This window comes from Methylophaga sp. (assembly GCF_009711715.1).
Lineage (GTDB): Bacteria > Pseudomonadota > Gammaproteobacteria > Nitrosococcales > Methylophagaceae > Methylophaga.
On the sequence record NZ_VENF01000001.1, the window covers coordinates 57,672 to 173,014 of the forward strand.

Annotated in this window: 106 protein-coding genes, 5 tRNA genes and 1 other RNA gene (2 of these 112 cut by a window edge); 91 read left to right on the plus strand and 21 right to left on the minus strand. The window is 51.0% G+C overall.

From position 1 onward, the window contains the following. The 3 genes from cysG to FH755_RS00275 all read left to right on the plus strand — a co-directional run. Positions 1-160, plus strand: partial view of a siroheme synthase CysG gene (gene cysG, locus FH755_RS00265; protein ID WP_292437532.1) — the 3' portion only. Its footprint begins 1,229 nt before the window's first position; the window shows 160 of its 1,389 coding nt (coding positions 1,230-1,389); the start codon falls outside the window, past its left edge; the stop codon is at positions 158-160. A gap of 173 nt (positions 161-333) precedes the next feature. Further along, entirely contained in the window at positions 334-2,628 is a 2,295-nt protein-coding gene (locus tag FH755_RS00270; RefSeq protein WP_292437534.1) for a TonB-dependent receptor, read from the plus strand. A gap of 62 nt (positions 2,629-2,690) precedes the next feature. Beyond that, positions 2,691-3,191: a PepSY domain-containing protein gene (locus tag FH755_RS00275; RefSeq protein ID WP_292437536.1), complete on the plus strand. Its 501-nt coding sequence runs from the start codon at positions 2,691-2,693 to the stop codon at positions 3,189-3,191. A gap of 52 nt (positions 3,192-3,243) precedes the next feature. Here the strand turns inward: FH755_RS00275 and nadC are convergent, their stop codons facing one another. Then, entirely contained in the window at positions 3,244-4,086 is an 843-nt protein-coding gene (gene nadC / locus FH755_RS00280; RefSeq protein WP_292437539.1) for a carboxylating nicotinate-nucleotide diphosphorylase, read from the minus strand. A gap of 76 nt (positions 4,087-4,162) precedes the next feature. On the opposite strand from nadC, the gene ampD reads away from it, so the two are divergent. After that, a complete protein-coding gene (gene ampD / locus FH755_RS00285) occupies positions 4,163-4,711 on the plus strand; it encodes a 1,6-anhydro-N-acetylmuramyl-L-alanine amidase AmpD (RefSeq protein ID WP_292437541.1) in 549 nt (182 codons plus the stop codon). A 48-nt stretch (positions 4,712-4,759) separates the two neighbouring features. On the opposite strand, the gene FH755_RS00290 is transcribed toward ampD, so the two are convergent. Next, positions 4,760-5,389: an FKBP-type peptidyl-prolyl cis-trans isomerase gene (locus FH755_RS00290; protein WP_292437543.1), complete on the minus strand. Its 630-nt coding sequence runs from the start codon at positions 5,387-5,389 to the stop codon at positions 4,760-4,762. A 239-nt stretch (positions 5,390-5,628) separates the two neighbouring features. On the opposite strand from FH755_RS00290, the gene FH755_RS00295 reads away from it, so the two are divergent. From FH755_RS00295 to FH755_RS00405, 23 genes are all read left to right on the plus strand, one after another. After that, on the plus strand, positions 5,629-6,120 hold the full coding sequence (locus tag FH755_RS00295) for an SUF system Fe-S cluster assembly regulator (RefSeq protein ID WP_292437545.1): 492 nt from the start codon (positions 5,629-5,631) through the stop codon (positions 6,118-6,120). Next, positions 6,113-7,561 (plus strand): Fe-S cluster assembly protein SufB, encoded by a 1,449-nt coding sequence (gene sufB, locus FH755_RS00300; protein ID WP_292437547.1) that lies wholly within the window; start codon positions 6,113-6,115, stop codon positions 7,559-7,561. The genes FH755_RS00295 and sufB overlap by 8 nt, the downstream gene beginning before the upstream one ends. A 45-nt stretch (positions 7,562-7,606) precedes the next feature. Continuing rightward, entirely contained in the window at positions 7,607-8,368 is a 762-nt protein-coding gene (gene sufC, locus FH755_RS00305; protein ID WP_292437549.1) for a Fe-S cluster assembly ATPase SufC, read from the plus strand. Further along, on the plus strand, positions 8,365-9,666 hold the full coding sequence (gene sufD / locus FH755_RS00310) for a Fe-S cluster assembly protein SufD (protein WP_292437551.1): 1,302 nt from the start codon (positions 8,365-8,367) through the stop codon (positions 9,664-9,666). Before sufC ends, sufD begins: the two co-directional genes overlap by 4 nt. Positions 9,667-9,670: 4 nt before the next feature. Then, positions 9,671-10,930 carry a cysteine desulfurase gene (locus FH755_RS00315; RefSeq protein ID WP_292437554.1) on the plus strand — a complete coding sequence of 420 codons (1,260 nt, stop codon included), beginning with the start codon at positions 9,671-9,673 and terminating at the stop codon, positions 10,928-10,930. Beyond that, positions 10,930-11,376, plus strand: a complete 447-nt coding sequence (sufU, locus tag FH755_RS00320; RefSeq protein ID WP_292437555.1) for a Fe-S cluster assembly sulfur transfer protein SufU — start codon at positions 10,930-10,932, stop codon at positions 11,374-11,376. The genes FH755_RS00315 and sufU overlap by 1 nt, the downstream gene beginning before the upstream one ends. Before the next feature lie 13 nt (positions 11,377-11,389). Beyond that, positions 11,390-11,719, plus strand: a complete 330-nt coding sequence (locus FH755_RS00325) for an SUF system Fe-S cluster assembly protein (protein ID WP_266234912.1) — start codon at positions 11,390-11,392, stop codon at positions 11,717-11,719. Positions 11,720-12,086: 367 nt separating this feature from the next. Next, positions 12,087-13,847 carry an O-antigen ligase family protein gene (locus FH755_RS00330; protein WP_292437558.1) on the plus strand — a complete coding sequence of 587 codons (1,761 nt, stop codon included), beginning with the start codon at positions 12,087-12,089 and terminating at the stop codon, positions 13,845-13,847. 195 nt (positions 13,848-14,042) lie between these two features. Then, positions 14,043-14,249, plus strand: coding sequence for a hypothetical protein (locus tag FH755_RS00335; protein WP_292437560.1), 207 nt, complete (start codon positions 14,043-14,045; stop codon positions 14,247-14,249). 122 nt (positions 14,250-14,371) lie between these two features. Next, the gene (locus FH755_RS00340) at positions 14,372-15,403 is read left to right on the plus strand and encodes a type II secretion system protein (RefSeq protein ID WP_292437561.1); all 1,032 of its coding nucleotides are present in this window, start codon (positions 14,372-14,374) and stop codon (positions 15,401-15,403) included. Positions 15,404-15,574: 171 nt separating this feature from the next. After that, positions 15,575-16,411, plus strand: coding sequence for a type II secretion system protein GspG (locus FH755_RS00345; RefSeq protein ID WP_292437563.1), 837 nt, complete (start codon positions 15,575-15,577; stop codon positions 16,409-16,411). Continuing rightward, positions 16,396-17,466, plus strand: coding sequence for a prepilin-type N-terminal cleavage/methylation domain-containing protein (locus tag FH755_RS00350; protein ID WP_292437565.1), 1,071 nt, complete (start codon positions 16,396-16,398; stop codon positions 17,464-17,466). Before FH755_RS00345 ends, FH755_RS00350 begins: the two co-directional genes overlap by 16 nt. Then, the gene (locus FH755_RS00355) at positions 17,463-19,223 is read left to right on the plus strand and encodes a hypothetical protein (protein WP_292437567.1); all 1,761 of its coding nucleotides are present in this window, start codon (positions 17,463-17,465) and stop codon (positions 19,221-19,223) included. Before FH755_RS00350 ends, FH755_RS00355 begins: the two co-directional genes overlap by 4 nt. Then, positions 19,220-19,876 (plus strand): hypothetical protein, encoded by a 657-nt coding sequence (locus FH755_RS00360; protein WP_292437569.1) that lies wholly within the window; start codon positions 19,220-19,222, stop codon positions 19,874-19,876. The genes FH755_RS00355 and FH755_RS00360 overlap by 4 nt, the downstream gene beginning before the upstream one ends. A gap of 9 nt (positions 19,877-19,885) precedes the next feature. Next, positions 19,886-21,529: a GspE/PulE family protein gene (locus FH755_RS00365; protein ID WP_292437571.1), complete on the plus strand. Its 1,644-nt coding sequence runs from the start codon at positions 19,886-19,888 to the stop codon at positions 21,527-21,529. Position 21,530: 1 nt separating this feature from the next. Further along, positions 21,531-22,745 (plus strand): type II secretion system F family protein, encoded by a 1,215-nt coding sequence (locus tag FH755_RS00370; RefSeq protein ID WP_292437573.1) that lies wholly within the window; start codon positions 21,531-21,533, stop codon positions 22,743-22,745. A gap of 13 nt (positions 22,746-22,758) precedes the next feature. Next, positions 22,759-23,202 (plus strand): hypothetical protein, encoded by a 444-nt coding sequence (locus FH755_RS00375; RefSeq protein WP_292437575.1) that lies wholly within the window; start codon positions 22,759-22,761, stop codon positions 23,200-23,202. A gap of 5 nt (positions 23,203-23,207) precedes the next feature. Continuing rightward, a complete protein-coding gene (locus tag FH755_RS00380) occupies positions 23,208-25,442 on the plus strand; it encodes a DUF3438 family protein (RefSeq protein WP_292437577.1) in 2,235 nt (744 codons plus the stop codon). A 78-nt stretch (positions 25,443-25,520) separates the two neighbouring features. Further along, positions 25,521-26,783 carry an ATP-binding protein gene (locus tag FH755_RS00385; RefSeq protein WP_292437578.1) on the plus strand — a complete coding sequence of 421 codons (1,263 nt, stop codon included), beginning with the start codon at positions 25,521-25,523 and terminating at the stop codon, positions 26,781-26,783. Then, positions 26,773-27,426, plus strand: coding sequence for a response regulator transcription factor (locus FH755_RS00390; RefSeq protein ID WP_292437580.1), 654 nt, complete (start codon positions 26,773-26,775; stop codon positions 27,424-27,426). Before FH755_RS00385 ends, FH755_RS00390 begins: the two co-directional genes overlap by 11 nt. Positions 27,427-27,587: 161 nt before the next feature. Continuing rightward, entirely contained in the window at positions 27,588-28,025 is a 438-nt protein-coding gene (locus FH755_RS00395; protein WP_292437582.1) for an Hsp20/alpha crystallin family protein, read from the plus strand. Between the two features lie 184 nt (positions 28,026-28,209). Then, positions 28,210-29,904, plus strand: coding sequence for an NAD-dependent malic enzyme (locus FH755_RS00400; RefSeq protein ID WP_292437584.1), 1,695 nt, complete (start codon positions 28,210-28,212; stop codon positions 29,902-29,904). Positions 29,905-30,062: 158 nt separating this feature from the next. Continuing rightward, entirely contained in the window at positions 30,063-30,617 is a 555-nt protein-coding gene (locus FH755_RS00405; RefSeq protein ID WP_292437585.1) for a PepSY domain-containing protein, read from the plus strand. 81 nt (positions 30,618-30,698) lie between these two features. Here FH755_RS00405 and FH755_RS00410 read toward each other — a convergent pair whose 3' ends face one another. The 3 genes from FH755_RS00410 to FH755_RS00420 all read right to left on the minus strand — a co-directional run bounded on the left by FH755_RS00410 (position 30,699) and on the right by FH755_RS00420 (position 35,479). Next, complete coding sequence (locus tag FH755_RS00410) at positions 30,699-33,455, minus strand: valine--tRNA ligase (protein ID WP_292437587.1); 2,757 nt, start codon at positions 33,453-33,455, stop codon at positions 30,699-30,701. A gap of 99 nt (positions 33,456-33,554) precedes the next feature. Next, the gene (locus tag FH755_RS00415) at positions 33,555-33,983 is read right to left on the minus strand and encodes a DNA polymerase III subunit chi (RefSeq protein ID WP_292437590.1); all 429 of its coding nucleotides are present in this window, start codon (positions 33,981-33,983) and stop codon (positions 33,555-33,557) included. A gap of 2 nt (positions 33,984-33,985) precedes the next feature. Continuing rightward, positions 33,986-35,479, minus strand: coding sequence for a leucyl aminopeptidase (locus FH755_RS00420; RefSeq protein ID WP_292437592.1), 1,494 nt, complete (start codon positions 35,477-35,479; stop codon positions 33,986-33,988). 97 nt (positions 35,480-35,576) lie between these two features. Here FH755_RS00420 and lptF point away from each other — a divergent pair, with 97 nt between their 5' ends. Both lptF and lptG read left to right on the plus strand, forming a co-directional pair. After that, entirely contained in the window at positions 35,577-36,707 is a 1,131-nt protein-coding gene (lptF, locus tag FH755_RS00425; RefSeq protein ID WP_292437594.1) for an LPS export ABC transporter permease LptF, read from the plus strand. Further along, entirely contained in the window at positions 36,708-37,772 is a 1,065-nt protein-coding gene (lptG, locus tag FH755_RS00430; protein ID WP_292437596.1) for an LPS export ABC transporter permease LptG, read from the plus strand. It begins immediately after the preceding gene. A 17-nt stretch (positions 37,773-37,789) separates the two neighbouring features. Here the strand turns inward: lptG and FH755_RS00435 are convergent. The 3 genes from FH755_RS00435 to FH755_RS00445 all read right to left on the minus strand — a co-directional run bounded on the left by FH755_RS00435 (position 37,790) and on the right by FH755_RS00445 (position 38,096). Beyond that, a tRNA-Glu gene (locus tag FH755_RS00435) sits at positions 37,790-37,865 on the minus strand. Between the two features lie 55 nt (positions 37,866-37,920). Further along, positions 37,921-37,996 (minus strand) — tRNA-Glu (locus FH755_RS00440). Positions 37,997-38,020: 24 nt separating this feature from the next. Beyond that, positions 38,021-38,096 (minus strand) — tRNA-Ala (locus FH755_RS00445). A gap of 287 nt (positions 38,097-38,383) precedes the next feature. Between FH755_RS00445 and lptD the strand changes: the two genes are divergently transcribed. From lptD to FH755_RS00485, 8 genes are all read left to right on the plus strand, one after another. Beyond that, a complete protein-coding gene (gene lptD, locus FH755_RS00450) occupies positions 38,384-40,627 on the plus strand; it encodes an LPS assembly protein LptD (RefSeq protein ID WP_292437598.1) in 2,244 nt (747 codons plus the stop codon). Between the two features lie 95 nt (positions 40,628-40,722). Beyond that, entirely contained in the window at positions 40,723-41,988 is a 1,266-nt protein-coding gene (locus FH755_RS00455) for a peptidylprolyl isomerase (protein ID WP_292437600.1), read from the plus strand. Continuing rightward, positions 41,985-42,983, plus strand: coding sequence for a 4-hydroxythreonine-4-phosphate dehydrogenase PdxA (gene pdxA, locus FH755_RS00460; RefSeq protein WP_292437602.1), 999 nt, complete (start codon positions 41,985-41,987; stop codon positions 42,981-42,983). The genes FH755_RS00455 and pdxA overlap by 4 nt, the downstream gene beginning before the upstream one ends. Before the next feature lies 1 nt (position 42,984). Then, complete coding sequence (gene rsmA, locus FH755_RS00465; RefSeq protein WP_292437603.1) at positions 42,985-43,788, plus strand: 16S rRNA (adenine(1518)-N(6)/adenine(1519)-N(6))-dimethyltransferase RsmA; 804 nt, start codon at positions 42,985-42,987, stop codon at positions 43,786-43,788. Positions 43,789-43,998: 210 nt separating this feature from the next. Continuing rightward, positions 43,999-44,271 carry an HU family DNA-binding protein gene (locus FH755_RS00470; RefSeq protein WP_266234955.1) on the plus strand — a complete coding sequence of 91 codons (273 nt, stop codon included), beginning with the start codon at positions 43,999-44,001 and terminating at the stop codon, positions 44,269-44,271. Positions 44,272-44,283: 12 nt separating this feature from the next. Beyond that, a tRNA-Val gene (locus FH755_RS00475) sits at positions 44,284-44,359 on the plus strand. 9 nt (positions 44,360-44,368) lie between these two features. Further along, positions 44,369-44,445 (plus strand) — tRNA-Asp (locus FH755_RS00480). 92 nt (positions 44,446-44,537) lie between these two features. After that, positions 44,538-46,421: a SurA N-terminal domain-containing protein gene (locus FH755_RS00485; protein ID WP_292437606.1), complete on the plus strand. Its 1,884-nt coding sequence runs from the start codon at positions 44,538-44,540 to the stop codon at positions 46,419-46,421. Positions 46,422-46,463: 42 nt separating this feature from the next. Here the strand turns inward: FH755_RS00485 and FH755_RS00490 are convergent, their stop codons facing one another. Further along, on the minus strand, positions 46,464-47,666 hold the full coding sequence (locus FH755_RS00490) for a dicarboxylate/amino acid:cation symporter (protein ID WP_292437607.1): 1,203 nt from the start codon (positions 47,664-47,666) through the stop codon (positions 46,464-46,466). 75 nt (positions 47,667-47,741) lie between these two features. After that, positions 47,742-48,530, minus strand: coding sequence for an enoyl-ACP reductase (locus FH755_RS00495; protein ID WP_292437609.1), 789 nt, complete (start codon positions 48,528-48,530; stop codon positions 47,742-47,744). A gap of 129 nt (positions 48,531-48,659) precedes the next feature. Between FH755_RS00495 and FH755_RS00500 the strand changes: the two genes are divergently transcribed. The 14 genes from FH755_RS00500 to folC all read left to right on the plus strand — a co-directional run bounded on the left by FH755_RS00500 (position 48,660) and on the right by folC (position 64,297). Continuing rightward, entirely contained in the window at positions 48,660-50,810 is a 2,151-nt protein-coding gene (locus FH755_RS00500; protein WP_292437610.1) for an ABC transporter substrate-binding protein, read from the plus strand. Positions 50,811-50,894: 84 nt separating this feature from the next. Beyond that, on the plus strand, positions 50,895-51,662 hold the full coding sequence (gene pomA, locus FH755_RS00505) for a flagellar motor protein PomA (RefSeq protein WP_292437612.1): 768 nt from the start codon (positions 50,895-50,897) through the stop codon (positions 51,660-51,662). Positions 51,663-51,679: 17 nt separating this feature from the next. Then, the gene (tssL, locus tag FH755_RS00510) at positions 51,680-52,573 is read left to right on the plus strand and encodes a type VI secretion system protein TssL, long form (RefSeq protein WP_292437614.1); all 894 of its coding nucleotides are present in this window, start codon (positions 51,680-51,682) and stop codon (positions 52,571-52,573) included. 12 nt (positions 52,574-52,585) lie between these two features. Beyond that, entirely contained in the window at positions 52,586-53,173 is a 588-nt protein-coding gene (locus FH755_RS00515) for a YceI family protein (protein WP_292437615.1), read from the plus strand. Positions 53,174-53,191: 18 nt separating this feature from the next. Beyond that, complete coding sequence (gene leuD / locus FH755_RS00520) at positions 53,192-53,830, plus strand: 3-isopropylmalate dehydratase small subunit (RefSeq protein WP_292437617.1); 639 nt, start codon at positions 53,192-53,194, stop codon at positions 53,828-53,830. A 29-nt stretch (positions 53,831-53,859) separates the two neighbouring features. After that, positions 53,860-54,930: a 3-isopropylmalate dehydrogenase gene (gene leuB / locus FH755_RS00525; RefSeq protein WP_292437619.1), complete on the plus strand. Its 1,071-nt coding sequence runs from the start codon at positions 53,860-53,862 to the stop codon at positions 54,928-54,930. A 21-nt stretch (positions 54,931-54,951) separates the two neighbouring features. After that, positions 54,952-55,974 (plus strand): aspartate-semialdehyde dehydrogenase, encoded by a 1,023-nt coding sequence (locus FH755_RS00530; RefSeq protein WP_292437620.1) that lies wholly within the window; start codon positions 54,952-54,954, stop codon positions 55,972-55,974. A gap of 30 nt (positions 55,975-56,004) precedes the next feature. Then, positions 56,005-58,620, plus strand: coding sequence for a FimV/HubP family polar landmark protein (locus FH755_RS00535; protein ID WP_292437622.1), 2,616 nt, complete (start codon positions 56,005-56,007; stop codon positions 58,618-58,620). A gap of 12 nt (positions 58,621-58,632) precedes the next feature. Then, positions 58,633-59,412: a tRNA pseudouridine(38-40) synthase TruA gene (truA, locus tag FH755_RS00540; RefSeq protein WP_292437624.1), complete on the plus strand. Its 780-nt coding sequence runs from the start codon at positions 58,633-58,635 to the stop codon at positions 59,410-59,412. 36 nt (positions 59,413-59,448) lie between these two features. Further along, positions 59,449-60,063 (plus strand): phosphoribosylanthranilate isomerase, encoded by a 615-nt coding sequence (locus FH755_RS00545; protein ID WP_292437626.1) that lies wholly within the window; start codon positions 59,449-59,451, stop codon positions 60,061-60,063. Continuing rightward, positions 60,056-61,276 (plus strand): tryptophan synthase subunit beta, encoded by a 1,221-nt coding sequence (trpB, locus tag FH755_RS00550; protein WP_292437628.1) that lies wholly within the window; start codon positions 60,056-60,058, stop codon positions 61,274-61,276. The genes FH755_RS00545 and trpB overlap by 8 nt, the downstream gene beginning before the upstream one ends. Positions 61,277-61,286: 10 nt before the next feature. Next, positions 61,287-62,108 (plus strand): tryptophan synthase subunit alpha, encoded by an 822-nt coding sequence (gene trpA, locus FH755_RS00555; RefSeq protein ID WP_292437630.1) that lies wholly within the window; start codon positions 61,287-61,289, stop codon positions 62,106-62,108. 21 nt (positions 62,109-62,129) lie between these two features. After that, the gene (gene accD / locus FH755_RS00560) at positions 62,130-62,987 is read left to right on the plus strand and encodes an acetyl-CoA carboxylase, carboxyltransferase subunit beta (RefSeq protein ID WP_292437632.1); all 858 of its coding nucleotides are present in this window, start codon (positions 62,130-62,132) and stop codon (positions 62,985-62,987) included. Between the two features lie 11 nt (positions 62,988-62,998). Beyond that, positions 62,999-64,297, plus strand: coding sequence for a bifunctional tetrahydrofolate synthase/dihydrofolate synthase (folC, locus tag FH755_RS00565; RefSeq protein ID WP_292437634.1), 1,299 nt, complete (start codon positions 62,999-63,001; stop codon positions 64,295-64,297). 4 nt (positions 64,298-64,301) lie between these two features. Here the strand turns inward: folC and FH755_RS00570 are convergent, their stop codons facing one another. The 3 genes from FH755_RS00570 to trmB all read right to left on the minus strand — a co-directional run bounded on the left by FH755_RS00570 (position 64,302) and on the right by trmB (position 68,178). Continuing rightward, a complete protein-coding gene (locus FH755_RS00570; RefSeq protein ID WP_292437636.1) occupies positions 64,302-66,104 on the minus strand; it encodes a long-chain fatty acid--CoA ligase in 1,803 nt (600 codons plus the stop codon). 9 nt (positions 66,105-66,113) lie between these two features. Further along, positions 66,114-67,406: an outer membrane protein transport protein gene (locus FH755_RS00575; protein ID WP_292437639.1), complete on the minus strand. Its 1,293-nt coding sequence runs from the start codon at positions 67,404-67,406 to the stop codon at positions 66,114-66,116. An 85-nt stretch (positions 67,407-67,491) separates the two neighbouring features. Continuing rightward, positions 67,492-68,178, minus strand: a complete 687-nt coding sequence (gene trmB / locus FH755_RS00580) for a tRNA (guanosine(46)-N7)-methyltransferase TrmB (RefSeq protein ID WP_292437641.1) — start codon at positions 68,176-68,178, stop codon at positions 67,492-67,494. 388 nt (positions 68,179-68,566) lie between these two features. Between trmB and edd the strand changes: the two genes are divergently transcribed. Together edd and FH755_RS00590 are read left to right on the plus strand one after the other, a co-directional pair. Beyond that, complete coding sequence (gene edd, locus FH755_RS00585; protein ID WP_292437643.1) at positions 68,567-70,390, plus strand: phosphogluconate dehydratase; 1,824 nt, start codon at positions 68,567-68,569, stop codon at positions 70,388-70,390. A 28-nt stretch (positions 70,391-70,418) separates the two neighbouring features. After that, entirely contained in the window at positions 70,419-71,051 is a 633-nt protein-coding gene (locus FH755_RS00590) for a bifunctional 4-hydroxy-2-oxoglutarate aldolase/2-dehydro-3-deoxy-phosphogluconate aldolase (RefSeq protein WP_292437644.1), read from the plus strand. 188 nt (positions 71,052-71,239) lie between these two features. On the opposite strand, the gene FH755_RS00595 is transcribed toward FH755_RS00590, so the two are convergent. The 3 genes from FH755_RS00595 to FH755_RS00605 form a co-directional block, all read right to left on the minus strand. Next, a complete protein-coding gene (locus FH755_RS00595) occupies positions 71,240-71,992 on the minus strand; it encodes a putative DNA-binding domain-containing protein (RefSeq protein WP_292437646.1) in 753 nt (250 codons plus the stop codon). Next, positions 71,976-72,824 (minus strand): DUF692 domain-containing protein, encoded by an 849-nt coding sequence (locus tag FH755_RS00600; RefSeq protein WP_292437648.1) that lies wholly within the window; start codon positions 72,822-72,824, stop codon positions 71,976-71,978. Before FH755_RS00600 ends, FH755_RS00595 begins: the two co-directional genes overlap by 17 nt. A gap of 64 nt (positions 72,825-72,888) precedes the next feature. Next, positions 72,889-73,641: a hypothetical protein gene (locus FH755_RS00605; protein WP_292437650.1), complete on the minus strand. Its 753-nt coding sequence runs from the start codon at positions 73,639-73,641 to the stop codon at positions 72,889-72,891. 208 nt (positions 73,642-73,849) lie between these two features. Here FH755_RS00605 and FH755_RS00610 point away from each other — a divergent pair, with 208 nt between their 5' ends. Then, positions 73,850-74,830 carry an ABC transporter permease gene (locus FH755_RS00610; RefSeq protein WP_292437652.1) on the plus strand — a complete coding sequence of 327 codons (981 nt, stop codon included), beginning with the start codon at positions 73,850-73,852 and terminating at the stop codon, positions 74,828-74,830. Further along, positions 74,823-75,644 (plus strand): ferritin-like domain-containing protein, encoded by an 822-nt coding sequence (locus FH755_RS00615; protein ID WP_292437654.1) that lies wholly within the window; start codon positions 74,823-74,825, stop codon positions 75,642-75,644. Before FH755_RS00610 ends, FH755_RS00615 begins: the two co-directional genes overlap by 8 nt. Position 75,645: 1 nt before the next feature. Here the strand turns inward: FH755_RS00615 and FH755_RS00620 are convergent, their stop codons facing one another. Genes FH755_RS00620 through FH755_RS00630 form a run of 3 tightly spaced genes read right to left on the minus strand, consistent with a single transcriptional unit; the run spans position 75,646 to position 77,775 of the window. Then, positions 75,646-75,960: an RnfH family protein gene (locus FH755_RS00620; protein ID WP_292437655.1), complete on the minus strand. Its 315-nt coding sequence runs from the start codon at positions 75,958-75,960 to the stop codon at positions 75,646-75,648. After that, positions 75,947-76,387, minus strand: a complete 441-nt coding sequence (locus tag FH755_RS00625; RefSeq protein ID WP_292437657.1) for a type II toxin-antitoxin system RatA family toxin — start codon at positions 76,385-76,387, stop codon at positions 75,947-75,949. Before FH755_RS00625 ends, FH755_RS00620 begins: the two co-directional genes overlap by 14 nt. Positions 76,388-76,404: 17 nt before the next feature. Next, positions 76,405-77,775, minus strand: coding sequence for a sodium-dependent transporter (locus FH755_RS00630; RefSeq protein WP_292437659.1), 1,371 nt, complete (start codon positions 77,773-77,775; stop codon positions 76,405-76,407). A 130-nt stretch (positions 77,776-77,905) separates the two neighbouring features. On the opposite strand from FH755_RS00630, the gene smpB reads away from it, so the two are divergent. The 5 genes from smpB to FH755_RS00655 all read left to right on the plus strand — a co-directional run bounded on the left by smpB (position 77,906) and on the right by FH755_RS00655 (position 82,225). Beyond that, a complete protein-coding gene (gene smpB / locus FH755_RS00635) occupies positions 77,906-78,385 on the plus strand; it encodes an SsrA-binding protein SmpB (protein ID WP_292437661.1) in 480 nt (159 codons plus the stop codon). A 182-nt stretch (positions 78,386-78,567) separates the two neighbouring features. Then, positions 78,568-78,932: a transfer-messenger RNA gene (gene ssrA, locus FH755_RS00640) on the plus strand. Between the two features lie 140 nt (positions 78,933-79,072). Further along, positions 79,073-80,041 (plus strand): calcium/sodium antiporter, encoded by a 969-nt coding sequence (locus FH755_RS00645; RefSeq protein ID WP_292437663.1) that lies wholly within the window; start codon positions 79,073-79,075, stop codon positions 80,039-80,041. A 12-nt stretch (positions 80,042-80,053) separates the two neighbouring features. Beyond that, complete coding sequence (locus FH755_RS00650) at positions 80,054-80,596, plus strand: hypothetical protein (protein WP_292437665.1); 543 nt, start codon at positions 80,054-80,056, stop codon at positions 80,594-80,596. Between the two features lie 48 nt (positions 80,597-80,644). After that, positions 80,645-82,225: an alkaline phosphatase gene (locus FH755_RS00655; RefSeq protein WP_292437667.1), complete on the plus strand. Its 1,581-nt coding sequence runs from the start codon at positions 80,645-80,647 to the stop codon at positions 82,223-82,225. A gap of 7 nt (positions 82,226-82,232) precedes the next feature. Here the strand turns inward: FH755_RS00655 and FH755_RS00660 are convergent, their stop codons facing one another. Further along, positions 82,233-83,450, minus strand: coding sequence for a diguanylate phosphodiesterase (locus FH755_RS00660; protein ID WP_292437669.1), 1,218 nt, complete (start codon positions 83,448-83,450; stop codon positions 82,233-82,235). A 175-nt stretch (positions 83,451-83,625) separates the two neighbouring features. Between FH755_RS00660 and FH755_RS00665 the strand changes: the two genes are divergently transcribed. Next, positions 83,626-84,039 carry a group II truncated hemoglobin gene (locus FH755_RS00665; RefSeq protein ID WP_292437671.1) on the plus strand — a complete coding sequence of 138 codons (414 nt, stop codon included), beginning with the start codon at positions 83,626-83,628 and terminating at the stop codon, positions 84,037-84,039. Between the two features lie 16 nt (positions 84,040-84,055). On the opposite strand, the gene FH755_RS00670 is transcribed toward FH755_RS00665, so the two are convergent. Further along, positions 84,056-84,685, minus strand: coding sequence for an XRE family transcriptional regulator (locus tag FH755_RS00670; protein ID WP_292437673.1), 630 nt, complete (start codon positions 84,683-84,685; stop codon positions 84,056-84,058). 243 nt (positions 84,686-84,928) lie between these two features. Between FH755_RS00670 and FH755_RS00675 the strand changes: the two genes are divergently transcribed. The 30 genes from FH755_RS00675 to FH755_RS00820 all read left to right on the plus strand — a co-directional run. Beyond that, positions 84,929-86,170, plus strand: a complete 1,242-nt coding sequence (locus FH755_RS00675; RefSeq protein ID WP_292437675.1) for an FAD-dependent oxidoreductase — start codon at positions 84,929-84,931, stop codon at positions 86,168-86,170. Positions 86,171-86,183: 13 nt separating this feature from the next. After that, complete coding sequence (locus FH755_RS00680; RefSeq protein ID WP_292437677.1) at positions 86,184-86,447, plus strand: sarcosine oxidase subunit delta; 264 nt, start codon at positions 86,184-86,186, stop codon at positions 86,445-86,447. Continuing rightward, entirely contained in the window at positions 86,444-89,356 is a 2,913-nt protein-coding gene (locus tag FH755_RS00685) for a 2Fe-2S iron-sulfur cluster-binding protein (RefSeq protein ID WP_292437679.1), read from the plus strand. Before FH755_RS00680 ends, FH755_RS00685 begins: the two co-directional genes overlap by 4 nt. Before the next feature lie 2 nt (positions 89,357-89,358). Beyond that, positions 89,359-90,027, plus strand: coding sequence for a sarcosine oxidase subunit gamma (locus FH755_RS00690; RefSeq protein ID WP_292437680.1), 669 nt, complete (start codon positions 89,359-89,361; stop codon positions 90,025-90,027). Positions 90,028-90,065: 38 nt separating this feature from the next. Next, positions 90,066-91,436 (plus strand): type III glutamate--ammonia ligase, encoded by a 1,371-nt coding sequence (glnT, locus tag FH755_RS00695; protein WP_292437682.1) that lies wholly within the window; start codon positions 90,066-90,068, stop codon positions 91,434-91,436. 35 nt (positions 91,437-91,471) lie between these two features. Then, on the plus strand, positions 91,472-92,374 hold the full coding sequence (locus FH755_RS00700; protein ID WP_292437684.1) for a glutamine amidotransferase family protein: 903 nt from the start codon (positions 91,472-91,474) through the stop codon (positions 92,372-92,374). Positions 92,375-92,397: 23 nt separating this feature from the next. Beyond that, positions 92,398-93,135, plus strand: coding sequence for a protein glxC (locus FH755_RS00705; RefSeq protein ID WP_292437686.1), 738 nt, complete (start codon positions 92,398-92,400; stop codon positions 93,133-93,135). Between the two features lie 25 nt (positions 93,136-93,160). Beyond that, positions 93,161-94,495 (plus strand): FMN-binding glutamate synthase family protein, encoded by a 1,335-nt coding sequence (locus FH755_RS00710; RefSeq protein ID WP_292437687.1) that lies wholly within the window; start codon positions 93,161-93,163, stop codon positions 94,493-94,495. 184 nt (positions 94,496-94,679) lie between these two features. Beyond that, positions 94,680-95,015, plus strand: a complete 336-nt coding sequence (locus FH755_RS00715; RefSeq protein ID WP_292437689.1) for a hypothetical protein — start codon at positions 94,680-94,682, stop codon at positions 95,013-95,015. A gap of 12 nt (positions 95,016-95,027) precedes the next feature. Next, on the plus strand, positions 95,028-95,438 hold the full coding sequence (locus tag FH755_RS00720) for a hypothetical protein (protein ID WP_292437691.1): 411 nt from the start codon (positions 95,028-95,030) through the stop codon (positions 95,436-95,438). Further along, on the plus strand, positions 95,435-95,614 hold the full coding sequence (locus FH755_RS00725; protein WP_292437693.1) for a hypothetical protein: 180 nt from the start codon (positions 95,435-95,437) through the stop codon (positions 95,612-95,614). Before FH755_RS00720 ends, FH755_RS00725 begins: the two co-directional genes overlap by 4 nt. Continuing rightward, positions 95,611-97,005 (plus strand): amino acid permease, encoded by a 1,395-nt coding sequence (locus FH755_RS00730; RefSeq protein WP_292437695.1) that lies wholly within the window; start codon positions 95,611-95,613, stop codon positions 97,003-97,005. Before FH755_RS00725 ends, FH755_RS00730 begins: the two co-directional genes overlap by 4 nt. Positions 97,006-97,018: 13 nt before the next feature. Next, positions 97,019-97,447: a universal stress protein gene (locus FH755_RS00735; protein ID WP_292437697.1), complete on the plus strand. Its 429-nt coding sequence runs from the start codon at positions 97,019-97,021 to the stop codon at positions 97,445-97,447. Positions 97,448-97,503: 56 nt separating this feature from the next. Continuing rightward, positions 97,504-98,175 carry a hypothetical protein gene (locus tag FH755_RS00740; RefSeq protein WP_292437699.1) on the plus strand — a complete coding sequence of 224 codons (672 nt, stop codon included), beginning with the start codon at positions 97,504-97,506 and terminating at the stop codon, positions 98,173-98,175. Beyond that, on the plus strand, positions 98,162-98,446 hold the full coding sequence (locus tag FH755_RS00745) for a hypothetical protein (protein ID WP_292437701.1): 285 nt from the start codon (positions 98,162-98,164) through the stop codon (positions 98,444-98,446). The genes FH755_RS00740 and FH755_RS00745 overlap by 14 nt, the downstream gene beginning before the upstream one ends. A gap of 202 nt (positions 98,447-98,648) precedes the next feature. After that, complete coding sequence (locus FH755_RS00750; RefSeq protein WP_292437703.1) at positions 98,649-100,136, plus strand: APC family permease; 1,488 nt, start codon at positions 98,649-98,651, stop codon at positions 100,134-100,136. Position 100,137: 1 nt separating this feature from the next. Then, positions 100,138-100,332, plus strand: a complete 195-nt coding sequence (locus FH755_RS00755) for a hypothetical protein (RefSeq protein WP_292437705.1) — start codon at positions 100,138-100,140, stop codon at positions 100,330-100,332. Between the two features lie 324 nt (positions 100,333-100,656). Further along, complete coding sequence (gene folE2 / locus FH755_RS00760) at positions 100,657-101,463, plus strand: GTP cyclohydrolase FolE2 (protein WP_292437707.1); 807 nt, start codon at positions 100,657-100,659, stop codon at positions 101,461-101,463. Continuing rightward, entirely contained in the window at positions 101,456-102,616 is a 1,161-nt protein-coding gene (gene ribBA, locus FH755_RS00765) for a bifunctional 3,4-dihydroxy-2-butanone-4-phosphate synthase/GTP cyclohydrolase II (protein WP_292437709.1), read from the plus strand. The genes folE2 and ribBA overlap by 8 nt, the downstream gene beginning before the upstream one ends. 9 nt (positions 102,617-102,625) lie before the next feature. Then, entirely contained in the window at positions 102,626-103,687 is a 1,062-nt protein-coding gene (locus tag FH755_RS00770) for a DMT family transporter (protein WP_292437711.1), read from the plus strand. Then, positions 103,687-103,959 (plus strand): hypothetical protein, encoded by a 273-nt coding sequence (locus FH755_RS00775; protein WP_292437713.1) that lies wholly within the window; start codon positions 103,687-103,689, stop codon positions 103,957-103,959. The genes FH755_RS00770 and FH755_RS00775 overlap by 1 nt, the downstream gene beginning before the upstream one ends. Positions 103,960-104,030: 71 nt before the next feature. After that, positions 104,031-104,345, plus strand: a complete 315-nt coding sequence (gene sugE / locus FH755_RS00780; protein WP_366658634.1) for a quaternary ammonium compound efflux SMR transporter SugE — start codon at positions 104,031-104,033, stop codon at positions 104,343-104,345. Positions 104,346-104,605: 260 nt separating this feature from the next. Further along, entirely contained in the window at positions 104,606-106,297 is a 1,692-nt protein-coding gene (locus tag FH755_RS00785; protein WP_292437716.1) for an APC family permease, read from the plus strand. Between the two features lie 171 nt (positions 106,298-106,468). Then, positions 106,469-108,661 carry an FAD-dependent oxidoreductase gene (locus tag FH755_RS00790; protein ID WP_292437718.1) on the plus strand — a complete coding sequence of 731 codons (2,193 nt, stop codon included), beginning with the start codon at positions 106,469-106,471 and terminating at the stop codon, positions 108,659-108,661. 91 nt (positions 108,662-108,752) lie between these two features. After that, complete coding sequence (locus FH755_RS00795; protein ID WP_292437720.1) at positions 108,753-110,888, plus strand: heterodisulfide reductase-related iron-sulfur binding cluster; 2,136 nt, start codon at positions 108,753-108,755, stop codon at positions 110,886-110,888. Then, a complete protein-coding gene (locus tag FH755_RS00800) occupies positions 110,869-112,254 on the plus strand; it encodes a hypothetical protein (protein ID WP_292437722.1) in 1,386 nt (461 codons plus the stop codon). Before FH755_RS00795 ends, FH755_RS00800 begins: the two co-directional genes overlap by 20 nt. A 48-nt stretch (positions 112,255-112,302) precedes the next feature. Beyond that, the gene (locus FH755_RS00805; RefSeq protein WP_292437724.1) at positions 112,303-113,100 is read left to right on the plus strand and encodes an electron transfer flavoprotein subunit beta/FixA family protein; all 798 of its coding nucleotides are present in this window, start codon (positions 112,303-112,305) and stop codon (positions 113,098-113,100) included. Beyond that, positions 113,100-114,059 carry an electron transfer flavoprotein subunit alpha/FixB family protein gene (locus FH755_RS00810; protein ID WP_292437727.1) on the plus strand — a complete coding sequence of 320 codons (960 nt, stop codon included), beginning with the start codon at positions 113,100-113,102 and terminating at the stop codon, positions 114,057-114,059. Before FH755_RS00805 ends, FH755_RS00810 begins: the two co-directional genes overlap by 1 nt. 69 nt (positions 114,060-114,128) lie before the next feature. After that, the gene (ribH, locus tag FH755_RS00815) at positions 114,129-114,605 is read left to right on the plus strand and encodes a 6,7-dimethyl-8-ribityllumazine synthase (RefSeq protein ID WP_292437729.1); all 477 of its coding nucleotides are present in this window, start codon (positions 114,129-114,131) and stop codon (positions 114,603-114,605) included. A gap of 172 nt (positions 114,606-114,777) precedes the next feature. Continuing rightward, a protein-coding gene (locus FH755_RS00820; protein ID WP_292437731.1) for an aminomethyltransferase family protein crosses the window boundary here: on the plus strand, positions 114,778-115,343 show its beginning. It continues 583 nt past the right edge of the window; only the first 566 of its 1,149 coding nucleotides appear in the window; it begins with the start codon at positions 114,778-114,780; its stop codon lies off the right edge, out of view.

A 115,343-nucleotide genomic window follows, 5' to 3' on the forward strand; every position in this document is an offset into this window, starting at 1 on the left:
GGTTCAACAGGGCACCACAGAGAATCAAAAAGTCTGGATAAGCACCATCAGTGAATTACCGGTACTTGCTGAACAAGAGCAGCCGGTCGCGCCCACGTTGGTGATCATTGGTGAAGTCACACGGCTTCACAATACCCTCGCCTGGTTCAAGAGTGGTTGATATTAACCAGTCTGGTTGGTTGATATCAACCAATACAACCGGTATCCGCAGCAGAGCTCAAATGTAACTGGTTGTCATAAAACAGTTTTCATAGTTGGCATTGTCCATGCTTATTAATAAGCCGGTTTTACTATAACCATAACAATGAAAATTTTTCGGGAGAGTAATGAGTAATGCAAGTTCCGCATAAAAAGAAAGCATTGAGTCTGATGCTGGCCTCGGTGCTGGTTTCAGCCCCGGTCCTCGCAGCAGAAGAGGATCAAGTTCAGTTGGGTGACATTGAAGTCGTGGGTACCACACCAATTCAAGGTGTAGGCTTACCGGAAGACGATATCCCGGCCAATATCCAGTCAGCTAATGACGAAGATATCGAACGGGTTCAGGCGATGGATTTATCAGAGTTCATGAATAAGACACTCAGCAGTGTCAGCCTCAACGCAGCCCAGAACAACCCGTTCCAACCGGATCTGAAGTTCCGTGGTTTTACCGCATCACCACTGGTGGGTAACTCACAGGGCTTATCCGTTTACATGGATGGTATCCGTATTAACGAACCATTCGGTGATGCCATCAACTTTGAACTGATTCCAGAATCGGCGATTGCCAATATGAACCTGATTCCCGGTTCTAACCCGGTATTCGGTCTGAATACACTGGGTGGTGCACTGTCCATTCAAACCAAGAACGGTTTCACCCATGCCGGCCACAGCCTTGAAGCTTACACCGGCTCCTTCGGTCGTGATTCAGGCACCATCGAGAGTGGTGGTAGTGATGGTAACTTTGCTTACTATGTGACTGGCTCCATTACCAAAGAAGACGGCTGGCGTGACTTTTCACCATCCCGGGTTGAGCAGTTTTTCTCAAAACTGAGCTATGCCAACGAAGACACTACACTGGATTTTGGTATCACGGCTGTTGACAGTGACCTGAACGGGAACGGTGCTTCACCGATTGAACTGGTTGCTCAGGATCGGGAAGCCGTCTTCACTCATCCCGATAATACCCAGAATGAACTGCGTATGTTTACGCTGAATGGTTCACACTGGCTGGATGACACCACCATGCTGTCAGCCAATACCTATTACCGTCGCAGTGACCGCAGTACTTTTAATGGTGATGGCTCAGAACTTGAGGTCAGTGGCGGTAACATCGAGGATGATGATGGCGAGGTAATCGTTGACGGAACCCAGTTCGGTTTTGCTGATGGTGACTTTGTGGCATTGAACAACACCAGTGAAACAGAGCAGGATAGTTATGGTTTCGGCTTGCAAACGACGTTTCTGGACGATCTGTTTGGCCGTCAAAATCAGCTGATTGTCGGTGCCAGCTATGACAAGTCAGATGTTGATTATAGCTCGCAATCCGAAATTGCCCGCTTCACATCAACCCGCGGTACTGATGGGACAGGTTTTATCATTGATGACACTGTGGTTGATGGTGATATTGAGACGGATACATTCAGCCTCTATTTCAGCAATACCCACTCAGTCACCGAGCGCCTGGCAGTAACACTGGCCGGTCGTTATAACCGTATCGATATTGATATTTCCGGTACCAGCCAAGGTGGCGAACAGGATTTGGCAGAAGGCGGTGGTAGTAACGTATTTAACCGTTTTAACCCATCATTGGGTGCCACCTATGCATTTAAAGACAACCTGACCGGTTATGCCAACTACAGTGAGTCCAATCGTGCACCGACACCATCAGAGCTGACTTGCGCTGATGAGGACAACCCCTGTGCATTGCCGAATTCCTTCCTGGCTGATCCACCGCTGGATGATATTGTGGCCAGAACAATTGAAGCGGGTTTCCGTGGCAGTAACGGTAATGTCAACTGGAATGCCGGTGTGTTCTATACCCAGCTTAAAGATGATCTGTTCTTCTTCCCGGCAGTTGAAGATGATGTCGATGATCCACGTCTGAACGTGGGTATCTTCGATAATATCGATGAAACTTCTCGTGCCGGTCTGGAACTGGGTGCAGACGGTACCGTAGACAAGCTGAGCTGGTTTGCCAATTATGCTTATGTCCGCGCGGCATTCGAGGATAAATTCTCTTACGCTCGTGAAGTCGATGACGAAGTGGTGACCTTCAACGTTGACGAAGGTGACAGACTGCCTGGCATTCCTGAGCACAATATCAAGATCGGTGCTGATTATGCCTTTACGCAGAAATTGTCACTGGGCTTTACCGCTTCCTACCATTCAAGTCAGTACTATCGCGGTGATGAAGCCAATGTCGATAAGAAAATTGCTCATTACAAGGTTGTGAATCTGCATGGTCGCTATAAAGTGACTGATAATCTGCAGTTCTTTGCCAAGGTCGACAATCTGTTTGACAGCGAGTACAACACCTTCGGTCTCTATGGTGAGCCGGATGAAGCCCCTGGTGTTGATTTTGAAGATCCTCGCTTTGTCGGTGCCAGTTCACCAAGAGCGGGTTGGATTGGCTTTAAGCTGACACTGTAAACCCAAGCTTGAGCTCCACATTGGGCTGCCTTCGGGCAGCCCAATTTATTTCAGGATAAAGCATGTTAAAAACTTTGTTTTCAGCCATTTTGTTGTGGCCTGCTGCCAGCCTTGCCGACGACAGTAATCAACGGTTCGAAGATTGTCTTGAAGTCGCATTGAATGCCCGTGACGGGCAGGTGGTTAAAGTCGAACTGAAACTCGAGAATGAGCGCGAGGTATACGAGTTTGATATCAGAGGCATAGATGGCAAAGATTGGGATGTTGAATGTCTGAAGTCCTCCGCTGAGTTAATTGAACTGGAACAGGAAGTGAATCATCCCAATCATCCGCTGTTCAAAAGAAACTTCAACGTTAATGAAGAAGAAGCCAGAGATATTGCGCTCAAGCTTTATCCCGGCGAGATTATTGAAGTCGAATACGAAATCGAGTCCGACGGCAAGTCATCCTATGAATTTGATATTGATACGCTGGAAGGTAGCGAGATCAAGATAGAAATCGATGCCGCTACCGGTAAAGTAGTAGAAACCAACAAGGAATTGTGGCAAGTCGGCCTTGAATAATATGACTGGCTTTACTCTCACCGCAGCCCGGTGTTGTCCGGCTGCGGTTTTTTTATTTAAAGCGCAGTGATAAATCGACCGCCTGAATATCCTTGGTCAAGGCGCCTACAGAGATTCTGTCCACACCGGTTTCAGCAATCTGACGGATATTGGCCAGGTTAATGCCGCCAGAAGCCTCCAATAAAGCCCGCTTCCGGGTAATCTTGACAGCCTGTTGCAGTGTTTCAAGTTCAAAATTATCCAGCAACACGATATCGGCACCGGCTTCCAGCGCCTGGTTCAGTTCATCCAGATTTTCGACTTCTACTTCGATCGCCACCCCGGCATTCAGGGACTGGGCCTGTGAAACAGCCGCTGCAATCGAGCCTGCCGCATTGATATGATTTTCTTTGATAAGAATGCCGTCATAAAGACCAAAACGGTGATTGAAGCAACCACCACATCGAACGGCGTATTTCTGTGCTACCCGCCAGCCCGGCAGCGTTTTACGCGTATCAAGCACTTTTACCGGCAGGCCGGCTACTGCGTCCGCATAACGTTTCGCTACTGTGGCGGTTGCCGACAAGGTCTGCAGGAAGTTCATTGCGGTGCGCTCACCCGTTAAAATAGTTCTGGCCGGGCCTTTGAGGCGACAGATGACCGTATCAGCAGCAAGCTCATCACCATCACTGGCCAGCCATTCAATTTGAATCTTGTCATCCAGTCGTGCAAATACGGCTTCAAACCAATCACGGCCACATAACACGGCATCCTGACGGGTAATAAGCTGTGCTTCAGCCAAGGCATCCGCCGGTATCAGCTTGGCAGTTAAATCCTGTTGACCGACATCCTCAAGCAGTGCAAGCTTGACCTGGGAGTCGATAAACGCTGGCGGTAACGGGTTTTCAATGCTCATTGACGGGCTCTTTGCTGAAAACTGAATAGGGTAACGCTTGACGGCTTAATAATCCATGACGCTGAGGAAAAGCGCTTTGAACATTGATCTGGCTGAAGGGCGCTGCACTGATGCAGTGTTTACCTTGTCACCTAACCACGATGAACGTCCTGATCCGGAAGACATTCATGGCATCGTGATTCACAACATCAGTCTGCCACCAGGGGAGTTTGGTGGTCATTTTATTGATGATCTCTTTCTTAACCAACTGGATACTACCCTGCATCCTTATTTCGAGCAGTTACGTGACCTCAAGGTCTCATCTCATCTGCTAATCCGGCGCAGTGGAGAACTGGTTCAGTTTGTCCCGTTTCATCAACGTGCCTGGCATGCTGGCGTATCAAGCTGGCAGGGTAGGGAGCGTTGCAATGATTTTACGATTGGGATTGAGCTGGAAGGGTGTGATGACAAGCCTTTCGAAGATCAACAATATCACCGTCTTGCGCAAGTGATTGCTTGTCTGTGTGAGTCTTATCCACAGCTGAACTATGAGCGAATTACCGGTCATGAACATATCGCACCGGGACGGAAGACCGATCCGGGGCCGTTTTTTGAATGGGATTATTTAAGACAGCTACTCGACTGATACAAAAAAGCCGCCCGGAGGCGGCTTTATTTTGAGCAGAAGCAAGGCTTACTTAGTGATAGCGATCAATTCGATATCAAAAATCAGCGTTTCGTTAGGACCAATCAACTGACCGGCACCACGTGGGCCGTATGCCAGGTTGGCGGGAACAACGATGCGCCATTTACCGCCTTCCTTCATCATCTGTAATGCTTCCTGCCAGCCCTGGATAACACCATTAACCGGGAAAGTAGCGGGTTCGCCACGCTCGTAGGAGCTGTCAAATACGGTACCGTCTAGCAAAGTGCCTTTGTAATGGGCAATCACTTTGTCGTTTTCAGTCGGTGTCGCGCCATCACCTTCTTTAATGATTTCGTATTGCAGGCCACTGTCGGTGGTTACAACGCCTTCTTTCTTGGCATTTTCGCTCATGTAAGCTTTGGCTTCCGCCTGCTTTTCATTCATGACTTTTGCCATTTCCTGCGCTTTTTGTGCCTGGAATTCCTGAATCACTTTTTCAGCAGTTTCCTGATCCAGCTGCGGCTGTTTGCCCGCCATCATATCGGCAACACCGGCTTTAAATGCATCCAGGTCCAGCTCAACGCCTTCCTGCAGCATGTTTTGTCCGACTTGAATACCAAATATATAGCTCAGTTTCTGTTTTTCTGAGTCTAGGGTTGCGGCGTGATCATCAGCCATTACATTCGCTCCAAATAACAAGGGTAAGAAAATCAGTGCTTTTAATTTCATTTATTAGGCTCTCTGGTTGGAATTTAACTCTATAGGCGTTGCCGAATTTAGTACAATTGCACGTTTTAAAGTTCATCACCATACGCGAAATCAACGGAATTTTCACTCGGTCAGCGTCAATATCTGAGCAAAACACTTGGTTATTCTCTGAATTGATACTATAATAGTACCAATTAGGAGGTTCAGCTATGCTGCGAATGGGAAAACTGACGGATTACGGCATTGTGCTGATGAGCTACCTGGCAACGAATCGCCATGAGCAACACAGCGCCCACGCTATTGCTGATGCGGTGAAGGTGCCGCTGCCTACTGTCAGAAAGGTACTGAAATCCCTGTCTCATGGTGGATTGCTTCAATCAGAGCGGGGCGTAGCGGGTGGTTACAGCCTGAGCCGGATGCCAGAGCAAATCTCGGTGGCTGAAATCATCACGGCCATAGAAGGCCCGATTGCTCTGACTGAATGTGTCAGCAGTGAAAGCCACTGTGAACAGGAAACACACTGTGCTGTCCAGACCAACTGGACGCGCATCAACAATGCGGTGTTTCATGCGCTGGATGAAGTCAAGCTGTCAGACATGCTGGTACCGCAGAATACATCAGGGTTGAGCCCGATTAAATTTTACTCATCAGCAGCTGCGATGAGTAACGCAACAATACAGGATGGTGAGTTTCATGACTGATCAAAGTCAACAACTTGAGTCGATTACTCAGAGAGAATACAAGGCGGGTTTTGTTACCGACATTGAGGCAGACAGCCTGCCGCCCGGCCTGAGTGAAGAGGTTGTCCGCGAAATCTCCCGCATCAAAGGGGAGCCAGACTTCATGCTGGAGTGGCGTCTGAAAGCCTATCGTCACTGGCTGACCATGGATACGCCGGAATGGGCCCATGTGCATTATCCTGAGATTGATTACCAGCAAATCAGTTATTACTCGGCCCCGAAGAAAAAAGACGATGGCCCGAAAAGCCTGGATGAAGTCGATCCGGAACTGTTGCGTACTTACGAAAAACTGGGTGTCCCGCTCGATGAGCGCGCCCGCCTGGCGGGGGTTGCGGTAGACGCGGTGTTTGACAGTGTCTCTGTCGCCAGCACGTTCCAGGATAAGCTGGCTGAAGAGGGCATTATTTTTATGCCTATCTCGCAGGCGGTGAAAGCGCATCCGGAACTGGTTGAAAAATACCTCGGCAGTGTGGTGCCTTATAAGGATAACTACTACGCAGCACTGAACTCGGCAGTCTTCAGTGACGGTTCCTTTGTCTATATTCCCAAAGGCGTACGTTGCCCGATGGAGCTGTCGACTTATTTCCGGATCAATGCAGCCAATACCGGTCAGTTCGAGCGTACCCTTATCATTGCGGATGATGATTCCTATGTCAGTTATCTGGAAGGTTGTACCGCGCCAATGCGTGATGAGAATCAGCTTCATGCTGCAGTTGTGGAACTGGTCGCTATGGACCGTGCCCAAATTAAATACTCGACCGTACAAAACTGGTATCCCGGTGATGAGAATGGTAAAGGCGGTATCTACAACTTTGTGACCAAACGTGCTGCCTGTCGTGGCGAATCGTCGAAAGTGTCGTGGACTCAGGTTGAAACGGGTTCAGCCATCACCTGGAAATACCCGAGTGTGGTGCTTCAGGGTGATAACTCAATCGGTGAGTTCTATTCAGTCGCTGTCACCAACAATATGCAGCAGGCTGATACCGGCACCAAGATGATTCATCTGGGTAAAAACACCAGTTCTACCATTATTTCCAAAGGTATTTCAGCCGGTCGCTCGCAAAACGCCTATCGCGGTCTGGTTCGGGTCGGTCCGAACGCAGAAAACGCCCGTAACTACACCGAGTGTGATTCTCTGCTGATGGGCGATAAGTGTGGTGCTCATACATTCCCGTATATTGAGGTGAAAAACCCGACGGCGAAGGTGGAGCACGAAGCATCCACTTCAAAAATCAGTGAAGACCAGCTGTTTTACTGCAAGCAACGCGGACTTGATGCCGAAGATGCCGTATCGATGATTGTGAACGGCTTCTGCAAACAGGTTATTCGCGAACTGCCGATGGAATTTGCCGTGGAAGCCCAGAACCTGCTCGGTTTGTCATTAGAAGGTTCCGTCGGTTAAGCGAACGGGAACCCATAAAGATTTTCAGAAATATAGAGACTCAACATGTTAGAAATTAAAAACCTGCATGCCAGCGTTGGAGGTAAAGAAATCCTCCGCGGCATCAATATGTCAGTCAATCCAGGCGAAGTCCACGCCATCATGGGCCCGAACGGCGCCGGCAAGAGTACTTTGTCCAATGTGCTCGCCGGCCGTGAAGGCTATGAAGTCACGCAAGGTGAGGTCATCTACAAAGGTGAAAACCTGCTGGAACTGGAACCGGAAGAACGCGCGCAGCGTGGTGTGTTTCTGGCATTCCAGTACCCGGTTGAAATCCCCGGCGTCAGCAATATTTACCTGCTGAAAGCGGCCTTGAATGCCGTCCGCAAATATCAGGGCCTGGAAGAAGTCGATGCCATCGATTTTCTGAACCTCGTGCGTGACCGGATGAAGCTGGTCAAAATGGACGAACAGTTCCTGCACCGCAACGTGAACGAAGGTTTCTCGGGCGGTGAGAAAAAACGTAACGAGATCCTGCAGATGGCGGTGCTGGAGCCGGCACTGGCGATTCTTGATGAAACCGACTCCGGCCTGGATATCGACGCATTGCGTGTGGTCGCTGAAGGCGTTAACGCCCTGCGCGCCGAGGACCGCTCCATCGTTATGATTACCCACTATCAGCGTTTGCTGGACCATATTGTGCCGGACTTCGTCCACGTACTGTCTGAAGGCAGAATCGTTAAATCCGGCGACAAGGAACTGGCTAAGGAACTGGAAAAATCCGGTTACAGCTGGGTTCACGACGCACCGGAAGGTCAAACCGCATGAAACAGTTAACTGAGATCACAACGCCGTTTGGCGAGGTGGCCGCTGCAAAACCATTGCCGGGCACAGAGCTTGGCTGGTTGCAGCAACTGCGTGATCAGGCGAAAGCGCAGTTTGAACGTCACGGTCTGCCGGCAAAGAAAGTTGAAGACTGGAAATATACCTCCCTGTGGCAATTGAGCCAGGAAGGTTTCAGTCATGATGCTAATGAAGTCAGTCTGGGTAAGACCGAACTGGCTCACGTGGCCGCACTGGAAGATGCTTACCGCTTTGTCATCATTGATGGCCGCCTCAATGCGGTACTGTCTGAAATTGACAATCTAGAAGCAGGTTTATCGATTAAACCGCTGGCCGAGGCACTTGATCAGGCAGAAAACATGCTGGGCGATCAGATTGATCTGGAAAAGCCGGGTCTCAATGCCATTAATACGATGCTGATGCACGACGGTCTTGCATTGCATGTCGAAGCCGGCCAGAAAATCAGCAAACCAATCGAGTTACTGGTTATCAGCACCGCTGAAAACCCAAAGCTTGCCAGCCATTTACGCAATCTGATTCAGGTCGATGCAGATGCCGAAGTGACGCTGCTGGAGCACTATGTCAGCCTTGCCGAGACGGCAGGTTTCACTGATGTGGTGACCGAGGTCAAACTGGCTGAAAACGCCAGGCTGAACCATTTCAAACTGCAGCATGAATCGCTGGCGCATTACCATATTGCGACTCTGGCCTCGAAACAGGCCGCTGGCAGTATCTGGAATACCAATAACATCTCACTGGGCGGCAAGCTGGCGCGGAATGATATTCACAGTCAGTTGCTGGGTGAAGAAGCACACGTGACGCTGGATGGTCTGTATCTGGTTACCGGAGACCAGCATGTCGATAATCACACCCGTATCGACCATGCTGCGCCCAACACCACCAGTGATGAGGTTTATAAAGGTGTACTGGATGGCAACAGCCATGCCGTATTTAACGGTAAGGTGAATGTGCACAAAGATGCCCAGAAAACCGATTCCAGCCAGAGCAACAAGAACCTGTTGCTGTCTCGCAGCTGTGAAATCGATACCAAACCGGAGCTGGAAATCTATGCTGATGACGTCAAATGTGCCCACGGTAGTACCGTCGGTCAGATTGATGAACAGCACCTGTTTTTCCTGCGTGCCCGTGGCCTTGATGAGACAGCTGCACGTAGCCTGCTGACTTATGCTTTTGCCGTCGATGTATTGCAACGGATTAAGTCAGCACCTATGCGTCAGGCCTTGTCTAATGTCATAGAAAAACGGTTACCGAAAGGGGCGTGATTGCATGACACAAACCGAATTAAAAGCTGTGCCGTTTCCAGAAACTGACTTTGATATTGAAGCGATCAGACGTGACTTTCCGATTCTGAATCAGGAAGTGAACGGCAACCCGCTGGCCTACCTGGATAATGCTGCCAGCAGCCAGAAACCGGTTCAGGTGATTGAAGCGGTCGACGCTTACTATCGTCTGGACAATGCCAATGTACACCGTGGTGTGCATCGGCTGAGCCAGCGCGCGACCGACGCTTATGAAGGCGCTCGCGATAAAGTCCGTGGTTTCCTGAATGCCAAGTTGGATAAGGAAATTGTCTTTGTCCGCGGTGCCACCGAAGCGATCAACCTGGTGGCTCAGAGTTTTGTACGCCCTCAGATCAAGCCGGGTGACGAGATTCTGATCAGTCATATCGAGCATCACGCCAATATCGTGCCGTGGCAGATGGTGTGTGAACAGACTGGCGCCAAACTGAAAGTCATTCCCATGACTGAATCCGGTGAACTGGATCTCAGCGATTTCGACAGCCTGCTGAACGAACGCACCAAAATCCTGGCGATTGGTCATGTGTCGAATGCACTGGGCACCATCAATCCGATTAAGGAAATGATCGGTCAAGCTAAAGCCAAATCGATTCCAGTGCTGGTAGACGGCGCCCAAGCGGTGCCGCATATCGCCGTCGATGTGCAGGATCTGGATTGTGACTTTTACGTCTTCTCTGGTCATAAAATGTTTGCACCCACCGGTATCGGCGCGCTCTATGGCAAACAGGCATTGCTGGAAGCGATGCCGCCATGGCAGGGTGGGGGCGATATGATCCTCTCGGTCAGCTTCAGCCATACCGAATACAACACGTTGCCTTATAAGTTTGAAGCCGGTACACCGCACATTGCCGGTGCCGTCGGACTGGGCGCAGCGATTGATTATATGCAGGCTATCGGCATCGATAAGCTGGCAGCCTATGAACATCACCTGCTGGAAGTCGCCACAGCGAAACTAGAAGCCATTGATGGTATTCGTATTATCGGTACTGCCAAAAACAAAGCCAGCGTACTGTCTTTCATGATTGAAGATGTCCATCCGCACGATGTCGGTACCATTTTCGACCAGCAGGGCGTCGCGATTCGTGCAGGTCACCACTGTGCACAGCCAGTGATGGAGTTCTATGGCATCGCCGCGACGGCACGGGCTTCCTTCGCGTTTTATAACACCGAGCAGGAAATTGATGCGCTGGTTAATGCCATCAAAACCACACAGGAGTTGTTTGCCTGATGAGTGATTTAAGAGATCTCTATCAACAAGTGATCATGGATCACAAAAAGAATCCGCGTAATTTCCGTGAGATTACTGATGCCAATCACATGGCACATGGTAACAATCCGCTCTGCGGTGACGCCCTGGTGGTCTACGCCAAACTCAAAGATGGCGTGATTGAAGATGTCAGCTTTCAGGGTAGTGGATGTGCGATTTCAGTGGCTTCAGCCTCGTTGATGACCGAGATTCTGAAAGGCAAAACCATGGAAGAAGCCGAAAAGCTCTATGACAATGTGCATAAAGCGCTGACTGGTGAAGCGGGCGGCGGCGAACTGTCCGGCAAACTGGAAGTACTGGCCGGCGTGAAAGAGTTTCCCGCTCGTGTGAAATGCGCCACTTTATCCTGGCACACCGTACATGCCGCGATGGACAGTGACCACGATATTTCCGTAACCACAGAATAAGTAGGGCAGATTTATGAATGACCAATATCAAATCAGCCCGGAACAGCTCAAAGAAGATGTTATTGAGGTGCTTAAAACCATCTACGATCCGGAAATCCCGGTTAACATCTACGAGCTCGGGCTTATCTACAATATCGAAATCAGTACCTCAGGCAACGTCCATATTGATATGACGCTGACAGCCCCCGGCTGCCCAGTTGCCCAGTCTTTCCCGGGCGATGTTGAATCGCGTGTGATGTCCGTGCCCGGCGTCAAAAAAGCCCATGTCGAACTGGTCTGGGAACCACAATGGACCAAGGACATGATGAGCGAGGCCGCTCAGCTCCAGCTCGGTATGTTCTAGGCCTGCTGTGTTTTCTTCGCCTGCCTTATACGTCTAAAAGACTAAGCTGAAAAAATAACTGTGGGTGAAATCTCACCCACAGTGAGAGTCAAAAGCCGACCTCTAAGGGGCTGTCATCATGACAGACGAGTAATGCGAGATTTAAAGTAATCTCAGCTTCATTATTTCCCCATAACTCCCTAGGACCTATAGGAATAATTCCTGAAATCTGATTTCTTCTCACGAATAAGAGGGTGAGGCAGTTCACACAACTCCTGATAAATGTGAAGTCGAACAAACAGCAAAACAGGATTTTTTCCTAGTGCCTGTTTGTTAATGCCTCACTAAGATTGACTGATTTTTCAAACCATTCAGTGGGATTCAGTCAATGACGGCAGCAACTTCCTCCGACCATCAGCCACGCTCTTATCTTGCCGGTTTCAGTGTTTTAATGCTGGCACTGATGTGTGTGGTGCCTTTTCTATCCCCTTACCACATGCCACCCATAGCCAGCTTTTATAACGAATGGCTTGCTGCATTTCTGGCGGTATTCGCCAGCTTGTTTTTAATAGGTAAAAGACAGGAAAAACTTCAAATTCCGGTTGTGAGCTTTATTCCACTAGGACTGATTGTTGTTCTGGGATTACAAGTTGCACTGGGCGTACCGGATTACTGGCAGAACCAGTTTGTGGCTATGCTCTACCTAGGGCTGTCAGCTTTGTTAATGCTACTTGCCGCTAACCTGCGACACAGCCTGACATTGGAAAGAGTCGTACCAGTCATTGCCTGGGCATTTGTGATTGGCGCCACAACGATCATGATATTGCTCCCCATCGGCAAATTAATACCCGAAGATAATGCGCTTGCTAAGTGGGTTCTTGACAGCAATTCCGGCAATATCGGTCAGGTCAATCACTTTTCCAACTATCTCGCTTTGGGGCTTGCCTCCCTGGTTTACCTGCGAATCACAGACCGGGTCAGTAACTTTGTTGCAATTCTTATCTCTGCTTTGATCCTGATTGGCCTGGCTCAGGGCGGTCAAAGGATGGCAATCCTTTATGTGGCATTACTGTCTGTTGGCGGTTGGCTATTGGCCAGACCATTTACAAATCATCACATGACGTCAATAAAGCCGATTTCACTACTCTGGCTGATACCGGGATTTATTGCAGCCCAATTTATTGTTCCATTACTCAGTTTTCTTGAACCTGCAAAGATGCCAGCGGAGCGACTGATGCAGACGATGGGGACTGAGTCCAGCCGCCTGATTTTGATAGAACAAGCCTGGCTTTTATTTAAACAATACCCGTGGCTAGGGGCAGGCTGGGCCGAGTTTCCCTGGTATAACTTTTCCATCACCGAGTCTTACCCCACCTTGAAGGGACTCTGGCACCATGCGCATAACCTGATCCTGCAACTATTAGCGGAGACAGGCATCCTGGGCGCGCTGATTCTGACGGCAGGTATGCTTTACTGGTTCAGAGAGCAGTTCCTTAGCAAACTGAATGCAGAACGTTGGTGGCTACTGGCATTGCTGTCTGTCATCGGGATACACAGCATGCTGGAGTATCCGCTCTGGTATATAACCTTTCTCGCTATTGCCAGCTTATTGTTGGGATTGGGATCTGAACGCCCCATACAAGTGAAGTTCAATCTGGCACCGGTTTTTTTCCTGGTCATCTTCATTTTCTCTGCCTGGTCAATGGGCAGCCTGCAAACCAGTTATCACCAGTTGGAGACGACGCTCACATCATTGAGGGAAGAGGGACTACCTCAATCGGAAATTGATGAAAATCTGGAAAAGCTTTATCAGCTCAGGGAAAGCTCTGTGTTTACCCCGATCGCGGATAACTTCCTGGTTCGTGTTCTACCTAATCAGCCTGACTTGATTCAAGACAAGCTCACTATCAGTCAGCATGTCGTTGAAAACTGGCCGGGGCGGGTAGAAAGCTACACACATGCCTACTTGCTGGCGATGAATGACAAACCTGTTCAAGCACAGCAGATGATTCGTATGGCGATTAAGCAGTTTCCAGAGTACCGGGAAGCATATCATCGCTTTGTTCTGGCCCAGGTGGTTAAAAAACAACAGAACGCGCTCTTGCCGATACTGATCATCCTTCAGGATCCCTATAAGCCGGGGGAATAAGACACAGATGCATTTGCCAATTCAGAGCCAATCCCGTTCAAAAAACAAAGTTATCACTCAATGCTGATTGGGAATTAGCTCTGAATGTGGCCTGAAATCTGATGTTTTCAATTTCAGGAATTATTCCTATAGGGAAGCTTTCCCGATTCGCCTAATATCATCCTCCAACGAAGTTCAAGCGGAGAGAATCATTTCATGAATGCCAAAGTCGACACAGACCAACAGCCTGTTAAAGCCAAACTGCTGGAACTGGTTGACGATATTCTGGCGCATGATGGTTATGGCGACATCCGTGTTGAGGTTCGTATTCTTAAACGCCGTCAAAAAGAGGTTATTTTGCATTGCGGTAAACAATACCGCTATGTCATTGACTTCCCGGGCGAGCAGGGAGCCATTTCCTGAAAAGGACAATTAGCCCGGATGGCATAGGAGTGTGAGCGGGTCACATCTAAAAACAATTTTACAACCCGATGTCCAACAGGCCGCTAGGGGTGGCTGAGGCTCTAACCCTGAGAGAAATATAAATGAACATTAATCAAATGAAATCGGCGATTGCCAAATTCCGCAAAGCGGATTTGTCAGTCATCAAAGACGAAAAGCTGCGTAACAAAGCGAAAAAACTGCAAGGTAAAGAAAAAGGTTTCACCCTCTTGGAACTACTGGTTGTTATCACGCTGATCGCCATTCTGGCTACGGGTGCACTCATTGCGTATGAAGATGTGGGTGAATCAGCTGAAGCAGCTTCTGCGGGTAATGCTGCTGCAACAATCGATCGTGCCATTCGCACTTATCGTGCGGTGGAAAATGTGTATCCAAATCAGTGGGATAACTTGGTTGATGCTGGCGGTAGTGGGCTCTCTTTCGCTGCTCCAGTTATGGGTACATTCCTGAACTCTTGGTCAACACCGGCATCTGGTACACCTGAACATGCGGCTTTAGTCGATATGTTTGAAGAAGCTGGTATCGAAGAGCTTCAAACTGTTTTTGCGGGTGCGACACTTGATCAAGGTGCCATTGACAATGTAGCTCCAAACCGTTTCCACAATGAAAGTTCTGGTAGTGCGTTTGAAGTTGAAATAGAAAACGGTGAACTGCCTACAGCATTCGCAGTCATTCCGAATGACATCTGTGGCGAAAATGGTGCATCACTAGGCATTCCTAGCACTGTTCTAAATGATTTGGAAGGAGAAATTGTAGTTGACAACAACAACTTACAAAATCGTTATGGTGATGCGCTTGAAGGTGATGAGTGTCACTTGATGATCGCGCTTGGCTTTGGCGGTGATGCTGCGGCGTCAACTACATTTAGTAACGTTGCTATTGCACAATCTCCATCATACGTTCGCAACACAGGTGATAGTGATACTGAGGTTAATCCTGAAATTCACTACTCCCGTTACATTGGTCTTTTCCAAGCAGGTGTGTATGAAGGTGACGATGGTGAAGTTGACGGACCTAACCCGTCTTGGAAATGGAACGACACTCCTCGTTTGATTGCCATTGTTGCACCAGATGGCAAAAACATTGACGAGCTGGTTTCAGAAGCTCAGCAATAATCTCGCCTAAAGATGCCATAAGAGGGGCGGGCTTTGCCCGCCCTTTCTTTATTTCAGAACGTTGCGTCAATAAAACTTATTGCCAGAACGTTTGTATGAACAGGATGACATGCAACGTGTATAACAGGGTCGCCAAATCGAGCGTGACATAAATTCATCGGGAACAAGTAAATGTGGTTTTTATTGTTTGACCGACCAAACAAAGTAAATTCATCATCTCATCATCAGACCGGTTTCACACTGGTTGAAATTTTGCTTGTTATCGTTTTGCTAGGCATCGTCAGTATCGCCGCGATCAATGCCTTTGATGGTAATGAAGATCAGGCACGTGAGAACATTACTCGCCTTGAGATGGCAGCCCTGCAAAAAGCGCTTTTACAGTTTCGTCGTGACAATCGAGAGTTGCCCTGCATGGTCTATCGCCAGGGGGATTTCAGTCCAAATACCGTCAATGACCTTAACACCCATGAAAATTACAATGACTTTACAAGCGGGTTTGATCTAACTCCCGTTCCGGCAGACGCTGTCGCATGGCAGGACTGGTGTCAGGAAGACTATAACAATAGTGCCGGTGAACCTGTTGCCTCCAACGCACTAGTGATGCTTAATCAATTTCCGTACGACATTGCAGCGTTTGATTTCCTGCTTTGGAATAGCAGCACACAGCAAGGTTGGAATGGCGCCTATATCAGTAAAGAGGGACTGACTGACAGCTGGGGAAATCCTTACATCCTGCTGGACCCGGAATTGACATATGGTGCCCGCTACCGGTGCCTGGTCAATAGCGGCGGTGATAACTATGATCTGACCGGTGGTTTGTATGAATGCTTGACGCCTTCCGATGCTGGGTTTCTGGCCACTGATCATATTTTGCCAGCGGATACTGCCCGGATTATCAGTCCCGGCCCGGATGGTGAAATTGACCCTGACTATGATGCCAATCCCGTGTCAGGAAATGACCCCTGCATCGCTGAAGGCGATGACCTCATTTTATGCCTGATGCGCTGATTGAAAGGACTCGCATGCGATATTTCAATCAAGCTCATCAAAAAGGTTTTACTCTGCTTGAGTTAGTTCTGGTTCTGTTCCTGATTGGCCTGCTGGCCTCAGCCGGCTTGTTATTCACCGAAGGTCAGCAGGATGAAGCCTACTTTAATGAGACCCAGCGCCGGCAGACAATCATCCGTGACGCTATTATTCGTAGTACTGAACGTGTCGTTAACGGCCAGCCCGAGTTGGCCGGCTTTGTTGTTGATAACGGCAGACTGCCCTATTGCCTGGCGGAGTTGGTCGTCTCACCCTTTGATTTAACTCAGAGCGCCAGTGCTCCCGGATTTTATATTTCACCCTGTGATGACTCTTTGGAATTGCTCAAGCCAACGGTCACAGCAAGCGGTATACGAACAGGGTGGTATGGACCATATATCCAGACCAATCCAGAGCAGGATGGTTTTCGTCGCTTCAGAGATGGTTATCAGAATGGAAATAACCCGAATGATCCCAATTTTGGGTGGGTTGTCACTCTGGCTGAGTCTGGAACGGTATATTCGGCACCCATTACAGCCCCTATCGATCCACCCGCAGAAATATTTTACCTCTACAGTGAGGGCTATGATCTGAGCACCACGACAGACGACTACCCGCCTTTGGGTGATGATGATCTGGTTGTGGCAGATGACTGGTTAGCTCCGGCCACCTTTAATATTCGGTTTGTAAACACCTCTGCAGTCAGTGCGATATCAAACCTGGATGCCAGTCTTGACTGGACAATCACGTTGGCGAAAAGCAGTACTGACCCCAATGCCTACTCTAGTGATTTTTCTTTCACGCCTCCCGGTTCGAGCATCCCTGCTCAAGGGACGTATGAGTACACCGTCGCTGTCTCATCTTCAACGGCCTTCTCAGATAAGTTGCCTGCAGGCTATTACATCATCAGTGCGCGTTGTGATGACAGCTTAGCAATAGCGCCGGCAAGTTGCCCAGCTATGACAAGCTCACCCTACACCGTAATGGTGCTACCGAGGCAACAATTGGGACCAATCCGCTGGAATATTGAACCATGATGAATTTGAAACGACTGACCGAGAAATTAAGCGCAATCCGGCCGAATAATGTCATGGTCTGTGAATGGACCGGCTTATCAATGCAGGCGGCGGTGTTTAGTAAGACGGGTAAGAAACTACAGGTTCAGGCGACAGCTAATTCCGACAGCATTGACCCCGCAGTAGCATTCAGTCAGATCCTAAGCTCACTGAGAACACAGGGATGGCAAGGTAAAAATGTGATTGTACTGACCCCTTCAGTGATGAGTGCCATGGTCGAACTTCCGGTATCACCGAAGAAGCCCAAACCGATAAACCAGATGCACGAGCTGGTCAGGTGGGAAGTTGAGCCTTTATTGATGCAGCATCAATTGCAGTGGACGCTGGGACAGTTGATGGAATCCCATGGCATGCTCACAGCTGAGCAAGTGTTTGAGATCAATCAGGCACAAAAGCTACAGAAACAGGAAGGCAACAAAGCCGAACGAGGCAATAAACGCTTTGGTGAAATGGCGTTGGAACTGGGTTATGTAAGCCGTGAACAGGCTCAGTCTCTGATTGTCGTACAGGACTGGCTTCGTGGTGAGGATGATGATGTGCAATGCGGCTGGTCTGCTCAGGGTGAAGTCGACGATGCACCAGGGGTCTGGAATTGGCTCACAACGGCGACACATCAGTCGGTCATCAATAAATGGCAAGAGCTTTGTGAGGACTACAAACTTCAACTTGCTGGGCTCATGCCATTGACCGGAAACAGCGTGGCATTGATTGATCATGCTGATAAACATTTGGTGGTACTGGAAACGACTGAATTTATTACGACGTCTTCGCATCTCAAGCGAGACAGGATTGTTTCAGTGCAACACTATGTTAATCGCAGTGCATCCATGCTTGATGCCTGTCTTGAAGTATTTCACGCTGAAAACTCTCAACACCCGGGTGTGGTGTTGGCTGCTCCCCCCGGTAGCATTCCCAACCTGCGTCGCAGCCTGAGTTCTGCACTAGCCAGTGAGCCGGATCTGGTGATGTTCGATGAGCGAGACGGTTTGTCACCTGGCATGTTTGCAGCGGGAAGACTCTTTTTTGGTCTGAAAGGCGCCAAAAAAATCAGTCTGGTGAGACCAGGAGGGCCATTGCCACCAACCTGGCATCGAACTGAAACTCAGGCAACAGCGTTAGTGGCAGCGATGCTTGTTCTGATTGTTATTTCAGAAGTCACCCTATCACTTCAACACGCAGCTCTCAGTAAAGAGAAAGCAGAAATCGATGAGCGAGCCAGTGTTCTGGATGCAGCGGTGGATCGTATAAAAAAACAACGTGAAGCGATTGAGAAGCAAAAAGCAGAACTTAGAGAGCAAAAAGAGAGTCAGCGGCGCATGGAAGCCAGACTGGAATTTTTCGGTCAGGAACTGCCAGAGAGGGCGCTCCTGGTGCAGGCCATTCTTGGCGTAATGCAAAACAGTATCAATGAGCAAATTATCGTCAACCGTGTTGATGAGATGGGGCGTAGGGCGACAGTGCAACCAGCAGTCAATCCCCTCAACAAACCGGGCGTGGTGGAAACAGATAATTTCAACATTGATGCCTGGGCGTTGACGGAGAGTGCCGCCCAGGAGTTTGTGCAGAACATGAAGCTTTCAGTGGCAGCCTGGGATATGGAAGTGAGAGATATTCAGGTGATAGAAAAAGCAGGCCCAATGAACCTCGCTGGTTACTCTGTATCAATGAGCCTGGTGCGAGTGATTCCTCAATCTGAACTTGAGGATAGGCAGGCATGAAACTGAAGCAATTGAATAATCGCGAACGTGCGCTTGCCGGCATTATATTGCTGGTCATTTTTCTTGGTGGGTATGGTTTCCTGCGTTTCGAACCGAGACTGGGAAATATTCAGAGCCTGGAACAGCAGAAAGAAGCCACGCTCAACCGTCTTGCCAGAATGGAAATTCCCAACGAGCCTCAGGAAGGCTTGGACGAAATTAAACGCGAGCTTGAAGATCAGCAAAAAGCGCTGGACGCGATCCGGGAGAGTGCGGTCCAAATTGAATCACAGCTGGCACCCATTGATTCTCAGGAACTGAAAGTTAAAATTTCTGAACTCGCCCGTGACAGTGGTATACGAATCAGGGTCAATGAAGCACTTCGGCCCCAGCCTCTGAAAAATAATAGTCGCCGTGGCGGTAATGACAACGAAATAATCCCACCGGTCACAGCAGGCTGGGTTACGCGAATGTCACCGGGCTCGATGTTTCAGCGCCCATTGCAGCGTCTTGAGGTCGATGGTAGCTATCTCGCATTGCGTCGTTTTATTCATGGCCTCGATGAGCTTCCCTACCAGGTGACGGTGATTCGTATGAACATCGACAAACTCGAAATATCACCTTTCAGGGGCAGCTCACAAATGCTCAAAACTGAAATGATTCTGGCCCTGTAAAGGTTTTTCATGGCAGTCAGAGATGAGCAATTGATAAGAGCGGGTATTGAAACGGGACTGATTGAAGAATCAACCGTAGAGCAACTGCGTCTGCTCGCCAGAAGGGAACGTGTACCTCTGCTGTCGAAATTGCTCGCACATTATCGTTTGCCATTATCTGCGATGCACCGTGCATTGGCTGAAGATCACGGGATTCAATATGTTGACCTCAATAATGCGAAATTAAACTCAGTTCTGACAAAGAAACTGCCATCCAGTCTGATTAGTCGCAAGCAAATGCTGGTGATGACCGAGGATGGTGAAGACAAACTGGTTATCAGCGACCCTTCTGATCGAGTTTCAATCGATTCTGCGCTCAGACTGATTGGCGATGTATTACCGGTCACGATGAGCGACCCCGAGCGTGTCAGGTTAGCGGTCAAGAAAGTACTTGCCAACACGGCTGTTGCTCAAGCGAGTGAGAGCGTTACCACAGAGACAGATTTGGTTTCCCTGCTGGACCAGGTGCTTAAAGATGCTTATCTTAACCGTGCCTCGGATGTTCATTTCCTGACAGAGGAAGAAGGACTGCGTGTTCGTTTCAGGGTGGATGGCAAACTCAACGACTATCCTCTGGACGCCGATCAGTCTGTCGCTGCAGGATTGATATCAAGGGTCAAAGTACTGTCAGGACTGGATATTTCAGAACAAAGGATGCCTCAGGATGGCGGTTTTTCCTATCACCTTGCGGCACCTGTTGATATGGAATTCAACATCCGTGTGGCCACGGCACCGACCCGTCTCGGTGAGCGGATTACCATGCGACTGTTGGGCAGTGAGAGTAGCAGCCTGACCCTGACTGATCTCGGCTTTCTGGAGAGTGACCTGGTCGAGTTCAAGCAGGCCATCACAAAACCTTATGGCATGATTCTGCTTACTGGCCCGACCGGTAGTGGCAAATCCACAACCTTGTGTGCAGCATTACAGGAAATCAATCATCCTGATATCAATATCATGACGGTCGAAAACCCGATTGAGTATGTGATCGATGGCATTTCCCAAATACAGACCGGCCCCAAGATTAACTTTGCCGATGCGCTGCGTTCTTTACTTCGTCATGATCCAGATGTGTTGATGGTCGGTGAGATTCGCGACTCAGAAACGGCAGATGTCGCAGTCAAAGCCGCGATGACAGGTCACCTCGTATTTTCTACCCTGCACACGAATAACGCGGTCAGTGCTGTTACCCGTCTGGTCGATATTGGTTGTGAGCCTTTTCTCATTGGTTCAACTATGACTGCAGTGATAGCACAGCGGTTGGTCAGACGCTTGTGTCGACATTGTGCCAAGGCAAGACCAGCGAGCGAGGATGAGCGCATTCTGCTTGGAGTGGAAGAGGACGTCGAAATTTTTGAACCTGTTGGCTGTGCCGTATGCCAGGGACAGGGATTCAAGGGGCGACTGGGACTGTTCGAAACCTTATGGTTCAACGAGCGGCTCGCCAGAATGGTGTCAAAAGGCGCTGATGAAGAAACGTTGGAGGCGAATGCAGGTAAAGCCCTGAAGTTTATGTGGGAAGATGGTTGCGAGAAAGTATTGCGCGGGCTCACTACCATGGATGAAGTTCGTGATGTAGCGGTGTTTAAACGACATGATATGGCAGAGGTGGTCTGAAATGCCGATTTTTGCCTATCAAGCGCTGAGTCGTACTGGTGAAGAACTCTCCGGTAAGATGCAGGCGGAAAATACCAATGCTGTTGCCCAGGCACTGCGTACCGAAGGTCTGCGTGTACTTGATATTAAAGAAAAGCGTCGTAATGGTTTTCTGGGTGAAGAAAACTTCAGAGACTGGTATGCGACCCAACGTTCCGTTTCCACGGATGCCCTTATTTTCTTTTACAGACAGATGGCCTTCATGCTCAGAGCTGGCCTGCCACTGGCTGAGTGTTTACAACTCGCAACGACCCAAGTCTCCAGCCCGCGATTGAACCTCGCACTGAGAAGGATGCACCGTGATATTGAGGCAGGCAAATCTCTGTCCTCGGCACTGGGTAAGCATCCTGATGTATTCAGCGATATCGCTATCAATCTGGTTGTTGCCGGCGAGAGCACGGGTGAACTGGATGTGATTATGGAGCGTTTGGCAGTTCACCTCGAAAAGAAATCGCAATTACGCAAACAAATGATCAATGCGATGATTTACCCGGTAGTGGTGATACTTGCAGCGATAGGTGTTGCGGTATTCATGGTTGTGATGATTATTCCGAAGTTTGCTCAGTTTATTCAGGGACGAGGAAAACGCTTACCCGAATCAACGCAAGCACTGATAGATGGCGCTGCCTTCCTCAGAGAAAACGGACTCACCATTATCGGCGTAAGCATTGCCATTATCATCCTGATATTTATCACCTACCGAACCTACAAAGGTCGTCGTTGGATTGATCGTGTCCTGCTCAGCGTCCCCGTATTCGGCAAACTGATTATTTATGGTTCCATGGCGCAGCTGAACTGGGCTTCCTCTATCCTGATGCGAAGCGGCATTACTATCTTTGACACATTAAAAATAACCGCAGACCTGATTGCTAACAAGATTTATTCGGACAAGCTCAGGCAGGCGTCAGACAGTGTGATGTCAGGGCGTGATCTTGCGAGCAGTATTCAGCATCCACAAATGCCCTCACTGGTGACGCACATGATTGCCATTGGTGAGAGAACCGGTTCTCTGGATCGTATCCAGCAGGAACTGGGCATTTATTATCAAAATTTGCTTGAAATCGGTATTAAAAGACTTTCAGCAATGATTGAGCCAGCCATGATTCTGGTGATTGGTGGCATGGTTGGCTTTGTCTACTACGCTTTTTTTCAGGCGCTATTTGCTCTCGCAGCATAATTAACAGGTAAGCATGATGAAATTTTTTATAAAGTTAATGATATGTGTTCTCTCACTAACTATTATTCCTCCTCTCGCTGCCAATGAGCTGTCTGAAGGTGCCAATCCTGAGCGAACATTTATTCGTGATCCTTTTACCCCTAGCGTGCTGATGTATGAGCAGGCTGGAACTGTCGCCAATATTGATGCTGATGCATTTGGCTTCCGGCCTGCATCTGATGATGTCGATATCAAAATCCCCAAGATGCGTCTCCGGGGCTTCGTCACACCAGAGGGCGCTCAGGAACAGCTGGCTCTGTTGGAGATCACTGGAAGCGGAGTTTTTATGGTGCGAGAAGGTGATGAGATCAACATCGATCCCCGGCAACCTGCCAATGCGATTCGTATTTCTGAAATTTCCCGCCTGAGTATCACGATTGAGACCGGCACCCTGGGCCGTATACGCGTTTTAAGATGAATTATATGAAATTAAAAAGAATAAGCTTTTTACTGGCGGGCATTATGCTTGTCAGCCTGGCGTCAGCTGAAACACAAGACCGGGTTGTTGCTAATCAGCCTTTTATTGCAGAGCGCCCGCAAGCGATACCGGCGAGGCCTGTTCTGGACAATCCGGATAATACGACAAGAATTAAAGAGGTCGAGTTTACCGGTAGTAATATCAGCGATGTCGTTCGGACTTTGTCCGAGCTGAGCCGTCAGAATATCATCGCTACGCCTGAAGCCGCGCAGAAACAGGTCACCATTCACCTGAAAAATGTCACGATTCTGGATGCTGTCAAATCCATCAGTCGTATCAGTGACCTCTGGTATCGCTATGATGAGGATACGGATACATTCCGTTTGATGACCCGTGAGCAGTACAGCAAAGATCTGATTGTTCGCGAGAGTGAAAACATTGAAATTTTCCGGTTACTCAATGCCAATGTGCTGATTATTGCCCAGGCGATTGAGGATTTGTTCGGTCAGCGGGTGATCCTGTCTTATGGCTTACCACCAGCATCCAACAGTTTTGGCACAGGTAATGGTGCCGGGACCAGTGGTCTTAACCGTGGTGGCGGTTTCAGCAGTGTAAGGGGCGGTAACAGCACAGTCAGAAATACCCGCTCAAATCGAAGTAGTTTTGGTGGCAGCCGAGGTGGCAGAAGTTCTTTTGGTCAAAACAATCTGACGCAGTCTGGTGCCCAGCTCGAGAGCGAGGAATTGACCGTTGATCAGATTGAGCAGATTGCCAACGCGATCGAACAGTCCGGAAGTCGCAATGTCAGCCAGGAAGCTCTGCAGCAAGCGACGGTTCAATCCCAGCCGATTTATGTGACAGTCAATAACGAGCACAATATGCTGGTGGTGCGTTCGGACGATAAGTCTGTGCTAAAAGGCATCAGGCAATTGATCGACAGGATGGATATTCCTGTTCCCCAGGTCATGCTGGAGATGCGCATTCTGAGCGTGATTCTGGGGGAAGACTTCAACTCTATTTTCAATTTCAGTATTCAACCCAGTGGTGCTAATGAATCCCAGCAACCAACACTGTTAGGTAATAATGCACTATTGAATAACGGTACCTTGGTGTATGAGTTTTTAAACAGCCGCTTACGAGCTAACCTGCAGTTCCTGGAAGAAAATAACCGTATTCGGGTGCTCTCTAACCCGATGATTGTCGCGTCGAATCACCGTCAGGCTGAGCTGTTTATCGGTGAAGAAACCTTATTAACGGAGGGGTTCGATTTTTTTCCCGCCATCATTGATAACGGTGTGGTGGTTCAGCCTTCCTATGTGCAGGCGATTATCAATCGTGAAGATATTGGTATTACGCTGCGGATCACGCCAAGAATCAATGGTGATGAAACCGTGGAACTCCTAATCGAGCAGGAGAATTCCACAGTTAACCCCGGGGGGGGCACAGTACCGATAACAGATGGAACCGGCTCAGTTCAGAACCTTCCGGTAGATACGGTAGACACGGCGAGGTTGACTGGTACGGTCATGGCCAAAGACGGTCTGACTGTCGCAGTCGGCGGTCTGATCAGAACCAGTACCAATAAGAATGAACGCAAGGTACCTGTTCTCAGTGAGATTCCTGTGCTGGGAAGGGTGTTCCGGTCTACGTCTGAAAGTGAACAGGAAACCGAAACCGTACTTCTGATCACTCCCCGGGTGATGAATGTGCCGGAGGACAGTGAATCGCTGCGCATTACGGAGAACCGCTTTTATCGTGACTACAATCAGAAACACCCGCAGTCACAGGAGTTTGATAATAAGTTTATTAACGTGGATAAAACGGCGGAGGAAAGTGACATTATCCCGCAACCCTATCAGGCCGAAGCCTTTCGGGATATGACCAATTATGCGGCTCAAAAAGTCAGATCGCCGGATGTGCAATGGGCGGAGGACAGTGCTTATGAGTCGCTCAGAGTGATTCCGGTTGCGGCAGGTTTGTTTGCAGAACCAGCCATTAAAACGGTACCGCTGGAGAGTTGGCGACGTCACAATGTTTACGTAACGGCCGTGTCCTTATTTAATCGTTCGGACAAGGTCATTGAACTGAAACGCGAAGCGCTCAACGGTAGCTGGCTTGCCTCGGCGATGGACAGCGGGCGCCTGGGGCCGGTTGGCAGTGATGATGCATCATCGATGATCTATCTGGTATCAGACCAGCCATTTGACGATATGATGAGCAACATTAATGGTTTCAGGTAGCTTTCAATGAGTTTAAGAGGGCTGATCAATGCCAGGATTGTTCTCTCCGTAGTCTTGATTCTCATTATAGGTGGGCTGATGGCCATCTGGCAGGCACGCCAGTCGGTACAGAGAGAAATCAATTCCTCATTCAATCTGGCGCTGCAGATGATTGATCTGAGCTTCAGTTATCCTGCCAATCGCATGCTCAGCGAGCAACACTGGATGCGCCAGTTGAGTACTATCCAGAAAACCCGCCATATTCATATCAGTCTGGTGAATGATGATGGCAGCGAGAGTCAGTGGCTCTCTGAGGAGAGAATGGCCGGGCAGGATGAAATGCCGCCTGCCTGGTTCAAAATGGCGGTCACTTCAGATGCGCCTTCTGCCAGCTATGACATTCGGCTGCTCGACGGAACGACAAAGACCATTCTTATTCGTGCTGATCCGATAGATGAGATCGCAGAAGCGTGGGGGGAGTCAGTCGCTTTTTTCTGGTCAATAGTCTTAATGATGGTGGTGATCTTCGTCGCCATTAATATCGTGTTTCAATCGATGTTAAGAAGTGTACACGCCATCCTGGCAGGCCTGCGCCGTGTTGAAAGCGGTGAATACAGTAAAAAACTACCCCGATTCAAAATCAGCGAATTTGACGCCATTGCTTCTGAAGTCAATAACCTGACAGAGGCGCTGAGTATTGCGAGGGAAAATAATCAGGCGCTGGCCAGACATACCATGCATATCCAGGAAAACGAACGGCAGACCATGTCTCGGGAGCTGCATGATGAAATGGGTCAGTCGCTGACCGCGGTGAAGGCGATGGCCGTGGCTACCAAGCAGCCGCAGGCCAGGACTAACGAGATTGCAGACTCTATAATTGATATCTGTAATCATCTCGCTGTTGTCGTGAGATCAATGATGCGTACCCTGCATCCATTGAGCCTGAGTGATCTTGGGCTAGCTGCCACACTGACTGATCTGGTGACCGAGTGGCAGCGACGCCATCCCGCACTGGACATCGATCTTAACTATGACGAAGCAGTTGACTGGCTGGATGATGAGGTGGCAATCCATGTCTATCGAATTGTGCAGGAATGCCTGACTAATGTAGTACGCCATGCTCAGGCAACAAAAGCGACTGTGCATGTCAGACGCCATGTTATCAGAGGACAACCACAGGTCCTCATTCAGGTAGAAGATGACGGCATTGGTGGTTCAACAGAAGGCGAGGGGTTCGGCGTTCTGGGAATGCGTGAACGGGTAGAAAGCATGAGAGGTCATTTTGTATTTGAATCTAATCCGGGCCAGGGTGTGAGAGTAAGAGCCTGGATGCCGTTCATTGAGAAAGAGAATGATAAATAACAAAATAAGTGTATTGCTGGTGGACGACCATGAAGTAGTCCGGGCCGGTTTCAGAATCTTGCTGTCTTCACAGCCTTTTATTGGTGACATCATGGATGTCAATCGTGGTGAGCTGGTGGGACAGGAATACGAGCGGCTGCAGCCGGATGTCGTAGTGATGGATCTTTCAATGCCAGGGATTGGTGGTCTGGAAACCATCCGTCGCCTGCAGAAACAGGATGCCAAGGCAGTGGTACTGGTATACAGCATTCATGACGAAGCGATTTATGTTGAAAGGGCGCTTCAGGCCGGTGCCAAAGGCTATGTCAGCAAAAACAGTGCCGCCGAAGTTTTGGCAGAGGCCGTGAAAACTGTCTCTGAGGGCAAACAATATATTGAGCAGAAATTGTTACCTGAAGTCGATGATGTGCGGCATATGGATATTGAACATTACCGTGAAGTCATTGATTTATTGTCACCCAGGGAATTCGATGTGTTCTGTCGACTGGCCAAAGGCATGACAGCCCATGCTGTTGCCAAGGATCTGCACCTCGGATACAAGACTGTGGCCAACTACAATACCCAGATTAAGAGCAAACTCAGAGTGAATACAGCAGCGGAGCTAGCCAATATTGCCGTTGTCCTGGGACTGATAAAACCCTGATAGCGGATACCCAAGTTATTGATAATCCTGTTTATATTGATACAGATCAATATCAGATAAAAAAATTCAAATAAACCTTGAAAAGCCATACAGCCGGACACATTATTCTAGTCAGAAAGACATGTCTCTCTGATTAACTTGATGTTTTTTGGAGGTTTATTATGGCAATTCAACGTTACAGACCCTTGAGCCTGCTGGATGAACTGCAGCGGGAAATGAGTTCTTTGTTCAATACTCCGGCTGTTGAAAGCAGCTTTAACAGCGAGGAATGGAGTCCGGCCGTCGATATCAGTGAAGATCAGGATAAATTCACCATCCATGCTGATCTGCCAGGCGTGAAGTCTGAAGATATTGAAGTCACAGCAGAAAACGGTGTTCTGACTATTAAAGGTCAGCGCGAGGGGCACAAAGAGGAAGAAAAAGATAATTACCGGCGAGTCGAGCGCTTCAGTGGTAGTTTCATCCGCCGCTTTACTTTACCGGAAAGAGCCGATCTTGATCATATCGCCGCCAAAACCCGTGACGGGGTGCTGGAACTCACCATTCCGAAGTCGGCAGAAGCCAAACCCAGACGGATTGAAGTTAAAGTCGACCAATAAACTCAAAAGCCCGGCAGTTAGAATATTGCCGGGCTTTTTTCTGCTTATCCGTCCGTCAACCGCTGTCAGTCTCCTTCAGTGGTGTATTGGCGGTGATTCTTCATTGTTACCCCCTTGCTATCCGTATCGGGTGCAGGTTTATACTGAAGCTGATACTGGTAACTAGCACAGGGAGCCGCGGCCGATGAGTGATAATGATAAGCAGGATCCCATCTATATTCCCCATGCCGGCACAGCACTGTTAGGCACATCGCTGCTCAACAAAGGGACGGCATTTACCGAACAGGAGCGTCGCGATTTCAATCTGACCGGGCTGATTCCACATCACTTTGAGACGATTGAAGAACAGGCCGAACGCGCCTATCTGCAGTACTGCAGTTTTGACACAGCCATCAACAAGCATATTTATCTGCGTATGGTGCAGGATACCAATGAAACCCTGTTTTATTACCTTCTGGAGCAACATCTGCAGGAAATGATGCCGGTGATTTACACACCGACAGTGGGGGAGGCCTGTGAAAAATTCTCGCAAATTTATCGTCGTGCCCGCGGGCTCTTTATTGCCTACCCTGATCGTCATCGCATCGATGAGATTCTGCATAACGCCACCAAGCGGCATGTCAAAGTAATTGTTGTAACCGATGGCAGTCGCATACTGGGGCTGGGTGATCAGGGCGTTGGCGGCATGGGGATTCCTATCGGAAAGCTGTCGCTTTACACCGCCTGTGCCGGTATCAGCCCGGCTTATACTTTGCCAGTGATGCTGGACGTCGGCACCGATAATGAAACGCTGCTCAACAATCCGATGTACATAGGCTGGCCGCATCACCGCATTGACGACGAGCAGTACGCTGAGTTTATCGAACTTTTTATTGACGCCGTCGAGCGCCGCTGGCCAGGTGTGCTGCTCCAGTTTGAAGACTTCGAACAACGCAAGGCTCTGCCATTACTGGAACGCTATCAGGATAAGATTTGCTGCTTTAATGATGATATTCAGGGCACGGCCTCCATCGCTGTCGGCTCATTACTGGCAGCTTGCCGTTTCAAACAGCAGAAATTATCGGAACAGCGGATTGTTTTTGCCGGTGCCGGTTCTGCCGGCTGCGGGATTGCAGAGCAGCTGATTGCCCAGATGTGTCAGGAAGGGTTGACTGAAGAAGCGGCCCGAACCCGAATCTTTATGGTTGATAAAGCGGGCCTGCTGACTAAATCAATGCATGGACTCTATGACTTTCAGCAACGTCTGGCCCAGTTTGACACCGCCATTAATAGCTGGCCAGTCGACTCAGGCTTTATCAGTCTGGAGGCCGTCATTGAGCATGCCAGGCCCACAATTCTGATTGGTGTGTCCGGCCAGCCCGGATTATTTACCGAAACATTGATTAAGCGCATGCAGCAGCATTGCGAGATGCCGGTGATTTTCCCTTTAAGTAATCCCTCCAGCCGTGTTGAGGCTCACCCGGAAGATCTGATTCACTGGACCGGTGGCCAGGCGATTATTGCGACTGGCAGTCCGTTTGATCCGGTTGAGTACCAGGGCCGGGAGTTTGTGATTTCACAATGTAATAACAGCTATATTTTCCCCGGCATTGGCCTTGCGGTGGTCGCTGGGGGTATATCCCGCATCAGCAACGAAATGATGATGGTAGCCAGTGAAGTGCTTGCAAAAAACTCGCCGCTGTCAACAGACAATACCAGCGCTTTGCTGCCCCCGTTGAGTGCTGTCCGGGAATTGAGTAAAGCGATAGCTCATGCCGTTATCAGGGTTGCACAGGAGGAGGGACTGGCGCCGCAGGCGACGGAAAAAGCGGTGCAGGAATCGGTTGAGGCTAATGTCTGGGCCGCCAGTTATCGGGCATATCGCCGGGTGAGTATCTAGAAAAACTTTCCCTTTTAGCACTTGTCATTAGCTGTGAGTATAGGAGAAATTCCTAAATTCAATTTTCAGTGTTAAACTCTACTGACAAGTTTGATCATTGCTCTTGTGGGTAGAGATTGATCGTTTTTTAGATCTTTCACCTGTAAACGGAGCTTTAAATGACAAATTCTGTTCTGAAATTCATTCCTGCCACAATTGCCTTAACCCTTTCCCCAGCTGTGTTTGCCGATCATGATAATTATGATCTGGATGATGTGCGTGACTGGAATATCGTCAAGATAGAAACCTGCCTCGATGCCGCTCTGGATACCATTCCCGGTAATGCCCGCAAAGTCGAACTGAAAATGGAAGGCGACGATCCGGTTTATGAGTTCGACATTGAAGCGGAAGCTGACGGCAATACTTACAATGTTGAATGCAATGCCGAGGAAGGCTTTGTCACTGAAATTGAACGTGAAGTCGATGCTAATGATCCAGCTTTCAAGAAGCTGGCTAAGATTTCACAGGATGAAGCGCGTGAAACTGCATTGATGTTCCATCCGGGTGAAGTCGTTGCTTCTGAATTGGAAGTTGGCTTTGACGGCGATGCAACCTATGAGTTTGATATTCAAAGTATTCACGGCTACGAAGTGAAAGTAGATGTGGATGCCTCAACTGGTGAAATCGAGGAAGCGAATATCGAGCTTTATGAAATCGGTATGGAAAAAGAATAAATTTCAACCGCCTGAAACAAAAAAAGCCGCTGTGATTCAGCGGCTTTTTTTATGTCCAGACTGGCGATTGTCAGTCGAGCATTACGCGCCAAGTGCCTGCAACTGCTGTTTCAGCTGCTGATAGGCCTGCTGCATTTCTTCCAGCTTTTCACGCTCCTTGGCAACGACTTCAGCCGGCGCCTTGGCCACATAGTTGTCATTGGAAAGTTTGCCGGAGGATTGTTTGATAACTTTGTCGAGTTTGCTCATTTCCTTGTTAAGACGGGCAATCTCGGCATCTTTATCAATCAGGCCCTCGAGTGGGATCAGAATTTCCATCTTGCCGACCAGCGCGGTTGCCGCAGCCGGGGCTTCGCCTTCCAGTAATTCAATCGATTCCAGGTTCGCAAGCCGGCTCAGGAAGTTGCGGTTGTTTTCCAGCCGGGATTTGTCCGCAGCCTGAGCATCTTTGAGCAATACGGGCAGTTGTTTTTTCGGTGCAATATTCATCTGCGAGCGAATCGATCGCACACCGGTAATAAATTGCATGACCCATTCCATCTGGGCTACCGCGGTTTCATCGACTTTGCTGTCGTCTGCAACTGGGTATGGCTGACGCATAATCGACTCACCCCTGACACCGGCCAGTGGCGCGATGGTCTGCCAGATTTCCTCAGTAATAAACGGCATAAACGGGTGCGTCAGTCGAAGGGTGGCTTCCAACACGCGTACCAGTGTGCGGCGGGTGCCGCGCTTGGCCGCTTCCGAAGCTGAGTCTGAGGTCAGCACCGGTTTGGAGAGTTCCAGATACCAGTCACAATAGTTATTCCAGATAAACTCATAAATGCCCTGTGCCGCCAGATCGAAGCGGTAGCTGTCGAGGGCACGGGTCACCTCTTTCTCGGTGCTCTGCAACTGGGAAATAATCCAGCGATCAGCCAGGCTCAGTTCGACATCATTGTTATCGATGCCGGTATCCTGATTTTCGGTGTTCATTAACACATAGCGTGCCGCATTCCACAGCTTGTTGCAGAAGTTGCGGTAACCGGCAATCCGGTTCATATCAAAGTTGATATCCCGGCCTGTGGAAGCGAGTGAGGCAAAGGTGAAACGCAGGGCGTCTGTGCCATGCGGCGCGATGCCTTCCGGGAATTCCTTTCGGGTCGCTTTTTCGATCTTGGCAGCCAGTTTGGGCTGCATCATACCGCTGGTACGTTTGGTCACCAGGGTTTCCAGATCAATGCCGTCAATAATATCGATAGGATCCAGTACATTGCCTTTGGATTTGGACATTTTCTGGCCGTTGGCATCACGGACCAGGCCGTGGATGTAGATTTCCCTGAACGGCACATCATCCATAAAGTGCAGGCCCATCATCATCATCCGGGCGACCCAGAAGAAGATAATGTCAAAACCGGTTACCAGCACACTGGTCGGATACCAGGTTTTCAGTGCCTCGGTGTTTTCCGGCCAACCTAGTGTTGAGAACGGCCACAGGGCTGATGAGAACCAGGTATCAAGGACATCTTCATCCTGATTGAGCTCAACATCATCGGCGAGATTGTGCTTTTGACGCACATCGGCTTCATCATGACCGACATAGACATGACCGTTATTGTCATACCAGGCCGGAATCCGGTGTCCCCACCAGATTTGACGTGAAATACACCAATCCTGAATGCCATCCATCCAGTTGAAGAAGGTTTTGTCCCAGTTGCCGGGCACGAATTTAACCTTGCCTTCCTTCACGGCTTTTACCGCAGGCTCTGCCAGTACATCGGCTTTGACATACCATTGATCGGTCAGGAAAGGTTCGATTACCGCGCCGCTGCGATCACCTCGCGGTACCATCAGTTTATGATCCTGAATGCCTTCCAGCAGTTCCAGTTGTTTCAGATCGTGAACAATAACATCACGCGCTTCGTAACGATCCAGGCCGCGGTATTTTTCAGGTGCATTGTCATTGATCGCGGCATCAGCAGTCAGGATATTGATCTGTTCCAGATTATGGCGCTGACCCATTTCATAGTCGTTGAAATCATGTGCCGGTGTGATTTTGACGCAGCCGGTACCGAATTCACGATCGACATAATCATCGGCGATGATCGGAATTTCACGCCCGACCAGCGGCAGGGTGATGGTTTTGCCAATCAGGCCCTGATAGCGCTCATCTTCAGGGTGCACCGCAACGGCGGTATCACCGAGCATGGTTTCAGGACGGGTGGTGGCGACCACCAGGTGACCAGTGCCGTCAGTCAGCGGATAACGGAAATGCCATAAATGGCCGGATTCCTCTTCTGATAGTACTTCGAGATCAGACACGGCGGTATGTAAAACCGGGTCCCAGTTGACCAGGCGTTTGCCACGATAAATCAGCCCTTCGTCGAAAAGGCGGACAAAGACCTGTTTAACGGCTTCTGACAGATCCTCGTCCATCGTGAAGCGGTTACGCGACCAGTCCAGCGAGGAGCCAAGACGGCGCAACTGACGGGTGATATTACCGCCTGATTCTTCTTTCCATTCCCAGATCCGGTCAATGAACTTGTCACGGCCCAGATCATGACGGGTTTTATTTTGGGCATTCAGTTGACGCTCGACCACCATCTGCGTGGCGATACCGGCATGATCGGTACCGGGCTGCCAGAGGGTGTTGTAACCCTTCATCCGGTGGTAGCGGGTCAGGGTATCCATGATGGTGTTGTTGAAACCATGGCCCATATGCAGGCTGCCGGTAACGTTGGGGGGCGGCAACATAATGCAGTATGGCTCGCCTTCGCCGGTCGGTTTGAATTCCCCGGCCTGTTCCCATTGCTGATACCAGCGTTCTTCAATCGCGTCAGGACTGTATGTTTTTTCCATCTTGTTTTTATTCAGGTCTAAGTCGTTAAATAAGCAGGGCATTATACCTGCTGTGGCAGTCCATGGTCAGCTGCAATCGGCAAATGCCGTGATTGGCGTTTAGATATGGAAGGTGTCGAGCTCGTAACCGCGCTGTTTATAGAACTGAAAGCGTTCACGACCGGCCTGTTTGACCGGGGCGTTGTCATCAATGATTTCCGCGACACGCTCGAATTGGCTGAAAAACAGCGGTTGCTGATCGGTGAGGTTGATTAACACATCCATCAGCCGTGGCGGGGTGGCCTCATTGTGGCCGATGAGTACAGGGCTGTTATTGTCAGCGTTCGGCACAATCTCTTCATGAGGTACAAAGCTGTCCGGCCGAATCGCCCACAACGCATCGTTCAGCGCCGCGCTCTGGGCGGCATTTTCGGTATGTATATAGACTTGCTGACCCTGGTGGTAAACCTTTTCGGCCAGGCGGCAGGCAAAAGCCTGCCGCTGTTCCGGCTCAATCGATTTCAGCACGTAAAAGCTGATTCGGGTCATGTTCAGCTTTGTGATTCGATTTTGTTCAGCAGATATTGCACCAGCAGCGGCACAGGTCGACCGGTTGCACCTTTGGCTTTACCACTCAGCCAGGCGGTACCGGCGATATCCAGATGCGCCCAGTGGAATTTCTCGGTAAAACGCGACAGGAAACAGGCTGCGGTGACACTGCCGGCTTCTTTACCGCCGACATTGGCCATATCAGCAAAGTTGCTGTCCAGCTGTTTCTGGTAGTCATCCCACATGGGTAGCTGCCAGGCACGGTCATAACTGTCATTACCGGCTTTCAACAGGGCATCGGCCAGATCCTGATTGTTCGCCATCAGGCCGGTAGTCACATTACCCAGCGCCACAATAATCGCACCGGTCAGCGTTGCGATATCGATAACCGTATCCGGTTCAAAACGCTCGCTGTAGGTCAGCGCGTCACACAGAATCAGACGACCTTCGGCATCGGTATTCAGAATTTCGATAGTTTTGCCAGCCATGCTGGTGACAATGTCGCCCGGTTTGTTGGCATCGCCGTCCGGCATGTTTTCCGAGCTGGGTACCACACCGACCACATTAATCGGCAGCCCCAGTTCAGCGACGGTTTGAATCGTGCCGAAAACACTGGCAGAACCGCACATATCATATTTCATCTCATCCATGCCCTGAGACGGTTTCAGCGAAATACCGCCGGCATCAAAGGTCAGGCCTTTACCGACCAGCACCACCGGTTTGGCATCACCGGCGCCTTTGTATTCCATGGTGATGAGTTTGGCAGGCTGACGGCTGCCGCGCGAGACAGAGAGCAGGGAACCCATGCCCAGTTTCTCCATTTCCGCTTCATCCAGTACGGTTGTGTTAACGCTGTCATACTGCTGACCGAGTTTGATGGCCTGCTCGGCAAGATAGGTCGGGGTGCAGACATTGCCGGGTAGGTTGCCCAGCTCACGGGCGAGGTTCATACCGCGACCAATGGCTGCACCCTGGTCAACAGCCTGACCCAGTGCAGCCGTCTCTTCATCGTCACTGGCAAAGCTGAGCTGTATCAGTGGTTTTTCAATAGGCTTGTTTTCACTCTTGGTGTTTGTATATCGATACAGCGCCGTTTCAGTATTGATTGCCGCCTGGCGCACTTTCCAGGCCGCCGTTCTGTTACCCAGATCCACTTCAGCGAGGCAGCAGACAGCGGTTTGCGCGCCGCTTTCATTCAGCACCTGCGCCATCGCAGTGGTGGCCGTGTTGAAATCGTTTTCAGTGGTTTTGCCTTTTTTACCGACGCCGACCAGCAGAATACGCGAGCTTTTGATACCTTCCGGGTGATGCATAAACAGGGTCTGACCGGGTTTGCCGCTGATGTCGGCGGCATCAATGACGCGTTGTACCGCGCCGCGGGTATCTTCATCCAGCTGGGCTGCTGAAGGGCTGAGTTCGCCGCCTTCATAAACAGCGACAACCAGACAATCAGTCTGTTGAGATGCCAGCGCATCGGTAGTGACAAAATACTGCATGGATTTCTCCTGTAGGGATGAATTGGTTTAGACTTCTTGGATTCGAATTTGATTGTGCCAAAAACAAACGTTTTATTCTAACCAAGACACGCCTTTAATGCTCAACGTTCCGTACCCCATCTCCTCCTGGCTGACGATAATTGATCGTTACATGCTCAGGGAGTTTGTGATTAACCTGGTCGCAGTGACCGGGGTGTTGTGGCTGATTTATATCTCAACCCGCTTTGCCCGTTATCTGGCTGATGCTGCCGTGGGCAATATGCCGGCCGATGTCATTTTCAGTTTGCTGGGACTGAGCTCGCTGGGAGCATTGTCCATTTTGTTGCCGATTGGTGCTTTTCTGGCGGTGATGCTGTCGCTGGGACGGATGAGTTCTGATAATGAACTCACCGTGATGTCAGCCTGTGGCATTTCCAGTCTACGCATTATGCGCAATGTGCTGCTTTTTGCCGGCACCGTGGCGGTCATTGTTGCAACATTATCACTGGCAGTGGTGCCAGGCGTCTTATCTGATCGTTATGAACTCCAGGAAAAGGCCAAAATTTCCGCCAATACTACCGGTCTGATTGCGGGCAGTTTCAAGGAGAGTGAAGGTGGCGACTGGACTTTCTACTCTCAGGGCCTCAGTGCCGACAAGCAGTTTATGGAGAATGTCTTTATTGAAATCGAACGTGAAGACAAACCGCTGATATTCCGCTCCGAGACCGGCCATTTTGAAATCGATTCGCAAACCGGTGATAAATTTCTGGTGCTTGAAGATGGTTACCGCTATGAAGGTAAAGCCGGCGATCAGGATTTCACGATTGCCCAGTTTGCGACCCACAGCCTGTTGATTGAAAAAGGTCAGGAAGGGGAAGTGCGTGAACGCCATAAGGCGATGTCGACCTCGGCGTTACTCGAACGCGGCCAGCCGCGGGATGTTGCCGAAGTGCAGTGGCGCACTGCCGCGGCCTTGATGACTTTGATTTTATGCCTGTCGGCCATCCCGCTCGCCAATGCCGGTCCGCGCCAGGGCCGCTATGCGGGCTTTGTTCCCGCGGTGCTGATTTATATCATCTACAGCAACCTACTCGGAGTGAATCGTGCCTGGGTGGCCAAAGGCGACATCCCGATCTGGCTGGGCGGCGTCTGGGTGCACGTACTGATGCTGATTGTGCTGTTACTGCTGCTTAACCGTCAGACCCTGCGCCGTTTCCTTTCCCGCCATAAACAAAACCAAAGCCGATAAATGCGCATACTTTCCAAATATATCGCCAAAAATATCCTGGCCAGCACCTTGCTGGTTTTGCTGGTCCTGCTGGCTTTGTATACCTTCATGGATTTTATTACCGAGCTTGATGACCTGGGTGAGGGCGACTACGGCATCGGCAGTATCCTCAGCTATATCGCCCTGACCATGCCCAAGCGGATTTATGAATTACTGCCGGTAGCGGCCTTGCTGGGTAGTGTGATTGGCCTTGGCAGTATGGCCAGTCAGAGTGAACTGGTGGCGATGCGTGCGGCGGGCTACTCACTGGGTGATATCAATAAGGCAGTGGTTGTGGTCGCGGCTTTATTGATGTTGCTGGCGCTGCTGATAGGCGAGGGGCTGCGGCCAGTCACCGAGCAGTATGCGAGGGAATTACAGTCTGTGGCACAGACTGGTACGGTGGGGTCACGATCGGAACACGGTTTCTGGACCCGGGACGGCAACCACTTCAATCACATCGACAGAATCAATGCCGATGGCAGTTTTTCCAATGTTGCGATATACGAATTTGATGATAATCACCGGCTAAGGATTCTGACCAGGGCAGCACGGGCTGAGTACCAGGATGACAGCTGGATTCTGTCCGATGTGGTGCAGAGCACTATCAATGAGGCAGGGGTAAAAGTCCGGTCGGTAACGCATGCACGCTGGCAGTCCCAACTTAATCCGGGTATGGTGAATATCGTGGTGGTGCCACCCGAGTTTTTGCCGGTGTGGGATCTGCTCGAATACGTGAGATATCTGAAGGATAATCATCAGTCGGTGGCACAGTATGAACTGGCTTTCTGGAGTAAATTGATGATGCCGGTGAGTACAGCGGTGATGGTATTACTTGCTGTGCCTTTTGTATTCGGACCGCTGCGTTCAGCACCGATTGGCGGCAGAATCCTCGCCGGAGCCCTGATCGGGATTGGTTTTCATCTGTTTAATCAGAGTTTTCAGCATATGGGATTGGTGTTTGGCTTAGTGCCGTGGCTGGCATCGTCGTTTCCTACTATGATGTTTGCCGGACTGGCGTGGTGGTTGAACACCAGGGTGAGATAAATACGATGCTTTAAAGATGGCGTCCCCAAGGGGATTCGAACCCCTGTTACCGCCGTGAAAGGGCGGTGTCCTAGGCCTCTAGACGATGGGGACCCAGGTCTTTAACTTGTCTCGAAAAGAAAGGGCCTGTTTTATCAGGCCCTGAATTTGGCGTCCCCAAGGGGATTCGAACCCCTGTTACCGCCGTGAAAGGGCGGTGTCCTAGGCCTCTAGACGATGGGGACCTAAAACTTTTCTTTCGATAAAATTGGTGGAGCTAGGCGGGATCGAACCGCCGACCTCCTGCATGCCATGCAGGCGCTCTCCCAGCTGAGCTATAGCCCCCCGAAAGGAAGCGCATATCATAGGTACTGAAGCCCGCCCTGTCAACAAAAGATGACAAAATAATTTCTGTGTCGGGCCGGATAAACCGTGCCCTGGATCCGGACCGTAAAAGCGGCTTTACAGCCACTAAAAGCTAAGTTGTTGAGCGCATGGGATTATCCTGTTTGTGAGTACAGGTCGAATAGGGGCTGATTTGCCGATTACACATATATATGCGATAAATTGAGCGTTATTTTTCATTCGGTCAGGACGTCAATCATGGCTGGGTCTGCAGCTTGAGGATGAACATGCGCAAATTGAAGCTTCTATCTACCTTATTAATGTCCTGCCTGGCCGGGACGGCTGCGGCCCAACAGGAACGAGGACTGAGTTGCCATTTCGGTTACGAGGATCTGTTTCTGCCGGCAACAACAGTGGATCCGGAGCAGAGCCCGGTTGATGTCAAAGCCAATGATGTGCAGTTGCTGCAAAGCGGTACCTCGGTGTTTTCCGGTAATGTCGATATCAGCCGGGCAGGACAGCAACTGAGTGCCGAGCGGGCGACATATAACCGTAGCAGTGGCGATGTGACTGCCAGCGGTGATGTCAGGCTGCGTGACAGCGAGATTATCATCGACTCGCAACAGGCGGAATGGTCGATGGACAAGGACGAGGGCAGAATGCTTGATGCCCAGTACCGGATTCGCCAGATGCATGCACGTGGTCAGGCCAGTCATCTGTTGCGTAAAGGCAAGGCAACAACCGATCTGAAGAATGCCAGCTATACCACCTGTCCAGAAGGGGACAATGCCTGGCGGCTGGATGCGGACGAAGTGCATCTGGATCACGTGTCGGGGGTTGGTGAGGCAGAAAATGTGGTCGTGCGTGTCGGCGGTCTGCCGGTGTTTTATACCCCTTATATTAATTTCCCGCTCAATGATGAGCGTAAATCGGGCTTCCTCCCACCCTCAGTGGGTAACAGTGATGAAACCGGTTTTGATGTGATGACGCCCTATTACTGGAATATTGCACCTAATATGGACGCCACGCTGACACCACGCTATATGAGTGATCGCGGTCTGATGCTGGGTGGTCAGTTCCGTTATTTATCTGAGTGGGGTGAGGGCGAAGTAGAGGCTAATTATCTGGCTTCAGATAATCTCAGAAAAGATGGTGAGGATATTAATCCTTATTATCAGGAAGACCGTGAACTGTTTACCTGGCAACATCGTTCCTATCTGCCCAATCGCTGGCGAGCTATTGTTGATTACAACTATGTGTCAGATGAAAACTATTTTGAGGATTTTGGCTCCAGTTTGAGCTTATCCAGCCGCACCCACCTCAATCGTCTGGTTGAAACCGGCTATGTGGGCGATGTCTGGAATTTTACAGCCCGCATGCAGGGATATCAGACCCTGGCCGATGTGCCGGAGCAATATAAAAGGCTGCCACAATTACTGCTCAATGGTTATCTGCCGGATCAGGCGCTGGGGCTGACTTATGAGTTTGAAGGCGAATATGTTGAGTTTGACCATAATGACCGGGTTGAAGGTCAGCGTATTAATTTTGAGCCTGCTGTCAGTATGCCGATGGGTACTTCGGCGTTTTTTGCAACGCCCAGACTGGCCTTTAACCACACCCGTTACAATTTGAAAAGCGATGATCTGAATCAATTTGATGACGATGCTTCGCGTTCCCTGCCAATTGCCAGTTTCGATACCGGCCTGTTTTTCGAGCGTGAACTTAATATTGGTAAGGGTAACTTTCTGCAAACACTGGAGCCACGGGCTTTCTATTTATATATTCCCGAGCGCGATCAGTCGGATATTCCGGATTTTGATACCAGTTTATCCACCTTTAATATGATCCGGCTTTTTTCCTATGATCGCTTTATCGGCGGTGATCGTATCGGTGATGCCAATCAGCTCTCGCTTGCGGTGACTTCCCGTATCATCAATCAGGAAACCGGTGATGAAAACCTGCGACTGACGCTGGGTCAGATCCGTTATTTTGATGATCGTGAGGTGACGCTGCCCAATGGCACCGAAGACAGTGAACCCGACTCCGATATGATCGCAGAAGCCGTGGCCTTCATTAATGATGAATGGTCAGTCAGTGGTGAAATCCAGTGGGATCCGGGTGAAACACAATCTAATATGTCTTCGGTTGGCCTGCGCTACCGTGGTGATGAGGGCGGTATTTTTAACATTTCCCACCGCTATCGTCGCGACAATGCTGACATTACCCGCATAGAAGGTCTTGAGCAGGTGGATATTTCTGCCCAGGTGCCGGTGGCGGAGCGCTGGCAATTGTTCGGTCGCTGGTATCGTTCCATTGATCAGGGCCGAACGCTGGAAGCCCTGGCCGGTGTCCAGTACGACAGCTGTTGCTGGGCCACAAGGCTGGCAATTCGCAACTACGTCAATGATGCCTTTGATGATGATCGTAACCTGGCCATTTATTTTCAGGTTGAGCTTAAAGGTCTGGGTGCATTTGGTAAGAAGTCTGACAGCCTGCTGGAAACCAGCATTCGCGGTTATCAGCCAGACTGAACTCATTAGCGGAACGCGCTGTCTTTGGAGCCAGGACACACAGACTGTCCATATCCTTATATAATGCCCGCGAGAATTTTGGAGTAATTGTTTTGATGAAGTTTCTGATTGCCGCATTGTTGCTGGCTACCAATGTCTGGGCTGCCCCGCTGGATCGTATTATCGCTGTCGTCAATGACGAAGTGATTCTAGAAAGTGAGTTGATGGACATGGAGCAAACCGTGCGTCAGCAGCTACGCGAGCGCCAGGCGGCGATTCCGCCGACCGATATTTTACGCAAACAGGTGCTGGAGCGTCTGATCATGCAGCGGCTGCAGTTACAGCGCGCAGAGCAGGTTGGTGTCAGAGTTGGTGATGATGCCCTGAATGCCGCGCTACGCCAGATTGCCGATAACAATAATATGAACCTGCGCCAGTTCCGGGATGTGCTGGAAGAAGATGGCTATGATTTCAGTCAATTCCGTGAAACCATCCGCGAAGAGATGATCATCAGCCGTCTTCGTAAGGGGCAGGTCGAGGATCGGGTAGTTGTCTCAGATCGGGAAGTCGATAATTTCCTGGCCACGCAGAGCGTTCAGGCCGGTAACAGCGAAGTGGAATATCAACTGCAGCATATTCTTATCAGTATGCCGGAAGCTGCTTCACCGGAAGAGGTGCAACAGGCGCAGGAGCAACTGGAAAAAATCCAGGGCCTGCTGGCTGAAGGTGGCGATTTTGGTCAGGTTGCCGCAGGCTACTCCGATGGTCAGAATGCGCTGGAAGGCGGTGAACTGGGTTGGCGTAAACAGGGTGAGTTACCGTCGCTGTTTGCCGATGTGGTGCCTGAACTTTCTGTTGGTGAGGTCAGTGAACCGCTTCGCAGCGGCAGTGGCTTTCACCTGGTCAGACTGAAAGATAAAAAAAGTGCTGAAACGCATCTGGTTAAGCAGACGCTGGCCAGCCATATCCTGATAAAAACCAATGAGCTGGTAACAGATGAAGAAGCGGAAAAACGACTGAATCAATTACGTCAGCGTATCGTTAACGGTGAAGATTTTGCCGAACTGGCCCGCGCCCATTCGGAAGACACTGGTTCGGCAATTGAAGGCGGTAGCCTTGGCTGGGTCAGTCCCGGTGTGATGGTGCCGGAATTCCAGGAAAAAATGGATGCACTCGCGATTGGTGAAATGAGTGAGGTCTTCCAGAGTCGTTTTGGGTGGCATCTGATTAAAGTCGAAGATCGTCGCGAAGAAAACATGGCGGAAGAATTTAAACGTAACAAAGCCCGTGAACAGATTCGCCAGCGCAAAATCGATGAAGAAATGGAAAGCTGGCTGCGTGCGATGCGTGATGAAGCCTATGTGGAGTACCGCGACCTTTGACTGTGATCAGGCGAATTGCACTGACAACAGGTGAACCAGCCGGTATTGGTCCCGATCTCTGTATCCAACTGGCACAGACGCCGCAGAAGGCGCAATTGATTGCGCTTGTCGATCCCATGCTGATGCAGCAACGCGCAGATCAGCTCAACTTGCCGTTGACACTGATTGAGGCTGATCTGACACAGCCCGCGGCTGTGGCTGACCCCGGCAGTCTCTATTATCTGCCGATACCTTTAAAGCATGAGGTCACTCCCGGAGAGTTGAACCCGGCTAACAGCGCCTATGTGCTTGCTATGTTGCAACTGGCCCTGGATAACAGTCTCAGCGGTGAATTCGATGCCATTGTGACCGCGCCGGTGCATAAAGGTGTGATTAACGATGCCGGATACAGTTTCAGCGGCCATACCGAATTTTTTGCTGACGGGGCCGGTGTAGCCAAAGTAGTGATGATGCTGGCGACCGAATCGCTGCGGGTAGCACTGGCGACCACGCACTTACCACTGAAAGCGGTCAGTGACGCCATTACCCGTGACAGCCTGCAGCAGATTATCCACATCATTGATAAATCCCTGCAGCGCCAGTTTGGTCTTGAAAAGCCGAGAATTGCCGTGTGCGGGCTCAATCCTCATGCCGGTGAAGCGGGCCATCTCGGTCGCGAGGAAATTGAAACCATTCAGCCGGTGATTGATGCCTGTCACGCTGAGGGGATTGCTGTCAGCGGTGCCTGGCCAGCGGATACTATTTTTAACCAGGACAAACTGAAAGATTACGATGTGGTGCTGGCCATGTTCCATGACCAGGGTTTGCCTGTGCTCAAACATCATGGCTTTGGCCGTGCCGTCAATGTGACGCTGGGACTGCCGTTTATACGTACTTCAGTCGACCACGGTACTGCACTTGATATGGCGGGATCAGGGAAAGCCTCTGCATCCAGCCTGCAGGCCGCGGTGGATATGGCCCTGTCCATGGCTGACAGCCAGCAAAACGGCAAATAATATGACACAATCCCACTATCCGCGCGCCCGCAAGCGCTTTGGTCAGAACTTTCTTCATGATGAAGCCATCATTGAAGGCATTCTCGAGGTCATCAGTCCTGATAAAGGACAGCATCTGGTGGAGATTGGTCCTGGCCGCGGTGCACTGACAATGCCCTTGCTGAGCCGCTGTGACCAGCTTGATGTGATTGAGCTGGATCGCGACCTGGTTCCGCTGTTAGCGAGCAAACTGGGCCATCACAAGCATTTGACCATTCACGAAGCGGATGCGCTGAAATTCGACTACCGGCAATTACAGCAGCACGGTGAAAAGCTGAGGGTATTGGGTAACCTGCCTTACAACATTACGACGCCATTATTGTTTCATCTGGTCGAGCAGAAAGCCTGTATTGAAGACATGTGTTTCATGCTGCAGCGTGAGGTTGTCGAGCGCATCTGCGCGGAGCCTAGCACCAAGCAGTATGGTCGTTTGAGCATTATGCTCCAGCATCAGTGCTATGTAGAACAGATGTTTGTCGTGCCACCTGAAGCCTTTGATCCCCCACCCAAAGTGGAATCTGCGATTATTTATCTGCAACCTTTGTCACAAAACAAAGGGGGAGAGGTCGATCTGGCCAGACTCAATCAAATCGTCACAGCGGCGTTTAGTCAGCGTCGTAAAACGATCGCTAACACCTTGAAAAAACAGGTGTCTTTGGAAACGCTAGAACAGGTGGGTATTGAGCCGGGGCAGCGACCTGAAACGGTCACGGTGGAACAATATGTCGAATTGACTCGCTGCCTGCAGCTGCGAGAGGCAACCTGACAATATTCACGCCTTGCGTCAGATTGTCAACCGTCAGCCATCAATCCCTGCTCAGCCCCGATAAAATCTTGCTCGAAACAGTGTTTAGTCGTCTTGACACGTCAATTTTGCTGTAGTTAGATACTCACAGTCCGGTATCGCTGAGCCAGGTAGCAGTGAATCCGGCATTTGAACGACATAACGATTAATAACGATATGAGGAATTAAGCTGTGAATAAATCTGAACTCATCGATGCAGTTGCTGCAGCTGCAGACATCTCTAAAGCAAAAGCCGCTCAAGCTGTTGATGGCATGACATCAGCTGTGACCAAAGCACTGAGCAAAGGCGACCAAGTCACACTGGTCGGTTTTGGTACTTTCTCAGTTCGCGAGCGCGCCGCACGTACTGGCCGTAACCCACGTACAGGCGAAGAAATCAAAATCGCCGCGGCTAAAATTCCTGCTTTCAAAGCTGGTAAAGCACTCAAGGATGCTGTAAACTAGTCGTTTTTCTTGGGGTGCTTAGCTCAGCTGGGAGAGCATCGCCCTTACAAGGCGAGGGTCGGGGGTTCGATCCCCTCAGCACCCACCAGGAATTCTTGGAGCGGTAGTTCAGCTGGTTAGAATACCGGCCTGTCACGCCGGGGGTCGCGGGTTCGAGTCCCGTCCGCTCCGCCAAGACGAAAAAGGGCGCATTTATTGCGCCTTTTTTTTTGCCTGATGGTTTAGACTATCTGTTTTAATAATCAAAGAAATGAAGGTTTTCTTCCATGTTGCATTTCATACGTGATCGCGCCCAGGGATGGATTGCCTGGTTTATTGTCGGTCTGATTAGTATTCCGTTTGCGCTGTGGGGGGTGAACTCCTACATGACAGGTGCTTCTGATGTGGTCGTGGCTGAAGTCAATGGCCATGAAATCAGTCAGACGCAACTGCAGCAATCATTACAGCAATACCGTGATCAGATGCGTAATGTACTGGGTGAACAGTTCGATCCGGCTATGTTTGAAGGTGCCGCCGTTAAACGTAATATTCTGGACGGCCTGATAGAACAGCAGTTATTACGAGAAGCCAATCAAAAGCTGGGTCAGACAGTCAATGACGCCTCGGTTTCTGAAATGATTCGTTCCACGCCGGCGTTTCAGCGTGACGGTCAGTTTGATCCTGACTATTATGCGATGGTGCTGGCGAGGGTGGGTTACAGTCCCACAAGCTACGAAGCTCAGTTGCGCAGTGATCTGCTTGCACAGGAACTGACGCAGAATATTCAGCGTTCCGCTATCGTCACTGAGGCACAACTGAATCGGGTGCTGGCACTGGAAAAACAGCAGCGTGAAATCGCCTACGGTGTGGTTCCGCTTCAGGAATATGTAGACAAAGTCAGTATCGATGACCAAGCGGTCCGCGATTATTATGAAAATAATAAAAACGCTTATACCGCACCGGAACAGGTTAAGCTCAACTATGTTGAGCTCGATATAGACAGTATCGCCGAAACAATCACGGTCGATGAGGAAGCGCTGAAACAGTTTTATGCTGATAACCAGTCACAATTCGTCGGTCCTGAACAACGCCGGGTCAGCCATATTCTGATCGAAGGGGATGACGAGGAAGCACTGGCGAAAATCGAGACGATTGCTGAACGTATTGAACAGGGCGAAGATTTCGCGGACGTTGCCAAAGTGGAATCCCAGGATACCGGCTCGGCAGCTCAGGGCGGTGACCTGGGTTTCTTTGGTCGTGACGTGATGGACCCGGCTTTTGAGGAAGCCGCTTTTGCGCTGGAAAACGTCGGTGACATCAGTGAACCGGTACAAACCGAGTTCGGTTATCACCTGATTAAACTGACCGGTGTAGAGTCACCTGAAGTACAGGATTTTGCTGATGTGCGTGATGAAGTCGAACAACGTTACCGCCGTCAGCAGGCTGAAGCACAGTTTTATGACAAAGCTGAGCAACTGGCTAACCTGAGCTTTGAAAACCCGGATAGTCTTGATGTGGCAGCCGAAGAGCTGGGGCTGGATATTCAAACCACGGAACTGTTTACCCGTGGCGGTACCGAGTCCGGTATCACCAGTGAGACCAAAGTGGTTGAAGCCGCTTTCAGCGAAGATGTGCTGCAAAATGAACTGAACAGCTCCGTGATTGAGCTATCAGACACTCATCTGGTGGTGATTCACAAGAATAAGCATATTCCTGAAAGTGTGTTGCCATTCGAATCGGTTGAGCCGGCGATCAAGCAGCAATTACTGTTTGATAAAGCGAGTCAGTTTGCCCGTGAAAAAGGGGAAGCAATTGTGTCTGAGCTGAAATCGGGCGCCGAGGCGCAGGGTCTGTTGGAAAACTGGCAGCCTGCTGCTTTCTATGGCCGTGACAGTGAGGAAGTCAGCAATCAGATCCTGCAGCGGGCATTTGAAATGCAGAAACCGGATGCACAAGCGCAATATGCCGGCTTCACTGCAGATAATGGTAACTATGTCGTTATCAAGCTGACTGCTGTACAGAACGGCCAAGCTGCTGAGGTTGAGGCTGAAGAAAAGCAGTCGATTGAAGCGCAATTGCAACAGATGCTGGCTAATGCTGAGCTACAGGCTTTCATCGCCAGCTTACGTGCTGATGCCGATATCGATATTATCGATAAAAGCCTGCGATAAGCCTGACTGAACTGACTAAAAAAGCGCCTTCGGGCGCTTTTTTTATGTCAGTCTGTCAATCACTGCGGCGCCGACACTGTCACCCCAGACATTGACGGTGGTACGGAAACGATCCAGAAACCAGTCCACCGCGAGTAACAGGGCGATGCCTTCCAGTGGCAGACCGACCGCAGTAAGCACAATCACCATAGTCACCAGACCCGCCTCCGGAATACCGGCTGCACCAATTGCCGCCAGTGTCGCAGTGATAAAAACAATGCCCTGCTGCATCAGGCTGAGCTCAATCCCATAAGCCTGCGCAATAAACAGCACTGCTGCTGCCTCGTAGAGGGCAGTACCATCCATATTAATTGTTGCCCCCAGCGGTAGTACGAACTTAACGGCCTTGGGGTTAACCTGGTTCTCACGGGCACATTCCATGGTCAGCGGGAGGGTGGCAGAAGAGCTCGCCGTGCCGAATGAGGTGACCAAAGCTCTGGCCATGCCCAGCAGGTAATCGATCCCACGATTGGCAATAAAAAACAGAATCAGCAGCAAAACAATGGCATGTATAAGCAGCCCGGTCAGCACGGTCACGACATGCAGGCCCACAGCGGTGATTTCAGCCATAAACTGTTCGCCGCCACCGGCACTGCCCAGCCGTGCGGCAATCAGAGCAAAGATGCCAATTGGGGCAAAATGCATGATCCAGATAACCAGTTTCATCATGGCTTCATTGATGCCGTCAAACACGGCAAAGACCGGTTTGGATTTATCCCCTATGGTAGTCAGTGCCATGGCAAAAATAATGGCAAATACAATCAGCGGCAGTAATTCTGTCTGGCTTGCGGCCGTCACCAGGTTGGGGGAGATCAGGGACAAGACAATATCGCTGATGCCGGTATCCTGTTTAGACAGAATATGTTCAGGCACCTCAGTCTGGCTCAGCTGAATGCCGATGCCGGGCTGAATCCAGTTGACGACTAAGAGGCCGATGAAAACGGCAATGGCGGTGGTTGATAGATAATAGACCAGGGTATAACCGCCCATTTTTCCAAGTTGCCGGATATCACCGAGGCTGCCGATACCGCTGATGACAGAGGCAATCACCAGCGGAATAATGGTCATCTTCAACGCATTGAGAAACAGGCTGCCCAGCCAGCCTATCGACATGGCTGCTTCGCCGGCATACCAGCCGTAGAAAACGCCAGCAACGGCCCCGGCAATAATAAAGGCCAACAGGGCCATGGCATGTGAGTGCGACATTGAATTTCCCCGCGCTGAAAACAAAACAGGGCATATAAAATGCCCTGTCGTTGATATTAGCAGATAAGCTGGCTGCTATTTGTCGCCAATGCCGACGATGTTATAGCCGGCATCCACATAGGTAATTTCGCCGGTCACCCCTGAAGCCAGATCGGAGCAAAGGAAAGCAGCCACGTTACCGACTTCTTCGATGGTGACGTTGCGGCGTAGCGGGGAGTTACGTTCACCGTAAGCCAGCATTTTGCCGAAATCACCGATGCCTGCCGCTGCCAGTGTTTTGATTGCACCGGCCGATACCGCATTCACACGGATACCTTCCTCACCGAGAGAGTAGGCCATGTAGCGCACGGTGGCTTCGAGGGCGGCTTTAGCCACGCCCATCACATTATAGTTATCAATCGCGCGTTCAGCACCCAGGTAGCTCAGTGTCAGCATCGAGCCGTTACGACCAGCCATCATCGGCTTCCCGGCTTTCGCCAAGGCGGCAAAACTATAGGCGCTGATGTCATTTGACATGGCAAAGGCCTCACGGGTGACGCTGTCAACAAAGCTGCCCTGAAGCTGTTCGCGTGGCGCAAAGGCTACCGAATGAACAATCGTGTCGAGACCATCCCAGTGTTTGCCCAGATCGTCGAACACGGCCTGAATCTGTTCATCGCTGCTGACATCGCAGGGAAAGACCAGAGAAGGGTCGCCGCCACATTCGGCAGCAATTTTTTCAACGCGGGATTTGAGCTTGTCGTTCTGATAGGTAAAGGCCAGCTCAGCGCCTTGTTTAGCCATGGCATGCGCAATGCCGGAGGCGATGGAACGCGGGCTGGCAACGCCCACAATTAACACGCGTTTGCCTTGCAGGAAACCCATAAGTCTCTCCTAAACTGCGGATAAAGCCGGATAACTTACCTGATTTTAACATTAACGGGAAGGGCGACCGCGCAGTAATCTCATGATAATCTTGGTCACACATGAGGTTCCAATTTTAATGATGTGAGAATGAAACTGAGATATCTGCTGGTTTATCTGTCGTTGCTTGTCGTCACCGCTTGTGAGTTCGGCGCGGTCAACTCACCTTACCCCGATCAAAACCCGGAGATTGATACACTTTATACCTCTTTCTCACTGCGCCCCAAGCACCTGGACCCGGCCCGTTCCTACAGTGCGAACGAAATTGCCATTACCGGCCAGATTTACGAGCCGCCATACCAGTATCACTATCTCAAGCGACCTTATCAGCTGGAACCACTGGTGGCAGCCGATATGCCCGCCGTTACTTACCTGGATGAAAATGACCAACCGGTACCGGAAGACAGCGATGACGTTGCCTACAGTGTTTACACAATCCCATTGAAAAGCGGGATCTTCTTCCAGCCGCATCCGGCCTTTGTCCGGGATGAAAATGGCGAGTTTCTTTATCACAACCTCAGCAATGAACAGCTGGAAGAGATTGAAAAGCTGGCAGATTTTGAGCAAAGCGATACCCGTGAGCTGAAAGCCGATGATTTTGTTTACCAGATTAAACGGCTGGCTCATCCCGAAATTCACTCTCCCATTCTTGGCCTGATGGGGGAACATATCGTCGGTCTGACAGACTATGCCGATAAGTTAAGGGAATTACGCCAGCAGGGATTGCCGTTAGATCTGAGAAAACTGGATATTGAGGGAGTCAAAGTTATTGACGACAGCCATTATCAGATCAAGGTTTACGGTCGTTATCCACAATTGCGGTTCTGGCTGGCGATGCCGTTTTTTGCCCCCATTCCGTGGGAGGCCGAGCAGTTTTATGCCCAGCCCGGACTGATTGATAAAAACATCACCATTGACTGGTATCCGGTCGGTACCGGGCCATTTTATATGACCGAGAATGATCCTAACCGGCGTATGGTGCTCAGCAAGAATCCGCACTTTCACGGCGAGTTTTACCCGACTGAGGGCGATCCGGGTGATGCAGAGGCCGGACTGCTTGACGATGCCGGCAAGCCGCTACCACTGATCGATGAAATCGTCTTTACTCTGGAAAAGGAAAACACGTCCTACTGGGGTAAGTTTATTCAGGGCTATTATGATGTTAGCGGTATTAGCTCAGACAGCTTTGATCAGGCAGTACAGGTTTCTTCAGCCGGTGAATTCGGCCTCAGTGATGCGATGAAAGAAAAAGGCATTCAACTGGAAACGGCCGTAGGCACCTCTACCTTTTATATTGGTTTCAATATGCTTGATCCGGTGGTTGGGGGCTATTCGGAACGTGCCAAAAAACTCAGAAGGGCGATTTCCATTGCCATTGATCACGAGGAATATATTTCGATTTTTGCCAACGGCCGCGGTATTCCGGCACAGGGACCGGTGCCGCCCGGCATTTTCGGTTATGTTGAAGGTGAAGCCGGTATTAATCCACATGTCTATGACTGGCAACAAGGGATGCCGGTCAGACGACCAATTGAGGATGCCAAAAAGCTGCTGAGTGAGGCGGGATACCCCAGGGGGCGTGATGCTGAAACCGGTGAGCCATTGGTATTGTATTTTGATGTCCCGGCCAGCGGCCCTGACAGCAAGGCCCAGCTTGACTGGTTACGCAAGCAGTTCCGCAAGCTTAACGTGCAACTGGTCATCCGCAGCACCGATTACAACCGCTTCCAGGATAAAATGCGGCGTGGTCAGGCGCAGATTTTCCAGTGGGGCTGGAATGCCGATTACCCGGATCCGGAAAATTTTCTGTTTCTACTCTACGGCCCCAACGGCAAGGTGGAAACCGGTGGTGAGAATGCGGCGAACTATAAAAATACGGCTTTTGACAAGCTGTTTGAATCAATGCGGGTGATGCCAAATAATGAAGAACGGCTAAAGATCATTCAGCGTATGGCCGATATCGCTCGTGAGGATGCGCCCTGGGTCTGGGGCTTTCATCCCAAAATGTTCACGCTCTATCATGCCTGGAATCACAACATTAAACCTAATCTGATGGCGAACAACACCCTCAAATACCGTCGACTCGATACCGAGCTGCGTCAACGCCTGCAGGATGAGTGGAACAGGCCTACTGTCTGGCCACTGTTGCTGCTGTTATTCGCATTGCTGCTAATGATATTGCCGGCAGTGATGGTTTATCGTCATAAAAAGCATAAAAAACATTCAATTCCGGCTACCTGAAAAGCAGATTTTTTGTGACGGCTTCGGTAGAATTACCGCCTGAATTGTGATGTTGATGCTGGATGCTATAGAGGGAGCTTAAGAGTGGATCTTGCTACGCTGCTGGGCCTTGTCACTGCCTGGGGATTGATTATTGCGACAATCGCGCTGGGCGCGGCTGCCGGTACTTTCGTCAACATGCCATCACTGGCGATTGTTCTGGGGGGGACCTTTGCTGTAGTTCTGATGCGCTTCACTCTGGGACAGTTCATCGGTTCGATAAAAACAGCCACTAAAGCTTTTCTGCATAAGTCAGAATCACCCCAAGCCATCATTGACAGTGTGGTTGAACTGGCTGCTATTGCGCGTAAGGAAGGGTTGCTGGCGCTGGAGCGTCAGGAAATCAGCAACCCGGTTCTTTCCAAAGGCATTATGATGCTGGTCGATGGTCATGAGCCCGGCGTAGTCAAGAAAGCACTGCTGACGGAAATGAATGAAACGTTGAACCGCCATAGCGTGGGCCAGCAAATATTCAAAGCCATGGGCGATGCCGCGCCTGCGATGGGCATGATAGGTACCCTGGTTGGCCTGGTACAGATGCTGAGCAATATGTCTGACCCTAAATCCATCGGTCCTGCGATGGCTGTGGCGCTGCTGACAACTTTATACGGTGCGATGCTGGCCAATATGTTTGCGCTGCCAATTGCTGACAAACTGTCACTTCGCAGCAGCGAAGAGCAAATGAACAAAAACATCATTATCGAGAGCGTACTCGGAATTCAGGAAGGACAAAATCCGAAAATCCTGGGTGAAATCCTCAAAAACTTTCTTCCCGCCTCCAAGCGTGACACCGAAGAAGAAGCTGCCGCCTGACAAGGCCGCTTTTATCTATGAGTGAGAATTCAAACAGAGTCAAACGTGACGCGGAGGGCTTGCCTGCCTATATGGCAACGTTTGCCGATTTGATGTCGCTATTGATGTGTTTCTTTGTTCTGTTGTTGTCGTTTGCTGAAATCGATGCGCTGAAATACAAGATGGTGGTCAAATCGCTGGAAACGGCTTTTGGTGTCCAGCGCGAAGTGCCAAAAGACGAAATACCTGAAGGCACCAGCATTATCGCCCAGGAGTTCAGTCCGGGGGAGCCTAAACCGACTCCCCTCAAAGTGGTCAGACAGGATACAATGGACGAAACCCGTGAACAGCTGAAGGTCACCGCAGATGCGGAACAACTGGCTCAGCAGCAGGTAAGAGAAGTCGCTGAAGAGACGCAGGAATTCCGGGAAGCACTGGAGCAGGAAATCAAGGATGGGCTGATTGTGGTTGAGAGCCAGTTCAGCCGTATTGTGATACGCATCCGTGAGAAGGGCTCGTTCCCCTCCGGTGATGCCCGTCTCAATCCTGGGTTTATCCCGATTTTGCGGAAAATTCATGATGTGTTGCTGACCACGGATGGCCGCATAGCGGTGGCAGGACACACTGACAATGTGCCGATTAACACTGTTCGTTACCGATCGAACTGGGAGTTGTCGACGTCACGGGCGACCTCGGTGGTGCATGAGTTGCTGGCACCGGGTGTAATACCTGCTGATCGCTTTGTGCTGGAGGGGTATGCGGATACCAAGCCGCTGGTTCCCAACGATACGGCAGAAAACCGGGCCAAAAACCGCCGGGTTGAGATTATTGTCCTCAAGTCACCGGTGGAGGAGGAGCTGACTCGTTCCATAGACGAATTGATGCAGGAGCACGAATCCGTCGACAGCGAAATCAGTCCGCTATACGAATAAAAGGAGTTCAAGATGAAATACCTTTACAAAACATTCTGTTTGATGGGCCTGTTATTGGTGAGTGCGGTTGCGAGTGCCACTTCCTGGCAACTGGATAATGGCCAGTCACAGCTCAGCTTTGTCTCTGTCAAGAAAAACAATATTGCAGAAGTCCATCATTTCGACTGGATCGCTGGCTCAGTCAACGAAGCCGGCGAACTGGCTGTTGAAATTGATCTTACCAGTGTGAATACCGGCATTGAGATCCGTGATTCACGGATGAAAGAGTTTTTCTTTGAGGTGGATGCTTATCCGACCGCCGACCTGCACGCCAAGATCGATCCTGCCTTTATCAGTGAGCTGGCAGCCGGACAATCCAAACCGCTGGCAGTTGATGCCGAGCTGGATTTTCATGGTCAGAAACAAACCGTGAATCTGGCGCTGATGGTGACCAAAGTCAGTGACAAAGAACTATTGGTTGTCTCTAATCAGCCGGTGATTCTCAATGTGGCTGATTTCGATCTGGTCAAAGGACTTGAAAAATTACGTGAACTGGCCGGCCTGCCAAGCATCAGTCAGGCAGTACCTGTCAGTTTTTATTTAGTACTGAACGCGATGTAAAGAGGTTAAGACCGCGTTATGCAAAAGTTTTCAGTTGAAACCGGCATTGTCATTCCGATGGATAGACCCAACGTCGATACCGATGCCATCATTCCCAAACAGTTTCTTAAATCAATCAAACGCACCGGCTTCGGCCCCAATCTTTTTGATGAATGGCGTTATCTGGATCACGGTGAACCTGGACAGGATTGCAGTGAGCGACCGATTAACCCTGATTTCGAGTTGAATCAGCCGCGCTATAAAGGTGGCACTATTTTGCTGGCGCGGGAGAACTTCGGGTGTGGTTCCAGTCGTGAACATGCCGTCTGGGCGCTGGATGATTTCGGCATCCGCGTGATTATCGCCCCGAGTTTTGCCGATATTTTCTTCAGTAACACCAGCAAGAACGGTATTCTCGCCATCACGCTGGAAGAAAAGCTGATTAACAAGCTGTTTGCTCAGGTCGAAGCCAGCCCCGGTTATCAACTTAAGGTTGATTTACCGGCGCAGATGATTACACTGCCCGATGGTGAAATGATCCCATTCGACATTGACAGCTTCAAAAAGCACTGTCTGCTCGAAGGTCTGGATGATATTGGCCTGACATTACAGCACACGGCAGAGATTGAAGCCTACGAGGCCAAACGTAAACAGGAAGCGCCCTGGCTGTTCTCCTGAAACAAGATATAGCAATTAAAGAAACGACAATGACAAAAAAAATAGCAGTTCTGCCCGGCGACGGGATTGGTCCTGAGATCGTTGCCGAAGCGGTTAAGGTATTGGAAAAACTTCGCACTGAAGGTCTGGATATCAGTCTGGATTACGGTCTGGTCGGTGGTGCAGCCTATGATGAGACCGGCACTCCGTTGCCGGATGACACGCTGGCGCTTGCCAGGGAAGCCGATGCGATTCTGCTTGGTGCCGTGGGTGGCTACAAATGGGAGTCTCTGGATATCAGCGTGCGTCCAGAGAAAGGACTGTTGGGTCTGCGCAGTGAGCTGAATCTATTTGCCAACCTGCGCCCGGCGATTCTTTACCCTCAGCTGGCCGGTGCTTCAACCTTGAAGCCGGAAGTTGTTGCCGGACTGGATCTGATGATTGTGCGTGAACTGACCGGCGGTATCTATTTCGGTCAGCCACGTGGTGTTCGCACCCTGGAAAACGGTGAGAAACAAGGCTATAACACGCTGGTTTACCGTGAAAGTGAAATTCAGCGTATCGGTAAAGTGGCTTTTGATATTGCCGGCAAACGGCAGGGCCGTGTCTGCTCCGTTGATAAAGCAAATGTGCTGGAGTGCACGGAACTGTGGCGTGAAACTATGACAGAATTGGCACGGGATTACCCCGAGGTCGAACTCAGTCACATGTATGTTGATAATGCTGCCATGCAATTGGTACGGGCACCGAAACAGTTTGATGTGATGGTCACTACCAACATGTTTGGTGACATTCTGTCCGATTGTGCCTCGATGTTGACCGGTTCCATCGGTATGTTGCCGTCAGCGTCACTGGATGAAAACAGTAAGGGCATGTACGAACCGATTCATGGCAGTGCCCCGGATATTGCCGGCCAGAATATTGCCAACCCGCTGGCAACCATTCTGTCAGCTGCTATGATGTTACGTTACACGCTCGATGAAGCTGACATGGCTAATCGAATCGAAAAAGCTGTGAGTCAGGTGCTGGATGACGGTCTCAGAACGGCCGACATCTACTCAGAAGGCAGCACCAAAGTATCGACATCGGAAATGGGCGATGCGGTTGTCGCAGCTTTGTAATCCCAAGATAAAAGGTGAAATGTGAGTAAACAAGTTGATGTTGCAGTCGTTGGCGCCACCGGTGCTGTCGGTGAAACCATGCTGGAAATCCTGCACCAGCGCAATTTCCCGGTCGGTAAAGTCTATGCACTGGCCAGTGAGCGCAGTGCCGGCAGCAGAGTCAGTTTCGGTAACAAATCACTGGTTGTAGAGGACCTGGCAACATTTGATTTTTCCAAAGTGCAGGTCGGATTGTTTTCGCCCGGTGCCAGCGTCTCGGCCGAATACGCGCCCAAAGCAGCTGCAGCCGGTTGTGTGGTCATCGATAATACCTCTCAGTTCCGTTATGACAAAGACATCCCCCTGGTCGTGCCGGAAGTGAATCCGGATGCCGTAGCGGACTACAAAAACCGGGGTATTATTGCCAATCCGAACTGTTCAACCATTCAGATGATGGTGGCCCTGAAGCCTATCTATGATGCAGTCGGGATTACCCGCATCAATGTTTGTACCTATCAGGCTGTGTCGGGTTCAGGTAAACCGGCCATGGATGAACTGGCCAAACAAACTGCTGATCTGCTCAATGGCCGTTCGGTTGAAGCCAGTGTCTATCCGAAGCAAATCGCATTCAATGTGTTGCCGCAAATTGATGTGTTCCAGGACAACGGCTACACCAAAGAAGAGATGAAGATGGTCTGGGAGACCCGCAAAATCATGGGTGACGAGAATATTCTGGTCAATCCAACAGCGGTCCGTGTGCCGGTCTTCTTCGGTCATTCAGAAGCCATTCATATTGAGACCCGTGACAAGATGACAGCCGAACAGGCCACGGCTTTACTCAAGCAGTCTTCGGGCATTGTGGTACTGGACGATCGCAATGATGGCGGCTATCCCACTGCCGTCACCGAAGCTTCCGGTAATGACCCGGTCTATGTCGGTCGTATCCGGGAAGATATTTCGCATCCCAAAGGTTTGAATTTGTGGGTAGTTGCGGATAATGTACGTAAAGGCGCGGCATTGAACAGCGTGCAGATAGCAGAAGTCCTGGTCGAAAAATACCTTTGATCAGCGCATAAGGAAGATGAGGGAATGAAGATGAAGAAACAGGTTCTGGCCGGAATGGTGGCTGCTGCCACGATGGGCTTTTTCATTCCCCTCACCAGCCACGCTTTCGGGCTGGGCAAGATTGACGTCATGTCAGCGCTGAACGAACCGTTCAGAGCGGAGATTGGCTTGACGGCATTACGACCCGAAGAGAAAGACAATCTGCAGATCAAGATGGCATCCGATGCCGAATTTACCAAAGCCGGACTCAGTCGCAGTATGCTGCTCGACCAGATGCAGTTTGATATTATCGAATCCGGTGGCCGTAATAAGATTCTGATTACCTCCAAGCAGCCTATCAAAGAGCCTTTCCTGGACTTTCTCATCTCAGCGACTGCCGGGGCCGGGATTATGATCCGTGAATACACGGTTCTGCTGGACCCACCTGAATATGTGACTGCAGCCAGCAGAGGCAGCAACCGCACTGCCGAGAGCAAGCCTGCAGCGCCGGTGCAGGAGCCCAGCACCACCCGTTACCAGTATGCACAGAGCCGTGGTTTCAATGGCAGCAGCTATGATGTCAAACGCAGTGATACGCTATGGAATGTGGCACTGGAGACACGGCCTGACAGTAATGTCAGTGTGCATCAGATGATGATGGCGTTGCTGAATGCGAATCCGGATGCCTTCACCAATCAGAATGTGAATGGTCTGAAAGCCGGTGTCACACTGCAGATCCCGTCGCGTGATGAGATACTGGCGATGTCATCCCCGGCTGCGAGAGCCGCATTTGCTGCGCAGAACGAAGCCTGGAAGAATCGTAACCGCCAGCCAACACAAACCGCAGCAATCACGACCCGGACGACGACTGAGCCCGAGCAAGCGCAGGAAACTGCGACAGCAGATCCGGAAACTCAGGACACAACGGATACAGCAACTGCTGCTGATACGCCGGATCCGGCTACTGCTGCAGGCAGCACGGACACGGAGTCGGCAGAAGCTCGTCTGCAACTGGTTGCCCCGGAAGATGCGGATACTTCAGAAGATGATGCCTCACCCAATGTGGCAGGTAACGAGGATATCAAACAGCTTACTGAGCAATTGACGTTGGCTCAGGAAACCATCGAAGCCCAGGCACAGGAAAATATCGACTTCAAAGAACGTATGGATGCGATGGAAGAGCAGCTGGAAACCATGCGACGGCTGATCTCACTGAAAGATGCGGATCTGGCGCGCCTGCAGTCTATGCTTGAAGAAGAGGATCCGGCGCTGGCTGCACAGGCCGCTGCCGTTGTTGAGTCAGAAGCGGGTGGGGCTACAGCAGATGCCCAGGCCATTGATACCGCCGCGACCGATCCCCTGCCTGACGCCGAGCCACAAACGGCAGCAACTGGTACTGATAATACAGCGGAAACTGCATCGCAACAGCCTGCGCCAACTGGCGCAAACAACGATATCATCAGCAATACGGCTGAAGCACTGAATCTGGACGCTGCTCAGGTGCAATCCACGCTCGATCAGGTGAAGCAATTCGTTAATGACAACAAGTTGCCGACGGCATTGGGCTTACTGTTGCTGTTATTGCTTCTCTGGTTACTGGCTCGTCGCAGCCGTCGTGAAGTAACCTGGGACGAAGCCGTCCAGAAAATGGATAAGGCCAGCGAAAAACAGGCTGGTAAATCGACAGTTGTTGCCCCGGTCAATGATGATGACATGACTGATGCCCCTCTATCTGAGCAGGAACATGAACAGGAAAAATCTGTTTCAGAGCTGGTCGAACAGGCGGATATGTTCGTCGGTTATGCCGATTATGTTCAGGCGCGTTCATCACTGGAACAGGCCAGAAGTATGGAACCTGCCAATAGCCTGGTCGCATACAAATTACTGTTTGTACTTTACAAACAACAGCAGACAGATGAATTTATTGCACTGGTAGAAGAAGTACCGTTTGAAACTGACAGCTTTGAATGGGCAGAGATCAAACAATGGGGTAAAGTACTGGCTCCCAATCACAGCCTGTTTGCCGAGCAGCAAGCAGCACCTGCAAAGGCCGAAGACAGCGATACTGAGGCTTTGACAGTCTCAGAGACCGTAACAGAATCTGCTCAGGCTGAACCCGACACTGAGGTGGAAGCTGAAGTCGAAACCCAGGACAGCAACCATATCGAATTTGACCTGAATGACTTTGCAGACACTGAAGTTCAAACTGAGCCGGAGGAAGAGGTCAGCAGCAACAAGAAACAGGCAGAGGATGTTGACGATGACTTGCTGACCTTTGACACGAATTTAGGTCTGGATGACAAAATCCAGACAACTGAGGACAAAGACAATACGCCACTGGAACTCGATATCACGGAAGATGATGAGCGCGATGAGACGCTGTCATTTGACCAGAACATCGAGTCTGATTCATCCGAACCTGAAGACACTGACGCGTTGTTAAACGAGGCAGAGTTTGTTGAAACAAATGATGAAGAGCCCGACCTTGAGTTTGATATCGACGATCTGGATGAAATCGATGAGGCTGAAACCAAGCTTGATTTAGCGGCAGCCTATATTGATATGGGTGACCCGGATGGCGCACGCAGCATACTGAATGAAGTACTGTTAGAAGGTAACGACGAACAGAAGAATCGGGCTCACGATTTGCTCAATTCGCTGTCATAAGCGGGACTGGATGTGAGGATTGCACTCGGCGTCGAATATGCCGGAACAGCTTTTTGCGGCTGGCAGTATCAGCCCCATGCCCGAACTGTGCAGGATGAACTGCAAAAAGCCGTTTCCAAAGTCGCCAATCATGAAATAGAAGTATTCGCTGCAGGCAGAACCGACACCGGTGTGCATGCGCTTAATCAGGTAGTGCATTTTGATACCCCATCGATCCGTGAACTGCGGGGCTGGCTGCTGGGTATCAATGCCAACCTTCCCAAAGATGTCGCCGTCACCTGGGTCAGACAGGTAGATGATGAATTCAATGCCCGTTTTACCGCGATCAAACGTAGCTATCGCTATCTGATTCTTAACCGTTTAAGCCGTTCTGCGGTGCATCATCAGCGTATGTGGTGGCATCACCATCCGCTCGATATCGGGCGAATGCAGGCTGCGGCAACACAGCTTGTCGGCCGTCATGATTTTTCTGCGTTCCGTGCCAGTGAGTGTCAGGCTAAAAGCCCGGTGAAAACACTGGATAAAATCGAAATCAGCAAGCAGCATGACTGTATTGCGGTAGACGTCGAGGCACGTTCCTTTCTGCATCACATGGTGCGTAACCTGGTTGGTGTGATGGCGGCAATTGGCGACGGCAGCAAGCCGGTCGAGTGGGCGGGTGAAGTGCTGAGAAGTGCAGACAGAAGCCGGGGGGGTATTACCGCACCGCCGGAAGGTTTATATCTGGTCGATGTTCGTTATCCGGAACAATATTCTTTACCAACAGTGTCGGGTTTTCCGGTGCTCTGGTAAAGTATCACAACGATTACAGAACTATTTCAGAGCGCAATGAGAACCCGTGTCAAAATCTGCGGCATGACCCGTCGCCAAGATGCTGATTTTGCAGCCGAATCTGGCGCCGATGCGATAGGGCTGGTATTTTATCCGCCGAGTCCGCGCTCGCTTACAATTGCGCAGGCGCAGGAAGTCGTGGCAGGAATTGCGCCTTTTGTCACCGTGGTCGGCTTGTTTGTGAATCCTGATAAAGAACAGGTTTCACAGTGCCTTGACGCGCTACCCATTGATATAATTCAGTTTCACGGCGATGAAAGTCCGGCTTTCTGTGAGCAGTTTGCCAAGCATTACATCAAGGCCATCAGAATGAAACCGGGCACGGACCTGAAACAAGTCACTGAAGCCCACCGGGCGGCCCGCGGTTTTCTGCTGGATGCCTATCAACCTGGCGTTCCCGGTGGGACAGGCAAGACATTCGACTGGTCTTTAATCGCCGATATAGACCGGCCTGTGATTCTGGCCGGAGGCTTGAATGCTGGCAATGTCCAGCAAGCGATACAACAAGTGCGACCTTTCGCGGTCGATGTCAGTGGTGGCGTCGAGCGTGAAAAGGGAATAAAAAGTCATGACAAGATCAGCGCTTTTATGAGAGAGGTAGCTAATGCTTGAACAGCATATCCACGATTACTTTAAGAATTTCCCCGATTCACGGGGACATTTCGGCCCGTATGGCGGCCGTTTTGTCGGTGAAACCCTGATGGAGGCCATCTACGAACTGGAACAGGCCTATCAGCAATATCGTGATGATCCGGATTTCCTGGCAGAAATGGACAAGGATCTCAGCACCTTTGTCGGCCGGCCTTCACCTCTCTATCTGGCCGAAAACTGGACGCAAAAGCTGGGTGGTGCCCAGATTTATCTCAAACGCGAAGATCTGAATCATACCGGCGCGCACAAAGTAAACAATACCATCGGCCAGGCACTACTGGCCAAGCGGATGGGTAAAAACCGCATTATTGCTGAAACCGGTGCTGGTCAGCATGGTGTCGCTACAGCGACTGTTGCCGCCCGCCTGGGGATGGAATGCGTGGTCTACATGGGTGCTGAAGACGTTGAACGTCAGGCGCAGAATGTTTACCGGATGAAATTGCTTGGTGCTCAGGTCATTCCGGTGAAATCAGGTTCACGTACGCTGAAAGACGCTTTGAATGAAGCCCTGCGTGACTGGGTGACCAATGTGGATGATACGTTCTACATAATCGGCACTGTCGCCGGACCGCACCCTTACCCTGCCATGGTGCGGGATTTCCAGTCGGTCATTGGTCGAGAAGCCAAACAGCAGGTGATGGAAAAAACCGGCAAACTGCCGGACGCCTTACTTGCCTGTATCGGTGGTGGTTCCAACGCTATCGGTCTTTTCTATCCGTTTATCGAAGATGAATCAGTGGCCATGTACGGTGTTGAAGGGGCAGGGCATGGTATCGAAACCGGTCAGCACTCTGCACCATTGAGTGCCGGTAAACCCGGTGTTCTGCATGGAAACCGTACTTATCTCATGCAGGATGAAAACGGCGAAATCATCGAAACCCATTCGATTTCAGCTGGCCTGGATTACCCGGGTGTGGGGCCCGAACATGCCTGGCTGAAAGATATCGGCCGTGCCAACTATGTCTCGGTGACTGATGATGAAGCACTTGCCGCGTTCCACGAATTAACCCGTACCGAAGGTATTATCCCGGCGCTTGAATCCAGCCATGCACTGGCCTATGCCAGCAAGCTGGCGCCGACCATGTCTTCGGATCAGACACTTGTTATTAACCTGTCCGGTCGCGGTGACAAGGATATGCACACAGTCGCAGCCATGGCTGGTTTGAATTTTTAAGGGAGCCACAATGAGTCGCATTAGCCAGTGTTTTAAGAGTTTAAAAGCCGATGGTCAGACCGCGCTGATCCCTTATATTACCGCCGGTGATCCTGAACCCTGGGTCACGGTACCGTTGCTGCATGCACTGGTCGATGCCGGTGCCGACATTATTGAACTGGGGATTCCGTTTTCGGATCCCATGTGTGACGGTCCGGTTATCCAGAAAGCCTGTGAGCGGGCCCTGAAAAACGATGTCAGCATCAAGCATGTGCTGAAAATGGTGAAACAGTTCCGTGAGAAGAACAAAGAAACGCCGATAGTGCTGATGGGCTATGCCAATCCTATTGAGGCCATGGGTTATCAGAACTTTGCTGAACTCGCCAAGGATGCCGGTGTGGACGGCGTGCTGACAGTAGACGTGCCACCTGAAGAGTCTGATGAGTTCCGTCAGATCATGGATGAACATGAGATCGATACCATTTATCTGGTGGCGCCAACCACTTCTCCTGAGCGGATGGCCACCATTGCCAGCTTCGCCCGTGGCTTTATTTACTATGTATCAATCAAAGGTGTAACGGGCGCAGCAGCGCTGGATGTCAGTGAAGTTTCGCAGAAGCTGGCGCAGTTGCGTGACAAGACACAATTACCGCTGGGTGTCGGCTTTGGTATCCGGGATGGCAAATCAGCGGCTGCCGTGTCCGAAATTGCAGACGCTGTTGTAGTCGGTTCAACCCTGGTGCGCTGCATTGAAGAACATGCTGACAAACTGGACGAACTGCCGGCCGCCGTCGCTGGTCTGCTGGCAGAAATGCGCCATGCAATTAATGCCCGTGACCTGGCCAGTGCCTGATTGTAATTTTAAGGTGAAAAGATGAGTTGGTTTGAAAGATTAATTCCGTCGAAGATTCGTACTACTGGACGCAGCCGGTCAGTGCCCGAAGGTGTCTGGTGTAAATGTCCCAGCTGTGACAGCGTGCTTTATCGGGCCGAGCTGGAACGTAATCTGATGGTCTGTCCGAAATGCGAACATCATCAGCGCATCGGTGCCAGAGCACGTCTGGAAAGCTTTCTTGATGAAGATGAACGTAAAGAAATTGCGGCAGAAGTCAAACCTATCGATACGTTGCGTTTCAAGGACAGCAAGCGTTATCGCGATCGTATCAGCCAGGCTCAGAAAAACACCGGAGAGAATGATGCTTTGATTGCAATGCAGGGCAAGGTTAACAATCTGCCCGTGGTCGCGGTTGCCTTTGATTTCAGCTTTATGGGCGGCTCAATGGGGTCGGTAGTCGGTGAGAAATTTGTCCGTGCCGCACAGGTGGCACTCAAGCACAATATTCCGCTGATTTGTTTCTCTGCCAGTGGTGGTGCAAGAATGCAGGAAGGCCTGTTCTCACTGATGCAGATGGCGAAAACCAGCGCGATTCTGACTCAGCTGAGCGATGCCGGCATTCCTTTTATTTCGGTAATGACGGACCCCACCATGGGTGGGGTATCCGCCAGTCTAGCTATGTTGGGTGATATCAATGTCGCCGAACCGAAAGCACTGATCGGTTTTGCAGGTCCCCGTGTTATTGAGCAGACCGTGCGTGAAACCCTGCCGGAGGGATTCCAGCGCGCTGAATTCCTGCTGGAACATGGTGCTATCGATATGATTGTCGACCGTCGTGACATGCGCGACCGTCTGTGCAATGTATTGACCATGCTGCAAAAACGGGCTGCGGTCTGATAACAACTTCAATGCGCTTTTCTTCTTTGTCGCAATGGCTGGCGTGGCAGGAACACTTGCATTTCAGGGATATTGATCCCGGTCTGCAACGGGTGGGCGAAGTATGGCAGCGCATGGGTGGCAACCGTAAGCTGCCATTTAAAGTGGTCACGGTTGCCGGTACTAACGGAAAGGGATCTTCAGTCGCGATCACCGCGGCTATTCTGCAGGCCGCCGGTTATAAAACGGCGACCTACACATCGCCGCATCTGCTCCGCTATAACGAGCGGATCTGTATCGACAGTATTCCCGCCAGCGATAGCGATATCTGTGAAGCATTCCAGCGTATTGATGAAGCCCGTGGCGATATCTCACTGACCTATTTCGAGTTTGCAACACTGGCAGCGGCGGATATTTTCTGCCGGGAAAATGTTGACGTGGCCGTGCTGGAAGTGGGGATGGGAGGACGACTCGATGCCGTTAACCTGTTCGATACCGATGTCGCTTTGATTACACCAATTGGCCTCGACCATATGATGTGGCTGGGTGATAACCGGGAGCAGATAGGTCGCGAAAAAGCCGGTATTATCCGTCGTGCTAAACCCGTGGTCTGTTCTGAAGCCACGCCACCAAAAACAGTGATGGATTATGCAGAGAGTCTGTCTGCCCCCACCTTTGTACGCGATCAAGATTTCTATTATCAGGATGATAACGAGCACTGGCACTGGCATAATGGGGATGTCAGCTTTGAACAATTGCCATTACCGCTACTGGCAGGTCGATACCAGTTGCAGAACAGTGCTGCGGTACTGCAAGTCTGTTATCTGCTTAATCAGCAGGGACTGAGAATCACTGAGGAGGCGATTCGCCAGGGCCTGAGAACTATACGCCTGTCAGGCCGCTTCCAATTGCTACCGGGACAGGTGACACGCATCCTGGATGTGACTCACAACCAGCAGGGTGCCGAGAACCTTTGTACCGTTCTTAAAGAGACGCAAAACGAGGGTAAAACCTATGCCGTGCTGGCCATGCTCAAGGATAAAGACTGTAAAGCCGTCGCTGAAGCACTCAATCCGGTGATCGATGGCTGGTTTCTGGCCGGTCTTGAAGGCGACCGTGGAATGAGCGGTGAGGAGCTCGGCAGTCAAATTGCGCCGATCACAGGTGAGGCCAAAACTCACTGTTTGGACACGGTCAAACAGGCCTATGAGGCGGCCATGAATGCCGCGGTGCCCGGTGACCGGGTTCTGATTTTTGGCTCATTCCACACAGTTGAAGCAGCCATGCTGTTCCTGCCGGAGTGCCAGCAGCCGGTCTCTCAGGCAAGTTAAAGTCTCAATGCTGATACAGGCGGGCAATGTCGGCCTGATGGTGCTCAATCACTTTGGCCCGCTTGATTTTCATCGTTGGTGTCATCATGCCGTTTTCTATTGTCCACGGTTCCAGTGTGAGACTCACCCGCCGTATTTTGGCGTAGGCGGGAAAATCATGCAGTAGCTGGCGTAAACGCTGTATAACAAACTGGTGCAGCGATTTGTCATTGAGACTCTGATTTTCCATCGGGTTCAGCTTCAGTTGCTTGGCAAGACTGAACCATTTATCGCTGTTGAGTACCAGTAAAGCAGATAAATAGGACTCGCCTTCGCCCACAATCATCGCCTGTTCAAACATCGGATCGGACTGGATAGCCGTTTCCATATCGGCCGGCGGCACTTTTTCACCATTACTCAGTACCAGAATGTCCTTGATACGACCGGTGATGTAAATATGGCCACTGTCACTGATTCGTGCCTGATCTCCTGTATGCAGCCAGCCTTCAGCATTGATGGTCTGGGCAGTGGCTTTATGATTATTCCAGTAACCCAGCATATTACCGGGCCCCCGCACCATCAGTTCATTATTGTCCCCGATTTTGACCGCAACGCCCGGAATGGCACGACCGACACTGGCTGGGAAGTTGTTATCCGGTTCATTGACGCTCACGACCGGACTGGTTTCAGTCAGTCCATAACCCTGTAATAAATTAAGCCCCAACCCGATAAAAAGCCTGGATGCCTGCTCCGGCAAAGGAGCGCCACCACTGACTGCCAGACGCATTCTCCCACCCAGTCGCTCAAGCACTTTAGAGGCAACCAGCTTATTCAACAACGGTAGTAATATAAAACCCGGACGCCAGCCACGGCGGCCCTGACGGTAGAGAAAATGGGACCAGCCAATACGGGCATTGGCTTTAAACAGCATACGACTCAGTATGCCTTTTTCAGACAGCTGTGCCTGCAGGCGGGTATAAATGCGTTCGAAAATTCGCGGAACGGCAATCAGGATAGTCGGTTTAACCCTTTGTATATCCTCAGCCAGCTGCGGAATACCTCTTGAGTAAGCGACGGTAGCCCCGGCCATAATGGGCAGGTAATATCCCGCGGTACGCTCCAGCGTATGCGACAGGGGCAGAAATGACAGGAATAAGTCATCAGCCAGAATATCAAAATACTGCAGTGAACCGGCAGCAACGGAAAGCATATTATGATGACTCAGCATCACCCCTTTGGGACGACCGGTGGTGCCGGATGTGTAGATAATAGAAGCCAGCTGATGCGGATCGGCATCCCAGTCTCTGACGTCACCGCCATCTTCTGGTAACCAGTCTTTGACATAGACTACCTGACCATCGACGGGCTCATCGTCATCATTATTGATAATGATACGGGTCAGGCTGTGTTCTTCGGTAATCGATGGCTGCAAACGCTTCCACTGATTATTGTTTTGCAGAAACAGACATTTGACGTCAGCATCCTGCAGGATATAGGCAACATTATCCGGTCTGTCATCGGGGTAGAGCGGAACAACAATGAGTCCCAGCCCCATGGCCGCCTGATCGAAAAACACCCACTCCTTGCAATTACGCAGATTCAGCGCTACACGGTCGCCGGGTTCCAGCCTTTCTTCTGCCAGGGCTTTTTGCCAGCGAGCGACTTCCCGGGCAACTTCCCGCCAGCTTGTATCAAACCAGTCGTCACTGTCGGCACAATAGCTTTTATAGGCAGTCTGTTCAGGGGAACGGCTCAGTCGTTCCAGAAACAGACCGTAGAGCGTACCTGCCTGTTCTGCTGAGATGTAATCTGTCTCTGCTTTAGCCATTTATCCGGCCTACATCAGCCAACGAAGCTGCAGGCCTACAATATCAACACTGGCATCATACTCGCCGCGCAGGTTGTAACCATTATCATCCGTTTCGTTGATACTGGGGTCATCCATAAACAAGTGGGCGTAGGCTGCATCAATCACAATATTATCAGAGTAGTGATAGCTCGCACCGAAAGCCACCCATTTGCGATCGGTACCGGGGATGCGGGCAGTACGGCGCTCACTGTTGGGAATAGGCGTTTCATCATAGGCGACGCCGGTGCGGAACTGCCATTTGTCATTATGCTGGTAGCTGAGCCCCAAACCATAGCGCATTGAATTTTCCCAGTCTTCAGGCTTGATTGAAGATAGCTGCCCACCATCAGACTTGATATTCAATTCACTGAAACGGTTCCAGCGAGTCAGCGTTGCATCAGCCGAAACGGACCATTTACTGTTAATTTGATGGTGTATCGCCAGCGATAACGTTTCCGGCAGATCAACATCGGCCTCAACATTGTCATCTACCAGGGTATTACCGTTGGCATCTTTCAGTGTGCCATCACCCTCAAGCGTGTGAGAGATTTTGGAGCGGAAGGAGAGCCCGACACGAGTCGTGTCTGTTGCCTGATAAATAAGACCAAGATTGTAACCATAACCCCAGTCATCCGCGCCAAGCTTAACTTTTCCGTCAGCTGCCTGTGGGAAACCGGCTCGGGCACCAAGATCGGCCATTTGGGTCAGTTTCACATCAATGTACTGGGCGCTGACACCAAAGCCGAGTGAGAGCTTATCCGTGGCCTTGATGGCGATGGTCGGGTTGAAGTTGAGCGTCAGCATTTCTGATTTGACGGCAAAGTAACGGCCGACCCAGTCATCACGATATTCAGTGACCAGACCGAAAGGCGCTGAGACACCCAGGCCGAGACTAATTTTGTCATTGACTGGATGACTCAAATAGAAGTTGGGAACGAAAGCCTCATGACCCGCGTCGCCGCCATCACCGCCAGTGAGCGGTTGACCGGAGAAACCACCAAAACCACCAAAGTCTGGTACTGATGACCCCTCATTACGAAACTCAGACTGCGGTTTAATATAGTTCAGCCCCATATCAAGCTCACCGCGCTTCAGGTAGGTCAGACCGGCGGGATTGAAAAAGATAGTGCTGGCATCTTCAGCGACGGCGGCACTTCCGGCAAAAGCGCGGCCCAGACTGGTAACACTCTGCTCCTTGATAGCAAACCCGGCTGCTGATACAGCCTGCGGCAGACTGCCTATTAATATGAGTGCTGAAATATTTTTTAGTTTCGAGTTCATAGTCAATCACTTGCGTGGTAATCTTAATTAATGGTCTAAACTATATTAAGCGATTACCAGACGCAAGCATTTATCAGGGAACTTGTTAAACTCGCTTGAATAACAAGTCCCAGACACCGTGTCCAAGACGATGTCCACGCTGCTCAAATTTTGTCACAGGGCGATAGCCTGGACGTTCAATAAATCCACTTTCATTACCGCAATTTACGAAGCGCTGGTTACCAGACACATCAACAAGCATCTGGTCGGCATAATCCTGCCAATCTGTGGCCAGGTGAAGGTGACCGCCGTGTTTCAGTTTGTCTGCCAACGTATTGACGAAGGCCGGCTGAATAATACGTCGCTTGTGATGACGTTTTTTGTGCCATGGGTCAGGGAAATAAATCTGAACCCGGTCCAGACTTTTATCCTGAATCCGGTGTTTGAGCAATTCCACGGCATCGGTACAGGCAACGCGAACATTGCTGAGCTCCTGCGTCTGAATAGACTTGAGTAACTGACCGACGCCAGGGCGATGCACTTCAATGCCGATAAAATTCTGCTCAGGCTGATTTTTTGCCATTTCCGCCAGTGAAGCGCCGTTGCCGAAACCGATTTCCAGTACTACCGGAGCATTGCGGCCGAACATCTTGTCCATATCGATAGGATCATGATTGTCGTCAATGCCGAAGGCGGGCCATAGTTCATCAAGTGCTTTTTGCTGGCCCGGGGTCAGCCGACCTTCGCGGCGAACAAAACTTCGAATAGGGCGCATGACTCTGGATTCGGACATGAGAGGCTGTTTTCCTGATCGTGAAATAAATCAGCGATCATACCTGAATGGCAGTCCGCATGGCATGATCTGTTGGCTTGTTTGTCATGGTGCACAAGGTTTAGGATCAAAGCGTAAGTCGTGGATTAATCTATCAATCCGACTGTTGTATTTCAGCGCCAGCCAAACTGGTAGAATGACAATGTGGGCGTCGCGCCCGTTTCCCGTCAAAGCGGCGCCAGTAATAGATTCACAAGGCATTAAGACCCTAACAAAACGAATTCTTCGTATGCCAAAATAGTCCTTTCAAGGTATAATGGTGGGTCTTGACATAAAATCTTCGGGACATTCCGGGCCCGGCAATCCTTTGCAAATACAACAGGCAAAGCATTAAAGAGAGAAGGAAACTATGGTTCATCCAGTATTAGAAAGCGTCACCAATGACGTAATCGAAAGAAGCAAAAAAACGCGTTCGGTATATCTGGCGCGCATCGATGAAGCCGTTGGCAAAGGCCCTCATCGTGGGGTATTAGGATGCGGTAACCTGGCTCACGGATTTGCAGCCTGCTCAATGACAGATAAAGCCGACCTCGCCGGTGACCAAAAAGCCAATATCGCGATCATCTCTTCCTACAACGACATGCTGTCGGCACACGAGCCATTCAAAGATTTTCCGGCCATCATTAAGGAAGCAGCTCACAAGGCTGGCGGTGTAGCCCAGTTTGCCGGTGGTGTCCCTGCCATGTGTGACGGTATCACTCAGGGCCAGCCGGGCATGGAGCTGTCTCTGTTCAGTCGTGACGTCATCGCTATGGCAACAGCTGTTGGCCTCAGCCACAACATGTTTGATGCGGCGTTGTATCTGGGCGTTTGCGACAAAATTGTTCCAGGTCTGCTGATTGGCGCTCTCAGCTTCGGTCATCTTCCGGCTGTGTTTGTGCCTGCCGGTCCGATGCCGAGTGGCTTGCCTAACAAAGAAAAAGTCCGCATCCGCCAGCTGTATGCCGAAGGCAAGGTTGGACGCGACGAACTGCTCAAAGCAGAATCCGAGTCTTACCACAGCCCGGGTACCTGTACTTTCTACGGTACGGCCAATAGTAATCAGATGATGGTGGAAATGATGGGACTGCATCTGCCAGGCAGTTCATTCATCAACCCCAATACACCGCTGCGTGATGCGTTGACCAAGCGTGCGGCAGAACAAGTGCTGAAATTTACCGCGCTGGGTGAAGACTTCCGTCCGATTGGTCATATGATCAACGAAAAAGCCATCATCAACGCGCTGGTTGGTCTGCTGGCTACCGGTGGCTCTACCAACCACACCATGCACCTCGTTGCGATTGCCCGTGCGGCCGGTATTATCATTAACTGGGATGACTTTGACCGCCTGTCCAAGATCATTCCATCGCTGACACGCATCTACCCGAACGGCACCGCGGATGTGAATCACTTCCAGGCAGCCGGTGGTATGGGCGTTCTGATCCGTGAGTTGTCACAGAATGGCTTGATGCATACGGACCTGCTGACCGTCGGTGATGACAAGGGTATGGAACAATATACCCGCGAACCGACACTGCAGGATGGCGAACTGACCTGGAAAGATGGCCCTGAGGCCTCACTGGATCCGGAAGTCATCAGCAGTGTCAGCGCGCCATTTGGCACCACAGGTGGTTTGAACCTGATTAAAGGCAACCTGGGTCGTGGCATGTCAAAAATTTCTGCTGTCGATCCGAAACATCAAGTGGTGGAAGCGCCGGCAATGGTCTTTGACAATCAGGATCATGTGGTTGAAGCCTTTAAGCGTGGCGAAATGAACAAAGACGTTATCGTTGTTCTGCGCTTCCAGGGACCGAAAGCCAACGGTATGCCCGAACTGCATAAACTGACACCCCCATTGGGTGTATTGCAGGACAAAGGCTATAAAGTGGCACTGGTCACTGATGGTCGCATGTCCGGTGCATCCGGCAAGATTCCATCAGCCATTCATTTGTGGCCTGAATGTGCCGACGGCAATCTGATGACCAAAGTCCGTGACGGCGACATGATTCGTCTCGATACCCAGAAGGGTGAACTGAATGTGCTGGTTGATGAGGAAGAGCTGAACTCTCGCATGGCGTGTGTGATGGCCAATACGGAACATCACTATGGCATGGGTCGTGAGCTGTTCGACAGCTTCCGCCAGGGCGTCTCGACTTCCGAGACCGGTGCGATCAACATGTTCAACGTCGAATAATAACCAACAATCTGGAAAAGCATTATCCATGTCGAAAACAATTCATGAAATTATGAAAGTCTCGCCGGTTGTGCCGGTGATGGTCATCAACAATGCTGACCATGCCGTACCGCTGGCTAAAGCACTGGTCAAAGGCGGCCTGAAGGTACTGGAAATTACTTTGCGTACTGATGCCGCACTGGAATCGATTCGTCGGATTAAGGCAGAAGTACCAGATGCCATTGTCGGTGCCGGTACTATCATCAATATCGAAACGCTGAATGCGGCGATTGATGCCGGCGCGGAATTTATCGTCAGCCCGGGTACGACTGACAGCCTGATCGATGCCGCATTGAAAACCGGTGTGCCTTTGCTGCCGGGTATTGCCAATCCAAGTGAAGCCATGCGCCTGCTGGAAAAAGGTATTACGGCAATGAAGTTCTTCCCGGCCGAAGCCGCGGGCGGTGTGCCGATGCTGAAATCGATTGGTGCGCCGATTCCGCAGATCACTTTCTGCCCGACCGGCGGTGTCAGTCAGAAAAACGTCAATGACTACTACAAATTGCCTAATGTCGGCTGCGTCGGTGGTTCATGGATGTGTGCAGCGAATCTGGTCGATGCTGAAAACTGGGATGAAATCACCCGTCTCTCAGCAGAAGCCATTGAACTGGCGACAGCCTGAGTATTTCAAGCTTCATTTAAATTGAAAAAGGCGCTAATCAGCGCCTTTTTTATTTGGCAGGATAAGGTTTTGAACACTTTACAAGCTCGGAGAGAGCCTTCGGCATGCTCAGGATGACAAAAAAGTAGAGAGTCAAAAGTTGTCATGGGCCTGGCTAAGGCATACGGGATTCAGAAAGAGGCTGTTATTCAATCACGCTTCAGCAAAATGCCGCGGTTTAACCAGTCATCAATCATCTTTTTTGCCCCTGCGGCTACCACTTCTGGTTGAGGGTGATGCATTTCATTGACGATAGCTGCTACTGCCGATTCGCCTATTTCACCTTGAGAGAGCAGATCCATTAATCTGGCACTGACCGGATTCAGTTCAATGAACTTAATCTGATCGTCTTCATCGCGTAATACAAGCAGGCAGATCGGTGTGTCATTGGGTGATTGCGGTTGGTTATCAACACTGATCTGGTGTACCGGAAACTGGTAGACCAGAAGCCAGGCCAAAGGCGACTGCCGATACTGCAAACTCAAACAGTCTTCGTCAGCCAGCGGTGTGCGTTCAAACTCGGCTTCGTGAATACTTAAAGCCAGTTCCACCCATTCGTAGTGCGCCAGTTCTTTAAGAAATGGCGGATCGTCATCACTCAGGCGTTCATTATCCAGATAAGCCATAAACTCGCGGGCGATTTCAACAAACAACGGGGTCTTACATTGGTGCTTGACCATAAAATCACGCACCATTATCTGCCATTTGTCTTCACTGAAAAGGCTGCGAATGACCGGAAAGGCATTCTGTAACGTGCCGTTGATATTGTTGAAAAACAGGTCGCGATAAATCGCCATACGCCGGTCTTCAACCTGATCCGGTGCCGGCTCATGCTCAGGGTCCCTGATATGGGCAGCGAAGCGGTACTGGGTATCTTTAAATGAATCAGCCTTGTGAGACATGCTTAAGCGGTGTTTGTTGTTGATATCGATGAATGGTGCTGACTTCTTCCAACAGCTGCGATAGGGAAGGAATATTAAAATCCCGCTCCAGCAGCGTGGGAAGCACCCCATGATGCTGATAAGTCTGTGCCAGCAGTTCCCAGACCGGATCAATCACATCCGCCCCGTGAGTATCGACAATCAGGTCTTCTGCCTCATTGTAATGGCCGGCAATATGCAGATAGGCGATGCGGTCAGAAGGCAGTGCTTTGATATAGTCGAGCGGGTCGTAATGGTGATTGACGCTGTTAACGAACACATTGTTAACGTCCAGCAGCAGGTCGCAGTCAGCTTCTTCAATGACGGCGCGGATGAAGGCGATTTCATCCATCTGCTGACCCGGCGCGGCATAATAGGACACATTTTCTATTACCAAACGGCGTTCCAGAATTGATTGGACCCGCTTGATGCGATCAGCCACATACTGCACGGCTTCCTCGGTAAAAGGAATCGGCATCAGATCGTAGAGGTGCCCGTCATCACTGCAATAGCTCAGGTGTTCGCTGTAGCAGCGGATAGAATGCTTGTCGAAAAACTGCTTCAATCGCTGCAGGAAATGTTCATCAAGCGGAGCCGGACTGCCAATGGATAATGACAGGCCGTGACACAGCATCGGGTAGCGTTCAGCCATGGCCGAGAACTTACGACCAAAAGCGCCGCCCATTTCCATCCAGTTCTCCGGTGCGACCTCGAGAAAATCGATGCCGGTGTTGTCCATCGCAGCCAGTTCATCGATAAAGCTGCGACGCAGTCCGAGACCGGCACCACTGACCGGATAGGTTTTCCTGCTCATAAAATGCTCCTGCATTCAGTCTCTGATACAGTGACGCTCAGGCCGGCATATTGTTACAGACGTCTCAGTCGAGATTGACCTCAAACATGGTGCGATCAACACCGACATTGCCGGTAGTCGGGTCAACCATGTAAACGATAGCTTTGTAATGACCGGACTGTTTGATGTCGGTTTTGCCAGAGAACATGCCCACAGGACCAGTAAATTCTAATGGTACTTCAGCAATTTTTTCTTCATCCTGCATCAGCACGGCTTTGACTTCATAGTTATCCGGCTTCCAGTAGCCATCTTTGGTGATAGGACAGCCACACAACAGCGAGGCTTTGGTGTAAAACTCGACTTTGCCGCCTTCCAGCACCTGGGTCCAGGCATCAACGATAAAGCCGGGCATATTCAGAATAATGCCATCACCAAGCAGATGTTTGCCGGGCACGACCCACGATGTCACGGTTGCTTCCTGCAAAGACTGTCGATAGCCGTAAGGGCCCATCAGTTTAAATTTCAGCAGGCGCGGTGCATCGATGTCGATCTCGGCCAGATAACCGGCTGTTTTATCATCTGTCAGTCTTTGTCCACGCTCAATGGGGTTTTTTATCAGCAGATCGGTGTCACCTGTACCACCATTAATCCACCCCTCATCGAGAATTTCGCCGGTTTCAGCATCTTCTACGACCACGCGAACGCCACCGACGCTGGTGCCGATAAACTTGGCATCAGCTGCCTTTGCCCGGATCATGATTTGGGTATTTTCGGCACTGGCGGGCAGACTTAATGCAGTGAAAAAGGGAATGAGCAGGGCAAAAATCAATTTCTTCATGGCAGACCTCACTGTCAGTAAAAGGGCAATAGCATTATCTTGTGACCATTATGGCTGAGCATTGTTCTGTTTGCATTCGCTTTGAAGGCTGCTCTCACTGATTATTGCCGGCAACTGCTACAATGTGACTCTGTGAAACTTGAGGCAAACGCATCGGTCATTAATCTGACGTTTTGCCAAGTAGTTGTTCCCTGACAGGTATCGCTTCATGCTCGCTTACATCATCAGACGGATTCTTTACGCTTTTCCCATTCTGTTGGGGGTCAATGCACTGACATTCGTTTTATTCTTTATGGTTAATACGCCGGATGATATGGCGCGCATGCACCTTGGTAACAAGTATGTGACTGAGGCCGCGATTGAAACCTGGAAAGAAGAACGTGGTTACGACCGGCCGCTGCTCTGGAACAGCCAGGCAGAGGGGACCGATAAGGTCACCGATACCATTTTCTTCGCCAAATCTTTAACTTTGTTTGTGTTTGAATTTGGTCAGGCCGATGATGGCCGGGATATCGGTGAGGATATTAAAAACCGCATGTGGCCGAGTCTCGCAATTGCGGTGCCAATATTGATTATCGGGCTGATGGTCAACATTACCTTTGCCATGCTGATGGTGTTCTTCAGGGCGACCTATGTCGATCTGAGCGGCGTGGTTTTATGTGTAGTGTTGATGTCGATCTCCGGGCTTTTCTACATCATCGGCGGCCAGTTCCTGGTCGGAAAAATCATGCAACTGGTACCGATATCGGGCTATGCCGAGGGGTTTGATGCCACCAAGTTCCTGATCCTGCCGGTCGCCATCGGGATTATTTCCGGTATCGGCAGCGGCTCACGCTGGTACCGCACTTTATTTCTGGAAGAAGCCTCCAAGGACTATGTCCGTACTGCACGTGCGAAAGGACTGTCTGAAGTTCGGGTGCTGTTTTCGCATGTTCTGAAAAACGCGATGATTCCCATCCTGACCGGTATTGTTGTGGTGCTACCGACCCTGTTCATGGGCAGCCTGATCCTGGAATCTTTCTTTGGTATTCCGGGCCTCGGCAGTTACACAATTGATGCTATTCATGCGCAGGATTTTGCCATTGTCCGCGCCATGGTTTTCCTGGGCTCCGTGCTGTATATCGTCGGCCTGATGCTGACCGATATTTCCTATACGGTGGTCGATCCGCGGGTACGGCTTGATGGCTGACTCCGTTCACATTCGCGAGCAGGCCCTGCAATGTCTGCTTACCACAGATCCCTGGAGTAAAGCCGCTGCCACCCGGGATCTCTATAAACAGGTCCGGAATTCAGGCTTTGAGGTCTCTCATGCCGCGCTTAAGGTGCCAGAGTTTCCAGGCAGACCTGACAACCCCGAACTGGTGCCCCCACGGGACTTACCGCGCCGACGCAATAATCAGCAAACCGGTCACGCCACGTTGATTCATGCCATCTGCCATATCGAATTCAACGCGATTAACCTGGGCCTGGATGCCATCGCACGTTTTAGTGAGATGCCGGAAGATTATTATGCAGACTGGATACAGGTGGCTTATGAAGAGTCCACCCATTTCGAAATGCTCGACGCCCATCTCAAAGCTCTGGGCTTCAGCTATGGTGATTTTTCAGCTCATGACGGGATGTGGGAAATGGCCAGGAAAACCCATCATGATCCCCTGACCCGAATGGCACTGGTGCCCAGAGTGCTGGAAGCACGCGGGCTGGATGTCACTCCGGCGATGATGGATAAGCTCAGAAAATCTGGTGATCATCGCGCTGTTGAGATACTGGAAACCATTCTGCGGGAAGAAGTCGGCCACGTAAAAGTCGGCACCCGCTGGTTTAATTACCTCTGCGAACAGCGTGAACTGGACCCGTACCAGACTTTCAAGGATTTGCTGGAAACCTATTTCAACGGCGAGATTCGGGGCCCGTTTCACACCGATGCCAGAATGGCGGCCGGTTTCAGTGAAGCCGAAATGGCGCTGCTGGAATCTCAGGCGGTGTACAAGAAGCGCGCTTGAATCAGTCCTCTGACTGTTTAGCTTTTTTCTTGGCCATTTCTGCTTTCTGGCGGCGTGATTCTTTGGGGTCCGCAATCAGCGGGCGATAAATCTCAATCCGGTCCTTGTGATTGAGGCTGGCATTGAGTTTACACATCTTGCCGAAAATACCGACTTTGTCGGTGCTCAGATCTATTTGTGGATAGCGTTCCAGCATGCCCGAGCGTTTGATAGCTTCTTCGACCTGACAATCTGCGGGGACTTCGATTTCCAGAATTAGTTGTTCATCGGGCAGGGCGTAGGCCACTTCAACAATGATGTGTTCAGCGTTTTCCATAGATTTCCTGGGCACGTTTGCAGAAGGCGTCGACCAGCGAGCCTGAGATTTGGGTGAAAACCGGGCCTAAAGCCAAATCCAGCAATCGCGTGGAAAATTCGAAGTCCATGTCCAGTTGCACCCGACAGCCCTGGTTATCACCAATCGGCTTGAACTGCCAATGACCTTCCAGATGCCGGAACGGACCATCGATAAGCTCGATACGGATAGCATTGCCATGATCGAGCACGTTGCGTGTGGAAAACTCATGGTGAATACCGCCCTTGGCGATATCCAATGCCGCACAGATCACATCTTCATTTTTACTAATGATGCGGCTGCCCCTGCACCAGGGCAGAAAACGGGGATAGGCTTCAACATCATTGACCAGATCAAACATCTGGTCAGGTGTATACATCACCAAAGCACTTCGTGTAATGGTAGTCATTAGGTCGGGTTAATGTCTTATATTTTCAGTAGACCGGTGAGATTGGCAAACACAATCAGAATTGCCAGCGGTGATACGAAACGAATCAATATCAACCAGCAGTATTGCAATATGCGATTGCTAATTGCCAACTCATCGGCTGTGCTGGATGGCTTCATCATCCAGCCGGCGAAAATGGCTATCAGTAAGCCACCCAAAGGCAACATGATATTCGCAGTCAGGTAGTCAAGCAAGCCAAAGGCCGTCTTGCCGAACAGGGTCCATTCCTTGCCGATGTTGAATGAAAACAATGTGAGCAGTCCCAGCAGCCAGATAATGCCACCTGACAGCATGGTTGCATTACGACGGCTGAAACCATGGTTCTCCACCATCCATGCCACAATCGGTTCAACCAGAGAAATTCCGGAGCTCCAGGCCGCAAAAACTAACAGCAGAAAGAAGATACCGCCGAAGAAATCGCCCCCCGGCATATGGCCGAAAGCAATCGGCAGGGTTTCAAAAATCAGGCTGGGACCGGCACCGGGTTCCATGCCATTGGCAAATACCAGCGGGAAAATCGCAAGACCAGCCAGCAGGGCAACACTGGTATCCATCACGGAAATGGTCACCGACATCTTAAAGATGGAAGTCTTCTTCGGCAGATAAGAGCCATAAACCATGATTGCCCCCATCCCCAGGCTCAGCGTGAAGAAAGCATGACCCATCGCAATCAGAATCGAGTTGGCTGTCAGCCTGGAAAAGTCGGCATCAAACAGAAAATGCACGCTGCGGGTGAAGGCTTCTCCCGTATTGGCGGCATAGCCGACCAGTATGAGCAGAATCACAAACAGCGCCGGCATCATAATCCGCACCGATTTTTCCAGACCATGCTGAACACCACGGGTGACCACAAACATGGTGATGATCATAAAGATGGTATGCCAGGCCAGCAGCCGTTCCGGATCATTGACCAATGCAGCATGAATACTGGCGGCACCATCCGGGGTCACGCCTTCAAACACACCAAAGAAAGTACGGGGAATATACGCCATTGCCTGACCGGCAATCACGCTGTAATAAGAAAGAATAAAGAAGCCGGCCAGTACCCCCATTGCCCCCAGCCAGCGCCAGGCGAGGGGACGGCCTTCTTCTTTCGCCAGCGACTTCAGGCTGTTAATCGGGTTTTGGCGACCGCGGCGGCCGATAAGTACTTCGGCCATCATCAGCGGAATACCAATCACGGCAATACAGGCGAGATAGACCAGAACAAACGCACCACCACCGTTCTCGCCGGTGATATAGGGAAACTTCCAGATATTGCCAAGACCAACAGCCGAACCGGTGGCCGCCAGAATAAACGCCCAGCGGGATGTCCACTCACCGTGTATCGACTTTTCAGGTCTTGCCATGTTTGCGTCCTGTTTGATGCACAAATTGCTCCGATTGTAACCAGATTTGGACGAAATCAACAAACAGCGTTTGTTTAGCGGTATTCACTAAAATAATGAATACCAACGTCAAAAACTTTATAATGGGCGGATGGCTAAAAAGAGCAAAAAGAAAACATTCAGTGACAACACCATTGCGGTCAACCGCAAAGTTCGTCACGACTTTTTCATCGAAGAAAAATTTGAGGCGGGCATCTCGCTGGAAGGCTGGGAAGTCAAAAGCCTCCGTGATGGCAAACTACAGCTTAATGAAAGCTATGTGCATATCCGCAACGGCGAAGCTTATCTCGCCAATGCCTTGATCAGCCCATTGAAAACGGCCTCAACGCACATCGTGCCCGAATCGCAACGTGACAGAAAATTGCTGCTGCACCGACGCGAACTGGATAAACTCATCGGCGCTGTCGAGCGTAAGGGCTACACCCTCGTGCCGCTGACCATGTACTGGAAAAAAGGCATGGCTAAAGTGCAAATCGCGCTGGCCAAGGGTAAACAGCTGCATGACAAACGCGCCACGGAAAAAGAACGCGACTGGAACCGTGACAAAGCTCGCATCCTGAAGATGAAATAGGGGCCGGCACACTGGATAGGTGCACCAAGCCAAACCGCCTGTGAACTGATAACTATTCCAGATAGCCAGCGCTAGTAACGACCCATACTCCGACTTTCGAAACACAAGAACAAAGTCGATACAAAAAAGACCCTAGCTGAGAAACTTGTCTTTCTCTATAATGTCTATGTAACACAAGCTTTGGGGGCGACCTGGCTTCGACGGGGATCGCAAAACCTGAGGTGCATGCCGAGTATTTCAGTTCTTCTCGTAAAACAGACTGGAAAATTAAAATAGTTGCTAACGATAACAACTACGCACTAGCTGCTTAATAACCAGCAAATGCCGTCCGACCAGATCCGTGCTTGTGCGACTGGTATCGGGCGTCGACTCACACAAGATCGTCTCGACGTAAGCTAGGTGCGAAGAGACTAAAACTTTAACTAGCTCGCTGTTTGTTTGCCCTGTCCATCGGGTTGCAAACAGTTAAACTAAAAGATGGAATAAGCATGTAGATCCAAGGGCGGAGGATCTGCGGACGCGGGTTCGATTCCCGCCGCCTCCACCAAAAACAAAGACAACCACCTTCGGGTGGTTTTTTTGTGCCTCAAATCACCTCCGACTACTATCTAATCAGCCAGCATTTGCTATGATGAGCATCGTTTTAGTGCCTTACTTTAACCACCCATTATTAAGGATGTAAGTTTTATGAGCCTTGCCATTGCTGCTGTGATTTTCGGGCTGATTCTGCTGGTCTGGAGTGCCGACAAATTTGTTGAAGGCGCGGCAGCCACCGCCCGGCATTTCGGCATGCCAGCCTTATTAATCGGTATGGTGATTGTCGGCTTCGGTACTTCGGCTCCTGAAATGGTGGTGTCGGCACTGGCTTCTTCACAGGGTAACCCCGGTATCGCGCTGGGTAACGCCTACGGTTCCAACATCACCAATATTGCTCTGATCCTCGGTATCACCGCCTTAATCAGTCCCATTGCAGTGCATTCGCAGGTACTTAGAAAAGAGCTGCCGATTCTGACCATTATTACCTTTGCCGCTGCCTGGCAGTTGTGGGATGGTAATTTGTCACGCACCGACGCGGTAGTATTGCTGCTGATTTTTGCCGCGCTGATGGGCTGGACTATCTGGCAGGGCATGCAGAAAAAGACTGATGAGTTTGGTATCGAAATCGCCCAGGAGCTTGAACAGCATCAGATGCCGCTCAAGCGAGCCGTGCTGTGGTTGATTATCGGCTTATTGTTGCTGATTCTGAGTTCCCGTGTACTGGTGTGGGGCGCAGTGGAAATCGCCGTCGCTCTGGGAGTAAGTGATTTGATCATTGGCCTGACCATTGTCGCCATTGGCACCTCTTTGCCTGAACTGGCTTCATCCGTGATTGCTGCCCGTAAAGGCGAGCATGATATAGCCCTGGGTAATATTATCGGCTCCAACTTATTTAATACGCTTGCGGTCGTCGGTATTGCCGGTACCATCGCGCCGATGGCGGTCAGCCCGGAACTGCTTTATCGCGATGTGATGACAATGATTGTGCTGACTATCTCGCTGTTCATCTTCGGCTACGGTTTCCGGGGGCAGGGCCGTATAAACCGGATTGAAGGTGGTATTCTGCTGACAGCCTATGTGGCTTACACCACGTACCTGATTACGACTGTATTCGCTTAATTCGCTGTTGCCATGGCCAATATACTGCCCGACAAATCGCATAAAAAGCTCATCAAGTCAGCAATTGATTTGGGAGACTGGCTGCTGTCACTGGAAGGCTTAAGCCAGCAGGACGAACAAGCTATCAAAGCTGTTCAGAAAGCCTTGAACAAGCTGCCCAAGATCAATGACGGCACGCTCGCAATGTATGGCTTCAGCCTGGAGCAGGGCGATGATACTGCCGGTCTGGTTCGGGGCTGGGATATCTCGCTGGAATACTTTGCTGATGATCCGGAGCAGCAGGGCGGCCTGGAAATGTTCAGTTCCTATATTCCCATCCCGGAAACGACTGACCCGGATGTACTGGCCGAAAAGAAAAACAATGAGCTGTATTTCCACTGGCCTGTCGGGGATATCTGCAACCTGATTCCTGCCGCACAGGCGAGCCAGTGGCTGGAACAGGTTTCCAACCCTGCGGCCATGGCTAAAATCGGTGAGCGTCTTCGCATTGAGATCGTTTTTGCTGATTATTATTCAGAAATTGAATTTCCGGTTTCAACGGCTGCAAAACAATAGTCACATACTATTATTAAGCTGATTAATTATTTATCTCGGAGACGGGCATTGTTGCTTAATCGTCATAGCTACCTCTTAGTTTTGGCTCTGTTCAGCGGTGCTGTTCAGACTGATTCATCACTTATCCCCCAGAGTCAGCGTGAAAATCACTGGTTCCATGAAGCTGAAGCCGCTCTGGCGCAAAAGCCAATTTTCGAACCTGATAAAAAAGCCAAAAATATCATCTTGTTTGTTGGTGATGGCATGGGTGTTTCCACGATTACAGCCGCCCGCATTCTGGACGGACAGAACCAAGGCCTCGCAGGCGAAGAGAACAGCCTGAGTTTTGAATCCTTTCCTTTTACCGGTCTGTCCAAAACCTACAATGTCGATGCTCAGACACCGGACTCGGCCGGCACCATGACGGCCATGATCACCGGTGTGAAAACCGATGCCGGCATTATCAGTATTGATGAAGATGTGAAGCGCGGCGATTGCAGCACGGTGAAGGGCAATGAACTGGTCACGGCGCTGGAGCTGGCTGAAATTGCAGGCCGGTCAACCGGATTTGTAACGACGACCAGGGTCACGCATGCGACACCAGCGGCGACTTATGCCAAAGCGCCCGAGCGTAACTGGGAAGATATTTCTGATTTGCCGGAGGAAGCCGTCGCAGCGGGTTGTGAAGATATTGCGCTGCAGCTGCTGAACTTTGAGAACAATCTCAAGCAGCGGTTTCCGGCCGCGGCAAATATCAATGGTATTGAAGTCATGATGGGCGGTGGCCGCCGTCATTTTCTGCCGAATCAGCCGGCCTCTGACAGTGTGGATGAAATGGCCATATTCACCGGAGATCGCAGCGATCAGCGTCATTTAATTAATGAATGGCAGGCACAATATCCTGGCGGACATTACATCGAAAACCAGGCGGGTTTTGATGCGGTTGACCCGGCAAAGACCAATAAATTGCTGGCCCTGTTTGAAGCCTCACACATGCATTACGAAGCTGATCGGCCAAATGATGAAGCCGGTGAACCGTCCCTCAGCGAGATGACCGCCAAGGCCATTGATATTCTGGATAACAATGAAAAAGGCTTTTTCCTGCTGGTCGAGGGCGGCCGCATCGATCATGCCCATCATGCCGGTAATGCCTACAACGCGCTCACTGATACGATTGAGTTTGCACGGGCGGTCAAAGTGGCACTGGAGAAAACCGACACAGAAGAGACCCTGATTATCGTTACCGCCGATCACAGTCATGTGTTTACGATGGCAGGTTATCCCAAGCGTGGTAATCCGATTCTGGGCAAAGTCGTCAATATTGGTGAACAGGAACCCGCTCAGGCGCAAGACGGCATGCCGTATACCACGCTGGGTTATGCCAATGGGCTGGGTTTTCGGGATCTGGGCGATGAAACCGATGCCGATATCAGTTACGGGGAGCCGGCAAATAGCGGGCGACATGATTTAAGCCGGGTTGATACTGAGGCCAGTGGTTATCATCAGGAAGCGCTGGTGCCGTTGGAGGCAGAAACCCATGGCGGTGAAGATGTCGCGATTTATGCCACCGGCCCGGGTGCTTCAGCCGTATCCGGGGTTAATGAACAGAACCTGATTTTTCATATCATGCGCCGGGTAGCTGGCTGGTAACACATTCTTACCAGTGAATATCAGGAAAACTATTGAAGGACGGCCGGGCAAAATAAAAGCCCTGAAATTTACTGACGCCGGCCTCAAGCAGCCATTTCACTTCGGCTTCCTGTTCCACACCCTCGGCAATAACTGAGATACCCAGCGAGTAACAACACTCGACAATGGCTCTGACAATCGCCTGTCTGGGGCCGTTACGCTGAATACCCTGAATCAGTTTGCGATCGATTTTAACCTTGTCCGGCTGGAATTCGGCCAGTAGTGACAGACCGGCATAACCGGCACCGAAATCATCGATCGCGACTTTGATACCGGCACCTCTGAGCCGGGTAATCGCACCAAAAAAAGCATCATGATTGGTGATGGCTTCTTCTTCAGTAATCTCGACCACAATCTGTTCGCTGGACAGACCGAGACTTTCAATTTTTTCCAGCAGAAAATCCACCGCATCCGGAACCATGATCAGCGACATCGGCAGCAGGTTGAGCGAGACACGACAGGGCAGCCCCATATCAGCAGCAATCTGCAAGGCATACTGCTTGGATTCCAGATCAAAACGATAGAGGTCGATCCCGCTGTATTGCGACAGAATGTCGGCGGGGGATTCTTGATTCGGTCCTCTCAGCAGTGCCTCGGCAGAGGTGACAAGTCTGCTGACAGGGTTAACGATAGGTTGAAAGGCAAAATTGACCGGATAGGGGCCGATAGTTGGGTGATTGTTGAGATGAGGCACTGCCCCCTCAGTCAGGTCTTCATATAGTTCTCGGGACGGCACAGTGTAGGGTTCACGCCAGCGACCTTTGGCAAACGCATCAATAATCAGTGAAGCTCGTGTGGTATCGACTCGTTCAAGGTCGTCCAGCCCCAGCTTATTTAGCTGATGATCAAAGGTGGCGTCACTGGAAATAATCTGTTTACCGCCTTCATCGTTAATAACGATAAAGCCTAGTCCCCAGTCATCAAAGGTACGTCTGTAAATGGGTTCATCAAGAACGGTGACGACTTCTTCATGCCTGGGGTCAGACTGTATGAGTTCGTAGAGTGCAGAGATTTTCTGCCGTGGGCCTTCCAGTACCTGCATGAAATACTCACCATCAAACACCAGCATACCGGTGATATTGCGGTCACGGTTCCTGAGTGCGAAGTGTTTGGACATCGCGACAACTTTCTCTTTTTTCAGCTGGTGTGTTGAGCGACTACGGTATACCAACAGGCTGAGAGACATAACTAATCCAACTGTTTTTTTCTATGACATTACCATGGCTGGCTAAGATTGTGAAAAGCGGTCTTGATGCTGTCTCTACTCCCTTGGGAGTACACATTCATCGGTATTTATCCGGCTTGCCAACCCTCACTAGAATCACACTCATAATTGAAGGCTGAGTTGTTGGGGGGTAAGCATGCAGCAGGCTGTAACAAAACCTCGTGAAAGTATTTACCAGAGAATTGGTGGCGCGGAAGGTGTCGGGCAACTGGTTGAGACTTTCTGCGGCATCCTGGAAACGACTGAAGTCGGCAAGCCCGTCTTTTTATTGCATCTGCGTGGTCATGGTATGGCCCATGCGCGGATGGAGCAGTTGAATTTCTTTTCCGGCATGTTCGGTGGTCCCAAGCTGTACGCTGAAAAATGGGGACATTCGAATGTGCGTCAGATTCATGCGCATGTCGATATTGACGAGAGTGTGAGTCAGGCCTGGTTGACCAGTATGTCCATGGCTTTGGACAAGCTTGAGTATGCCCCCGATCTGAAACAGCAATTAATGCAGAGCTTTACCGATATGGCCGCCATTCTGGTGCGGCAATCTCAGTCTTGAGTGCGCGCTAGCTATGTTAGTCGACTTCAAAGTCGTCAAGGCTGTCGTAGTAAATGATAGCCAGGTAACGGATTGGCATTTCCATTTTGGCCATCGGCCGGTGCGGTTGCTCGGCATCGAAGGTCAACGAGTCGCCGGGTTCCAGAATATAGAGCTTGTCACCGACCGAGTATTCCAGTTTGCCTTCGAGCATATAAATGAATTCGGTACCGGCGTGTTCGAAAGGATCAAACACTTCGCTGTGTTCATCAAGCGAAATCAGGAACGGTTCAAACAGTTTTTTAGGGCCCGTGTCATAGGCCAGCAGGTGATAGGTATGGCCGCTTTTGGTTCCGCGACGAACCACTTCCATACCTTCGTTATGTCGCACGTACTGAGCACCGGATTTGGGTGTGTCGTAGTCATGAAACAAGCGAGACAGGGTGACGCCCAGCGCGTTGGCCAGATGTTCCAGTTTTTCAAGGCTGGGTGATGTGAGTCCGTTTTCGATCTTGCTCAACATGCCTCGGCTGACATTGGCCCGTTTGCTGACCTCGGCAATGGTCAGTCCGTTTTCCATCCGTAAATGGCGCAGGGTATTACCGAGATGTTTATCCAGTGTGTGGGCGACAGTCCCTGTGGTAGTAAGCGTTTCTTTGTTATTCACGCCTGAAAATACTCCGTTGTATGCCTATTTCATGGCTTTGATTATACATCAGTTTTCAGGATTCAAACTATCGAGTGATTCATTGTATGAAAAAAAGTTTCCAAGAAGTATTGACATCAGAAATCAGTCATGCGTAAATGGAAACCAAGTTTCATATGGTGAAACAATGTTTACTAAAAAGGTGGTAGCCGCAGTCTACTTCTTAGGTAGTAGAAGCAAGCGCCACGGCAGTGGAGGTTAAGAATGCCATTAGGACTTTTGAAATACGGTCTGAGCAAGGAACATCCGGCACCACGGTTTTTCCAGGATCGTACTCAGCCCAAGAAAAGCTATGACGCCGTCATTATCGGTGGTGGGGGGCATGGCCTGGCTGCGGCTTACTACCTGGCCAAGGACTACGGCATCACCAATGTGGCGGTACTCGAAAAAGGCTATATCGGCGGTGGTAACACCGGACGTAATACCACTATCGTGCGCTCCAACTACCTGACGCCCGAAGGCGTTAATTTCTACGATGCCAGCGTCAAGATGTATGAAGACCTGTCGGAAGAACTGGATCTCAACCTGTTCTATTCCACCCGCGGTCACTTCACACTGGCCCACACCGAATCCGCGATGCGCACCATGCGCTGGCGTGCCGAAGTGAATAAGCATGTGGGTGTAGAAAGCCGTGTGGTAGGGCCCGATGAAATTTCCCAGGCCTGTCCGCAACTGGACATCCAGTGCAGTGGCCAGGCACCGATCCTGGGTGCTTTGTATCACGCCCCCGGTTCTGTCGCCCGCCATGATGCGGTCGCCTGGGGTTATGCCAAAGAAGCTGATCGTCTGGGGGTCGAAATCTTCCAGATGACAGAAGTTACCGGTATCGATGTAAAAAGCGGCAAGGTCGTTGGTGTCAACACCAATAAAGGTTATATCGAGACTAACCGCGTTTTGTCTGCGGTCGCCGGCTTCACACCACGTATCACCGATATGGTCGATATCGAAACCCCGATTGTGATTCACCCGCTGCAGGCCTGTGTCAGTGAGCCGATGAAACCCTGGCTCGACACCATCCTGGTCTCCGGCAGTCTGCACGTTTATGTCAGCCAGTCCTCACGCGGTGAGCTGGTGATGGGGTCGTCACTGGACCCGTATGAAGTGCATTCGACCCGCAGCTCACTGGACTTTGTCGAAGGTCTCACATCCCACATTGTCGACATGTTCCCGTTCCTTTCCAACGTCAAAGTCGTCCGTCAATGGGCCGGTATGGCTGATCTGACGCCGGACTTTGCACCGGTGATGGGTAAGACCCCGGTTGAAGGTTTCTATCTCGACGCAGGTTGGGGTACCTGGGGCTTCAAGGCGACCCCGATCAGCGGTAAGACGATGGCCGAAACCATCGCCCGCGATGTGGCGCCGGATCTGATCCAGCCATTCCGTTTATCCCGTTTTGAAGACTACGAGCTGACCGGCGAGAAAGGCGCAGCCTCGGTCGGCCATTAATGAGAGCTAAGCGATGAAATTACTTGAATGTCCAATCAACGGCATCCGGCCTCTCAGCGAATTCACCTATGGCGGTGAGTACCGCGATATGCCGAATCCCGACACCTGCAGCGACAAGGAATGGGCTGCCTATGTGCACTACCGCAATGGTGCACCCGGTGTGAAAAAGGAATGGTGGTACCACGGCCCCAGCGGCACCTGGTTTATTGCCGAACGCGACACGATGGCTGACAAAGTCATCCGTACCTACATTGCCGGTCAGGAGGAAGCTAAATGACCAGTCGAATTGCAAAGAAAAGAGGCGAGTGGATCAATCGCGACAAGCCCCTGACGTTTGAATACGAAGGTCAGCAGGTACAGGGTTATGAAGGCGATACCATCAGCAGTGCGCTGTGGGCCAACGGTATTCGGGTGCTGGGCCGTAGCTTTAAATATCACCGTGCCCGCGGTTTGCTGAGCTTTGCCAACCATGATGTCAACGCGCTGATGACCGATGGCGAAGACACCAATATCCGTGCCGACGTCTGGCCGGTCAGTAACGGCATGAGCCTAAAAGCGGTCAACACCGATGGCGGCGTTATCAAGGACAAGAACAAGTACATCGACTACTTGTCACCTTTCCTGCCGGTGGGCTTCTATTACAAAACCTTTTATAAGCCCAAGCGTATGTTCCCGTTCTGGGAAGACAAAATCCGTAAAGCAGCCGGTCTGGGCGAGGTCAACTTTAATTACCCGCGCAATATCCGTCCCAAACGCCATGCCCATTGTGATGTGCTGGTGGTCGGTGCCGGTGCATCCGGTTTGTCTGCGGCACTGGCTGCAGCAGCAGAAGGCCTCAGTGTCATCCTGGTTGACGAGAATCTTCAGGCCGGTGGCAGTCTCAGCTATGACTACGCAGGCGATCAGTCTTCAGCGGATACGCTGCATGCACTCCTGAGCGAAGTCGAAGCCAATCAGAATATCCGCCTGATTACCGATGCTTACGCCGGCGGTTACTACACTGACCACCTGGTTCCGATTGTCGAAAAAAGCGGCATTACCAAGGTCCGTGCACAATCCGTCATTGTCGCGACCGGTGTATTCGAACAACCGCCGGTGTTCCGTTACAACGATCTGCCCGGCGTGATGCTGGGCTCTGCCGCCCAGCGCCTGGTGCATCGTTATGCAGTCAAACCATTTGAAAAAGGCGTCGTCGTGACGGCCAATGATCATGGTTACCGCACTGCATTGGATCTGGCTTCAGTGGGTGTAGATGTGGTGGCTGTCATTGATATGCGCAGCAGCGGCGCCGGTCAGGACCTGACACAGAAAGTCAAAGACAGCGGCATCAGCGTGCACAAAGGCAGCTGCATTTATGAAGCGGTGCCAAGCAGTAACAAGCTGGGTATCAAAGAAGTCGTGGTCTGCCCTTACGACGAAAACACGGCGGAAGCTGATACCAGTAAGAGTGTGCGCCTGAGCTGTGATGGCGTTGCCATGAGTGCCGGCTGGGCACCGGCAGCGGCCCTGCTATATCAGGCCGGTACCAAAATGGCTTACGACTACGACGTCGAGCAGTTCGTACCTGCCCAATTACCGGAAGGCGTATTCGCTGCCGGTAAGGTCAACGGCGTGTTCGATTTGAAATCCCGTCAACTGGATGGTCGCCGTGCTGCAGCAGAAGCAGCGAGTTACCTGGGTAAAGCGGTACAGCTGGAAAGCTTTAAAGCGGCTTCCGTTAACCGTCCCAGCCATCCTTATCCCATTGTCAATCACCCAAAAGGCAAGAACTTTGTCGACTTTGACGAGGATATCCAGGTCAAAGACTTTATCAATGCCGCCAAAGAAGGTTTCGACAATATTGAGTTGATGAAACGTTTCACCACCGTCGGCATGGGCCCGAGTCAGGGTAAGCATTCCAATATGAATGCCATCCGCATCCTGGCCCGCATCCGTCAGCTGCCGGTAGAGAAGATCGGTACCACGACGGCACGACCATTCTTTCATCCGACCCCGATTGGTCACCTGGGCGGCCGTGGTTTCCATCCACACCGTTATACCGCGATGCACCAATGGCATGTGGAACATGGCGGCGAAATGATGGAAGCCGGTGTCTGGCTGCGTCCGGCCTATTACGCACCGGCCGGTGCCGGCCTGACCGCAAGCGAGGCGGTGCAGCAGGAAACATTGGCCGTGCGTGAAAGCGTGGGCATGATTGACGGCAGTACCCTGGGCAAAATTGAAGTCTTCGGCAGTGATGCCGGTGCTTTCCTGGAACGGTTCTATACCGGCAAGTTTGCCGATCAGAAAGTCGGTGGCAGCCGCATTGCGATGTTGCTGGACGAAGCCGGCGTCGTGGTTGATGACGGGGTTGCTGTGAGAATGGCGGAAGAGCAGTTTTATGTCTCTACCAACTCATCTAATGCCGCGACCGTTTACCGTGAAATGCAGCGCAATGTGCAGCTGTGGAAAATGCAGGTCACGCTGGTCAATCTGACCGGTGCGATGGCGGCGATGACTGTGGCTGGCCCCAAATCACGCGATGTGGTGGCCTCTCTCACGGATATTGATGTATCAGCTGATGCAATGGGCAAAGGGGCTTTCCGTACCGGAAAAGTCGCCGGTGTTGATGCCCGCGTCATGCGTGTCAGCTTTGTCGCCGACCTGGCGTTTGAAATCCATGTGCCCTATAAAGCCGGCCTGCATGTCTGGAAGGCGCTGATGGAAGCCGGGAAAGCATCGGGTATTCGTCCATTTGGTACCGATGCTCAACGTCTGCTGCGTCTGGAAATGGGCCATCACCTGGTGAGCCACGATACCGATGGCCTGACCAATCCATTTGAAGCGCACTCTGAATCTTTGGTGGCGATGGATAAACCGTTCTTTATCGGTCAGCGCAGTCTGAAGATCCTGGAGAAGAAGCCACTCAATAAGAAGCTCACGACCTTTGTTCTCGATCCGGATTTCCATGGTGAAGTGCCAAATGAGTGCAATCTGGTCATTGATAGTGCAAGCCAGATTGCCGGTCGTGTCACCAGTATTTCCTACAGTGGCTATCTCGATCGTCATATCGGCTTTGCCTTTGTGCCACCTGAGCATAGTCATGCCGGCGCCCGTTTCCAGATTCGCACCGATTCCGGCGCGATGGTTGCGGCGACTGCCTGCAAGGCTCCGTTTTTCCACCTTTTAGAGAGTAGAGGAGAGTGAATATGCAAGACGCCGTATTAATGAGTCCGGTGGCCTTTGCTCATGCATTAAGGAAGCCGGTCAACGGGGAAGTCAATGGCATGGAGACTGCATTGAGCTTTGATGCAGCGGATGTGGAAGCCAAACGCAGCCAGACCTTGAGTATCTGTGATGTCAGTAATCTCAACCGTTTTGGTGTGAAAGGGCCACAAGCTGCTAACTGGTTGCAGGCAGCAGGTATCAAGCTGCCTGGCACCACCAACAGCTGGACGCCACAGGATAACGGCAGTCTGGTAATGCGTCTGGGTAATACCGAATTTCTGCTGGAAGACCAGCCGGAAAACGACTTGACCGGGATGCTGAATGACACTGCCGTGAATGAAGGCGGCGTCCATAAAGTTTTGCGCAATGACGCAGCTTTTATTGTCAGCGGAGAGCTGACCCCAGCCTTGTTTTCTGAAGTGTGTGCCATCGACCTGGAAGGCGCCACACTGGAAGAAAATCGTCTGGTCATGACTGTCATCGCCGGTGTATCGGCAACGCTGCTGAAGCAGACGCTTAACGGCCAATCTGTTTATCGCATCTGGTGTGACGGAACCTTCGGACCTTATTTGTGGAAAACCCTGCTCGGCATCATCGAAGAGCAGGGCGGCGGCCCGGTCGGTTTCAACTTTTATTACAAGCTTAATTAATCACCAACGCTGTTTACATAAACAGAAGGAAAGAGCTCATGAAATACGAACATAACGACACACTTCTGGAGTCAGCCCAAATTGAGCAGGCCAAGAAGTTTCTGAAAGATAACGACGTTAAATACGTGCTGGCCCAGTTTGTTGATATCCATGGTGTCGCCAAGGTTAAGTCTGTTCCTGCCGGGCATCTGGAAGACATTCTCACCAACGGTGCCGGTTTTGCCGGTGGTGCCATCTGGGGCATGGGTATTGCGCCCAACGGCCCGGATTACATGGCCGTCGGCGAACTCAGTACGCTGACTTTGCTGCCCTGGCAGCCGGGCTATGCGCGCATTATCTGTGACGGTCACGTTAATGGCGAACCCTACAATCACGACAGCCGTGTGGTACTGAAAAAACAACTGAAGCGGCTGGAAGAAAAGGGCTGGATTCTATACACCGGTCTGGAACCTGAATTTTCATTGCTGCATAAAGATCCGGTAACCGGTCAGTTATCACCATGCGATGTCACCGATACGCTGCAAAAGCCTTGTTATGACTATAAAGGCATCAAGCGGCAGGGCGAATACCTGGAAAAAATGACTGAAGCATTGATGAAGGTCGGTCTCGATATTTACCAAATCGACCACGAAGATGCGAATGGTCAGTTTGAAATCAACTACACCTATGCTGATGCGCTGAAGAGTGCTGATGACTACATCATGTTCAAGATGGGTGCCAGTGAAATCGCCAATGAAATGGGCATGATCTGCTCATTCATGTCGAAACCGTTCAGCAACCGTCCCGGTAACGGCATGCATATGCATATGTCGATTGGCGATGGTGAAAAGAGCTTGTTCCAGGATGATAGTGATCCCTCTGGTATGGGTCTTTCCAAGCTGGCTTATCACTTCATGGCCGGGATCCTGGCTCATGCTCCAGCACTGACTGCGATTGCTGCACCGACCGTGAACTCATACAAACGTCTGGTGGTAGGTCGTTCGCTGTCCGGTGCAACCTGGGCACCAGCCTATATTTCATACGGTAATAACAACCGTTCAACCATGGTGCGGATCCCTTACGGCCGTATTGAGCTGCGACTGCCGGACGGCACCTGCAATCCTTATCTGACTGCTGCAGCGGCGATTGCTGCCGGTCTGGATGGCGTGGAACGTCAATTGGATCCGGGCAAAGGTCACGATTCCAACCTCTATGACATGTCTCCGGCCGAGCTGGAAGAAAACGGCATCGGCATCCTGCCGCAAAACCTCCATGAGGCTTTGCTGGCGCTGGAGAAAGATGAAGTGGTCAAAGGGGCCCTGGGTGAGGGACTGGCCAAGGAGTTTCTGGAATTGAAACACATGGAATGGGTGGAGTACATGCGTCATGTCTCCGATTGGGAAATCAACCGTTACGTTGAGTTTTATTAATACTCCGCCTGAGAGGCGTATTTAGGAGAAATCTTATGTGTGGAATCGTTGGTCTTTATCTGAAAAACGATAAGTACGAAAGCGAACTGGGCAAACTGTTCGCACCGATGCTGATTGCCATGACCGAACGCGGTCCCGACAGTGCCGGTTTTGCGGTCTATGGCGATGCTGTTGAAGACGGCATCAAACTGACCCTGCGTCATGAAGACGAAAACTATGACTGGGCTGCGCTGGCTAAGGATATTGAAAAAGCACTGGATACCAAAGTGGACTGGTTCCAGAACAGCAAAGTCGCCGTGTTCAAAGTCGGTGTAGATGCTGAGAAAGTCGAAGACTACCTGGAACAAAACCATGATGACGTGCTGATCATGAGCTCAGGTAAATCTATCGAGATCCTGAAAGAAGTCGGTCTGCCAGAGCGTATCGTCGATATGTTCAAGCTGGAGAATATGAAAGGCAGCCACATCGTCGGCCATACCCGTATGGCGACTGAATCTGCCGTCACCATGGCTGGCAGCCATCCATTCTCAACCGGTCTGGATCTGTGCCTGGTACATAACGGTTCTTTTTCTAACCACAACCGCCTGCGTAAAGAGCTGCAACGCGAAGGTATTGAATTCAATACTGAAAACGATACTGAAGTTGCGGCAGGTTACCTGACCTATCGTCTGCAGCAGGGTGATTCTCTTAACGAAGCACTCGAAAACGCACTGAAAACGCTGGATGGTTTTTACACCTTAACGATTGGCACCAAAGACGGTTTTGCTGTCGTGCGTGACCCGATTGCCTGTAAACCGGCTGTGATCGCTGAAACAGACGACTACGTGGCGATGGCATCTGAATACCAGGCGCTGACAACCCTGCCCGGTATCGAAGACGCCAAGGTCTGGGAACCGGAACCAGCACGCATCTACGTCTGGGAACGTAATGGCAACTAAGACTTGGTGATTAGGAGAACACAATGAGTACGAACAACTTAGCAGAGAAAGCTGCATTCGAAACAATCAACGGCGTGGGAACAGTCGACCTGTCGGTGCAGACTGTCCGTGACCTGAACCAGGCGCTGCATGACCAGCACGATGAAATGACCATCGAAAAATGGGATGTGCTGAATCCGAAAGGCCACCACAACCTGGCGGTTGGCGTTGATCAGAAACTGAAGATCGATATCCATGGCCCGGCGGGTTACTACTGTGCCGGCATGAACCAGGAGGCCGAGATCACCATTCACGGTCATACCGGTCAGGGCGTGGCTGAAAACATGATGTCAGGCGTGGTTCGCGTCAAAGGCAATGCCTCTTCGGCAGCCGGTGCCACGGCTCACGGCGGTTTACTTATCATAGAAGGTGATGCCGGTTCTCGCTGCGGCATTTCCATGAAAGGTGTCGACATCCTCGTTAAAGGCAGCGTCGGTCATATGAGCTGTTTTATGGGACAGGCCGGCGTTCTGGCGGTGTGTGGTGATGCTGGCGATGCGCTGGGCGATTCACTCTACGAAGCACACATCTATGTCAAAGGTTCAGTCAAATCGCTGGGTGCGGACTGCATTGAAAAAGAAATGCGTGCGGAACACATCGAGGAACTGACCGAACTGTTTGAACGTGCCGGTGTGACCGATCAGGACCCGAGAGATTTCAAACGCTACGGCTCTGCCAGACAGCTTTACAACTTCAAAGTTGATAACGCTGGTGCTTATTAATTGCTGATATTGCGAGGAAATAGAAATGAGTGAAAAGAGAAAATACATGACCGTACCGCGCGAGTCAGCGACATTTGACCGCTCGACGATGTCGGAAATCCGCCGTGCTGCCGATACCGGCATTTACGATATCCGCGGCGCCGGTGCCAAGCGCAAGCTGCCACATTTTGACGATCTGCTGTTCCTGGGCGCGAGTATGTCTCGTTACCCGCTGGAAGGTTATCGTGAAAAATGCAACACCTCGGTGACCCTGGGTAACCGTTTTGCCAAGAAACCGATTGAGCTGGAAATCCCGATCACGATTGCCGGTATGAGCTTCGGCGCGCTGTCTGCCTATGCGAAAGAAGCGCTGGGTCGCGGTGCCTCAGCGGTGGGTACCTCAACCACTACCGGTGACGGTGGTATGACCCCGGAAGAGCGCGGTCAATCCACCAAGCTGGTCTATCAGTACCTGCCATCACGCTACGGTATGAACCCGGACGACCTGCGTAAAGCTGATGCCATTGAAGTGGTACTGGGTCAGGGTGCGAAACCAGGCGGTGGCGGTATGCTGCTGGGTCAGAAAATCACGGACCGTGTTGCCAAGATGCGTACCTTGCCGAAAGGCGTGGACCAACGCTCTGCCTGCCGTCATCCTGACTGGACAGGGCCGGATGACCTTGAAATCAAAATCAAGGAACTGCGTGAAATCACAGACTGGCAGGTGCCTATCTACATCAAAGTCGGTGCAACCCGCACTTACTACGATGTGAAACTGGCGGTCAAAGCCGGTGCCGACGTTATCGTCGTCGACGGTATGCAGGGTGGTACTGCAGCAACCCAGGATGTGTTTATCGAACACGTGGGTATTCCGACCATGGCAGCTATTCCACAAGCCGTACAGGCACTGCAGGAAATGGGCATGCACCGCAAGGTTCAGCTGATTGTTTCCGGTGGTATCCGTAACGGCGCTGATGTGGCCAAGTGTATGGCACTGGGTGCGGATGCGGTCGCCATTGGTACCGCGGCGATGGTGGCATTGGGTGATAACGATCCGATGTGGGAAGAAGAGTACCAGAAACTGGGTTCTACAGCTGGTTCCTATGATGACTGGCATGAAGGTCGTGACCCGGCCGGTATTTCAACCCAGGATCCGGAGCTGATGAAACGCTTTGATCCGATTGAAGGTGGCCGTCGTCTGGCGAACTACCTGCGAGTTTTAACCCTGGAAGCGCAAACCCTGGCCCGTGCCTGCGGTAAGAACGACCTGCGTAACCTGGAACCGGAAGATCTGGTTGCTCTGACGGTGGAATCTGCTGCTATGGCCCGTGTACCACTGGCCGGCACTAACTGGATTCCTGGTCAGCAACAGGCCTTCTAAGACCCGTTTTTAACGAGCGATCAAAATAAGGGCCGGTACTGCAAAGAAAAATAACTTAAATGATCCTTACCCCGTCATTAAGTGCTTTTTTCAGCGTGGTATCGGCCCTTATCTTTTTTTGCATTTTTTTACCAGGAGGAATTCGTGTAATTCATTAGTTTTTAACAAGAGAGAGGAATTAATCATGAATAATAATTTAAAACAACGTATTCACAATATGTACTTACGGGACTGTGTCATGGCCTGGGCGGATGTCATTCTGCTCTGGCTGGCTGTTGGCTTCGTCCTCATTAGTATCTCCAGCATTCTCGATGACCCCGTCATTCAATGGGTCATGATTATCTCCAGTGCCTTACTGGTTCTTTTCAATACCACGTCAGTATGGGCTATGACCCATCATTACGCGGAAGACAAGGACTTTATATACGGTCTGGATATTAAACATCTCGATGATAATCGGGCTGCCAAGAATGATGCAAAAGTCAATCATCGGGCTGCCAGTGATGCAAGAGTTAATTAATGAGGAAATGCTATGTCCACATATATCCCCAAGATCCAGCATAAACGAGGGCAGTTAATTGACAGTCTGTTTATCCTGGTACTCGTTTATGTAAGTCTCTATATCCCTCTGTTTCTGGAATCTGACACCAAGTCAGCCGAGGAAACAGCCACTGTCCAGTCCTATACCTGGGAATCACTGGGCGTCTCCGCCGTTGAACAAGAACAGTGGCAAAAGCTTGGTTACGACGAAGCCGCTGCTGCCGAGATTATCAACGACAAGTTTGATTACACCATTGACCCACTGATGCTGGCCATTACCGCGCTGGTCATTATCGGCTACTTCTTTTTCGTTATACGAATCTCCGACAGACAGTATCGCGAAGTCATAGAAGAAAAATTTGGTGCTGATGAAACCTCATCCAAACAGGAGGCGACACAATGATTTACTGGGAAATTCTAAGTTATGCCGCCTGGATTGTCTCCGGGTTGCTATTACTGTGGATTCTGGTCGATGCCATCAGCGTATCGCGGGAGTTCGACGAAGAATTGCTTATCAGCTCCCGTGAGGGCGTCGATGAGATTCTTGATGAAATCAAGAAAGAAGGGGGCATCAAATGACGGCTGAAACTTCGGCGGCTGAAAACCCGCAACGTATTTCGATGTTCAAGGTGCTCAACCCTTTCCATGTCTGGGCTTTAGGGGTTGGGATCGTTTTGGTCGGCGAGTTCATGGGCTGGAACTTTTCGGTCGCCAAGGGCGGGGCTTATGGTGCCCTGATTGCCTGTTGGGTGATCGGGCTGCTCTATAGCTGTGTCGCCATGATCGACTCTGAAGTCACGTCAACCGTAGCGGCAGCTGGCGGCCAGTATACCCAGGCCAAGCATATTATCGGCCCGCTAATGGCCTTTAATGTTGGTCTGTTTCTGGTGATGGCCTATACCATGCTGGAGGCAGCGGATGCCCTGATAGTTGGGGATCTGATGTCTGCAGTGGCGGCGGCGACCGGTTATGAAGGCTTGAGTCCGCAACCCTTTGTGGTGCTGACGATCGCATTTCTGGCCTGGCTCAACTATCGGGGGGTATTTATGACCCTGACGGTGAACTTTGTCATTACGCTGTTTGCCTTCCTGGCCATTATTGCCTTGTTTATCGGTGCTGATCCGCTCAATCCGGGTAATATTCTCCGACATAGCGATTTGTTGACAGAATTGCCCTACGGCTGGATAGGCGTAGTTGCGTCCTTGCAGTTTGGCATGTGGTACTACCTCGGTATCGAGGGTACCTGTCAGGCGGCGGAAGAGGTGCGCAGTGCCGGCCGGTCTATACCTCTGGGTACGATCGGTGGGATTCTGACCTTGTTGGTGGCAGCGTCGCTGACCTGGTATGTTGCGACGGGTCTAATGCCATGGCAGTACCTGGGACAGGCCGCGACACCTTTATACGATGCGGCTTCCATTATCGGTAATCCGAGTCTGCAGGTGGTATTGTTTATCGGTACCATGTTCGCGGCTATTGCATCTGCCAATGGCTGTATCAATGATGCGGCGCGTGCCTGGTTCTCGATGGGACGGGATCGTTACATGCCGACCTGGTTCGGGGCGATTCATCCGCATTACCGGACACCGTTCAGGGCCATTATCTTCCTGATTCCCATTGCCGTGTCATTTGCCTTTACCGGCCTGCTGGATCAGGTTATTACCTTCTCGATTCTGTCGGGTCTGCTGGGTTATACCTTCATGTCGATCAACATGATGCGGTTCAGAAAAATGTGGCCGCTGGATGTGATCAAACGGGGGTATATCCATCCGTTCCATCCGATTCCAGCGCTGGTTTTGCTGGGGCTCTGCGCAGCCGTTTATTTTGCGACCTTCCTCGGTTACGGCGCTTCACTACTGTCGATCATGGCCTTCTACATCGTGGCTTCGGCGTGGTTTGTGATGCGTCGTTATCAGTTTGTGAAACGCGGTGATCAATTCACCATGCCCTGGCCGCGGCCAAGGGGTTATTGAGGAGGGATGACAAATGAAAAAGATCTTATGTGCAACTGATGGCTCTCACAGCGCGCAAAAAGCCGTGGACTTTGCCATTGAACTGGCAAAACTGGCGGAGGCCGAGCTGACCTTTATTCATGTCGTGATGTCGACGGCTGAAGAAATCTCTCATACCTACTTCTGGGACTCGAATGTACTGGGAGCAGCGAATGATCAGATCCAGATCGAACTGCATGAAGCGATGCAAAAGGCCCATGACCGGGAATTGGAGCCGGTGTTTTGTACCACGGTGCCGGGACACAATATTGCCAAGGCGATCATCGATTATGCCGAAAGCAATGACCACGATCACGTGGTGACCGGTTCGGTGGGACGCACCGGCGTCTCCAAAGTCTTGCTGGGTTCGATTGCCCAGCAGGTTATCAGCAAGGCGCACTGTCCGGTAACGGTAGTGCGCTGATTCTTAGCCCCGCGGCATTATGCTGCGGGGCCTTTTTTGCTGATAAGGAGGCAAAAATGACGCAATTTATTTTTGTTATGGCAGCCGTTTTCAGTGTCTTGTTGTGGCGGATGTACCAGCATCATCATCGCATGGTGATGCAGGCCAGATCGGATCTGTTAAGTCAGAGCAGCAAGGTTATCAATATCAAAAAAAGTGTGGCTGACCGGGCAGGATTTCAGCATTTGCTGGGCGACTACGACGGTACCAGCGTGGGGTTGAAACTGGAAGTGGATAACCTGACTGCCCGCAAGCTGCCGGTGATGTGGCTGCATATCACGATGCTGCGGCCGGTCGAGAGCAAGGGCAGTCTTGATATCCTTGTAAGACCTCACACCAGCGATGTATTCAGTCCCGGCTGGAACTGGAATAAACCGGTGACACCGCTTAAAGGCTGGCCACATCATGCACGTTATGTCAGTCGTGACAGGACGCCGTCCCTGGAGTCTATCGACAGTGATGTAAAGACGATTTTCGCCGATCAGATGGCCAAGGAGTTATTGATTACACCCGAGACGGTACGACTGACCTATCTCATTCGACAGGCGGAGCGGGGGCAATACCTGCTTTTACGCAGCGCCGAGTTTGATATGCAGCCGATTGATTCGGCCGAAATAGCAGCCCTGACCCGTCAGTTACAAAAATTGCTGGCTAATCTGGATGGAGTGCGATGTGATGAAGCAGCGTGATGCATCAACAATCAGACCATGGCATCCCTACCTGGTGCTGCTGGTTGCCATTATTCTGCCCGGTGTCGGACAGGTCCTGAACCAGACACCGTTACGGGGCCTGACCATGGTGTTTTTCATGATGGTGCTGGCCATGGTGACATTTCAGTTTGCCGGGCCGGACGTTTCCGTGATCGGCCAGTTTGCCGGCGGCATCTTTATTTATGCCCTGTCAGTCATGGACGCGTATCTGTGGGCGAGGGTGCGCTGGCAGCAGGCTCGATACGTCTGATCCTGATTAAAAAATATTTTCTCTCCAGTTACTACCTTGGAAGTACTGCCACGAGGGAATTATCAAGTTCGCTTTAACACGCTAAGTTCGAATCAGACTTTCCGAAGTCTCAATGGCGGAAATGGCAGCGCTGTTTTCCGCGTTGAAATCAACAGCAAAAGTCTCGGCAAGACGACTGTCGAACTGAAGCGGAGATGACACTATGAGTGATATTAAGCTGAACAAAACAAGCGCCGGTTCCGGTGCAACGCAAGCAGGCTCAGTGCATGAACATGAATCCCTGGAACGGTCGATTGACTGGAAACAGGGACTCGCCATTGCATCGGGCGTGCCATTATTGATTTTACCTTCGCTGGGTTATTTCCCGATGTGGGTGGCTGCAGCAGCCATTCTGGTTTGGGGGCTGTCTGTTTTACAGGGCTTTATGCAAAATCTGGCTTATGCCGAGCTGGCGACAACGTTTCCTAAAGCATCCGGACTGCCGGGGTTTGCCCAGCATGTCTTCAAAACCAAGGATTATCAGGGTGATTTTGACAAAGGCAAGTTGATAGGCGGGTTCAGTGCGTGGAGTTACTGGTTCGCCTGGAATCCGGTACTGGCTATCTTCGCCATTCTGGTCGGGAGTTATTTACACGGCCTGTTTCCTGAGCTGGGCAGCCTATTCACTGAATATCAACTTTCGCTGCTGTCAGGCATCGTTATTTTCAGCGGTCTGATCATCATTAATTTCTTTGGTCTGAAGGACAGTGCCGTACTGGGATATATTCTCGCCGGTGTGTCATTGGTCCCTCTGGTCGTGATGACCGTTGTGCCCTTCACCAGCGGTAGCGTTGAATTCAGTAATATTACAAACAACTGGTTACCTGCTGACTGGTCCTGGGACCTGCATCATATTCTGATTCTGTTCGGATTATTTGCGATTGCACAGTGGAGTGCCTGTGCCTGGGAAACCGCAGCCATCTACGGTCCGGAATACAAGCAGCCAGCCAAAGATGTGCCCAAAGCCCTGTTTGTGTGTGGCGCCATCTGCCTGTTGTCATTCGTACTGGTTCAGGCTGCCGTTATCGGTGTTTTGGGCGTTGAGGGTGTACTGGCAGAGCCTGTCTCTCCGATGATTCCCGTTGCCCAGGCTGCCTTTGGCGATGCCGGTTCTGTGATTGCAATCGTCATGTTGATTGCTGCAATGGTCCTGATTATTCAGACTGCCTATCTCGGTTCCGCGCGAGCTATGCATTCGATGGCAACCGAAGGCAATCTGCCGCGGGTGTTCGGTAAAGTCAATAACCACGGGACACCGGTGGTGGCGATGATCACGATCGGGCTGTTTAATCTGGTGCTGATCTCAATGGGAACACCGGCTGCCATTCTGGCGGCTTCAGCGATCGGCTATACCTGCGCCAACGGCATCAGTCTGTTTGCCTATGTCAAAGCAAAAAGACATCCAAATTTTTCTGAATTGGAAAGACCGTTCAGTGCGCCCAAAGGCTGGAAAAATGTGGCCTTGCTGTTCGGCCTGTTCAATATTCCTTTATGCCTGATTGGGGTGGTTTATCTCAACAGTCTGGAAGTCGGCTGGTTCTCTACCTGGATTGGCTTCATCGTCCTGTCAGTGTATCTGCCGTTGTGGCTGTACTCTCAGCACGAGTCCCGCCAGTTAACTGCGCTGGCCGTCGCGCCGGCAGGAGAGTGAAATGGCCCTGTTAAAGCTGTCCCGAGTTCTGAAAGCCGTTTATGACGGCCTGCTCAGCCTGATGACGAACGGCTGGATGTCGGGCAGCTACACCGGGGCAGTGCTGACCGAGGAATACCATGCGGTCAATGCGGCGCTGGAGACGGATTCAGCGCTGCAGGTCCGGATGAGCAATCGCTTGACCTTATTAGATTAAGTGATAGCCACGTTGCCGGTATCGGCTGTCGATACCGGCATTTTTTTAGCGTTTCGTAACCCCTAGGTAGTAATCCTTCTTTGGAATTGTTGGCAGGGGTGACGGAATAGATAATGAAACTGAAGCTGCTTTGAGTAAAGCGATTCAGCTTCTTCATGGTTATCCTCTAACCCGTTCTCTCGTTGGGACGTTGGGGGTGAACTGTCACTGCCAGACCACTGTTCTCAATGGCATGTGACAAGGCGGTAGACAGTTCACCCTCCTTTTTTTGCGATAACCACGAATAACAACGACTGGAAAGTCTACAAGATAAGGATTAGCGTTATGAACCTGCCGCTCAATACTGGTCTGGAAGATGTTCAGAACACCCCCGATAAACGCCAGCTGGCTATTGACCAGGTCGGCATCAAATCCTTACGTTACCCGATTTTTTTCCAAAGCGATGAAGCCGGCCCTACCCGGGTGGTAGCTGACTTCAGCATGTATGTGCGTTTGCCTCATCATGTGAAAGGCACCCATATGTCTCGCTTTATTGAATTGCTGGAAAAACCCGAACAGATTTTTGCTGTCAGTCAGATGCATACCTTCATGCGGGATATGCTCGATCTGCTGGAGGCGGAAAACGGCCATGTCGAAATGCGCTTTCCGTTCTTTCTGGCCAAGTCTGCACCGGTATCCGGTGTCACCAGCATGATGGACTATGATGTCACCCTCAAGGCTGATATTGGTGAGCGCTTCGCATTGACGGTTAAAGCCGAGATTCCGGTTACCAGCCTTTGCCCCTGCTCCAAAAAAATCTCTGCCTATGGTGCTCATAACCAGCGCTCGCTGGTTACCGTGGAGGTCGAGGTCGATGACAGCATGACGCTGGATCAATTGATTGGGCTGGTAGAAGCACAGGCATCAAGCCAGCTTTACGGTCTGCTCAAGCGGCCGGACGAGAAATTCGTTACCGAATACGCCTATGACAATCCCAAGTTCGTAGAAGACTTGGTACGGGATATTGCCGGTGCGCTGGATAAAGCGTCAGCCATTGGCGGCTTCCGCGTCGAATGTGAAAATTTCGAATCGATTCATAATCACTCCGCCTACGCCATGATCGATCGCATGTCAGGAGACCATCATGAATAGCCCCACCATCCCTTTTGTGCCCAGGGCGAGTCAGACCGCTGTTTCACCGATTGAAGATATCATCGACGATATCCGTCAGGGCAAAATGGTGGTACTGATGGATGATGAGGATCGTGAAAATGAAGGCGATCTGATCATGGCTGCAGATGCCGTTGATGCGGATGCCATTAACTTCATGGCGATGCATGGTCGCGGCTTGATTTGTCTGACCCTGACAGAGGCTCGTTGCCGTCAGCTTGATTTATCGTTGATGGTCAGGCAGAACGGCAGCGGACTGGGCACCAACTTTACCGTGTCTATTGAAGCGGCAGAGGGGGTCACGACCGGTATTTCCACGGCAGACAGGGCCAGAACGGTTCAGGCAGCAGTGGCTAAAAACGCACAAGCGACTGACATTGTCAGGCCCGGTCATATTTTCCCGCTGAAGGCGCAAGAAGGTGGCGTGCTGGCACGAGCCGGCCATACTGAGGCCGGTTGTGACCTGAGTAAACTGGCGGGGCGTGAACCCGCTGCTGTTATCTGTGAAATCATGAATGATGATGGCAGCATGGCTAGGCTGCCGGACTTGCTGCAGTTTGCTGATAAACATCAACTCAAGGTGGGCACCATTGCCGACCTGATTGAATATCGCCGTCGCAATGAACGACTGGTCGCTTTTGAAGACCGCCGTTATATCAGTACCTTGTACGGCAGCTTTGAAATGGTCAGCTATCGTGATCTTACCTCGGACTTGACGCATGTGGCGCTGATTTGTGGCTCACCACAAACACAGAATGCCACTCTGGTACGGGTTCATGCGCCCATCAATAACTTTGATTTCCTGGATAACCGGCGTCATGGTCATACCTGGAGTGTCACCGAAGCTATGCAGCATATACAGGAAGCCGGAGAAGGGGTCCTGCTGCTGATCAAGGGAGATGAACAGGAATGGCAGGCACAGGTTGAAGGTGAACGTCATTTCGATGAAGAGTATGTGCTCAAGCACTATGGTATTGGTGCCCAGATCCTCAAAGAACTGGGCATTGGCCGTATGCGTCTGATGACCTGGCCCAGGAAACTGCCTTCAATGAGTGGTTTTGGCCTGTCTGTTGACGAATATGTGCTGCCGGAAGACTTGAACGAACGGGCACTGGCTGACTTGTCCCGCGGTTAGGAGAACTGCATGAGCAGCTACAGCGATTACGCGCTTCAGCAGCACTTTGTCCGCCATCAGCGCTGGGGTTTCAGATGGGCATTGTGGACCGCCGTGTTATGGGGCGCCTGGTATATTCCCGGTACGGCCTTATGGTACGAATATCCTTATAACAGCATCAGCGCGGATAACCAGGGGCAACGCCTGGTCGCCACCGCGGTCATGACCTGGATCCATGCGCTGGCCGTTTTCATTTTTCTTGCACTGTGGAACGGCAGCCTGGGCAAACTTAAAGATTATGGCCGCACACTGGTGCGGTTTCGCAAGATTTCCAAATGGTATGCACTGGCCTCCTTATTCGGCGGTCCCATGGCAATTTTCGGCTCCTACATGGCAATGGGATTCGTCGGGCCAGTGTTTGCCGCCGTGACTTCGCTGTTTTATCCGGTGGTAGGGGCAGTGATTGCCCGTCTCTGGTATCAGGAAAAAATTTCCGGACAGGCGGCACTGGGTATGGCGATTATCATCATGGGCGGGGTAGTGATTTATGGCCCGGGCATCTTTGGTGAACTGGGTGATGACAGCAGCTACGTGTGGCTCGGTTATCTCGGCGGCATATTATCCGCTATCGGCTGGGGGGCAGAGGGGGCGGTTGCTTCCAGAGCCATGGATGTCACCGATCCGGATGTCGGAATACAGTGCCGCTTCAGTTTTGAAATACTTTTCTGGGGGCTGCTGGTGCTGCCCGCGGTGATGTTATTGACCGAGCAGCCTGTGTGGTTTCTGATAAAAGAGACCTTGATGACGCCTATTGCCATGACCTGGATGTTGCTGGCATCGGTCTGTCATGCATTCTGCTATACGGCATTTTATAAAAGCTTTTCATTGATTGGTGTCAGTCGCGGCGAGGCAATCGGCAATCTTTATGGTGTTTTCGCCGTGATCTTTGTCGCATTGGTCACGCTGGAATTACCGGAATGGTATTTTCTGGTCGGTCTGGCTTTGACCATTATCGGCAGCTTCGTGATGTTCCGGGAACCCGCGGAAGCCGTGGCCCAATTACGTTCGGTAACCGAAACGCCGGGGTCGTGATGAAGCTGCATCATAAAGGTTACATGCTGGTATTGCTGGAGCGAAAGCAACTGGAGTGGGATGATGTGCTGATTAGCGAGGCGATGCAGGAATATCAACTTTCCGGCCGTTACTGGCTGAATCACTTTCGTATTATTCTCGATGAACTGGCCTCGGCTGGTTTGATAAACCGTGAAGATCATCGACTGGATAATCTGTGTGACAGGTTAGTATTCCAGTATGCTTTATCGGCATTCGGCCGCCAGCGTATGAAAGATACCGGCTTGCTGTAATTTTCATTATAGAAGTGAGGACGACCTCACCGCTCTGTTCTCGTCGGGGACGGCCCCATAAGGAGTAAATGATGGCCTGGGTGGTATTGGTGATAGCAGGACTACTGGAAGTGGTTTGGGCGGTGGGTCTGAAATATTCGGACGGCTTCACCCGGCTCTGGCCGAGTGTGTTTACCGTATTGACCATGCTGTTGAGTTTCTGGTTACTGGGATTGGCAATGCGTTCACTGCCAGTGGGTACGGCATATGGTGTCTGGGTCGGTATTGGTGCTGTAGGTACGGCAATTTACGGCATTATGTTTCTGGCCGAGCCGTCGAGTTTTGTCAGACTGGCCAGTGTGTGTCTGATTTTAACCGGCATTGTGGGCTTGAAAGTATCCGCTTAGGCGGTGCAGAGGAGTGAGCAGGATGTCTGAGTTCTGGGGATATATCGGGGCCGATGTGCTGGCGATCATCGTGATAGCCATGCTCAGCGCGCTAGCCTTATACCATGCCCGTATCTTTGTCAGTCGGTTGTGAGGATGACTGCCAGCTTCAATTCATTTTATTGAATCTGTAGATTGTGTCTTTTCCCTCAGACTGTCATGCTGAAACCGGCTTTAACGGGATGCAATGGGCAACTGGCCTGTGAATATCGGATTGAAATGTGCAACAGTCACCTGTAAACGATAATCAGGAAGCAGGCAGTGAGATTAAATCTGCGGGATTCTCACTTCATCGCAGTATAAACTGGACCGGTGCCTTCTGGGTGGCCAGCGGCGTTCCTGCGCTGGTTCTATTCTCAATGGGAGCAATTGCTGCCACGGTAGGCAAACCCGCATGGCTGGTCTGGCTGATTTCGATCAGTTTCGGTTTTATTCAGGCTTTTACCTACGCTGAAATTGCCGGCCTGTTTCCTCACAAGACCGGGGGGGCATCGGTCTATGGTTCAGTCGCCTGGGTAAATTACTGCAAACTGATCGCGCCGCTGTCGATATGGTGTAACTGGATTGCCTGGGGGCCGGTACTGGCGATCGGCTCCGGTCTCGCTGCGGGCTATATTCTGACGGCCCTGTTTCCGCCCGACGCAGTCATCAATACCTGGCAGATTACCTTGCTGGATCTGGGTTCCCTCAAAGCCGGACTGACCTTACGTATTAATGCCACTTTTATCATTGGCGCTGCGTTGATGATTATCGTTTTTGCGATTCAGAATGGCGGTATTCTGCGCTCAGCCAGAGCGACCATGATTCTGGGCATGACCAGTCTGATTCCATTGATGGTGCTGGCACTGGTACCGCTGATTACCGGTGATCTGCCCGCGGACCATTTTTTCCCGCTGTCACCATTGGCCTATGACAGTGAAGGTCATGTCATGGCCGGAGACTGGAATCTGGATGGCTGGGTTCTGATGGCCGGTGGCTTGTTCATTGCTGCCTGGTCAACCTATGGTTTCGAAACTGCCGTTTGCTATACCCGGGAGTTCAAGCATCCCAGAACGGATACTTTCAAAGCGATTTTGTATTCCGGTTTACTCTGCATCGTCGCTTTTACGCTTATTCCGCTGGCATTCCAGGGGCATCTCGGGCTGGGACAGCTGGTACAGCCGGAAACCCTGAATACGGCCGGCCAGGTGATTGCACCGGCGAAATACAATGGCATGTTGTCGGATGATATTTACAGCGGGATGGGGGTCGCCAGTGCCCTAGCTGGCATCGTGGGCGGCAGTGGCTTTATCGCCAACCTGTTCGTGGTGATGCTGGTACTGGCATTACTGCTGTCAATTATGACCACCATGTCGGGTTCCTCGCGGACCCTTTGTCAGGGCGCTATCGACGGCCTGTTGCCGCGTTATTTAGCCAAGGTGAATGAAAACGGAGCGCCGACCCGTGCCATGTGGACGAATCTGTTGATCAACCTGATGCTGCTCAGCATGTCCGATTATGTGTTTCTGCTCGCCGCCTCCAATGTCGGCTATATCATTTTCAATTTTCTGAATCTGAATGCCGGCTGGATTCACCGCATTGACCGGCCTAACTGGGATCGCCCCTACAAGGCACCGACGATTCTGATCGTGACCGGTACTATTCTGGCCTATATCAATATGCTGTTGATGGGACTGGGCGCCAATGTGTGGGGGGCGGGTACCTTAATGAGCGGGCTGATTGTGGCAAGCCTGATTATTCCCATTTTTGTCTGGCGGCACTATGTGGTGGATAGGGGACGATTCCCCAGTGCCATGCTCGAAGACATTGATCTTTCCCGTAATGACTATACCGTCAAGCGTGCCGGAATACTTCCGTATCTGGCCCTGGCCGGTGGTGCCCTCGTCCTGGCTGTGGGTAGCTACCTGAGCTGACCGGATCCGTTTCCGCCGGCGTCCCTTTGCCGGCTGTGCAGCATCCAAGCTGACATTCTCCTGAAAATGCCTGTTTCTACTACCTAGGAGGTAACCCCTCTTAGGAATTGTTGAGCGTCATCCCACTTTAGACAATAGCATTGCCAACACTCACTAAAAGGGAGAAATATAATGGCACGCGATCCAAAACACGATATTTTGTTTGAGCCGATTCAAATCGGTCCCAAAACACTCCGGAACCGTTTTTATCAGGTTCCTCACTGTATCGGCGCAGGATCCGACAGACCCGGTTTTCAGGCTGCACACCGTTCCATGAAAGCGGAAGGCGGCTGGGCGGCGATGAATACGGAATACTGCTCGATCCATCCTGAATCTGACGATACCCACCGTCTTTCAGCCCGTATCTGGGATGAAGGCGATGTACGCAACCTGCGGGCTATGACTGACGAAGTCCACAAATACGGCGCACTGGCCGGTATCGAAATGTGGTACGGCGCCGCCCATGCACCTAACATGGAAAGCCGCGCAACACCACGTGGCCCTAGCCAGTTCGCATCAGAATTCGAAACCCTCAGCTACTGTAAAGAAATGGACCTTGATGATATCAAGATGGTCCAGCAGTACTACGTGGAAGCGGCTTATCGTGCCCGCGATGCCGGTTTCGACATTGTTTACGTTTACGGCGCGCACTCATACCTGCCACTGCAGTTCCTGAATCCGTATTACAACAAGCGTACTGACGGTTATGGCGGCAGCCTGGAAAACCGTGCCCGTTTCTGGGTTGAAACCCTGGAAAAAGTCCGCAAAGCGGTGGGTGATGATTGTGCCATTGCGACTCGTTTTGCCATTGATACCATTTACGGTCCTGACCAGATTGAAGTTGAAGAAGACGGTATCAAATTCATCGAACTGGCTGATGACTTCATTGACCTGTGGGACATCACCGTTGGTGATATCGCCGAATGGGGTGAGGATGCCGGTCCGTCGCGTTTCTACCAGCAAGGTCATACCGTTCCCTGGGTTGAGCATGTAAAACGCGTTTCCAAAAAACCGGTACTGGGTGTAGGTCGTTACACTGATCCGGAAAAAATGACCGAAATCGTCACTAAGGGCGTGGTAGACATTATCGGTGCCGCCCGTCCTTCGATTGCTGATCCGTTCCTGCCCAAGAAGATTGAAGAAGGTCGTTACGACGATATCCGTGTCTGTATTGGTTGTAACGTCTGTATCTCACGTTGGGAGATCGGTGGTCCGCCGATGATTTGTACTCAGAATGCGACTGCTGGTGAAGAATACCGCCGTGGCTGGCATCCTGAGAAGTTTGCCAAAGCCGAGTCGGAAGATTCGATTCTGGTGGTCGGTGCCGGTCCTTCCGGTTCAGAAGCCGCCCGTGTGCTGATGGAGCGTGGTTATACCGTTCACTTGTACGATAAAGCTGAAAAAATCGGTGGTCACGTTAACCAGGTTGTCACGCTGCCGGGTCTGGGAGAGTGGGGTTATCACCGTGATTATCGTGAAACTCAGCTCAACAAACTGGTTAAGAAGAACAAGCACAATGTGATTGCGCTTGGTCAGAAACCGCTGACTGCTGACGATGTACTGGAATACGGTGCTGAAAAAGTCATTATCGCTACCGGTTCTCACTGGACCACAGATGGTGAAAACTGTCTGACCCATGCACCCATTCCTGGTGCGGATGCATCACAGCCGGAACAACTGACACCAGAGCAAGTCCTGTCTGGCGAGAAGAAAATCGGCAAACGCGTCGTGATTCTGAGTGCTGACAGCTATTTCATGACTCCGAGCCTGGCTGAAAAACTGGCTACAGAAGGTCATGAAGTGACCATCGTATCCGGTGTACATCTGGGTAACTACATGCACTTCACGCTGGAATATCCAAATATGATGCGTCGCCTGCATGAACTGGGCGTCGAAGAAATCGGTGATCACTTCTGTACCCGTATCGAGAAGAACCGTCTGGAAATCTTCAACATGTGGGGTGATGGTTCCAAACGTAGCTATCGCGGCCCGGGTGTTTATCCTCGTGATGAGAATAAGACTCACCGTTGGCTCGAATTTGACTCTCTGGTTCTGGTCACCGGACGCAAGTCTGACAATGCCCTGTACAAAGAGCTCAAAGAACGTCAATCAGAATGGGAAGAAAACGGTATCAAGGGTGTTTACCTGATTGGTGATGCCGAAGCACCTCGTCTGATTGCCGATGCAACCTTCACGGGTCAGCGTATCGCAAGGGAAATTGATGAAGAAAATCCACAATATCCTCTGCCGTACAAACGTGAAACCGTTGCCTGGGGCACCCCGCACAAGCCGGGTGGCAACCACGAGATCGAGTACAAGATCTAGGCAGTAAATGGTTGTGTGCTGCCACGTACCGTGGCAGCACCACCCCTAACCTCAGCACTCATTATTCCTATTCCAAGCTGGCAGGTGTGTCATGAACGAAGCACAAGAAATAACCCGAATTCTGTTCCAAGGTTTTCAGACCTCATCCGTTTATCTGTTTTATGTCATTGGCTATACGGCCATCGCGATCTTTCTCTATGGCTGTTATGTGCAGGTAAGAAAATATCGTCGCGGTCAACCGGATGCCGCCTGGGGTGAGTTCCTGGCGCGTTTCTGGGACATGGTCAAAACCATGATGACGCATCGCACTATAAAACGTCGCGATAAAGCGGCGGGTAAAGCGCATGCAGCAATATTTTTTGGGTTTGTCCTGCTGTTCATCGGTACTGCCACCATTACGCTGGAATACGACATTCTCGAACCCTTGTTCGGGATCACTTTCTGGTACGGCGATTTCTATCTGTGGTTCTCGCTGATATTGGATATTGCAGGCGTGGCGGCTATTGCCGGCCTGATTTACATGATGTATCGCCGTAAATGGCTCAAATTACCTAAACTTGATTACACACGTCCTGATCGCGAGCCAGGCGATCCTGACTATGATCGCAGTGCCTACCGTCGTGAAGACTGGGCTTTTCTGTGGGTCTTTATCATTATTCTTATTACCGGTTTCCTGCTGGAAGCATCCCGTCTGATTTGGCTGATGGAGGATCCGACAGTTTGGGAATACCGCTGGTGGTCGCCGGTTGGCGCAAGCATTGCGCATCTGTTTTATGGTCTCGGTATGGGACCGGAAGCAGCAGGTGACTTCCGTACCGGCCTGTGGTGGTTCCACGGTATCCTGGCGCTGGCCTTCGTCGCGCTGATCCCGTTTACCAAGGTCAAACATATCTTTACCGCTTCGGCATCTTTGATGTTCCGTGACCCGATGGCAGGAAAACGGCTGCCGACTGTGCCGGAAGATCAGGAAAGCATCGGTGTTAAAACCATTACTGATTTCACCTGGAAGCAACTGCTTAATCTGGATGCCTGCACCAAGTGCGGCCGTTGTCATGAAGCCTGCCCGGCCAATGCGGTGGGTGCGCCACTGTCTCCGCGCGATGTGATTCTGTCGCTGCGTGAATTTGCCAACAATGCACTGGAGAAAAAAGAACTGCCGGACGAAGTCGAACTCGACGTTCATGGCAAGGATGTTGGCCAGGTGTTTATGGAAACCCTGTGGTCGTGCCGGACCTGTATGGCCTGTGTCGAAATCTGCCCGGTGGCGGTAGAGCATGTGCCCATCATTGTGCAGATGCGCCGTAAGCTGGTTGATGAGGGCAATATGGAACCGATCCTGCAGAAAACCCTGCAGTCGGTACATAAAAACGGCAACTCAATGGGCGAATCCAAGCGTAAGCGTGCCCGTTGGACCAAGGAATTACCCTTCACTATCAAAGACGCACGTAAAGAGCCGGTTGATGTGATGTGGTTCGTTGGTGACTATGCCTCTTTCGATCCGCGCAATCAGGTTGTGACCAAGTCCTTTGCCAAACTGATGAAACAGGCGGGGGTCGATTTCGGCCTGCTTTACGAAGCGGAAATGAATGCCGGTAATGATATCCGTCGTGTCGGTGAGGAAGGACTGTACGAATTTCTTGCCAGCAACAACATCAGCACGCTGGAACAGTGTGAGTTCAATTCGATTGTGACCACCGATCCGCATTCTTTCAACACCATCCGTAATGAATACCCGGACTTTGGTGGTGAGTTTGAAATTCAGCATTACACGACTGTACTCAAGCACTTGTTTGAGGAAGGCAAGCTGAAAATCAAGAAAAAACTCGACTATCGCGTTACTTTCCACGATCCCTGCCATCTGGGCCGTTACAACAAAGGCTATGACGCGCCACGTGAACTGATCGAAATGATTGGCTGCGAACTGGTGGAAATGGATCGTAACCGCGATAACTCTTTCTGCTGTGGTGCCGGTGGTGGCCGTATCTGGATTCCGGATCCGGTTGGTCTGGAAAAACCATCGGAAAACCGTATTCGTGAAGCGGGTGCGATCGACGATCTGGATGTCTTTATCGTCTCCTGTCCTAAAGATCTGACGATGTTTGAGGATGCGCGTAAAACAGCTGGCTTCGAAGATAAGTTCGTGGTCAAGGAATTGATTGAACTTATCACCGAGTGTGTCGAGTTCGATATTGAAGAGCCGGAAGACGATGACACAGCAGCCGCTTGATACTGCCATGCCGGAAACGGCGACGGAACTGGTCGAGGCGGCCGTTGAGCAGGGCGATATTTACAGTGCTGCGGCAGTCTTCGGGATTGCCGATAAAAAACAGCGCGATACCCTGAAGGCGATTCTTTGCGGTCGGCGACGTGATGCGCTCAAGCTGGCTCGCTGGGAGCATACACCGGCAGAAGTGCTGGCGGTGCTGGCCGGACTTGATGATGATGCCATCCGCTTGCGGGTGGAGAAGAATCCGGCGACCCAGAGTCAGACCCTGGCTGATCTGTTCAATGATCAGGACAGTCAGGATCTGATTGGGCTGGTTGCTCAACATGGTCATACATCGGCATCGGTCCTGTTTACGATAGTCGAGCAGGTCAGTAGTACCGCAATCATCCGAGCCGCGGCCAGAAACCCCAATGCCAGCAATGAAGTGCTGGCGGTTATCGAAGCCCGCTTCGGTAATAAATTTGACGCCGAACTTGCCAGTCATGAAAACAGCTCGGCAAATATCCTCAAGCGGCTTTATCAACGAGGCAATCACTTCGTTCAGGCGGCAGTAGCGGCCCATGTTCACTGCCCGCAGGCGATTCTTGAGCAGGCAGTCCGGCATGACGATGTCATCGTGGTCCGTCATGCAGCGGCCAATCCAACATTGCCTGTCAAACTGCTGGGTTATCTTGCCGGTCATCCTGATTATTCCGTACGACGGGCGATTGCCTCACAACAGCGGCTGTCGACCACACTGGCCAGAGAACTGGCGCAGGACAGTTCTGACTATGTCAGACGCGTCGTGGCAGCACGTCAGGACCTCACGGCCGAGATTATCGGGTTGTTGATTCATGATGCTGATCACTGGGTCAGGCAATGGGTGGCGCTGAGCAGCAAATTATCCGAGCAGGAGTTGCAACTGCTGGCAGAAGACGAGGATAAAGAAGTCCGCCGCGCTGTCGCCAGAAATGGCAAAACCCCACCGCAGTTACTGCAACTGCTGGCAAGGGACAAACAAACCTGGGTTCGGGCGGCTGTAGCCAATCAGCCCAACACGCCACCTGAAATTCTGTCGGTTCTGGCGGATGAGGAAGAGGTGGACGTGTTAGCGGCAGTCGCACATAACCCGAATACACCCCAGGCCATATTGCAGCGTTTGACTCACTCAGTTCTGGCTGATGTGCGTCGCGGCGTAGTGACAAATAAAGCCGCCAAACGCGAAACGTTGCTGCCTTTAATTGAAGACCCCTTTTATCTGAACCGCTTGCTGCTGGTCGGCAATCCGGTGCTCAGTCCTGAAGATAAGTGGCGTCTGTCTGATGATCCTGATCCGGCAGTGCGCTTCACCCTGTTTTCCTGGTTTTCCAGGCAATACCAGCAGTAAATCACTGCACCAAAAAGCTGATGTAGACAGCAAATTAGGAGAAATAGCATGAAAATTTTAGTTGCAGTCAAAGAAGTTGCATCGCTCGATGATGACTTTGAAATTCGTGACGACCAACTGGATGTAGATGAGGATTTCCTGCTTTATGAGCTGAACGAATGGGATGACTTTTCCCTGGAAGAAGCCATGAGCATCAAAGAAAGATCGGATACAGAGGTGGAAGTTGTTGTCGTCTCAGTCGGTCCGGATCGGGTCGAGGAAAGTCTCAGAAAATGCCTTGCCAAGGGCGCTGATCGTGCCATCAGAGTCTGGAGCGACGAAATGGAAGGCTCTGACTCCATTACGGTCGGCCGCATTCTTGCGGCGGTTGCCGAGCAGGAAAAACCCGACATGATTTTTGCCGGCGTTCAGTCATCGGATAACGCGGATGCTTCCACCGGCATTGCTATCGCTTCTTATCTGAACTGGCCACATACCGCAGTGGTTGCAGGCCTGGATTATACCCCCGGCGCGAACAAAGCTACGGCCAGCCGTGAACTGGAAGGCGGCCTGGGTCAGGAAGTCGAAATCAGTTGTCCTGCGGTGCTGACCATTCAGCTGGGGATTAACACACCGCGTTATGCATCACTGCGGGGCATTAAGCAGGCTGCGGCCAAACCGATTGATGAAGTCAGTCTGTCAGATCTTGGTTTGTCTGCAGAAGAAGTGGGTGCCGATGCGGCTTTCTCACGGGTTCGTCGCATGTACATTCCTGAAAAAGGTATGGCCACCATGATTGAAGGTACTACCGCAGAGCAGGCAGCCAAACTGGCTCAAATTATCAAAGAATTCAAGGGAGAAGCGTAATGAAAACCATCCTTGTTGTGGCAGAAAGCCGCCAAAATGAACTCCGTCCCATCTCGCTTGAAGTGATCAGTGCTGCACAGTCCGTGCGGGAAGCTGATGACAAAGTAGTGGTCGCCATCATCGGTCAACAGTCTGAATCCTACGTCGATGATCTGTCACTGAAAGGGGTGGACGAAGTGGTCGCCGTGAAAGTCAGCTCTGAAGATTTTGATGCTGATATTCATGAAGCCGCAGTGACCTCCCTGATGGAAAACTACACACCGGATGTGGTGTTGTTGCCGCACTCCGTAGATAGCCTCGGTTATGCACCGACCCTGGCACGTAAAGGTAACTATGGTTTTGCCACCGACGTTTTCAAACTGGAATATGACGGTCAGGATCTGGTTGTGACCCGTGCCGGTTACAACGAAAAAGTGCATGTTGAAATGGACTTTCCGGGTAAAGATTGTGTGATTCTGACCATCCGTTCCAGTGTGTTCAAAGCGGTTGAAGAATCAGGCAGCCCGTCTACCACCAGTCTCGATATGACGAATATCGGCAGCCGTTGCCAGAATGTCCGTTATGTAGAGCCTGAAGGTGCGGATGACATTGATATCACCTCGGTTGACTTCATCATGTCGATTGGCCGTGGTATCGGTGAGGAAAGCAATGTCGACGAGTTCCGTGAAATGGCGGACCTGTCAGGAGCGACCCTGTGCTGCTCACGGCCGATTGCAGACTCCGGCTGGTTACCCAAGTCCAGACAGGTTGGCCAGTCCGGCAAGGTCGTCGGTAACTGTAAGCTGTATGTGGCGATGGGTATTTCAGGTTCAATCCAGCACATGGCAGGGATGAAACATGTTCCTACCATCGTGGCGGTGAATACCGATCCGGGCGCGTCGATTTTCACCATTGCCAAATACGGCATTGTTGGCGATATCTTCGAGATCGAAGAAGAGCTGCGTACCCACTTCGAGTAGCGAAGTAAAGCATCAATCTGGCGGTCAGACACGAGGTCTGTCCGCCAGTTTTCATACAGGGACTTTTCCATGGCAACAGATTTAAACAATGCTGTCACCCGATCTGATGTGGACGGAAGCGGCATGAAGATCGGCATTGTCCGTGCCCGCTTTAACCGGGACATCGGTGATGGCCTGCTGAGCGCCTGCCTCGATCAACTCCGTCACTGCGGTGTTGCGGAGCTGGACATTATTATCAAACAGGTCCCCGGGGCACTTGAAGTCCCCTTTATGCTGAATGAAATGGCACTGACCGGCGGCTTTGATGGCCTGATTGCACTGGGCTGCATTATCCGCGGAGAAACTTATCATTTCGAAGTGGTTGCCAATGAGTCAGCCCGCTGCATCTCTAATATTCAGCTTGATACCGGCATTCCGATTGCCAACGCTATTCTCACCACCGAGAACCAGCATCAGGCTGAACAGAGAATGACTATTAAAGGTGCTGAGGCAGCCCAGGTCGTACTTGAAATGGTGCAGGAAGTGCAGAGTCTGGGCCAGTTATAAAACAGCGTTATGCCACCGTCTTACTACAGAGCTTGCAGTTTGGTAACGGCTGTGATCTGCGAGACCGGCCGCTACTCAAAAAGGAGTACGCCATGATGGGAATTTCAGCACAGGACTGATTCCGATATGTTTTTCCTAAGCTTACATTTTTGTTACATCCGGAGTCAGAGCCATGAGCAATTCTACCCAACCTGTCGAAGCCGTTGATTCGGCAATCACCCGTAACTCAGTGCTGAATGAACGTCATCGCGAGCTTGGATCAAAGCTGGATGATGTTATCTGGGGCATGCCAATCCCTCAGCACTACCATACAGATCCCCACGATGAGGTGATCGCGGTCAGAACCCGTGCCGGTCTTTATGATGTATCAGCACTGAACATCGTTCATGTCAGTGGGCCCGCCGCTCTGAAAGTCCTCGATCAACTGGTGGCGATAGATGTCACCGAACTGGAACCCGGTACGTCCCGGTTGGCAGCTGAAGTCAATGAGGAAGGCGCCCTGGTCGACGACATCATGATTATCTGTGATGCCAAGGACCAGTATCGTATTTCTCACGGCGGTGGCTGCACTCAACAGACACTGGCCAGACTGGCCGAAGGTCAGGATGTGACGGTAGAACAGGATTATGACGTACATATTCTGTCACTACAGGGGCCACGCTCGGTAGATGTGCTGAACCCCGAAGTCGATGTCGACCTGGCCAAATTACCTTATTTCAAACATGTCGAAACACAGCT

Coding starts and splice junctions, on each gene's coding strand:
- FH755_RS00380 (WP_292437577.1), top strand. CDS start 23,208: ATGAAATTAAAAAGAATAAGCTTTTTACTGGCGGGCATTATGCTTGTC.
- FH755_RS00805 (WP_292437724.1), top strand. CDS start 112,303: ATGAAAATTTTAGTTGCAGTCAAAGAAGTTGCATCGCTCGATGATGAC.
- FH755_RS00325 (WP_266234912.1), top strand. CDS start 11,390: ATGAATGACCAATATCAAATCAGCCCGGAACAGCTCAAAGAAGATGTT.
- FH755_RS00590 (WP_292437644.1), top strand. CDS start 70,419: ATGTCGAAAACAATTCATGAAATTATGAAAGTCTCGCCGGTTGTGCCG.
- FH755_RS00620 (WP_292437655.1), bottom strand. CDS start 75,960: ATGGAAAACGCTGAACACATCATTGTTGAAGTGGCCTACGCCCTGCCC.
- ribH (WP_292437729.1), top strand. CDS start 114,129: ATGGCAACAGATTTAAACAATGCTGTCACCCGATCTGATGTGGACGGA.
- FH755_RS00485 (WP_292437606.1), top strand. CDS start 44,538: ATGTTGCATTTCATACGTGATCGCGCCCAGGGATGGATTGCCTGGTTT.
- trpA (WP_292437630.1), top strand. CDS start 61,287: ATGAGTCGCATTAGCCAGTGTTTTAAGAGTTTAAAAGCCGATGGTCAG.
- FH755_RS00725 (WP_292437693.1), top strand. CDS start 95,435: ATGATTTACTGGGAAATTCTAAGTTATGCCGCCTGGATTGTCTCCGGG.
- FH755_RS00745 (WP_292437701.1), top strand. CDS start 98,162: ATGAAGCAGCGTGATGCATCAACAATCAGACCATGGCATCCCTACCTG.
- FH755_RS00315 (WP_292437554.1), top strand. CDS start 9,671: ATGACACAAACCGAATTAAAAGCTGTGCCGTTTCCAGAAACTGACTTT.
- sufB (WP_292437547.1), top strand. CDS start 6,113: ATGACTGATCAAAGTCAACAACTTGAGTCGATTACTCAGAGAGAATAC.
- sufU (WP_292437555.1), top strand. CDS start 10,930: ATGAGTGATTTAAGAGATCTCTATCAACAAGTGATCATGGATCACAAA.
- FH755_RS00415 (WP_292437590.1), bottom strand. CDS start 33,983: ATGACCCGAATCAGCTTTTACGTGCTGAAATCGATTGAGCCGGAACAG.
- FH755_RS00365 (WP_292437571.1), top strand. CDS start 19,886: ATGGCAGTCAGAGATGAGCAATTGATAAGAGCGGGTATTGAAACGGGA.
- FH755_RS00755 (WP_292437705.1), top strand. CDS start 100,138: ATGGCCCTGTTAAAGCTGTCCCGAGTTCTGAAAGCCGTTTATGACGGC.
- FH755_RS00795 (WP_292437720.1), top strand. CDS start 108,753: ATGAACGAAGCACAAGAAATAACCCGAATTCTGTTCCAAGGTTTTCAG.
- FH755_RS00715 (WP_292437689.1), top strand. CDS start 94,680: ATGAATAATAATTTAAAACAACGTATTCACAATATGTACTTACGGGAC.
- edd (WP_292437643.1), top strand. CDS start 68,567: ATGGTTCATCCAGTATTAGAAAGCGTCACCAATGACGTAATCGAAAGA.
- FH755_RS00705 (WP_292437686.1), top strand. CDS start 92,398: ATGAGTACGAACAACTTAGCAGAGAAAGCTGCATTCGAAACAATCAAC.
- sugE (WP_366658634.1), top strand. CDS start 104,031: ATGGCCTGGGTGGTATTGGTGATAGCAGGACTACTGGAAGTGGTTTGG.
- FH755_RS00810 (WP_292437727.1), top strand. CDS start 113,100: ATGAAAACCATCCTTGTTGTGGCAGAAAGCCGCCAAAATGAACTCCGT.
- FH755_RS00545 (WP_292437626.1), top strand. CDS start 59,449: ATGAGAACCCGTGTCAAAATCTGCGGCATGACCCGTCGCCAAGATGCT.
- FH755_RS00385 (WP_292437578.1), top strand. CDS start 25,521: ATGGCCATCTGGCAGGCACGCCAGTCGGTACAGAGAGAAATCAATTCC.
- FH755_RS00395 (WP_292437582.1), top strand. CDS start 27,588: ATGGCAATTCAACGTTACAGACCCTTGAGCCTGCTGGATGAACTGCAG.
- FH755_RS00645 (WP_292437663.1), top strand. CDS start 79,073: ATGAGCCTTGCCATTGCTGCTGTGATTTTCGGGCTGATTCTGCTGGTC.
- FH755_RS00335 (WP_292437560.1), top strand. CDS start 14,043: ATGAATGCCAAAGTCGACACAGACCAACAGCCTGTTAAAGCCAAACTG.
- accD (WP_292437632.1), top strand. CDS start 62,130: ATGAGTTGGTTTGAAAGATTAATTCCGTCGAAGATTCGTACTACTGGA.
- FH755_RS00675 (WP_292437675.1), top strand. CDS start 84,929: ATGCCATTAGGACTTTTGAAATACGGTCTGAGCAAGGAACATCCGGCA.
- FH755_RS00535 (WP_292437622.1), top strand. CDS start 56,005: ATGAAGAAACAGGTTCTGGCCGGAATGGTGGCTGCTGCCACGATGGGC.
- FH755_RS00275 (WP_292437536.1), top strand. CDS start 2,691: ATGTTAAAAACTTTGTTTTCAGCCATTTTGTTGTGGCCTGCTGCCAGC.
- nadC (WP_292437539.1), bottom strand. CDS start 4,086: ATGAGCATTGAAAACCCGTTACCGCCAGCGTTTATCGACTCCCAGGTC.
- FH755_RS00740 (WP_292437699.1), top strand. CDS start 97,504: ATGACGCAATTTATTTTTGTTATGGCAGCCGTTTTCAGTGTCTTGTTG.
- FH755_RS00680 (WP_292437677.1), top strand. CDS start 86,184: ATGAAATTACTTGAATGTCCAATCAACGGCATCCGGCCTCTCAGCGAA.
- FH755_RS00665 (WP_292437671.1), top strand. CDS start 83,626: ATGCAGCAGGCTGTAACAAAACCTCGTGAAAGTATTTACCAGAGAATT.
- leuD (WP_292437617.1), top strand. CDS start 53,192: ATGCAAAAGTTTTCAGTTGAAACCGGCATTGTCATTCCGATGGATAGA.
- folE2 (WP_292437707.1), top strand. CDS start 100,657: ATGAACCTGCCGCTCAATACTGGTCTGGAAGATGTTCAGAACACCCCC.
- FH755_RS00515 (WP_292437615.1), top strand. CDS start 52,586: ATGAAATACCTTTACAAAACATTCTGTTTGATGGGCCTGTTATTGGTG.
- FH755_RS00570 (WP_292437636.1), bottom strand. CDS start 66,104: ATGGCTAAAGCAGAGACAGATTACATCTCAGCAGAACAGGCAGGTACG.
- lptG (WP_292437596.1), top strand. CDS start 36,708: ATGCGCATACTTTCCAAATATATCGCCAAAAATATCCTGGCCAGCACC.
- trpB (WP_292437628.1), top strand. CDS start 60,056: ATGCTTGAACAGCATATCCACGATTACTTTAAGAATTTCCCCGATTCA.
- FH755_RS00405 (WP_292437585.1), top strand. CDS start 30,063: ATGACAAATTCTGTTCTGAAATTCATTCCTGCCACAATTGCCTTAACC.
- FH755_RS00720 (WP_292437691.1), top strand. CDS start 95,028: ATGTCCACATATATCCCCAAGATCCAGCATAAACGAGGGCAGTTAATT.
- FH755_RS00605 (WP_292437650.1), bottom strand. CDS start 73,641: ATGAAGAAATTGATTTTTGCCCTGCTCATTCCCTTTTTCACTGCATTA.
- FH755_RS00650 (WP_292437665.1), top strand. CDS start 80,054: ATGGCCAATATACTGCCCGACAAATCGCATAAAAAGCTCATCAAGTCA.
- FH755_RS00775 (WP_292437713.1), top strand. CDS start 103,687: ATGAAGCTGCATCATAAAGGTTACATGCTGGTATTGCTGGAGCGAAAG.
- FH755_RS00370 (WP_292437573.1), top strand. CDS start 21,531: ATGCCGATTTTTGCCTATCAAGCGCTGAGTCGTACTGGTGAAGAACTC.
- FH755_RS00770 (WP_292437711.1), top strand. CDS start 102,626: ATGAGCAGCTACAGCGATTACGCGCTTCAGCAGCACTTTGTCCGCCAT.
- folC (WP_292437634.1), top strand. CDS start 62,999: ATGCGCTTTTCTTCTTTGTCGCAATGGCTGGCGTGGCAGGAACACTTG.
- FH755_RS00490 (WP_292437607.1), bottom strand. CDS start 47,666: ATGTCGCACTCACATGCCATGGCCCTGTTGGCCTTTATTATTGCCGGG.
- FH755_RS00710 (WP_292437687.1), top strand. CDS start 93,161: ATGAGTGAAAAGAGAAAATACATGACCGTACCGCGCGAGTCAGCGACA.
- FH755_RS00390 (WP_292437580.1), top strand. CDS start 26,773: ATGATAAATAACAAAATAAGTGTATTGCTGGTGGACGACCATGAAGTA.
- tssL (WP_292437614.1), top strand. CDS start 51,680: ATGAGTGAGAATTCAAACAGAGTCAAACGTGACGCGGAGGGCTTGCCT.
- FH755_RS00700 (WP_292437684.1), top strand. CDS start 91,472: ATGTGTGGAATCGTTGGTCTTTATCTGAAAAACGATAAGTACGAAAGC.
- FH755_RS00455 (WP_292437600.1), top strand. CDS start 40,723: ATGAAGTTTCTGATTGCCGCATTGTTGCTGGCTACCAATGTCTGGGCT.
- FH755_RS00735 (WP_292437697.1), top strand. CDS start 97,019: ATGAAAAAGATCTTATGTGCAACTGATGGCTCTCACAGCGCGCAAAAA.
- leuB (WP_292437619.1), top strand. CDS start 53,860: ATGACAAAAAAAATAGCAGTTCTGCCCGGCGACGGGATTGGTCCTGAG.
- glnT (WP_292437682.1), top strand. CDS start 90,066: ATGAAATACGAACATAACGACACACTTCTGGAGTCAGCCCAAATTGAG.
- FH755_RS00375 (WP_292437575.1), top strand. CDS start 22,759: ATGATGAAATTTTTTATAAAGTTAATGATATGTGTTCTCTCACTAACT.
- FH755_RS00660 (WP_292437669.1), bottom strand. CDS start 83,450: ATGTCTCTCAGCCTGTTGGTATACCGTAGTCGCTCAACACACCAGCTG.
- smpB (WP_292437661.1), top strand. CDS start 77,906: ATGGCTAAAAAGAGCAAAAAGAAAACATTCAGTGACAACACCATTGCG.
- lptF (WP_292437594.1), top strand. CDS start 35,577: ATGCTCAACGTTCCGTACCCCATCTCCTCCTGGCTGACGATAATTGAT.
- lptD (WP_292437598.1), top strand. CDS start 38,384: ATGCGCAAATTGAAGCTTCTATCTACCTTATTAATGTCCTGCCTGGCC.
- FH755_RS00400 (WP_292437584.1), top strand. CDS start 28,210: ATGAGTGATAATGATAAGCAGGATCCCATCTATATTCCCCATGCCGGC.
- FH755_RS00360 (WP_292437569.1), top strand. CDS start 19,220: ATGAAACTGAAGCAATTGAATAATCGCGAACGTGCGCTTGCCGGCATT.
- FH755_RS00610 (WP_292437652.1), top strand. CDS start 73,850: ATGCTCGCTTACATCATCAGACGGATTCTTTACGCTTTTCCCATTCTG.
- FH755_RS00295 (WP_292437545.1), top strand. CDS start 5,629: ATGCTGCGAATGGGAAAACTGACGGATTACGGCATTGTGCTGATGAGC.
- FH755_RS00615 (WP_292437654.1), top strand. CDS start 74,823: ATGGCTGACTCCGTTCACATTCGCGAGCAGGCCCTGCAATGTCTGCTT.
- FH755_RS00410 (WP_292437587.1), bottom strand. CDS start 33,455: ATGGAAAAAACATACAGTCCTGACGCGATTGAAGAACGCTGGTATCAG.
- FH755_RS00630 (WP_292437659.1), bottom strand. CDS start 77,775: ATGGCAAGACCTGAAAAGTCGATACACGGTGAGTGGACATCCCGCTGG.
- ribBA (WP_292437709.1), top strand. CDS start 101,456: ATGAATAGCCCCACCATCCCTTTTGTGCCCAGGGCGAGTCAGACCGCT.
- FH755_RS00355 (WP_292437567.1), top strand. CDS start 17,463: ATGATGAATTTGAAACGACTGACCGAGAAATTAAGCGCAATCCGGCCG.
- sufC (WP_292437549.1), top strand. CDS start 7,607: ATGTTAGAAATTAAAAACCTGCATGCCAGCGTTGGAGGTAAAGAAATC.
- FH755_RS00730 (WP_292437695.1), top strand. CDS start 95,611: ATGACGGCTGAAACTTCGGCGGCTGAAAACCCGCAACGTATTTCGATG.
- FH755_RS00790 (WP_292437718.1), top strand. CDS start 106,469: ATGGCACGCGATCCAAAACACGATATTTTGTTTGAGCCGATTCAAATC.
- FH755_RS00290 (WP_292437543.1), bottom strand. CDS start 5,389: ATGGCTGATGATCACGCCGCAACCCTAGACTCAGAAAAACAGAAACTG.
- FH755_RS00575 (WP_292437639.1), bottom strand. CDS start 67,406: ATGAACTCGAAACTAAAAAATATTTCAGCACTCATATTAATAGGCAGT.
- sufD (WP_292437551.1), top strand. CDS start 8,365: ATGAAACAGTTAACTGAGATCACAACGCCGTTTGGCGAGGTGGCCGCT.
- rsmA (WP_292437603.1), top strand. CDS start 42,985: ATGACACAATCCCACTATCCGCGCGCCCGCAAGCGCTTTGGTCAGAAC.
- FH755_RS00340 (WP_292437561.1), top strand. CDS start 14,372: ATGAACATTAATCAAATGAAATCGGCGATTGCCAAATTCCGCAAAGCG.
- FH755_RS00345 (WP_292437563.1), top strand. CDS start 15,575: ATGTGGTTTTTATTGTTTGACCGACCAAACAAAGTAAATTCATCATCT.
- FH755_RS00330 (WP_292437558.1), top strand. CDS start 12,087: ATGACGGCAGCAACTTCCTCCGACCATCAGCCACGCTCTTATCTTGCC.
- FH755_RS00350 (WP_292437565.1), top strand. CDS start 16,396: ATGCCTGATGCGCTGATTGAAAGGACTCGCATGCGATATTTCAATCAA.
- FH755_RS00625 (WP_292437657.1), bottom strand. CDS start 76,387: ATGACTACCATTACACGAAGTGCTTTGGTGATGTATACACCTGACCAG.
- FH755_RS00500 (WP_292437610.1), top strand. CDS start 48,660: ATGAAACTGAGATATCTGCTGGTTTATCTGTCGTTGCTTGTCGTCACC.
- FH755_RS00800 (WP_292437722.1), top strand. CDS start 110,869: ATGACACAGCAGCCGCTTGATACTGCCATGCCGGAAACGGCGACGGAA.
- FH755_RS00600 (WP_292437648.1), bottom strand. CDS start 72,824: ATGAGCAGGAAAACCTATCCGGTCAGTGGTGCCGGTCTCGGACTGCGT.
- FH755_RS00495 (WP_292437609.1), bottom strand. CDS start 48,530: ATGGGTTTCCTGCAAGGCAAACGCGTGTTAATTGTGGGCGTTGCCAGC.
- FH755_RS00270 (WP_292437534.1), top strand. CDS start 334: ATGCAAGTTCCGCATAAAAAGAAAGCATTGAGTCTGATGCTGGCCTCG.
- FH755_RS00685 (WP_292437679.1), top strand. CDS start 86,444: ATGACCAGTCGAATTGCAAAGAAAAGAGGCGAGTGGATCAATCGCGAC.
- trmB (WP_292437641.1), bottom strand. CDS start 68,178: ATGTCCGAATCCAGAGTCATGCGCCCTATTCGAAGTTTTGTTCGCCGC.
- FH755_RS00595 (WP_292437646.1), bottom strand. CDS start 71,992: ATGTCTCACAAGGCTGATTCATTTAAAGATACCCAGTACCGCTTCGCT.
- FH755_RS00420 (WP_292437592.1), bottom strand. CDS start 35,479: ATGCAGTATTTTGTCACTACCGATGCGCTGGCATCTCAACAGACTGAT.
- FH755_RS00690 (WP_292437680.1), top strand. CDS start 89,359: ATGCAAGACGCCGTATTAATGAGTCCGGTGGCCTTTGCTCATGCATTA.
- FH755_RS00750 (WP_292437703.1), top strand. CDS start 98,649: ATGAGTGATATTAAGCTGAACAAAACAAGCGCCGGTTCCGGTGCAACG.